Origin of the sequence: Geobacillus sp. Y412MC52 (assembly GCF_000174795.2) — a bacterium.
Lineage (GTDB): Bacteria > Bacillota > Bacilli > Bacillales > Anoxybacillaceae > Geobacillus > Geobacillus thermoleovorans.
In genome coordinates, this window is record NC_014915.1 from 3,075,365 (window position 1) to 3,187,323 (window position 111,959).

Sequence of the window (111,959 nt, forward strand, 5' to 3'; positions counted from 1 at the left end):
GTTGAAAAGAAATTTTCCAAAGGAGGCAAACAAGATGGGAGCATTGCAGCGCATTGCGCTATTGTTGACCATTATCGGCGCCATTAACTGGGGACTAATCGGCTTTTTCCAATTTGACTTAGTCGCCGCCATTTTCGGCGGCCAAGACTCCGTTTGGTCGCGCATCATCTACAGCTTGGTCGGCATCGCCGGCTTGATCAACTTGGCGCTGCTGTTCAAACCGGCCGAAGAGCTTGGGCGCACTGAACCGAAAACATCGCGCACATGACGGAAAACCATTGGGACACTCACCGCCTGACGGTGGGTGTCTTATTTTTTTGCGCCTCTCCCGGCCTCAAAGCGTCATGGACTCTCACCGTTTGGGGCGCAGGGTTATGGTTTCGGTCCATTTTCTTTCTTGGACTGCTCAATCCATTCGCGCAGTTTTTCCTTCAACGGGCGAAACCCCGACTTGAGCGGCATTTTCATGCGCATATGGCGTTTTTCCTTTTCCCCGGCAGGTTCGAGCGCCTTTAGGGACAGGCTCGCCCTCCTCGCCTTTCGATCGACGTCCAACACCTTGACCGTCACTTCATCCCCGACATGGACGTAATCGCGCACATCTTTCACAAATTGATGGGAAATTTCAGAAATATGGATCAACCCTTGCATGCCGTCCTCAAGCTGGACGAACGCGCCATACGGCTGAATGCCCGTCACCTTCCCTTTCACGATCGCTCCTCGTTTGATCGTTGACAAGCGAAACACTCCTATTGATGAATTTCGTCTATGTTTCTGTATTATAACATAGACCGACAGCAAACCCCAAAAAAAGATGTCCCGCCGACGGCGGAACATCCCCAGTTACAGGCGCGCCAAAAACCGTTTCATTCGCTTAATGGCTTCTTGCAGCTGTTCGAGCGATGATGCGTATGAACAGCGGATATAGCCTTCCCCGCTTTGGCCGAAGACGTTGCCGGGGACGACCGCCACTTTTTCTTCGATGAGCAGCCGCTCAGCAAACTGCTCCGACGTCAAACCGGTCGGCTTGATGGACGGGAAAGCGTAAAACGCGCCGCCTGGCAAATGGCACGGCAGACCGATTTCATTGAGCGAGGCGACGAAATAGTTGCGCCGCCGCCGGTAGCTGTTGCGCATCTCGGCGACATCGCGCTCTCCGCTGCGAAGCGCCTCAAGCGCCCCATATTGCGCCATCGTCGGCGCGCACATCATGGCATACTGATGGATTTTCAACATCGCCTGCAAAATCTCGTCAGGCGCTGCCGCAAACCCGAGCCGCCATCCGGTCATCGCAAACCCTTTGGAAAAGCCGGAAATCAAAATCGTCCGCTCGCGCATGCCGCTAACAGCGGCCATGCTCGTGTACTCTCCTTCATACGTCAGCTCGGCGTAAATTTCATCGGCAATGACGAGCAAGTCGTGCGACTCAGCCAGACGGGCGATCGCTTCAAGCTCCGTGCGGCTCTGCACCGTTCCGGTCGGGTTGTTCGGCGAGCAGATGATGACCGCCTTCGTCCGCTCGGTGATCGCCCGTTCAAGGTGCGCCGGATTGAGCTGAAACTTGTCTTCGCCAGACGTGCAAACGGCCACCGGCCTCCCGCCCGCGAGCACGACAAGCGGCTCGTAGGCGACGAAACTCGGTTCGACGATGATCACTTCATCGCCCGGGTTGATGATCGCCCTAAGCGCCAAGTCGATGGCCTGGCTCGCCCCGACCGTCACTAAAATTTCTGTCTCCGGACAGTAGTCGACATGAAACTTGCGGCGCAAATAAGCGGCGATTTCTTGGCGGAGCTCCAAGAGCCCGGCGTTGGCCGTATACGACGTATAGCCTTGCTCGAGCGACAAAATGCTCGCTTCGCGAATGCTCCAGGACGTGACAAAATCCGGCTCGCCGACGCCGAGCGAAATGACGCCATCCATGGTGGAAGCAAGGTCGAAAAAACGGCGGATGCCGGATGGTTTCAAGCCCGCAACCGTTTCCGACACGTACGTTTTTCTCGTTTGCGGCTTCATGGCGACACCACGATGCGGCGATCTTGATCTCCTTGGTCAAAGACGATGCCATCGTGTTTGTATTTTTTCAAAATGAAATGGGTCGTCGTTGAAATGACAGAATCGAGCGTCGACAGTTTTTCCGATACAAATTGGGCGATTTCCGCCATCGAACGCCCTTCGATCACGACCGATAAGTCGTAGGCGCCGGACATTAAGTACACCGATTTCACTTCCGGGAATCGGTAAATGCGTTCCGCCACCTCGTCAAAGCCGACACCGCGCTTTGGGGTCACCTTGACGTCGATCATCGCCGTCACTCCTTCGCGGCCGTCCGCCTTCCGCCAGTCAATGAGCGCCGTATATTGGACGATCACTTTCGCCTCTTCTAACTTTTTGACGAGCGCTTCCGTTTCTTCGACCGGCAAATCGATCATCTTCGCCAGCACATCGATCGGCGTTCGTGCATCTTTTTCTAATATTTCGATAATTTCCAGCTCTTTTTCGCTCAATTTCACGCAGCATCCCTCCATTTCATCGGTCGGTTTCGCCAAACCGGCCGCCTGTCGTCATCACGGGAGCGGACAGGACGCCGCTTGCTTCAGCTCAAGCAGCCGGCGGGCGAGTTTTAGGCAGTGGGGAAAAGGAATCGGCTCGTCAAAGGCGAATTCATATATGGACTGAATGCGGGCGGCCAACGTGCGGGCGTCTTCCGTCTCATACACCGCCTGGAGCACGCTGGCCGCCTCGACGTCGTAGGCGTCTTTTCCAAGGCCAAACGGGTCCCAGGCGCCGATCCATTCAAGAAGAAGCCGATTCAACTGTTGTCCGTCCATGCCGCCGCCATCCACCTTCTTTCTTGATGCTATGATATAACCCATTATAAGCCATCGATTCGAAAAAAAGAAGGGAGAAGATGCAACAATGTTTCCATTCGATGAAGGGAAAGGACCGCATCGTTCGCGTGCTGAGAAAGGAGAAGGCGCGATCATGTTTCCGTTCGACCGCGTCATCGACCGCCGGGGCACGCTGTCGGTGAAATGGGATGACGTTCATCGCGTGTTCGGCCGCGAAGACGTATGGCCAATGTGGGTCGCCGATATGGATTTTCCCGCGCCGAAAGAAGTGCAAGAAGCGCTGCGGCAACGGGTGGAGCACGGCGTGTTCGGCTACACCGTCATTCCCGATTCACTCAAAGAAGCGGTGTGCCAATGGCTTGAACGCCGTCATGACTGGACGATCGATCCGTCTTGGCTCGTGTTTGCCCACGGCGTTGTGCCGGCGGTCGCCGCCGCCATCGAAGCGTTTTCCGAACCAGGGGATCGCATCATCGTTTTTTCCCCGGTCTACCGGCCGCTGTTTGATCTCGTCCGCCGTCATGACCGCACGCTTCTGTTCAGTCCGCTGCGCCTTGAGGAAGACAACTATGCGATCGACTGGGACGACTTGGAGCGAAAGCTGCCCGATGCCAAACTTCTCATCCTTTGCCATCCACACAACCCGGGAGGCAAATCATGGACAAAAGAAGAACTCGAACGGCTGGGAGAACTTTGCCTCAAGCACGGCGTCTTCGTCCTTTCCGACGAAATCCACGCCGATTTGACGCTCCCGCCAGCCAAACACACGCCGTTTGCCTCGCTCCACCCAGAGCTGGCTGCGCAAAGCGCCACGTTCCGCGCGCCGACGAAAACGTTCAACCTCGCCGGTTTGCAGGCGGCGGAAGTCATCCTTCCCAACGAATCGCGGCGCCGGGCGTTCCGCCGCGTCCAGCAGCGGCACGGCTTTTTTACGCTGAATGCGTTCGCCATCGTCGGAGCGGAAGCGGCCTACCGCCATGGCGGACCGTGGCTTGACGCCTTGCTTGATTACTTGCGGCAAAACATCGACATGACCGCTGCCTATTTAGCGGAACACTTGCCGCCGCTCCGTGTGATCCGGCCGCAAGCGACGTATCTCGTTTGGATCGACTGCCGCGGCCTTGGCCTTTCCGAGGCGGAGCTGAAGCGTCGGCTCCTTGAAAAAGGAAAACTCGCCGTCGAATTCGGCAACAAATTCGGCCAGGAAGGCGTCGGCTTCATCCGTTTGAATATCGCCTGCCCGCGCCCGACGCTGGAGGAAGGGCTGCGGCGGCTGGCGGCGGCGCTGCGCTAGCTTTGCGCCAAAGAAGAGCGGCCAAGCGGATGGCGAAAGGGAAAAGAAGCAACGCCGAATCCGTTGCGGGGTTCCTCCATCCATGTAAACCAAAAGAGCAAATGAAGCCAAACGATCGTTCCTTTCCGTTCTCTGTTCTGCCAACCATGTGCAGCAGAAGCCGTGCAACCGTCACTTTCTCGCATTTCCCATGCGAAGCGCTGCCCTGGCCACGTGAAACAGGGGCCCGCGCGCGAGCCCCTGTTTCACGACGACTTGATTTCCCCGCAGGCGATCCGTCCGCCGGCGTCTCCCGCCGGCTGGGTCATGCCGTCGTCTTTCTTGGCGTGAATGACGATCGATGTTCCGTCTTTTGTAAGCAGCGAGCCTTTCTCTCCTTCTTTCAGCGTCACATTGGGCGCCGTCAGCTCGACGTTGACCGTGCCGTCATCCTTCACAATAATGTTCGGCAAATCGCCGGCATGCGCCCCCTCCGGGTGTAAAAGGCCGTGCTTTTTCCCATCCGGATTGTAATGACCGCCGGCCGATTGGAAATCGGGGGGTTTGCAGCTTCCGTTTTCATGGATGTGAATGGCGTGCTCCCCCGGCGGGAGACCTTCTAGGTCAAGCTTCAGCCGCACCCCTTCCGCCTGTTCAGTCAACTCGATCGTACCGATCGAATCGCCGTCCGCATTGATCATCTCCACCGTCCGGCTCGTTCCATTCTCTTGGCCGCAGCCGGACAACACGAGCGCCGCAGCGAACACCACACCGTACGTTTTTCGCAACACGAACCACCCTCCGGCATCACTTGTTATCCGCCAGTATTGCCGGAGGGGGACTCGTTTATACTCCGGGCGGCTCCTTCCGTTCCTCTCGTTTTCCAAGCAACTGTTCTTCGAGTTGCTTCGCTTCCCTCTCTTGCCGCCGGGAGATAACGATGATGAGCCGCATCGTGAACACCGCCATCAAGAAAAAGACAGCAAACGAAATGGTTGCGGGAATGTATTCACGTTTGTCTTCCGGAAAGTACAAAAATAAATTCAGCACCGATGGCCACATAAGGAAACAACCTTTCTGCCTAAAAAATCGTCCACTTTCTATTATAACATAAAAAAGCCGCCGCCAACGCAGCAGGCTATAAAGCGAATTTTTTTCGCAGCTGGGTCAAATCAATCCGTTCTCCAATCGTCGGCGGCTTTGTCTTCGCCAAATATTTTTTGTCGTTTTCCACCAGCCGGAAAATCGTATACGCGGTGAACGCATCATCGAGCGCGCAATGGGCTTTTCCAACCGCCTCATTGCCGTACTCTTGCACCGCCTTGCGCAGCGCGGTTTGATTTTTGTTGCCGAAAAACCGCTTATACTCCATGGCTAAATCGCGGTGCTCGCCCGTAAACGGGAATTCCACTCGCGCCGATTGGCAGTTTTCCCGGAGCACTTTCATATCCATGCTCCCCCACGTCATCACCGTCGTCGGGCGGTCGCGGTCATATTGCCGAAGCAAGGAAACCAACTCATAAAAACTCATTCCGCGGTCGATTTGTTCTTGGGTGATGTTGAGAAATGACTTGCACCGTTCCGTGAGCTGCGGAAAGCGGAGCGGCTTCACATAGGAAGAAAATTGGCCGATGATCTGATCGTCCACAACCGCGACAAGGCCGACTTCAATAATTTCCGGGCAAAACCCGTTCGGGTTTGTTTTCGTCTCCGGCATCGTAAATTCAAAATCAAGAAACAAATATTGCGGGCTGTCCATCGTCGCTTCCCCCCTTTCCGGCACGCTGCTGCCGTCCGTCTTACTATTATTATATCACGCAGAAGCGATTGTTTATTTCTTTTTTCAGAAAATGGCGAAAAAGAGGCGGATGCCGTAGGAATCAACGAAAGCCTTGGCGAAAAAGAAGAAGGGCGGATAGACGCTTCCCATTCAAGCCAATCGTTTTTTCTTCCCCATCCTCTATAAGATCGGCGAAAAACAATCATTTCCCCTAAACCGATGGTTCTTGAGTGAAGAGAAGAGCAGCATTTATAAGGTTGATCCATTGAAGAAATGCTATTGTTGAGCCGCATTTCCTGTTAAATCACCAGCCTTCTATGATATGATCAAGAAAAAAGAGGGTGGATGGAATGAAAAATGTCGTGATTCATCAGATTGTCACATGGATTTTCACCGAAGACCAACTGCGGGCGTATTGGAAAAAACAGAAGAAGAACCTTCCGTTCAGCGGGCTGACGGACCGCCAGTACATGAAACTGGCTGAAGAAATGCTTGAACATTCCTCACACAGCCAGCTCGAGCAGCACTTGCTCGGCGGCCGCTGGCGCACAAAAGAGGAAGCCAAAGGCAGGGTGATCGCCGAAGACGAATCGCGCGATGACATCCATGTCGAAATCATTGACACCGACGCTTCAGCTGAACCGAGGCGGCGGATGTTGATGGATCGGGTGCGCGAAATCCTTTGTCCGCATTGTTCCTTTACGTTTTATGTTCGTGAAGCCTCGAGCAAACGCCGCGACTGGACATGCCCAGCGTGCGGGAGCGGCTTTTGCGACTTGACGCCATAGCAGAAAAGGGAGTGAGAACGAATGGATCATGCTGCTGCACATGTGTCAAACGTTCAGTATTATTTCGCCATTGCTGTTTTCTTGATTACATACGCTATGATCATCTCGGAAAAAATTCACCGGGCGGTCATCGCCCTGCTCGGAGCGGCGCTGATGGTCATCTTCGGCATCGTCGATGCGGAGAAAGCGTTCTCCCACCATATTGAATGGGGAACGATCACACTGCTGATCGGCATGATGATTTTAGTCGGCATCACAAGCAAATCCGGTTTTTTTCAATACATGGCCATTAAAGCAGCGAAACTCGCCAAAGGCCGCCCGGTCCGCATTTTAATCATGCTTTCACTGTTGACCGGACTGCTGTCGGCGTTTTTGGACAACGTGACCACCGTCCTGCTTGTCGTGCCGGTGACGTTCTCCATTACGCGCATGCTTCAAGTGAACCCGGTGCCGTACTTAATCTCCGAAGTGCTGTTGTCTAACATCGGCGGCACAGCGACATTGATCGGCGACCCGCCGAACATTATGATCGGCTCGGCGAACAAGCATCTCGACTTCAACGCCTTTTTGTTCAACTTGACGCCGATCGTCGCCGTAATCGCCATCGTCACGGTCGCGTTGCTCGCGTTTGTGTACCGCAAGCAGCTGAAAGCCGATCCAACGTTGATTCAAAAGCTGATGGAGCTTCGCGATGCCGACTACATTCAAGATGCGAAGCTGATGCGCAAATCGGTCGCCGTGCTCGGGCTGACGATTCTTGGCTTCATCCTTCATTCCGCCATTCACGTCGATGCGGCCGTCATCGCCATGACCGGGGCGGTCGCACTCATGCTCATCGCCGTGCCGGAGCACGAAATCGAGGATGTCTTCCATTCGATCGAATGGGGCACGATTTTCTTTTTCGCTGGACTGTTCGTCTTGGTCGGCGGGCTTGTTGACATCGGCCTGATCAAATCATTGGCCGAAAAAACGCTTGAGATCACCGGAGGCGATATTTCCACAGCCGCCTATTTCATCCTTTGGCTGTCCGGCGTCGCTTCGGCGACGATCGACAACATCCCGTTTGTCGCCACGATGATCCCGCTCATTCAAGATATGGCAGTCGGCATGGGACTGTCTCCAGACGCCCCGCAGATTGACGTGCTTTGGTGGGCCTTGTCTCTTGGCGCCTGCCTCGGCGGAAACGGAACGCTCATCGGCGCCTCGGCGAATGTGATTGTCGCCGGCATGGCCTCCCGCGAAGGGCACGGCTTTACGTACGTTGATTTTTTGAAAATCGGCGCGCCGCTCACGCTTATTGCCTTGCTCCTGTCGCATGCCTATTTATGGCTGCGTTATTTGTAGCGTCCCACCTGCGCAATGCATAAAGAAGGAGCGAAATCGCCGCTTGGCTTCGCTCCTTTTTGGCTGTTTGCACATATCGTAATATCGGATTCCATTTTCGGAAAGGAGGCGCAAGCAGCCATGTTCACCCCGTTCCCGCGGATGCCGGCCGGCCCGTACCCTCCGATCGACCCGGCGCTCTTTTCCCAGTCCGCCACTACGGCGCAGACGCTGATGAACGATGCTGCCACCGTTTTGAAAAAACTGGCCGAGTCCCGTTCGTTCGCGGCCTCGGTCATGTCGGCCGCCCAAGAAGGAAAAACGGAAGAAGTGAAACGCCTGATCCGCTCGCTTGGCATCCGCTCGCAAACCGAGGTGTATTTTAACCCCGACGGCATCCGCCTGACGTTGTCGCCGCCGCCCGGTTCGTTCCCGTGCTGCCAGCTTGCCATCGGCTTGCGCTGGAACGTGTTTCCTCCATTTCACGGATAGCCTTCGCCATCGCAACGCGCGATCAGCAAGCGGCGTTCTCTCTTCACATTCCCTGCTTTGGCGGCTGCCAACATCTGTTCACGACGGTCGCATCCGGCGCGACAGCGCCGCTTCCAGACGATGCACAGCGCTGGAGGCGGTGTTGTCGTTAGCGCCTTGCTGGGCCAGAAGCTCCTTTCACACCAAAACGGTTCTCGCCGCCGGCCTTCGTGAACCAAAAAAAGACAGCGATCGTCCCATCGCCGTCTGGCCCCTAAACAAACTTGCCGGGCACCAACGCCCGGCGTCCCTTTCCATTCACTTTGCGCACCCGCTCACCTAGGTCGATAAATGAGATCCCCGACAATGATCGTGATCAACGAAATCAACCATCGTCATCTTGACCGCCTTGTAGTCTAAAAAGCGCAACACTTGTTCTTCAAACATGTAGACGAAAAAGAACATGACCATCAGCATGGCAACAAACAAGACAAACATTTTTTTCGATTCATGGAAACCGGTTCTCCTTCATCAGAATGCATCCAACATACAGGCTTTCTCTATATTCTCCTTATAGAACGGAACAAACAGACGATTGTCGTTCTGTCGGCCGAATCCGCCACATCCATTTTTATTCGCCTTCGGTTAGGCAGGATGACTTGAACCTTTTGCATAATCGCTACTTTTTCGTTTGAATATGGTTTTTAATGTCATTTAGCAATTTCATGATTTCCTCATTTTGTTGTGTCACTCTTTTTAAATCTTTGGTTGCAAAAAGAACATATATAAGTTGAAACTTTGTTTTACATCCAGTAGAGCGCCCGCTGCATTCTATCAAAATGACTTGTTATGAAGGAAAACAGAATCGAACAATCGGAAAATCTTTATTGCAACTTATATAGTAAACCACGAAAACGAACAAACCGATCAAAAACAATACAATCAAAACGATCTCTAACAAATTGAGTTCACCCTTTATTTATTCTGAAAAGAGTAAATCCTCCAGAAGGCTGGTGATTTAACAGAAAATGCGGTTCAATCATGCCACTTCTCAAGTTGAGAAACCTTATAAATGTTCCTCTTCTCGCCACTCAAGAATCATCGGTTCAGGGGAAATGGGTGTTTTTCACCGGCCTTCCAGGTAATTATTAATTATTTTATGGTCTGTGTGGGTTTTTCATAGAACTTTTGACGCTACCTCAGTTCCTTACCAAGCACACGTTATGGTAAACCAACTATATATTTACAATTATAATTTTACTGGAAATTAAAAAAAAGGAACTTTATCACCATATCAAAAATAGGCATTTATTCATAAAAATCAATCAATTCGTTTCCTTCTATTCCTTTCATGCCGAAAAAACCACTGAAAAATGAGTAACACATTCGAGCCCCCAGCATTTTATCAGAACGACAAGACCACTCTAAGGGAACACGATTGGGAGGCGGCCATCTTTTTTCGCTCGATCCCCCGGCTTTTTCGAGGCGCGGAGCGGTCCAAGACGTTTTTCTTTCCCATCCATCCGCGCCCCTTCTTTTACGCATTGCCGTTTTCATCCGTCGGCTGCCGAGCCCCGATTTCCGCCGGGGTGCGCAAATCGTAGCCGTCGTCGTGTTTGCTTGTGTGGATGATGTCTTCGTTCGCCCCGATTTTGCTCGCCCGCTTCAACTCTTCATCCGGCACGAACCGCTCCATTGACAAGACCTCCTTTCACGCTCCTCGCCGCGTTGTCCGCATGAAGCGCTCGAGGAGTCGTTTTTCTTATCATCCCCCCCCAAGCCGCTTTATCATCCGCCGAAAAAAGAGGATTGACAGCCTAGCGGTTGTTCGGTACGATTTTGTTAACGAATAAAAAATGGGAGGTTTACATATGGAAGGACGGAGTTCCCTTCGACCGATTGACATGACGCTCGCCGCCATGTTCGTCGCCTTGATGGCGATCGGGGCGAACATTACGTCGTGGGCGCCGTTTCTTGTCGTCGGCGGTGTTCCCATTACGCTGCAAACGTTTTTCTGCGTCCTTGCCGGCGCGGTGTTAGGGCGGCGGCTCGGTGCGGTGGCCATGATTGTGTATATGCTCGTCGGCCTCGCCGGCGTGCCGGTGTTTGCCAAATTCAACGGCGGACTGTCGATGATTTTCCAACCGACATTTGGCTTCATTCTTTCCTTTATCGTTGCCGCTTATGCGACCGGATGGATCATCAACCGCGGCCCGCAGCCGGCGTCCAAGGCCCGTTTCATCACCGCCGCCTTGGTCGGCATGGTCATCAACTATGTCATCGGCACGAACTGGATGTACATGGCGTACAAACTATGGGCAGACGCGCCCGAAGGACTTTCGTACGGCATGGTGTGGGGCTGGATGCTTGCCCCGCTGCCGAAAGACATTTTGTTGTCGATCGCAGCCGGCTTGATCGCCCCAAGGATTTGCCGGGCGATCGGACGCTCTTCCGCCGCGGGCCGTTCGGCGGCCTAAATCTGAAAAGAGCCTGACTCAAAAGGGAAATTTCCCTTAACAACCATAAGAAAAGGGTGTCCCAACAAATCGGGACACCCTTTTTTCAAGTTAGAAAAACAACCGGAGAATTTGGTACACAAATCCGGCAATGAGCGCGGAGATTGGCAACGTGATGATCCACGTCATGACAATGCGGCGGGCGACGCCCCATTTGACGCCTTTCACCCGTTGGGCGGCGCCGACCCCCATGATGGCCGAGGAAATGACGTGCGTCGTACTGACTGGCAAATGCAACAACGTGGCGGAAAAAATGACGAGCGCCGAGGATAAGTCCGCTGCCGCCCCATTGACAGGGCGGATTTTCATAATTTTTCCACCGACCGTTTTGATGATCTTCCATCCGCCGACAGCCGTCCCCAATCCCATGGCTAAGGCGGCAGAAATGCGCACCCATTCCGGCACGACATCTGAGTGGTGCATTTCGGCAGCGATCAGCGCCATCGTAATGATGCCCATCGTTTTTTGGGCGTCATTCGTTCCATGCGTATACGCCTGCAATGCAGCCGTTACAACTTGAAATAGACGAAACCCTTTGGTTGTTCTTGTTAAATTGGCGTCTTTAAATAAGAAACGAAACAAACTCATAATGACAAACCCAACACCCATCGCCAAAAATGGAGAAATAATCAATGATTCCAAAATTTTAAGAAAACCTTGGTAGTGGATTACATCCCAGCCAGCGGCGGAAATGGCTGCCCCAGCGACCGAACCGATGAGTGCATGCGACGAGCTGCTCGGAATGCCATAATACCACGTAATTAAGTTCCAGGCAATGGCAGCAACCAGCGCTGCCAAAATGACGAGAGAACCGTTCTCAAGGGTGAATGGATCGACAATGTCTTTCGTAATCGTTTTCGCGACGCCGGTAAAGGTGAGCGCGCCGATAAAGTTCATCGTCGCAGCCAAAATAATGGCTTGACGCGGCGTGAGCGCCCTTGTCGACACCGACGTGGCAATGGCGTTGGCCGTATCGTGGAAGCCGTTGATAAAGTCAAACGCCAATGCGAAAATGACGATGCAGATCGTTAAAATCAGGATCGTATCCATAAACACAGCGTCCCCTTTTTATGCGTTGCGCATGATAATCGTCTCTAACGTATTGGCGACATCTTCACAACTGTCGGCAATCTCTTCCAACATTTCGTAAAGCTCTTTGTATTGAATGATTTTAATCGGGTCTTTTTGCGTCACAAACAAGTTTTTGATCGAGGCGCGCAAAATTTCGTCGCACTTCGTTTCATAGTCCTTGATTTTAATGGCATGTTGGCGCATATCAAGCAATTTTTTGTTCGCAAGCAGTTCGAGGGCGTGAACAATTTCGATCGTGCTTTGATAAATATAGTCAAAAAACTTCACCATATGTTCATCGATGTCCGTGAACGAAAACATTTCAAACCGCGCCGAACATTGCTCAAACCCGTCAAGCACATCATCCATTTTCATTGCCAACTGGTGGATGTCTTCCCGCTCGATCGGCGTAATGAACGTTTTGTTCAATTGGACGACCAGTTCATGGATGAATGAATCGCCCTTTCGTTCGTACTCTTTCATGACGCGGGCAAATTCTTTCAAGTCGCTTACGCTTTGAATTTTATACTCGACAAAATATTGCGCCGCTTCTTTCACATTTTCCGAAATCGTAAACAACATGTCGAAGAAAACGTCCTTTTTTGGGGAAAAGATCATTGAGGCCACCCTCCATCTCAAGAATCGAAAATCACCGCTACTTATTGTAGCAATTTACACAGCATTTACAATAAGACGCCCAAAAACTTTACACGAAATTTACATTACCTTTACATTTTGTTCGTTTTTCCTGCCCTTGTATTATGTAGCGTGCCAAACAAAAGCCGAAGCTATGCACATTGGCTTCGGCTCTCTCGTTCGACACCGCGCGGCCGCCCCTTCTATCCGGATCGCGGCAACCGCTTGCGTCTTGCTTATTCAAACCGTTCGACAAACGCGGTGAGCGTGCGCACCATCACGCCTGTCGCCCCAGCCGGACCGAGGTCGCCGTCTTTCTTTGTGGCGGCCGTTCCGGCGATATCCAAATGCACCCACGGCGTATCTTCCACAAATTCGCCGATGAATGCCCCGCCCATAATGGCGTGCCCTTCCCGCCCCGGAGAATTGTTCAAGTCGGCGATTTTGCTGCTTCGCACCCGCTCGCGGTCGTGTTCCGTAATCGGCAGCCGCCAAATGAACTCTCCGGTTTCCATCGACGCTTCAAGCAATTGCTCAAACAGCGCTTCATTGTTCGTCATCGCGCCCGTTTTGTCCGTGCCCAACGCGACGATCACCCCGCCCGTCAACGTGGCGACATCGATGATATAGCTGGCGCCGTGCTGTTTCGCATAGGTTACCGCATCGGCCAAAATGAGCCGTCCTTCCGCATCCGTGTTTTTCACTTCAATCGTTTTTCCCGACAAGGAGGTAATGACATCATCCGGCTTGAACGCCCCGCTGCTGATCATATTGTCGGTCGCCGGAATGACGGCGAGCACGTTTTGTTCCGGCCGCAGTTCGCCGATCGCTTCCATCGCCCCGAGCACCGCCGCGCCGGCCATATCGGTTTTCATGTCGACCATGCTGTCGCGCGGCTTCAAACAATAGCCGCCCGTATCGAACGTCACCCCTTTGCCGACCAGGGCGATCACGTCTTCCCACTCGTCTTTTCCTTGGTATTTTAAGACGATCAGTTTGGGCGGCTGTTTCGAGCCTTGATTGACGGCCAAAAGCGCTCCCATGCCGAGCCGCTCCATGTCTTCTTTCTCCAAAACTTCATAATCAAAATCGTACCGGTTCGCGAGCTTCACGGCATAATCAGCCAAATCCGACGCCGTCAGCAAATTCCCCGGCGTATTGACAAGCGTGCGCGCCGAATTCGTCGCCTTCCCGTATACCGAGCCGACAAACAAGCTCGCTTCAATTTCCGCCGCTTCGGCCGCCGTGTAGACGATGAGCGATTCGAGCTGGTAGTCCGGTTCTGACTTTTTCTGCTTATACCCAGGGAATTCATACGTCGCCAAATGATAGGCTTCCGCCAAGGCGTGCGCCGCTTCGTTTTCATCGACGGCCTCGGTCGTAAACGTGTCCAGCGCGACCGCCGCTTTCGTCCGCTTCGCCTGCTTCAACGCGCGAAACAGCTTGCCGAACACCTCGCGCAGCCGCTCAAACGTCAACTCTTCTTTTTTGCCGAGACCGACGAAATACAGCCGCTTCGCCCCCATCGGCAAAAATGGATGAACGGTGGCGATGCGCCCCCGCTTCGCGGAAATATCGCCTTCTTTCTGCAGTTCCGACAGCCGTCCGCCAAGACGGGCATCGTATTCGCCGGCAAGGCCGCTCCATGAATTCGCCCCTTCAAACAAACCGATGACAAGCGCTTCATCCCGTTCCTCTGCCGACGGCAAAGGTTTTACCGTAAACATCGTCTCATCCCTTTCCATGTTGATTCATTCCCACCTCCATTATAGCGAAGCAAAGCGATTCTTTCGACTATCTAACTTTCTCTCCTTGCGTTCACGCAAAAAAATCAGCCGAAACGGACAGGAAATCACGCGAGGCAAGGCGAATCCGTAATCATCACGATGATTTAGAAAGGACCGACGCTGATGAGAATCGTTTCCCTTTGTCCAAGCAACACCGAACTGCTCGCCTATCTCGGCCGCCTTGACGATGTCGCCGCCGTCGACGATTCGTCCGACTGGCCGCCGGAAGTGAAGCAGCTGCCGAAAGTCGGGCCGGATCTGCACATTGATATGGATCAAGTCGAGGCGCTCAAACCGGATCTCGTCGTCGCATCCCTAAGCGTGCCCGGCATGGAGCGCAACGTCAAGGAGCTCAAACGGCGCGGGCTCCCGCATCTCGTGCTGGCGCCGAATTCGCTCGATGACATTGCCAACGACCTTCTTCGGCTTGGCGAGGCGCTTGGCGAAACGAAAAAAGCGGCCGAACTCGTCCGCCGCTATCATGACGTGCTTGATTGGCATCGCGAGCGGGCCGCATCGGCTGAACCGGCCCGCCTCTATTGGGAATGGTGGCCGCGCCCCGTGTTCACCCCGGGCGGCGCCAACTGGCTGAGCGAACTAAGTGAGCTCGCCGGCGGGCGCAACATTTTCTCCGACATCCCGCAAGCGAGCGTTCAAACGGAATGGGACGACGTTCTCGCCCGCAATCCGTCGCACATCTTGCTCGTTTGGGTCGGCGTGCAGACAAAAAAAATGAGCCCGAAAGCCGTCACGGCGCGCCCGAATGCCCAACAGGCCGAGGCGGTCCGCACCGGGAACATCCACATTTTAGAAGAATCGCTCTATTGCCGCCCGTCTCCGCGCCTCTTGGTTGGATTAAAAAAATTGGCGCCGCTTTTGCATCCGGCGCTGTTTCCTCCCGCTGACGACAGCGATCCGCTCCTTGGCGGCTGACGGGCGGGAGCCCTCCTTTAACTTTTCGATTCCAAATATTGCTGCCGGAACACTTGCATCGTTTCATCTTCGTTCAGCCGCTTCAACTCCTCTTCCGACAGCGTGCCGTCCCCTTTTTGGATAATGTAAACTTGCACTTTCCTTTTTCCCCAATATTTATAGACATCTTCCACGGTTTCGTAATATAAATCAAGACGATGGCCTTTGATCGCCCCGCCTTTGTCGGCGACGACGCCGAATCCGTATCCAGGGATGAACAAAATCGTGCCGATCGGAAAGATCGATAAATCGGCAGCAATCGTCGAATAAAGGTCGCGCTTGACGCGGACGCCGGAGTAGGTGATGCCATACTCAGGGTGATCGGGCGTTTTCCCGGTCGATTCAATGCCGGCTGTATAGCCGGTGGCGACCACTTCAACGGATGGATATTTTGACCAGTCAAAATGATCCTCAAGCCGCAAAACGGAGCGGCCCCCGTTTTTCGCGAGCTCTTTCATTCCCCAAATGGGCTGATGATCCATCGATAAAGCGCTCGGAAAGGGATGGAGAACCGTCTTCGCGTCAACCCCGGAAACGGACTCGAATGTCGCCAAGAGCGCCGCCAAAAACAGCAGCGTCATCGCGGTTCGGCGCACGAACTGCCTAAACCCATTCAATGCTCTCAACTCCTCTCACACCTCTATTTATCTCCATTCAAAATCGAAATATTCATTGCGAAGACGGCAAAAAACGAATAAGCCGCCAGCTTCACCACGTCGATGAACGGCTTTGGCGCAAGCATCCTCGGCAACGGTTGCGCCTATGGCCCGACACATCCGCTCCGCACAAACGCCATCATCAGCCTGTCCGCCAAAAAGAGTCCTCACCGCAACATATACTGGACAAGCGATATCGTTTCCGGAGCAAGGATGCGCAAGCCATTGCTCAATTTTCCCTGCAAGAGGGCATGTTCTGAAAAAATCAAGCGCCGCTTCCGACGAAAAGCCAAAAAAAAAACGCCTCTGCAGGGCAGAGACGCTTTAAAACATTTGATACCCTTTCGCCCGCAGCGTGCGGATCGCCCATCCGGCGCAAAGAGCGCCGGCAAAGCCGCTTGACAAAATCAACAGATCCGCCGCCGCCAGCGAAGCGATTTTCCGGCCGAGCGCGGCGAACGCCTCGGACGGCGCGGTGAAATAGCGCGTCAACGGCACATCATCAATAATGAAAACCGCAATCAACGGAAAGCAGACCGCCAAAATCCACGTCATGCGCAAAATCATGTTCAACAAAAAACCAATGCCAAAAAACAAAACGAAAAACAATACCATCGAAATCAATACGACTGGCAAACTCATTTGCATCCGCCCTTCACCTCCCGTACACCCGTTTTCAGTGTACTGGATCGGGCGGATGACCGTCAATGTTCGTTCTCTTCTTCATGATCGCCTGATTGTTTCCAAACGATGTTTCATGTCCTCAGACGAACGTCAATGGTCGTCATCCTCTTCGTGATCGCTTCCCGTTCCTTGGCAACTGTAGCACGTTTCCGATCCGCCCAAAAGCAGCTGAACGTATCCATGCCCCTCGCAGTACGGGCAGTCGTTTATGGTCCATGTTTTTGTCATCGATGTTCCCCTCCGTTTCTTTTTTTGTTAATATATCAAAATTTTCTGTAAAAACAAACGGCGATTCTCCCCCATTTTCGTTTGTGTAAGCGGATACATCTTTCGATCGCTTTTATTTTCTTGACGATTCTTTCAATTTCGATGATTCGAAGTAAAGGCGGTATTTCGTGTAGCCGAACGGATCGCCGGGATTGAGTCCGTCATGCAGCGAAAGGGAATCAAGCGGCTCGAGCGCCAACAAATAGCGAAGCAAGCCTGATGTGTTCGGATCATTCTGAAGCGCCGTTTTGCTTAAAAACGCGGCGGCATACAGCTCATCCGTCTGCACGACGATGTCGCGCGAGAGCGGGCGCAACAGAAAAATCGCCATATTGTCGCTGATCTCCCCAGCGATGACGCCGGTGCGCAAGCCAAGAAGCGCGACCGGTTCGGCGTCGATCCCCGTTTCTTCCTTCACTTCCCGAACCGCCGCCTCATCGAGCATTTCCCCCGGCTGGACGAACCCCGCCGGCAGCGACCATTTGCCTTTTAGCCCGCTGTATTTTTTCTTGACAACGAGCCATTCCCCATTCTCGTTTATGACCAGTCCGGCCGCCGCAATCCAAACGTTTCCTCGTTTGTTGTCCATCGTCCTCATCCTTTTCTCCCTATCGTTATGCACTGTTTGTATTTCGACAATCGAGCGGCGGATCCCTGTTTCGTTGCCATACAAAAAGCTCCCGCCATCACGGGAGCTTTTTGAATCGATTAGAAAAATTTAAATTTGCCTTTTTTCATCACAAGCGACGAACCGCCGATCAAATACAGGGCGCGGTTGTCAATCACTTTTTTCATGAAGCTCGCTTTGGCGCCCCACAGCTTTTTGCCGAACACGACGCCGATGGCATCATCATGGCCGAGCGAGCAAACCGTCCCTTTAATATCCGGCTTAAACGGCTCCAGCTCCCCTTGTCCACGGATGAGCACCGCCAAGTTTTTCGCGCACAGCTGGCCTTCTTGCATGGCGATTTGCGCCGTCGGCGGATACGGGCGGTTCGTTTCTTCATCAATCACGAGCGAACAGTCGCCGACGACGAAAATGTCTTCATGCCCCGGGACACGCAAGTACGGGTCCACTTTAATGCGCGCCCGCGCCGCTTCAAATCCAGATTCCTCGATGACGCGGCTGCCGCGCACGCCGGCCGCCCAAATGACTGTGCCGGCTTTAATTTCCTCGACATCATCACCTTTGGCGACAATGATGCCATCCGGCGTGCATTCCTTAATCGCCGTGCCGATTCGAAACTCGACTCCTTTGCGCTCAAGCTGGCTGACCGCGTACTCGACGAGCTCCGGATCGAAGCCCGGCAGCGCCGTGGGCGCCGCCTCCACGCAAATGATGCGCACTTTGTGCGGGTCGATGTCATACTCGCGGCACAGCTCCGGCATCCGGTTGGCGAGCTCGCCTAAAAATTCAATGCCGGTAAATCCCGCCCCGCCGACGACGATCGTCAATCGCTCCTCTTTCTTTTCCTCTTCCGCGTTGTACGTCGCAAACTGGTATTCGATATGTTCGCGGATTTGCCGCGCGGCGTCGACATTGGCGATCGAAAATGCGTATTCCTTCAACCCTTTGATGCCGAACGTTTCTGATTCAAACCCAAGGGCAATGACGAGATAATCGTACGTCAGCTCGCCGTTTTCAAGCAGCACTTTCTTTTCGTTTGGAATGATTTTCGTCACCGTATCTTGGATGAATTTCACTTTGTTCCGGTCGATGACATCGCTGATCGGATAGCGGACGCGGTCATGATGCAGCGTCCCGGCCGACGCCTCATGAAGCCATGTCGTCTCATAATGGTAATCGTGCTTGTTTACGAGCGTAATGTTCGCTTCGTTCACGCCGATGAGCTTTTGCAGGCGAACGGTCGTCATCAACCCGCCATAGCCAGCGCCTAAAATGACAACGTTTGGTTTTCTCACCTGAATCACTTCCACCCTTTTTCATTTTTTCTCATTCATTTGTTATAGCTTTTGCTGCGGTCCCCGTTTTTATTGAGCGAAGTTTGTGAAATAATTCACGTTAACCGCCAAAAAAATGTCGAGGGACTGTCACAAAAAATTAACAATCTCTCCACAAAACATATTAGTCCTTTTTCTTTCCCTTTTCAAGTTTTTTTTTCTGTTCGTCCAACAAAAAGGTTCGTTATAACCACGCCCATTTATGGTAAGATAAACTTGTAATGCCATGACTTTCGCGCAGGGAGGGATGTCGGTGAAAGAAGATCGCAACGTCTACGATGTCACCATTATCGGCGGCGGGCCGACCGGGATGTTTGCCGCGTTTTACGGCGGCTTGCGGCAAATGAAAGTCAAAATTATCGAAAGCCTTCCGCAGCTTGGAGGGCAGCTGGCCGCGTTATATCCGGAAAAATACATATATGATGTCGCCGGATTTCCGAAAGTGCGCGCCCAAGAGCTTGTCAACCAGCTGAAAGAGCAGATGGACCTATTTTCGCCGACCGTCTGCCTAAACGAGTCGGTCGACACGCTCGAAAAGCAGGAGGACGGAACGTTTAAACTCGTCACCAATCAACAAATCCATTATTCGAAAACGGTCATCATCACCGCCGGAAACGGCGCCTTTCAGCCGCGTCGGCTCGAAATCGAAAACGCTTCCCGCTATGAAGGAAAAAACTTGCATTACTTTATCAACGACTTGGGGCAGTTTTCCGGAAAGCGCGTGCTCGTCTGCGGCGGCGGCGACTCGGCTGTTGACTGGTCGCTCATGCTCGAACCGATCGCCGCGAGCGTCACGATTGTGCATCGCCGCGACAAATTCCGCGCCCATGAACATAGCGTCGAGCAGCTCAAGAAGTCCAGCGTGCAAGTGAAAACGCCGTTTGTGCCCGTTGAACTCGTCGGCGATGAACACGCCATCCGCCAAGTCATCCTCGAGCATGTGAAAGAAGGAACGAAAGAAACGATCGATGTCGACGCCGTCATTGTCAACTACGGCTTTATTTCTTCGCTTGGCCCCATCAAAAACTGGGGGCTTGACATCGAAAAAAATGCGATCAAAGTCAACTCGCGGATGGAAACGAACATCCCCGGCGTGTATGCGGCGGGCGACATTTGCACGTACGACGGAAAAATCAAGCTGATCGCCTGCGGCTTTGGCGAAGCGCCGATCGCCATCAGCAGCGCCAAAACGTACATCGACCCGACGGCGCGGATGCAGCCGGCGCACTCGACATCGCTGTTTTAATGGCGCTCCGTCGGGAAAACAAGCGGAAGCGAAGGGGCGCTCGGCATTTCGCCTTAACGCCGCATCCCGACTGATTGGAGCCATTCGTATAGCCCGCCCCGTCCACACCCGTTTTTCAAGCAAAAGGCGCCCCCTCTTTGTTGGGGGCGCCATGCTCGTGCCTCATCCCTCTCGCTCCAGCGAAACCGACTCGCCATCATTATTCCCAGCCTTGTTTTTCGTCCATTCCTCCCGCTCTCTCTCGAGCAGCTTCACCTGCCGGCGCAGGCTGAACAAACGCACCCATCCGAGCATGCCGACGACAAGGCCGCCAAGGACGGCCGAACCTAAAATGACGATAATGAGCGGCAAGCGGGTTTCGCCGACTAAATAATGGATCGTCACCTGCTCGACATTCGCCACCGCCAGCAGCGCAACAATGAGCGCCAAGACAAGCGCCAAGATGACATTGATTTGTCCTTTCATCGTTTCTCCTCCTTTGGCGCTCCCGAAAAGGCCGATGTTGGAGCGCGGCCGTTTTCCCCAATTTCGTGAGGGAAAGACCACCCTTCCAACATTTCGCCAATCGGTACACGCCCGCGTTTTCAACCGGCCGTGTGGCGAAAACCGGCCTTCTCAAGAGCCCGACGATCACGGCAAGGCAGGCCGTTTGCCTCTGCCGGGCGGATGGAGGTCAACCTGTCCGTCCGCTTAGCATTGCTCCGGCGTGCCGGCATTGGTCGCTGTGCGGAACGAGGAGCCGCAGCCGCATGTCGCAATGGCGTTCGGATTGTTGATCGTAAACCCGCCGCCAAGCAGCGACTGTTTATAGTCGATGACCGTTCCGCGCAAAATCGGCGCGCTGTCGCGGTCCACCAAAATTTTGATGCCGTGCTGCTCAAATTCGATGTCATCATCACGCCGCTCATGGTCAAAGCCCATGCCGTACGACAACCCGCTGCAGCCGCCGCCATGGACGCCGACGCGCAAGTACGCGCCCTCTTCTTCCTGCTCTTTCATCATATCTTTGATTTGAAACGCTGCCGCTTCTGTCAGCATAATAACTGCCTCTGCCATCCATGATCCCTCCTTTAACGGTTGGCACTGGCCAAACAGCTTGGCCGTTTTTCGACCGATTCGCCCGCTTTCACCCGACGGCTCAGATGGGGCGAATCGTCTTGAATGGCTCCCTCTTCCCTTATAGTATACCGTCTTCGCCTTTCGGTGCTCAACCGTTCCGTCCGCCTCGGTAGTAATAAACGCCGGTGCACACGGTCTCCGCCGGACCGGTCATGCGCACGCGCCCGTCGTGCCCCCATACGATCGTTAAATCGCCGCCGGCCAAATGGACGACCGTTTCCTCCCCGCGCACCGTTTTGCCGTTTAACACCGAAGCGACGACCGCCGCGCACGCTCCGGTCCCGCACGCCTGCGTCACGCCGGAGCCGCGCTCCCAGACGCGGAAATGAAGCTCGCGCTCGTTCACCACTTCGACAAACTCGACGTTCACCCCTTCCGGAAAACGCGGATCTTTTTCGACGAGCGGGCCAAGCGTCGTCACCGGCGCTTTTTGGATGTCATCAACGTAAAAGATCACATGCGGGTTGCCCATGGACACCGCCGTCATTTCATATTCGCCCCCAGCGATGGTAAACGGCTCGGCGACGACTCGTTCCGCTTTTGGTCCAACCATCGGAATGGCGCTGCGCTCAAGGCGCGGCTCGCCCATATCGACCGTCACGCTTGTCACTTCGCCATCTGCTACTGCAACACGGGCTTCGACAAGCCCGGAGAGCGTTTCAATCAAAAAGGTGCGGTCGCGGACGATGCCGTGCTCGTACGCGTATTTCGCCACGCAGCGCAAGCCGTTGCCGCAGTTTTTCCCTTCCGAGCCGTCGCTGTTAAAAATGCGCATTTTGAGTGGCGCTTTCTCCGATGGACAAATGAGAATCAAGCCATCGGAGCCGATGCCTGTGTGGACATCGGCGACGCTGCGGGCGATCGCCGGCAGCTCCTCCTCGGGCAATGTTTCCCGGAACAGATCCACGTATATGTAGCTATTACCCAATCCGTGCATTTTCGTAAACGAAAAAGAACGCACATGACTCCCTCCTGAACATTTTTTGCGCTTCACATGTATAATGGCGGCATCTCTTGGGCACAATGGGAATATCCCCCGTTTTTTCATAATATATTGAAGAGGATGCCGCATCGCGGACATCCTCCTTTTTTCGTTAAAACATTGGGTTTTCCTCGAGATGCCGATAAATATTTTCCACGAGCTGCTCGGGCGTTTCGCCGCTGACAAACTCGCCGTTGACGAGCGCAAACAACGTTTCCGCGCAGCGTGTGCAATAGCTTAAGCAACTGTATTCCATGATGTCCAAGTTCGGATCCTTTTCCAACATTTCCATTGCTTTGTACGACCCGCTGGCTAAGTTGCTGATGCAAAATTCGATGATGGGCAACATCATATGCGGTTCACCTTCCTCTTCCCATCGTAGCGGTTTTCCGGCGCGGCGTCAATGGACATGCTCGTTCGATCAAGGAAGCGGAAAAATGATTGTTCTTTTGTCACAATTTCGTTATACTTTTCTATGGCATTGTCGGCTTTAGAAACTCGACAAAAGGGGATTTTTCACGATGAGACAACTTGTATTGCTTGGCGGAGGATACGGCAATATGCGCATTTTGCAGCGCCTCCTCCCGGACGAATTGCCAAACGACATTCATATTATCCTCATCGACCGCGTTCCGTACCATTGTTTAAAAACGGAATATTACGCCTTGGCCGCGGGAACGGTCAGCGACCATCACATCCGCGTCCCGTTTCCGGAACATCCGCAGCTTGTGTACCAATTCGGCGAAGTCGTCTCGATTGATCTCGACCAGCAGCTCGTCCATTTAAAGGATGGGAGCAGCGTCCGCTACGATGATGTCGTGATCGGATTGGGCTGCGAAGACAAATACCACGGGGTGCCGGGCGCCGAGGCGCATACGTACAGCATCCAGTCGATCGATAAGGCGCGCGCCGCCTATGAAGCGCTGAACAATTTGCCGCCGAAAGCGACGGTCGGCATCGTCGGCGCGGGATTGAGCGGCGTCGAACTGGCCAGCGAACTGGCGGAGAGCCGTCCGGACTTGCACATCAAGCTGTTTGACCGCGGTGAGCGCATTTTGCCGATGTTTCCGAAACGGTTGAGCGATTATGTGGAAGGATGGTTCGTTGAACACAAGGTGGAAATCGTCCGCAACTCCAACGTCACGAAAGTCGAACCTGGCGTCTTGTACAACCACGACGAGCCGGTCAAGTGCGACGTCATCGTCTGGACGGCCGGCATTCAGCCCAACCGCGTCGTCCGCGAACTGAATGTCGAAAAGGACAAGCAAGGCCGCGTCGTGCTGACGAAGCGCCATCACATCCCCGGCTATGAAAACGCCTACGTCGTCGGCGACTGTGCGAGCCTGCCGCATTCCCCGAGCGCCCAGCTCGCTGAAGCGCAAGCCGAGCAAATCGTCCAAGTGCTGCAAAAGCGGTGGAACGGCGAAGAACCACCGAGCGAATTCCCGCCGATCAAATTAAAAGGCATTCTCGGCTCGCTCGGCAAAAAGCACGGCTTCGGCTTGCTCGCCGACCGCCCGCTCACCGGCCGGGTGCCGCGTTTGTTGAAATCAGGCATTTTGTGGATGTACAAGCATCACCATGGGTACTGAATCAAGACAGCGCAACACAGCCTCAGCCTTTTCGATCGATCGACGTTTGCGGAAAGGCAGACATTGAGCGCATAAAAGGCGGAGCTTATTCCGCCTTTTTCCCTTCATGCGCCGATGGCCGGTACCCGAATTTTTCCATTTCTGCACAAATCGCCTTGAGCCGCGGGTTGCCTTCGGCGACGACGTTTCCTTCGATCACCACCACCGGATACACCCAATCTTCTTCGACGATCGTCTGCGCGAGCTCCCGCTTCTCCTCGTCATCGGCCGGCGGCGCAAAAATGTCGACGTACGTCATCACAAACGGCTGATCCGGATACTTGCGGCGCAGCGCGGCCTCGAGCCACTCGTACGTTTCTTTCGACGACGGCAGCTGCACGCATGCCGGGCAAATGACGTCGGCCCCGTACACACAAATTTCAACCGGTTTGAATGTCATCGTTGTCACCCTTTGCAAAAGCAAAATTTATCATTAGATTTTTTTTGTCACCATGATTATAATAAAAACTAAGGAAAGGAGTCGATGGAAATGACGGATCAAGAAATCAAAGAACAAGTGCAAGAAGTTTTAGATAAACTGCGTCCGTTCCTGCTTCGCGACGGCGGCGACTGCGAACTCGTCGATGTCGAAGATGGCGTCGTGAAACTTCGCCTCCTCGGCGCGTGCGGCAGCTGCCCGAGCTCGACGATTACGCTCAAAGCCGGAATTGAGCGCGCCTTGTTTGAAGAAGTGCCGGGCGTCGTCGAAGTGGAACAAGTGTTTTAATATGAAAAATCCGAACAGCGGCCGCTGTTCGGATTTTTTTATCGCCAGCGGGGCGGCGAGCCGACGGGGAGGCTGGTGATGGGCAGCCACAACCCGCCTGATCGGGCGCTTCTCCGTTTTCGTTTCCTTCCAATTGTGCAAGGAAAACCGTCATATCTTTCGCCCGCTCCCAAGCGCGGCGGCGAAACGGCCAGGCCGCTGAACGGACTTCTGTTCGCGCCGGCGCCCAAGAAGGTTCAAGCTTCAAGCGCCAGCTTGTAGACGCAGCTGCCGCGCGGCTCGACGGAAAGACGCGCGATTTCGCACGTCGGAAAATGCGGGCGCAGCCGGCGCGCGAGCCGCTCTCCTTGGCCCGGTTCGGCAAAGACGAGCACCGTCGGCCCCGCTCCGCTCAGCGCCGCACCGATCGCTCCGTATTCAAGAGCGAGCGCCTCGGCCCGCTCGAGTTCCGGAACGAGCTGTCTCCGATACGGCTGATGGAACAGATCGGCGGCCATCATCCGGCCGGCAAGCTTCCAGTTTTTCGTGAGCAACGCGGCGACGAGAACGTTGCTGACGGCGCTCGCCTCGACCGCCCTCTCTCTCGTCCATTGTTCCGGCAGCTGCCCGCGCGCTTTTTTCGTTTCCAGTTCATACTCGGGAATAATGGCGACAAGCTCTACATCCAATTCGGGAATATGGACGACATCCACGCCCGCCTCGCGGCAGCAGCCGATGACAAGCCCCCCGTACAACGAGGCGCCGACATTGTCCGGATGTCCTTCGTATCGGGTCGCCAACTCCATCTTTTGCTCGCGCGGCAACTGAAGCCCAAGCAGCGCGTCGGCGAGCTCAATGCCGGCGACGACCGCCGCCGCGCTGCTCCCGAGCCCGCGCGTAAACGGAATGTCGCTGTACACATCGACCGCACAGCTTGGCAGCCGGCGGCCGTAAACGTCCGCCGTCTCCGCCGCCACTTGGTACACCAAATTGTCCGTCCCGCGCGGAATACCGCTCACTTCCGCTGTCTTTGGCGCAAACGACCACGCATCCGCCAAGCGGACGTCAAGCGTCAAATAGCGATTGACCGCGAGCCCAATCGAGTCAAATCCTGGACCTAGGTTCGCCGTGCTTCCCGGAACGACGATCTTCAACATCTCGTCTTCTTTCATGTCCGGACAACCCCTTGCAAATGCTCCAAGACAACTTGTTCATCGTTCGGCAGCACGATCGGTTCGATCGCCGCGGTCTCCAAGGCGATGGCCGGGTCTTTCAATCCATTGCCAGTGAGAACCGCCACGACGAGGCTGCCGCGTTCGATTTCGTTCCGTTCGCGCTGCTTGATCACCCCGGCGATCGCCGCGCATGACGCCGGTTCGGCAAAAATGCCTTCCGTCCGGGCGAGCCGCTTGTAGGCGGCCAAAATTTCTGCGTCGCTCACCTCATCAATTTTCCCGCGCGACTCGCTCGCCGCCTCGACCGCTTTGTCCCAGCTCGCCGGATTGCCGATGCGGATCGCGGTCGCCACCGTCTCCGGCTGTTCAATCACCCGGTTGCGGACGATCGCCGCCGCTCCTTCCGCTTCAAAGCCGCGCATTTGCGGCAAGCCCGTTCCTTTCGCTTCATGGTACTCCTTAAACCCTTTCCAATAGGCGGTGATGTTGCCGGCGTTGCCGACTGGAATGGCGAGCACGTCCGGGGCGCGCCCAAGCTGGTCGCACACTTCAAACGCCGCCGTTTTTTGCCCTTCGATCCGGTACGGATTGACCGAGTTGACGAGCGTAATCGGCGCCGTTTCGCTCAACCGGCGCACCATCTTCAGCGCCTCGTCAAAGTTGCCGTCAATCGCAAAAATTTCCGCGCCGTACATGGCGGCTTGCGCCAACTTGCCGAGAGCGATCTTGCCGTTCGGAACGACGACGAGGCAGCGCATGCCGGCGCGCGCCGCATAGGCGGCCGCTGAAGCCGATGTATTGCCGGTTGAGGCGCAGATGATCGTATGGCTTCCTTCCTCTTTCGCCTTGGCCACCGCCATCACCATGCCGCGGTCTTTAAACGAACCGGTCGGGTTCGCCCCTTCGACCTTGACATAGAGCGCAATGCCGAGCTCCTCCGACAAGCGCGGCAGCGGGATGAGCGGCGTATTCCCTTCGCAAAGCGACAGCCTCGGCGTCGCTGCAGAGAGCGGCAAAAACTCGCCGTAGGCGTCAAGCAGCCCTTTCCATGCCATTACCGTTTCTCTCCTTCCACTCGATACGAGCTTTGCACCCGTTCGACGATTTCCAAATCGCCGAGCTGCTGCAAAATGTCTTCGTAGTCTTGCTGCGAGGCGTCATGCGTGACGATGACGATTTCCGCTAGGCCATCCTCTTTCAGCGGCAATTGCAAAATTTTCTCAAAGCTCACCCCGCGCTGCGAAAACAGCGTCGTAATTTTGGCAAACGCGCCGACCTGGTCTTTGACGTGAATGCGCAAAAAGTATTTCGAGAAAATTTCCGCCGGCGTCTTCAACTGCTTTTCATATTGCGGCGCGACGGCATAGCGGCCGTTGACGCCAAGGCGCATATTTTTCATCACCGCGACCAAGTCGGAGACAACCGCCGTCGCCGTCGGCAAGCTCCCGGCCCCCGGCCCGTAAAACATCGTCTCTCCGACCGCTTCGCCGTATACGTACACCGCATTGTATTCGTTGTGCACGGACGCCAACGGATGCGAATCCGGCAAAAACGTCGGCTGGACGCTCACCTCGACCTTCTGCCCGTCGCGCTGGGCGATGCCGATCAATTTCATCGTGTAGCCGAGCCGCTTCCCGTAGTTCAAGTCTTCCTCCGTCACTTGGGTGATGCCTTTCACTTGCACATCGTCCAAGTCGATGTCCATTGAAAAGCCAAGGCGGGCCAAAATCGCCATTTTCCGCGCCGCATCCAGCCCTTCGACGTCTGACGTCGGATCGGCTTCCGCAAACCCGAGCGCCTGCGCTTCGGCGAGCACGTCCTCATAGGAAGCGCCGTTTTGCGACATTTTCGTCAAAATGTAGTTCGTCGTCCCATTCACAATGCCCATGAGCTTCGTAATCCGGTCCGACGCCAAGCCGTCGACCAAGCTGCGCAAAATCGGAATGCCGCCGGCGACGCTCGCTTCATAAAACAAATCGCAGCGGTATTCCGCCGCCACCCGAAGCAGCTCCGACCCGTAGACGGCCATTAAGTCTTTATTGGCGGTCACGACATGCTTCCCTTGGCGCAGCGCCCGCAATAGCAGCTCTTTTGTCTCCTCAATGCCGCCCATCACTTCGATGATGACATCAATGTCCGGATCGTCAATCACCTCAGCCGCACTCGTCGTAAGGAGCGACGGGTCAACGGCGACATCACGCGGTTTCTGTACATCCCGGACAAGGATTTTTTTCACCTTCACCGGGCAGCCAACCTGATGCATCAATTTTTCTTGGTGGTTTTCAATAATTTTGACCACGCCGCTCCCGACCGTTCCTAATCCTAACAATCCGACCAAAATTGGTTTTTCCATGATTCCCGCCCCTTCTGTTTACGTACAGTAGACATTTGTATTTTTATAGTAGACATTATAAAAGACGATCGGCCATTTGGCAATGAAAATTTTTACGAGATCCGGTTCACCGGCGTCAGCGGCGGCCGTCCTTCGAGCACGGCGATGATGTTGTCGCGCGCCAATGTCATCATGGCGCGCCGCGTTTCGTACGTGGCGCTGCCGATATGCGGCAAGGCGACGACGTTCGGAAGCGAAACGAGCGGATGATCGGCCGCGACCGGTTCGTGTTCAAACACATCCAATCCCGCCGCGGCGATCTCCCCGCCGACCAGCGCCTCATACAGCGCCTGTTCATCGACGACCGCTCCGCGCGCCGCGTTAATGAAAATCGCGGACTTCTTCATTTGCCGGAACGCCTCGCGGTTGAACAAATGGCGCGTCTCGGAGGTGAGCGGCGTCAAGCAGACGACAAAATCGCTCTCCGCCAGCAAGTCGGCAAACGGGCGGTAGACGGCGCCAAGCTTCTCTTCCGCCTCCGGACGGCGGGAGCGGTTGTAATACAGAATGTTCATGTCAAACCCCTTCGCCCGTTTCGCCACCGCCTGGCCGATGTTCCCCATGCCGACGATGCCGATCGTTTTATGATGGACATCGGCGCCCGCAAGCAAAAACGGGCTCCAGCTTTTCCATTTTCCTTCCTTCAAAAATTCAGCCGCTTCCACGAGGCGGCGGGCGGTGGCCAATAAAAGCGCAAACGTCAAATCGGCCGTCGTATCGGTCAATACATCGGGTGTATTGCAGACGAGAATGCCGCGCTTTGTTGCCGCCGGCACGTCAATGTTGTCATAGCCGACGCCCATATTGGCGACGACTTGGAGCGCCGAACCGGCGGACAAGACGTCTTCATCGATCGGATCAGACACCATCGGCAAAATGGCCGTCGCCCGTTTCGCCTTTTCCACGAGCACATCGCGCGGCACGGCCATATCTTCATGGGGCCACATCTCTACTTCAGCGATGGCCAAAAGCGGCGCGACCACGTCCTCGGGCAATTTTCGCGTAATGAATACATACGGCTTCGTCATGATGCAGCCCTCCCCACTTCATTTTTTCTAAATCTTATCACAACTTTGGCCGAAAAAAAACGGGAAGTTGTCCTTAGGGTTTAACGGCAGGGAAGCGGTCGTTTTTTCGTTTGGGCCAAAAAAAAGCGGGAAGCTGTCTTCCCTGCGTTACGCCGGCGGCAGCCACTCGACCGCCGGCAGGCGGATGCGGTTCGAGATGCCGGCGATCTTGGCAAACGAAGCCAAAAACCGCTCGTACTCGTGCGATCGATCGAGCAAGCGCCGCAACTCCCCCTCCCGCCTTGTCCGTTCGCTCTCATCCACAGCGATATAATATGCCTCGACACATTCAAAATAGGAAAGCGGAAACAACAACCTGGCGTAAACGAGCCGCCACGCAAACGGCGACAGCGGCGCCGCATGTTCATACTCTTGAAAAAACTGCCGCACCGCCCGCTGACAGCCAAGTCCGCTCTTTTCGTACAAATGGCGCACCCATTCCGCCAAATCGCGGGCGCAATGGTCATACACCCAGTCGGTCGGCAGCTTCGCTTCTCCCCCCCCAACCCACTTCGCCTCGGGGAGACGCTCATGGCAAAATGCCGCGTAATCGATGCGCCCTGGTTCTTCGTCAATCTCCGTGTCCGCCACGTATTGCACCGCGTTTTCGGCCAAGCCTAAATAATACGGGAACGATTCGATAAACAGACGATCAAACAGCGACGACGGCCCGGAAGCGAGCTTGCTCGACCAAAACGCCTCCATTTGATCGATCCGCTTCGCCCACAGCTCCCGCCATTGGCCGATGCGCCGGCAGGCGACGATCGGCCATGGACATGTTCTCCCGCATTCATGCATCACCGCCAATTCCCTTCCGAGCGAACGAAAGCGGGACGCCGGAAGTGGAGCGCGAACGAGCGCCAACGGCTGTCCGTTATAGGAAGCGATATACGTTCCGGACGTCGTTTTGACCAGTTCTCCGACGCCGTCCACTCCTTTTGCCCGCAAATAGCGGCTCATTTGCTGGCGCTCTTCCATTTCCGCTTCGCTTTGCCCATCGGCGGGAACGAGCAAAAAACGCTCCTGCCGATGCCAAAAGGCCGCATGCCGTCCGCTTCGCTCCAACCTCTCGACGCGCATGCCATACTGTTCACGCACCCATTCTTCCATCGCCGCGCCTCCTTTTTCCTTTTTGCCGAAACCAGTCATTCCGCTCGTTCCACACCTTCATCTCATCGCCGCCCCATCGATGAGCCGATTCCGCCTCCGCTCCAGCATGAAACGGCCCCATTCACGCGCCTATGCTGATCAGCCAGCGCATGGCCGCGGAAAAAGAGGTCTACTTTTTATATATGACAGCGGGCGCCAAAAAAGCCGATGAGCATTTTTCTTTATATGACGGACTGATTTATGACATGATACATATATATAGAAAACGACTTTCTAAAAGAAACAGGTGAAGTTCATGAGCGAATTCATTATGAACAATCTGGAACAAACGGCTCGGCGCTGGCTTGAGGAACGGGGGGTGACCGTGGAAAAAATTGCGGAGCTCGTTTATTACTTGCAATCAAAATATCATCCCGATTTAACGATGGAGGAGTGCATCGAAAACGTCAACCGCGTCATTTCGAAACGCGAAGTGCAAAATGCGATTCTAACCGGCATCCAATTGGATAAACTCGCCGAAGACGGTCGGCTCGATGAACCGCTGCAGTCGATCATCCGCCGCGATGAAGGGCTGTATGGCGTCGACGAAATTTTGGCGCTGTCAATCGTCAATGTGTACGGATCGATCGGGTTTACGAACTACGGATATATCGATAAGCAAAAACCGGGCATTTTGCAATATTTAAATGATAAATCGACCGGCAAATGCAACACGTTTTTGGACGACATTGTCGGCGCCATCGCCGCGGCGGCGTCAAGCCGCCTGGCGCATCGGGCCGCCAATGCCGAGTAACGCCGGCGCTGCCCATGCGCGCCCTCCATCCGCGCCGAGCAACATGAAACGCCGCCTTGCCTTTTTTGGCAAAGCGGCGTTGTTTACAAGCGGTCAAGCCATTCCAAAAGCGAATCGGCCGTATACGTCGGCATCCGTTCGTAGCGGGCGAGCATTTCTTTTGTCGTAACGCCCGTATGGACTAAAAGCGTATCGATGCCAGCGTTCATGCCGGCTAAAATGTCGGTTTCATAATAGTCGCCGATCATCAGCACGTCCTCCTTCGGGACGCCGAGCACTTTGAGCGCCTGCTCCATAATGATTTTTTCCGGCTTGCCGATAAATGTCGGCTTCACCTGCGTCGATACGGCGACGACCGACGTCAACGCCCCGTTGCCCGGAAGCAGCCCCCGCTCCGTCGGCAAGGCGATGTCGCCGTTGGTTGAGATGAACATCGCTCCATTTCGGACAGCGAGACAAGCGACAGCGAACTTTTCGTATGTAATTTGCCGGTCAATCCCGATGACGACGACATCCGCATCTTCGCCGGCCAAACGGAATCCTTTGTCCGCCAAGGCGGTTTGGAGCCCTTCTTCACCGATCACATACACGGAAGCATCCGGTTTCTTTTCAAAAATGTAATTCGCCGTCGCCTGGCTTGTCGTAAACACATGCTTCTCCTCGGCCGGCACGCCGAACGAACGCAATTTTTCCGCCACTTGCGCCGGTGTGCGCGACGAATTGTTCGTGACAAACAAATACGGAATGCCGAGGCGGTGCAGCTCGTTGACAAACGTACGCGCCTCAGCGATGCATTCGGTGCCGCGGTACATCGTCCCGTCCAAATCGATGAGGTAGCCGTTGTATCGTTTCAATGCATCCGCTCTCCTTTCCCGCCATCAATTGCGAAACGCCGACACCGGGCCGAGCTCGTTTTCAAGGTAAGCGCGCACCGCCTTCGGATACGCCTCAAGCGCCGGCAAATGTTCGTTCAGATCGGCGAGCAATTTCGCGTGATCGACGCGCGCATATTCGTGCACAAGCATTTTCCGATGGGCGATGAACGCTTTCAATCGGTCGGCATCCGCCGGCGAGATCACTCGTTCGTCAGCCAAAATGTCGATGATGTCGTTGTAGCTGCCTGGGTCGCGCATAATAAACCCATCGATCATGGCGTTGCCGACGTCCAACACCGCCTCGATGACGATATGAGCGATCCGTTCGAGCGCCAATTGCCGAAGCGGCTCGTCCCATCGCTCCTCGGCCTTGTAACGGTCCAGCATTTGTTCCATGTAGCTGAGCGTTTCTTCCAGTTTTTTGCGATCGACAAAATACATCCGTCATCCCTCCTCGTTCCTTTGTGCGATTTGCTGTCTCCCGTTTTCGCCGCCTGTCTGCTATGATGGACATAGACGAAAAAACAGGAGGGGCTCAAATGATGGGCGAACGGTTTTATTTATACGACGACACCGTCGAAGCGGCCGTCCGCTTCGTCAGCTTTGTCGGCGAGCGGCAGCGGTTTGATTTGGCGCTCATCGAAACGGATCGTTTTTACGGGAAGTGGCTCGTGCTCGATTTGCAAAGCAACCGCTTTGCCATTCTCGGGCGCGACGATTTGGAGGAGCCAGGCTATATCGAGCACGCTTACCAGCTTCATGAACAAGATGCCAACGATTTGCGCGCCTTTTTGGAGGAGTATCTCTCATAACCTTCCTCGGTTTCGGGCATCTTATGAAACAGCCCACGAACGAAGGAAGGTGAGACGAATGGCGGAACGGGAAACATACGCCGATTTTTCCGTCGTCGAGAAACAGCGCAATTTCTTGACCGCTGAAGAGTTCCCAGAAGGGCCGTACGGCTCGCCGCGCCGCGACGACGCGCCGGTCGAAAACAAAAGCACGCCTTGGAAGGAAGGCCAGCGGCATTACAGCGCCTTCAACTACGAGTTTAAATCGTTCCACCAAAACATTCCAAGGCGTGACCCAGCCGCCCACCCGCCGCACGACGATCCGCATCAGAGCGAACAGTTTCCGTACAACGAAGGCGAATGACGAGGCAGCCGCTCGCGGCAAGCGGGCGGCTGCCGTGCTTACCGTTTCACCTTGCGCAGCACAAAATACGCGCAGCCGAAGTTGCAATATTCATACAAATATTCGGACAACGTGCTGATTTTCGTATCGTACGTCGCTTTTTGGTTATGGTCGTCAAAAAACCCGCGCAACCGGAGCTGGTTGTATCCCCAATCCCCGACAATGTAGTCGTACTTCGCCAAAATGTCCGCATATCGGGCGCGAAAGGCTTCTTCATTAAAGGCGTTTTTCACATTTTCCACCAGTTCGTAACAATGATTGTTAATGCAAATCACTGTTCTCACCTCGCCTTTCCACTTCCATCATAAACGATGCATCGCCCCCAATCAATTACTGTCATCAAACCATCATCCGTGTGCCACCCTAAAAGCGAAGGGGGTGCTGACGATGAGACGACCATGGTTGGCCGTTGCGTTCGGAGCGGCCGTCGCCCTAGCCGGCTGCGCGCAGACGGCTCAGGACGAAAACACCGATATTTACAAGCGGAGCGGCAACACGATCAATGTCACCGACCGCAACGAGCTGTACAATGAAAACGGGGTGCCCAACGGCGATGACACGCCGATGAACAACTTCGGCTACGTCCGCCATCAAAAAAGCCCGATCCTCGGCGATGCAAACGGCTATAACGACATGCCGTCCTTCAACCGCGAGAAAGCGGCTGATTTAATCAGCAAATTGTGCACCCAGCTGCCGGGCGTCAAAGACGTCGCCACGCTCGTCACGGATGAGGAAGTGCTCGTCGTGTATGACGCGGACACGAACAACCGGCAGCAAACGGCCGATCAAGTGAAAAAAACAGCGCTTTCCGTCGTTCCACGCTACTACCATGTGTATGTCGCCGACAATCCGCAGCTGATGAAGGACATTGAGCGCTTCGGGCGCCTTGATTCGAACACGCGCAACATCGACCAAATTCTCGATGCGACGATTCAGCGGATGTTGAAATATCCGCAAGGGAGAAAACTGAGCGACGGGGAAAATGAAAACGGCGAAATGATCAACGAAACAAACGATGAATTAGACCGCGATTTCCGCGACGGCACGCCGCGGGCAACGAAAGCGGGGCGCTAGGGAAAAGAAACGGTCTGCCTTCTTTATGAAAGGCATGACCGTTTCTTCGCGTTCATCCGGCCGGGATGATGCTTTCAGCCGCTGAAACAACGCTTGCTTGCTTTCGCGCCGTTCGTTGGATGTTACGCTTTCAACTGCCGCGCTTTCGCCGCCTCGCTCACCTGCTCATCGGCATGGTACGACGAGCGGACGAGCGGCCCCGCTTCACAATGGCTGAACCCTTTGCTCAACGCGATTTCTTTCAGCTCTTGAAACTCATCCGGATGGTAATATTTTACGACCTTCAAATGTTTTTTCGTCGGCTGCAAATACTGGCCGATCGTCAAAATGTCGACATGGTTGGCGCGCAAATCGTCCATCGCTTCAATGATTTCCTCTTTCGTTTCCCCAAGGCCGACCATGATGCTCGATTTCGTTGGAATGTCCGGCTGCAATTCTTTCGCGCGCCGCAAAAACTCAAGCGAACGTTCGTACGTCGCGCGGGCGCGCACCCTTGGAGTCAAGCGGCGCACCGTTTCGATGTTATGGTTTAAAATGTCAGGGCGGGCATCCATCAAAATTTTCAAGTTTTCATACACCCCGCCCATATCCGACGGCAGTACCTCGATCGTCGTAAACGGGTTTTTACGGCGGATGGCGCGCACCGTTTCGGCGAATACCGCCGCCCCGCCGTCTTTTAGGTCATCGCGGGCGACGGCGGTGACGACGACGTGTTTCAAGTTCATGATGCGCACCGATTCCGCGACGCGTTCCGGCTCCTGCCAATCGAGCTCGGTCGGCAGCCCGGTTTTGACGGCGCAAAAGCGGCAGGCGCGCGTGCAGACGCTGCCTAAAATCATAAACGTCGCCGTCCGCCGTACGGCCCAGCATTCGTGAATGTTTGGGCACTTCGCTTCCTCGCAAACGGTATGTAAACGGTTTTCCCGCATCAGCTTCTTTAAACCGATATAATTCTCGTTCGTGTTCAACTTGATTTTCAACCAGTCCGGCTTGCGGACGTGTTCTTCTTTCGTCGCCATCGTTCTCACTCCACTTGTCGATGATTGTTCATTTCTCATTATAATGAAAAGCGCAGGAAAACACAAAAAAATCGTCCATCAGACGATTTTCCTCCTTTTAACATTTATGAAATTCCCGTTTCTCCCCAAACTAAACATATGAAACGGGCGGAAAGGGGGAATACGCGTGCATCGATGGCTTGCCGCCATATCGGCGGCAGCGATGCTGTGGATCGCCGCCGGCGCGGCTTCGGCGGCGGAACAGGAAGAAGCGGTGTATGAAAAGCGAATGGAGCTGTACAAAAAGGCCGAGGCCGTTTCCTTGATCCCGTGGTATTACTTTGCGGCCATTGACCAGTATGAGCGAAACGTCCGGCAAGTGCGCCGCGACTTGCCCAAGCCAGCCGGCGTTCTCGGCATTTATATGAAGCCGGAAATATGGGCCGGGCCGCTGAACAAAAACCCGCATGATACAGACCCGTTCACCATCTCCCAGTTTGGCGGCCTTGGCGTGGACGGAGACGGCGACGGCTATGCGCGGGCGGATGACGATGACGATGTGATCATGGCCATGGCCCGCTATTTGCAGACGTACGGCATCGATCACCGCCATATCAAAATCGCGCTTTGGAACTATTACCAACGCGCCAAAACCGTCGACTTGATTTTAGGAAAGGCGAGAATTTATAAAAAGTATCAGACGTTGAAATTGGACAACCACGTGTTTCCGCTTCCGCTAGGGGCCAATTACAGCTACCGCGATACATGGGGGGATGCGCGCGGCTGGGGCGGGCGGCGCATTCATGAAGGAACCGACATTTTCGCCGGCTACGGCGTTCCGGTGCGCTCGACGTGCTACGGCATCGTCGAGCTGAAAGGGTGGAACAAATACGGCGGCTGGCGCATCGGCATCCGCGACATCAACAACACGTACCATTACTTTGCCCATTTGAACGGCTTCGCCGCCGATCTTCGCGAGGGGCAAATCGTCGAGCCGGGGACGATCATCGGTTCGGTCGGCAGCTCTGGCTACGGTCCGCCCGGCACGGCGGGGAAATTTCCGCCCCATCTTCACTACGGCATGTACAAAGACAACGGCTATACCGAATGGGCGTTTGACCCGTACCCGCACTTAAAAGCATGGGAGCGGGCCGAGCGGCAACAACGGCGCCGCTAGCCGCGCGGGGGCTGGCGCGACGGGGTTCTCTCCGCCAACGCCAGCCGCCCAAATAAGCGGCATGTTTTTTCAAGAGCAGAGACGTCCCGGACGCCGATGTTTCCCGTCCGTCCATCCCAGCCGGCGTTCGCCGGCCGAAACGGTAATGACGGAAAAAGGCTGATCTCCAAGTTGGAATCAGCCTTTTTTCCACGGCGGCACAACCGTCCGAAACCGCTTTCCGCTGACGTTCTTCCGCCTATCGCTTCTCAATGCCCACCCAAATACGCCTGCTTCACCTGCTCGCTCGCCTGCAGCTCGCTCGCCGTTCCCGACAAGACGACGCGCCCCGATTCAAGGACATAGGCGCGATGGGCGATGGAGAGCGCCATATGGGCGTTTTGTTCGACAAGCAAAATCGTCGTCCCCGACTCGTTGATTTCCTGAATGATGCGGAAAATCGTTTTGACCAAAAGCGGCGCGAGCCCCATCGACGGTTCGTCAAGCAAGAGCAGCTTCGGGCGCGCCATGAGCGCGCGGCCGATGGCGAGCATTTGCTGCTCGCCGCCCGAAAGCGTGCCGGCCAGCTGCTTGCGCCGCTCCTCAAGACGCGGGAACAGCTGAAAGACTTTGGCAAAGTCTTGTTGAATGCCTTCTTTGTCTTTGCGCAAAAACGCGCCGAGCTCCAAGTTTTCCTCGACCGTCATATTGGCGAAAACGCGCCGCCCTTCCGGCACGTGGGAAATGCCTTGCTTGACGATCGTCTGCGCCGCCTTGCCGGCGATCGAGGCTCCCTCATACACGATGTCGCCGTTTTTCGGCCTAAGCAGCCCGGAAATGGTTTTCAGAAGCGTCGTTTTCCCCGCGCCGTTCGCCCCGATCAGCGTGACGATCTCGCCTTTGTTCACCTCAAGCGATACGCCTTTTAAGGCATGAATGTTGCCGTAAAACACATCGATTCCATCCACTTTCAACATGGTCACGACACCTCCTCGCCAAGGTAAGCCTCGATCACTTTCGGGTTGCTGCGCACTTGTTCCGGCGTGCCTTCGGCGATCAGCTGGCCGTGATCCAACACGTAAATGCGCTCGCATATGCCCATCACAAGCGACATGTCATGCTCAATCAACAAAATCGTCAACGCAAACCGTTCGCGAATGAACGCAATCAACTTCATCAATTCTTTCGTTTCTTGCGGGTTCATGCCGGCGGCTGGCTCGTCAAGCAAAAGCACTTTTGGCTGCGCCGCCAGCGCCCGAGCGATCTCAAGCCGGCGCTGCTGGCCGTACGGCAAGTTTTTCGCCTTCTCGTGCATGACGCCGTCAAGCTGAAAAATTTTCAAAAACTCGATCGCCTTTTCTTCCATTTCTTTTTCACCGCGGAAATGGGACGGGAGGCGGAGAATGGAGCTCGCGATCGAATGGCGGGCGTGCGCATGGTAGGCGACTTTCACGTTGTCGAGCACCGACAGCTCGCCGAACAGGCGAATGTTTTGAAACGTCCGGCTGATCCCTTTGCGCGTAATTTTATACGGCGGCAGGCCGTTCAACGTCTCGCCGTCAAGCATAATCCGCCCGTCAGTCGGCACATACACGCCCGTCAATAAGTTAAACAGCGTCGTTTTCCCCGCGCCGTTCGGGCCGATGAGCCCGACAAGCTCCCCTTGATACAGCTCCATCGTCACACCGGAGAGCGCCTTCAGCCCGCCAAACTGGATGCCGACGTTTTCTGCCTTAAGCAACGGTGTTTTTGCCGCCATGATTCATTCCTCCCTGCGCTGCCTTCCGCCATTTGAAGAGCGAAGACAGTTCTTTCGTCCCCATCAGCCCGGTTGGACGGTACAGCATCACCAAAATCAAGACGATGCTGTAAATGATCATCCGCGTTTCCGGATAGTTTTGCAAGAACGTCGAAACGATCGTCAGCAGCACCGCCGCCACCACCGCGCCGGATAGGCTGCCGAGCCCGCCGAGCACGACGAAAATCAAAATGTCGAACGATTTTAAAAAGCCGAAGTTCGACGGCTGAATGATGTAAAAGTGATGCGCGTACAGCGCCCCGGCGATGCCGGCGAAAAACGAACCGATCGCAAACGCCGCCACTTTGTAATACGTCGTATTGATCCCCATGGCATCCGCGGCGATTTCATCTTCGCGGATCGAAATGCACGCCCGTCCGTGCGTCGAGTTCGTGAAGTTGGCGATCACCAAAATCGTGACAAACAGGCAGGCGAACACCCACGGCCATGTCGTCATATGCGTCACCGTCATGCCGCTCGCCCCGCCGACGTAATCGATGTTCAAGAGCGCGATGCGGACAATTTCGCCAAACCCAAGCGTGGCGATCGCCAAGTAATCGCCTTTTAAACGCAGGCTCGGCACGCCGATGACGAGGCCGGCGAGCATCGCCGCGATCCCAGCGGTCAAGACGCCGACCGCAAACGGCAGCTGCAGCTTCATCGTCATGACGGCTGAAGCGTAAGCGCCGACGGCGAAAAAGCCGGCATGTCCAATCGAAAACTGTCCGGTGATGCCGATGATCAAGTGAAGGCTCGCAGCCAGCATGACGTTGATCGCCATGAAAAAGAGCGTGTTGACGTAAAACACATTGAGCGTCCCGCTTGCAATCAGCCACTCGACAACAGCGAAAAAGGCGAAGGCCAGTATGACGGAAACCCAAAATCCACGAGTCCGCTTCCAAGTTGCCATTGTCCCCTACCATCCTTTACACTTTTTCTCGTACGTTCTTGCCAAACAATCCGGCCGGCCGGAAAATGAGGATGAGAATTAAAATGACAAACGCCGCTCCGTCGCGCCAAAGCGAGTAGCCGAGCCCGCTGACGAGCGATTCGATGACGCCAAGCAAAAGCCCCCCGACCATCGCTCCCGGAATGATGCCGATTCCGCCCAACACGGCGGCGACAAACGCTTTCAATCCGGGAAGAATGCCCATCAATGGCTCGATTTTTGTATAATAAATGCCGAAAATAACGCCTGCCGCCCCAGCGAGCGCCGAACCGATGGCGAACGTGGCCGAAATCGTATTGTCGACATTAATCCCCATCAACCGAGCCGCTTCCGCATCATGGGAAACAGCACGCATCGCCTTCCCGATTTTTGTTCGGTGAACGATGAACTGAAGAAGGACCATCAAAACGAGGGACGTGCCGAGGATGAACAGCGACTGGCTGCTGATGACAACCCCAAACAGCTCCAAGTTCCGATCCGGAAGCAATGTGCTCGGATACGCTTCCGGCTGGGCCCCGCGCAAATAAATCGTGATGTACTCAATCAAGAGCGATACGCCGATCGCCGTAATGAGCACCGCGATGCGCGCCGCATTGCGCAACGGCTTGTAGGCAATCCGCTCGATGATCATCCCAAGCACGGCGCAAGAGGCCATCGCCAGCAACAGCGCCGGGACAAAGCCGACGTGAAGCATCGTGACGGCATAAAAACCGACGAATGAACCGACCATAAAGACGTCGCCATGGGCGAAGTTAATGAGCCGAACAATGCCGTACACCATCGTATAGCCAAGAGCGATGAGCGCATAAATGCTGCCTAGCGAAATGCCGTTGACCAGCTGTTGAATGAGTTCCATGATCGCACGCTCCTTAACGAAAACTCGTCGTTGACCAAAAGAAATGCCGGACAGGAGGGCGCCCCCTTAGGAGCCTCCCCCGTCCATGCATCCATCCAGCCTTTCATTACGGATTCACTTTCGTTTTGAATTGCTGCTGCCCGTCTTTGTATTCCAAAATGGCCGCCGATTTGACTGGGTCATGGTTTTCATTGAGCGTCAGCGTGCCGGAGACGAGCTGCAAATCTTTCGTTTTCGCCAGCGCGTCTTTAATTTTCACCGGATCGGCGCTGCCGGCCCGCTTAATGGCGTCGGCCAGGAAGTAGGCTGTATCATAGCCAAGCGCGTTGAACGCATCCGGCGCTTTGTTGTATTTCGCTTTAAAGGCTTTCACAAACTCTTGAATTTTCGGATCCGGGTCGCCCGACGAATAATGGTTCGTGATGTACGTGTTGTTCAACGCGTCTTTGCCCGCGATCTCGACCAGCTTCGGCGAATCCCAGCCGTCGCCGCCCATGATCGGCACGTTCAAGCCAAGCTCGCGCGCCTGCTTGACGATGAGGCCGACTTCTTCATAATAGCCCGGCAAGAAAATGAACTCCGGATTTTTGGATTTGATGCGCGTCAGCGTCGCACGGAAATCGGTGTCTTTCGCGACATACGCCTCTTCAGCGACAATTTTGCCGCCGCCTTGCGTGAACGCGTCTTTAAACGAAGCGGCCAGCCCTTTCGAATAGTCGCTCGAGCTGTCGATCAACACCGCCGCGTTTTTCACTTTCAAGTCGTTTAGCGCGAATTTCGCCGCCACCGTCCCTTGGAACGGGTCGATAAAGCACGTCCGGAAGACGAACTCGTTCACTTTGCCGTCTTTGTTCGTGATCGTCGGGTTCGTGCCTGTCGGCGTAATGAGCGGCACTTTATTGTCGTTGGCGACTTGCACTTGAGCAAGCGTGTTCGTGCTCGTCGCCGAGCCGATGATGGCGACGACTTTATCCTGGCTGATCAACTTGATCGCGCCGTTCGTCGCTTCGGCCGCTTCCGATTTGTTGTCGACTTTCACCAACTCCAGCTTTTTGCCGTTGATTCCTTCTTTGTTGATTTCCTCAAGCGCCAAGTCCAGCCCTTCCGCAATCGACTGGCCGTATGACGCGACCCCGCCGGACAGCTCGAGGTTGGCGCCGATTTTAATCACATCGCCGCCCCCGCCTCCGCCGCCGTTTCCGCCTGAAGAGCCGCCCCCTTGCTGGTTGCCGCCGCAGCCGGCCAAAAGACCTGCCGTCAGCATCAATGAGAAAAAGACACCTGCTGCTCTTTTTTTCTTCATTTCTTGTTCCCCCCATTATTCAAAATGTTCTGTCACCAGAGCGCACGCCTTTCTCTGCATACTATATCGATAGAGTCCGTCTGCCTTGTGCGCTCGTCCGCCGCGCCGGATGGCGCCGCAAACTGATGCATGCCTTCCGATGCCGGCCGTTCATTCCCCCTCTCAAACTGCTATGTAAATAATAAAACTATTTTCAATTTAATATAATATTACAAAATTCGAACCAACTCGTCTAGTTGTTTTCTATTTGAAAAACAAAAAAGCTGTTTCCTCTTGACAAACACCAGAGAAACAGCCAAAGCCCCTTCGCCGGGAAGAACACTTTTTTTGCATAACATTTCCATGTTTCTGTCAAAACCATTCCCAACGGCTGACGCGGGCATCCGTCAACCTAACGGAACTATATAGATGCAATTTGAAGCTTTACCATTTGCAGCTTTTACCGAGTATTTGATCGACTGTCGGGCGACCGAACAACGCCGCTTCCAGACCCATATATGGGTCTGTGAAGCAGGCGGTTGTTCGATCCTCCGTCACGACTTGGCTTGCCTTCGACAGTCGAACGAGAACGATCGATTTAGGAAGATGACAGTCGCCGGCCTTTTAGAGGCGCGCATTGACAGCCTTTCCCACTACCGTTTCGGAAGCTGGATGGACGGGCCGACTTGACCGCCGTTTTTGTTGTAAAATTGCGGCACTTCTCCCGGAATAAAGCGCATCACAACTGGAATATCTGTTGTCACATTGGAAATTTTCGATGCAAAAGGAATGACGACTTGGATGTCGACCGATACATGAATATCAATTTCAATAAAAAAACTGTTAATATCATAGGCTCGAATTTCTTTCGTCACTTCCGAGTCGACATTGCCAACGATCTGAAACTGCACCGGAATGCGCGGGCCGAGGTTGGCCAAGAGGGCATTATCCGTGATTTTTCCAAGTGGAATGTAATAAATGATGCCGCGGCTGTTTCCAGTTCCGGACTCGACTTCGGGAAGGACCATCCGTTCAAGCCGTCCTTCTGTCGCCGCCTTTAAGCTTTCCATCACATGATCATCCGTCTCCGATAAGATGCGATTGATCACCGCGGTGTCAAAATCGACCGACACAATTTTGCCGCTTTCGTCCTTTTGAACCGTGACCAGCTGCCGAAATTCAGGGTTGTCTTTTTGAAACTGCTGCTCAATGGCGTTATTGATCACCAAGTTGGCAATCCGCTTCGTTTCCGTTTCCGCAATCTCCATGAGCACCGGCTTAATGCCTTTATTGACAATCCAAAGGCTGGCTGCGGTCGAAAGCATAAAAAAAACGAACGTCAATAAAAACACGTAGCGGAACGGGAGCGGCCCCTTCCGCACGAATCGGGGGCGCAACAAAATGAAATCCCTCCTTTACAAGCTATATGTATGCTTGCAAGGAGGGATTTTTTCACCGCATTTTCAACAGCGCCTCTCTTCCTTTCATTCCCTCTTCAATGCCGAGCTCCAAAGCGGCGACTGTCACCGATTCCAGCGGCGCCTCAAGCAGCTGTTCAATCGTGCGCACCCCGACCGCCCGCCCGGCGATAATGCCGCGATCACGCAATTTCTCATTCAACAGCGCCACATCGAGCGCCCCGCACATAATGTACCCTTTTTCACCCGCCACCGCCAACAAATTCGTTTTCGGCAGCTGGACGGACACAGCAATAAACGGATGTCCGTCAATGATGATCGGCTTCACTTCGACCATCGCCGCAGTCACTCTCCTTTCCATACTCCAATGTATGAAGCATGGAAAAAGAAGTGCCTGCCTATTGGGCCAATTTCCAAGCGAGAAGATCGCGCAAAAACTCCGGCATGTAATACGTTTTTTCCGCCGCCCGCTGAATTTGCGGATAAAAGTGGCCGATCGCAAACATATCGGTCGTCGCCACCTCATACGTGCGCTCGGGATTGAGCGGCTCGCCGTTGATCATAATGCGGCGGATATGCCATTGACCGTCCTCCTCGAGCCCGGCCTCGATGTCCACGCCGTCGTACACCATTTCCCCCATCACTTCGCCGCGGAAGCCAAACCCTTTAAACTGCAAATGCTTCATCCGTTCCGTGTTGGCCTCAAGGATAATCTCTTTGAGCTCCGCGCCGCGCAGCTTCACCTTGCACGGGTTGAGCGGATGCGGGCAAATGCGATGCAAATCTTTTTTCGTCACCGGTCCTCTCGCAAGCGGCGCAAGCAGCACGCCGGCGTTGACCATGCCGATGTCCGCTTGGCACCACTCACGCAAAGCGGAAGCAAGCAAATTCGCGAGCGGCGACGGGGCGAACCAGTCAAGCGGCAAGTCATCATGGAGCACGGCGACTTGTTCCGCTTCAAGCCGCGCCAAACTTTCCTGCTCAAGACAAACAAGATGGCGCTCGACCGCCTCGGAGCGGGGCAATGGTTCGACATCCACGACCGTCGCGGATGCCCTGGACAGCCGGTTTTGGTCAATCTCCAGCTTGACCACCCCAACATATTTTCCGTATTTCCCCGCCGCGCAAAGCAGTGTTTGATTCAATGTTTTTCCTTCTGGAAACACATGGTGGGTGTGAGCGCCTAAAATAATGTCCACGCCTGGGATCGTCGCAGCAATTTTTTCATCCTCATTCACCCCAAGATGGGACAGCACAACGACGCAATCGGCCTTTTGCCTCACTTCCTCCACCGCCGCTGCCAACATGTCAAACGGCGGAACGATCTTCCAGCCGAGCAGCTCGTAAAAGTGAGAAAACGGAGCGGTGGCGCCAACCACCCCAATGCGAAACGTCTCCGTCGCCGGGATGACGACATACGGCAACGCCCAATGCGGCCGCACGCCATCGCGGCGAAACAAATTGGCGACCACGACCGGAAACCGAGCCTGTTCGTACAACGTATCCAGTTCATCATGATCAAGGGTGATCCCTTCGTTGTTGCCGATCGTCACCGCATCATAGCCAAGATCGTTCAACAAGTCCACATTCGCTTTTCCGCGCGTCGCCTCGGTAATCGGGTGCATGCGGTCGAGAAAATCGCCGACATCAAACAAAAGCATCGCCTCGTTGCGCGCGCGATGCTCCCTTCTCCGTTCTGACAAAAAGCGGGCGATTTGCGGCCAATGTTCAAAATGGCTGTGCACGTCATTCGTATGATAAATATAGACGGTTTGCTTCAATGCGCAAGCCTCCTTGGTTACGAAAAACTTTCGATCACAAGCCGAAGGCCAAGCAAAACGAGCACAATCCGAAGCACGACGACAAGCGTCCGGCTTGGCATCCGCTTATTGATCCACGCCCCGGTTTTCGCGCCGATCCATACGCCGGGAATGAGGGCCAGGGCAAACGACCATTGCACATTTCCCATCGCGACATGGGTGAGAGAGCCGACGAGCGAGGACAAAAAAATCATCAACATCGACGTGGCGACCGCCACATGGGGCGGAAAGCGAAACAGCACGATCATCGCCGGCACCATGAGCGAGCCGCCGCCAATGCCAAACAACCCGCCGAAAAAGCCGACGACAAACGCGATGGCGATCGCGGCGAGCGGATAATAGCTGTACACGAACGTCTCCCCGTTCCGCTCCGTGTACGTGCGCATGACTTTCCGCGCCCACCACGATGCCGGTTTCAAGCGGGTTTCCGCTTTCGTCTCGGTTCGGGATGACTCCCGTTCATTCTCCGTCGCCGCCGCCGTCTCGTCAGCCGAACGCTTCGTTTTCTTTCGGCTCAGCGACAAAAAGAGCGACATGGCGATTAAAAACAGCCCAAAATACAATGAAAAATGAGCGGCGCTCAGCGTATTGTTCACCCAAGCGCCGATGACCGCCCCGGGAACGCTGCCAAGACAAAAGAGCAAGCCGCTTTGATAGTCGACCATTTTGTCTTTCATATACGACAATGTGGACGATAAGCCATTGAAAATAATGACGACAAGCGACGTGCCGACCGCTGTTTGCGGCGTCACCGCCGACAGCCAGCCGAGCGCGCCGAAAAACAGAAGCGACGGCACGATGATCACCCCCCCGCCAAGGCCGGCCAAGCTGCCGACCGTCCCCGCGATAAAGCCGATCAAAAAAAGCAACATATACGCCATTTTGTCTCTCCCCCCGCTTCAAAACAAACCAAGCTGCCGCGGCGCAAGGCCCGTGTACTCAATGCCAAGCAAATCGATCAATTGTTTGGCGTTGTCGGCGGCATCGCCGCCGGAGTTGTTGTTAAACAGCACGTAAATTTGTTTCGTTTTTTTCTTTAATGCCTCTATATGGCGCGCCCACTCGCGCAGCTCGCGCTCATTGTACCGGTATAAATAGCGGACCGCCCTCCAGTTCTCGCCGGCCGTCGCCTTGTTCCAGCCGTGGACATTCCGTCCGTGCAGGCGGATGAGCGTCTTTTCCCGGTCGGTCGGATGCAAAACGGTCGGCACCGACCCTTCCCCCGCCTGCGGCTCGTCGCAAATCGCGTGAATCCACCCTTCCTCTTCCATAAAGCGAAGCATTTTTTCATAAAAGCGCGGCGAAAACCATGATTGGTGCCGAAATTCGAGCGCCGCCGGCACCTCCCCCATCCGCGCTTTCACCCAGCGCAAGTACGCCACATGCTCGCGCCGACAGTCAAACCACGGCGGAAACTGAAACAGCACCATCGCCAATTTCCCCGCTTCCTGAAACGGCGCGATCGATTCCAGAAAAGCGGCAAACATCGCTTCCTTGCTTTCATACGGAATCGGGCCGCGCTCATGCCCGGTCATTCCTTGGTATGCCTTCACGATAAACTGAAACGACGGCGGCGTCTCGCGAATCCACTTTTCCACATTCGAACGCGGCTGAATGGCGTAAAAGTACGAATCGACCTCGACCGTCGGAAAATGGGCCGCGTATTCCAGCAATTTGTCTTTCGCCGCAAGACCTGGCGGGTACAAGCTGTCATGATCCCCCCAGCCGGTCAGTCCGATGTAAATCATGTCGATCACCAATTCGTTCGATTTCCAGCTATCTTCACTATATCATATGTGCCACCGCCAGGAAATAAAAATGACCGCCGCACCATCAAGGGCAACGGCGGTTCAGAACGTCCAGATTTACAACCGAGGAACCGTTGCGATACAATGGTAACCATCGGAACATTCTGATAATGGGGGGCTTCCGATGATTCATCTGTACCCGTTTCTTCTCTTATCAATGTTTTTAATCGTGCTGCCCGGCCCCGACACGGCGGTGGTGACCAAAAACACGATTTCCGCCGGGAAGATCGGCGGCTTGAAAACCGCACTAGGGGTTTGCTGCGCCTTGTTTCTCCACACCGCCGCAGCGTCGCTCGGGCTTTCCGCCGTCATCATGCAATCTGCCCTGCTGTTTTCGATCCTGAAGTATGTGGGGGCTGTGTACTTAACGTATTTAGGGGTCAAGGCATTATATGGAGTCATAAAAAAAGGCGAAGCCCTAGGTGTGGAAACGGATGTCAATAGCGGAGAAAAACAGCCCGCCTGCTTCCGGCAAGGGTTTCTCACCGATTTTTTGAACCCGAAGGTGGCGGCTTTTTTCTTAACGTTTTTGCCGCAGTTCGTGGCGCCCGGCGCGCACTCCTTCGCTCCGTTTCTCCTAATGGGGGCGGCTTATACGGCGATGACCGCGATATGGTTTTTGTTTTACATTTCCTTCATCCATTATATCAGCGACTTCATGAAGCGGCCGAAAACGAAGAAATGGATCGAAGGCATCACGGGCGCGGTGATGATCGGGTTCGGCATCAAATTGGCGCTTGAAAAAGTGCAGCGCTAAACAGGAAGACTGAGCGCGGCTGAACAGATCCGCCTGGCATGTGAAATCAATGACAGGGGAGCGCCCAAAAAAGAGCGCTCCCTCGAAACAAAACATTCCATCCCGCTTCATCACGGCCGGATGGAGATTCGGATCACCGGAGACTTGAACATCACCGCGTCAGCCTTTTCATTCCAGTTATAAACATCTTGGAAAGAAAACAAATCCTTTTCTCTCCATGTCCGATTAGCATGAACATAAAATCCCTCAACATCCATATACGTTTGCGCGTGATCCGAAGGGACAATTTCAGAATACACATATCCAAAGTGGCGGTTGTTTTCCTTGTGCAGAGAATTTTTGATCATATACCCTACAACAGAAGATTGGTAAGGTTTCCTACTATGTTGTATGCTGACGTGAGACGCATCCCGATACGTCTTGTAGGAGCTATAAAGCTGATGATAATCGACAACCGCATTTTCAGTCGTCAAAATCCCGTAAAAATCCGTCTCCTTTTCTTTCGGATCGATAAGCCATTCATACGACAAGACGACGGCATATCGATGCTCTTCTCGACTTAACAAGGAAACGGATATGGTCAATTCCATGATGTTCTTTTTTTGATCGGTGTAAATCGTGGACGCGGTGCATAATTTCTGTTTCTCGATATGGCACCGGATCATTTGATGATCCGCCTGTTTCTTGAAAATCTCCTTCACCGTTTGTTCATCGAGCTCATGCCATTGATTCGCCGCACTTCTCGCGCGAAAAAAATCCATCTCCTCCCGATCCAAGTGACGAATCTCTTCTTTCGTCATCCCCAGCCGAAAGAAAGCCGCAGCCTCCTTGTTTTTGAGCTGTCGGTTGACTTTATTGGCGTTTTCCGGCTCTCTAATGAGATTTTCTATCTCTTCTTGATCAAAACCTTGTCTTTTTGCATCCAAATGATGAGCCTGTAAATTCATCTCCTGATGATCGCAGCCAGCTAGCATTGTACACAACAAAACATAACGGAGGATCCGTTTCAATGATAAGCCACCCTTCACTGTAAATATCGATTCGCAGTAAATGAGACGTAAACGTATTGTCATCTTGTAAAGGAAACTGCCGCGTTTGGTATTTGGATATAACTTGTCGTTCCTGAAACAGAAATTGACGCTCCTAGCGGCATCGATACACTAAACGATGAGCTCCATCCTGTCTTCATATGCGTATAATTGGCATATGCAGAAGAACTCGTTCCAGAGCTCCACACAAATTCAGCATACGTATATCCTGAGTCATCTTGCGCATGTATCCACTTCCCATTGTATTGCCAGAATTCTTGATGAGTAGAAGAATTTCTATCTAATTTATGAACATACCCTGTAGAAAATTTATATGTTGCACCATTAAAGTACGAAGTCCTTTCTGCTACATAACCATAATTATCATAGTACTCAGTTGTCCAACTTCCAAATATTGATCCATAATCTACAGTCAAAGCTTCTTTATGACCAGTTCCAAATAAGTCAACATGCCTTTCGTTGGAATCATTGACCCAATCAAAATCAGAAACAATTGCATATTTCGATGAATGGGTGACAGCAACAGTCAGTTTCACCATCGATGATGAGTTTGAACCATTGCAGGTATTATCTGGATCACATAAAGAGGTAATTAATGCTACGGCTTTAGGATCCTTTTTTATTTCCTCATAATATGCCTCTCGCTGTTTTTTGTTCCCCTCAAACTCGTATTTCGTGATAGGAATTAGCTCTCCATTATTTTCATCGACTTTGAAGTACGAAACATTCACATCTACTAATTCAGGCTCCTCCATATTCTTAAAATGATCCCAATCATTTAGTGTGAAATGCTCAATTCGTTCTTTAGTAAACCCAAAGTGAGCCAAAAATAAGATATCTTTCTTTTTTAGTTTCAAGTTCCTTACATCCTTATTTTTAAAATCTATATCTGCTACATCAAATTTATTTGTTTTTAGATCTTTAATATCTTCCTTCGAAAAACCAAGTAATTCTAACATTCCATTTACATTCTTAGTGTTTTTATCATTTGTTATGCTACTAGCTGATACTGAAGATCCCATAGCTAAAAAGAGCATTACGAACATAAACAAACTAAATGATAAAACTTTTTTCATTAAAACCCATCCTACTCTATAAAAAGATATCGCCTACAACACTTCTTTACTTAACATAAGTCTCCGTTCGAAGTCCTCAAAATGACCAAACCCAAGAAGTCGATCAAGGCCACCTTGAACAGGTCATAAGGAGATTTAAGCAGATGCTGAGAAAATATTATTGGGTCTGCTTCATGGATTTAGCACAAGAGTGTTTTTTGCAAGCAAAAAATGCAGAGAAATGCAAGAAAAAATACATAGGCTTGCCAGCTCAAGACTTAAGGTTGCAGACCGGGGGAAGAGGACGGCTGGATCGCGGAGAGAGCGTTCCGCAGTCGATAGCTCTCGTAAAGGCCAGGATGTGGGCATGGTGAACCAAGCGATCCACCAGCGCAGCTGTCAAGCGGTTGTCCCCAAACACCCGATCCCACTGTCCAAATTCTAGATTCGATGTCACCATGACGCTTTTTCGCTCGTAACAGTCGGCGATAATATGAAACAACAGCTCCGATCCTTGCTTTTGAAACGGCACATAGCCGAGTTCATCCAATATCAACAGTTCGCACGCATCGATGCTTCGTTTCAGCCGCCCGAGCGTGCCGTTTTTCAACGCCTCTTCCAGCTGGGCGACAAGATCCGCGACGCGGAAAAACCGAACCTCATGGCCTTGTTGGCACGCCTGGATGCCGAGCGCTGTGGCGAGATGGGTTTTTCCTGTCCCGGGCGAGCCTAAAAGCAGAACGTTTTGCTTTCGCTCCAAAAAGCGAAGGTCACACAATTCCTTCTTCGATGTCGTGGTCGGCCAGTGGATGTGATCCGACCATTCGTAATCCTTCAGCCATTTCAACTCCCGAAACTTGGCTTTCTTGATCAGTCGGGCCTGTTTCGCTTCTTGGCGGCACGACAGTTCCAGCGCCAATACATCCCGCAAAAACTGTTCTTTCGTTTCGAATCTCACCTCCTCGAATCGATCTGCGATATAGGCCAAATGCAGCGCTTTACAAATCTCTTTCACCTCTGCTCTCATTTCTGGACACTCCCTTCCCGAGCGGGATGAAGACGTTGATCATACACCGTTAAATCCGTTTCATAGTCGATTAGAACGGAAGGGGTGTATGATTCTTCCCACTTGTCCGGGTAATAGGAGTGCTTCGCTTCCATCAACACGCCGATTTCATGAGGAGTCAAGTCCCATCGCTGACTCTCCTCGAGCCACTGGGCGATTTCGTAAAGCGTGTGCCGATCCAACAGCGCTCGCAGTCCTTTCAAACGGGCCGCCACCTGGGGCGGGGGGCCAGCCAGATACATTCGGATCGCCTCCGGCAAGTACGTCCGGTAGCGGGAATGTCCGACAACCCGGGGTTTGGTCTCCCACTCAGCGAAAATCTCTTTCCAAGGGATTTCGCGTTTCACGTTCGTATACGGCCTTGGCGCTTCAAGATGGACGTCTCCATCGGAAGAGAACACAACGAAACGATTCCATTCTTTCTTCACCAACACCCGGTTGGGGACGGACAGGCCATGGACGACGAACGCCTTCCCATCCACCATCACTTCTCCGTACTGATTCACGTAAGCGTGATCGAGGGAGAAGATCGGAAGATCTTGTTCCGGCAACGCCAACAGCTCTGGTTGTTCTTCCTGCCATAGTTCCTCGATCCACCGCCCCTTTTCATAATGAGGACGGTTTCGGTCCTCGACCATCTTGCGATGCAGCCACTCCACCAGCTCCGGATCCGACTCCATCAATGGAGCGGGGATGAAACAAAGGTTGCGAGTGTAATAGACTTTTCGCTCCGCATTTCCTTTCTCATGTCCACTGTATGGATTGCACACTTGTACATCAAACCGATAGTAGAGTTGGAATTTCTCAAAAGCCACGGTGAATCGGCGTTCTCCCCCTTTTCGAATCGACACAATGGCCGCGGACAAATTGTCAATGCGCAATGCCTTTGGCACTCCCCCAGCCTGACAAAACAGCTGCGTCAACCCGTGGAGGAAGCATTCACTGTTTTCCGCCGGCAGCGGATAAGCAAACGCAGCGTTGCTATAGGGAAAGCTCATGATCAAAACCGATCGCTCTTCTTCCTTCCCATCCTTCGTCACAACCGTCATCTTCCCGAAATCCACCTGCGCCTCGCCTGGCGGGTGCTCCAGTCGTTCATAGCGCTGTTCTTTCTCGAGCTTGAGCTGCGGTCTTCGTTTTTGCACGTACGCGCAAACGGTGCGATACGAGCCTTGAAATCCATGGTCACGACAAAGCGCTTCAAACATCGTCTTGTTCGTTCGCCGTTGTTTTCTCGGCAGCTTGTCATCCTCCTCCAACCAGTCATCAATGATTGGCCCGTACCCTTCTTCCTCCATCATCCCCTTTTTGCGTTTGATGGTTGGTTGGACAGAAATGTCTTCATCTGCGTATTTTTTGACCGTTCTCCAGTTATATCCCGTTTCACGGGAAATTTCCGCAATCGATAACCCTTTCTTTTCACGCAGTTTTCTGATACGATTAATTTCGGGCATTGCCAGCATCCTTTCGCTCCTCCACTGTTTGGTTTATGTGTTCACAACTTCCACAGTAGAGGAAATGTTAGGGGCTGGCAAGCCTTTTTTCTTTGCCTTAGACTCTGCACGTTTTGTTGCAGAACTCTGTATTTTCATTTTGCACTAAACACATATCTTACTTGCACCCATAGGAAAAATAAGTAAATCACACATCACTGGCGGATTAAGAAAACACCTCGCTTGCCATGTACATGTTGTGTTAACACGCCAATAATTGGTTTTGGATTTATCCAAAAAATTGATAAATAGCATAATATAAAAACAATATAGTATTAATGACAAGCGTAACAAACAAGATTTTGTAGATAGTTGTTTTTCTCTCTCTAACCCCCAAAAACTTAATTTGGAAAAATAAAAGTAGAATATTAAAAAAGGTAGGCACTAAAGTATAAAAATACCTTTCATCGCTAATGGATACTACGCTTGGATTAAACCAATAAATGAACGCATCAGAATTTTGAATCATCAAGCTGAATAAAATAATAAACCATGAAATAACTAACAAGAGAACCTTTATGAATATTCCACTTTTTCCAGAAAATATAAGTTTCATAAAAATAAGGCTCTTCACCACAACATGTACTTGACAAGCAATACGGTTTCCTGCACAAAGATGTGCCAAAATCACGGACTTGTTGATTTTCCCTCACAAGCGTAAATGGGGTATGTTCAGAAAAAATCAAGTACAACTTTTGGTGAAGAGCCAAAAATAAAATGCCACCTACCTTATAATGATTTGGATTAGTCATACCTTTTTCTTGTTGCTGTTGAACACCTCTTTTTTCAGGCGTGTTGATTAACCAATAATACCCATACACATCATAGAAAAAAGAGCACCTTTCCTGTAGAATGTAAGTATATACATACAACATGAAGAGTGAGTTTCTCAGTCATCCTGCACACCCCAAGCGTTGCAGCACTTCCTCCGGGCGTTCATGGATGTCATCCATAAACCGAGCAATGGCTTGGGCGATATCGTTTCGATCTTGGTGAAACACATTGGCAATGACGGTGTCTTTCAGCCATTTCCACAAGTGCTCGATCGGGTTCAGCTGTGGCGAATAGGAGGATATGACCATTGATGTAGTCAAAAAACAGTTCCGCATCGTGTAAGGAGGTCTCTGTTTGTCTCTTTTAACCATAGAAATTATTGTAGTGAAAAATGCTCATCTACAGTTTAATTGTAAAAAAAAAGAAAATTATTTGTCAATAAAAAGTTGCACTTAACTTAAACATCTCTTTCGTAGTCCCTATCGGGAAAAATGAATAAAATCATGTTTTTTATACATGGCTGTTAACTTCACGCCTAAAAAGGCTACTAAGCCGAGAGATCGTACACGGCTGAACAGAGCCGCCTGGCATGGAAAAGGAACGACAGGGGAGCGCCCAAAAAAGAGCGCTCCCCTAAAAACTGAAGGAGGAATGGCCTGCGGAGCGGCCTTGGCGCTTCCGGAGATCACCGGAAAGAATAAGCGCCGACCGCTCCCTTGCTTTGTCCTGCGTCGATCATGCGGACGTTTTGTGGGCGAAGCGCCCGCAAACGAGCGCTCCACCCTTGATTCATCCAGCTTACCCAATGCTTCCTTCCATCTCGAACTTGATCAAGCGGTTCATCTCGACCGCGTATTCCATCGGCAGCTCCCGCGTGAACGGCTCGATGAAGCCCATGACGATCATTTCCGTCGCTTCCTGCTCGGAAATGCCGCGGCTCATCAAGTAGAACAGCTGCTCTTCCGACACTTTCGACACTTTCGCTTCGTGTTCAAGCGACACGTTGTCGTTTAAAATTTCGTTGTACGGAATCGTATCCGATGTCGACTGGTTGTCGAGAATGAGCGTATCGCATTCGATGTTCGAGCGCGAGCCGGACGCTTTGCGGCCGAAATGGACCATGCCGCGATACGTCACCTTGCCGCCTTGTTTGGAGATCGACTTCGAGACGATCGTCGATGACGTATTCGGGGCCAGATGGATCATTTTCGCCCCGGCGTCTTGATGCTGACCTTTGCCGGCGATGGCGATGGAGAGCGTCAAGCCGCGCGCCCCTTCGCCTTTTAAGATGACGGCTGGGTATTTCATCGTCAGCTTCGAGCCGATGTTGCCATCGATCCATTCCATCGTCGCGTTTTCTTCGCAGACGGCGCGCTTCGTCACCAAGTTGAAGACGTTGTTCGCCCAGTTTTGGATCGTCGTGTAGCGGCAGTAGGCGCCTTTTTTGACGATGATTTCCACAACCGCGCTATGGAGCGAGTTCGTCGTGTAAATCGGCGCGGTGCAGCCTTCGACGTAATGGACGTGCGCCCCTTCGTCCACGATGATGAGCGTCCGTTCAAACTGCCCCATGTTTTCCGAGTTAATGCGGAAGTACGCCTGAAGCGGCGTATCGACTTTGACGCCTTTCGGGACGTAGATGAACGAACCGCCCGACCAGACGGCCGAGTTCAAGGCTGCAAACTTGTTATCGGTCGGCGGCACGACTTTGGCGAAATATTCGCGGAACAAGTCTTCGTTTTCCTTCAGCGCCGAGTCGGTGTCTTTAAAGATGACGCCGAGTTTTTCGAGGTCTTCTTTCATGTTGTGGTAGACGACTTCCGATTCGTATTGCGCCGAGACGCCGGCCAAATATTTTTGTTCCGCCTCTGGAATCCCTAATTTATCGAACGTCGCTTTGATCTCCGCCGGCACTTCATCCCACGAGCGGCCCGATTTTTCCGTCGGTTTGACATAGTACGTAATTTCATCGAAATCGAGGCTTGACAAGTCGCCGCCCCATTGCGGCATCGGTTTGCTGTAGAAGATGTCGAGCGCTTTTAAGCGGAACTCGAGCATCCATTGCGGCTCGTTTTTCATCCGCGAAATTTCTTCGACGACTTCGCGCGTCAGGCCGCGCTGGGCGCGGAAGACGGAGACGTCTTTATCGACGAAGCCGTACTTGTATTCACCAATTTCTGGGGCTTTTTTCGCCATCTCGGTTCACCTTCCTTCATGTTCATGATTGTGCAGCCCTTTTTCGAGCGCTTTCCACGCCAACGTCGCGCATTTGATGCGAGCGGGAAATTTGGAAACGCCTTGGAGCGCCTCGATGTCGCCAAGGTCAACGGAATCGTCGTACTCTTTCCCTTGGATCATGTCGGAAAAAATGTGGGCGAGCCGAAGCGCTTCCTCCACCGTTTTTCCTTTGATCGCCTGCGTCATCATCGACGCCGACGACATTGAAATCGAACAGCCTTCCCCTTCAAATTTGACGTCGGCGACTTTTCCGTCTTCGACTTTCATCGTCAAGTGGATGCGGTCGCCGCACGTCGGGTTGTTCATGTTGACATCGACGTTCGTTCCTTCAAGCACCCCGCGGTTGCGCGGGTTTTTATAATGATCCATAATGACTTGGCGGTAAAGCTGATCCAACGGATGGTTAGAAGACATGGCTGAAGTACTCCTTCGCTTTCTGTAATGCGGCGATGAATGCGTCGATTTCCTCTTTGGTATTGTAAAGGTAAAAGCTCGCCCGGGCGGTCGCCGTCACGCCGAGCCATTTCATGAGCGGCTGGGCGCAATGGTGGCCGGCGCGGATGGCGATTCCTTCGGCGTCAAGGACCGTCGCCACATCGTGCGGATGCACCCCGTCGATGTTGAACGTGACAAGCCCCGCCCGCTCTTTCGGGCCATAGACGGTGACGCCTTCGATGTCCGCCATTCGGCTAAGCGCATATTGCGCCAGCTCATGCTCATGGGCGGCGATGGCGTCCAAGCCCACTTGTTCAAGGAAATCGATCGCTGCGCCAAGGCCAATCGCCCCGGCAATGATCGGCGTGCCGCCTTCAAACTTCCACGGCAGCTCTTTCCACGTCGAGTCGTACAGCTCGACAAAATCGATCATTTCGCCGCCGAACTCGATCGGCTCCATCTGCTCAAGCCATTTCTTTTTGCCATATAATACGCCGATTCCCGTCGGCCCGCACATTTTATGGCCGGAAAGGGCGAGAAAATCGCAATCAAGTTCCTGAACATCGACCTTCATATGCGGAGCGCTTTGCGCCGCATCGACGACGACGACCGCCCCGCGCTCATGGGCGATGCGGGCGATCTCCCGCACCGGGTTGATCGTCCCGAGCACGTTGGACACATGGGCGATGGCGACGATCTTCGCCGCTTTGGTGATGGTCGCCTCAACGTCGCGCAAATCGATCGTGCCGTCTTCCTGCAGCGGAATGTATTTCAGCGTTGCGCCCGTTTGTTTCGCCAGCTGCTGCCATGGGATTAAGTTGCTGTGATGCTCCATGTACGTGATGACGATCTCGTCGCCTTCTTTGACATTGGCGCGCCCGTAGCTTGCAGCGACCAAGTTGAGCGCAGCGGTTGTGCCGCGCGTAAAGATGATTTCCTGCGCCGATTGGGCGTTTAAAAACCGCCGCACTTTTTCGCGCGCGCCTTCGTACGCGTCGGTCGCCTTCGTCCCGAGCGTATGGACGCCGCGGTGGACGTTCGAGTTGTACTCGCGGTAGTAGCGGTCAAGCGCCTCAATCACCGGCAGCGGCTTTTGCGACGTCGCCGCGCTGTCAAAATAGACGAGCGGATGGCCGTTGACGTCCTGATGCAAAATCGGAAACAACGCGCGAATTTCGTTCACATTCATGATTGAACTTTCCTTTCAATCACTTCAATTAATTGGTTTTTCACGCCTTCAAGCGGAATCGCCTCGACAACCGGCGCCAAAAAGCCGTGGATGATGAGCCGTTCCGCATCGCGTCTCGGAATGCCGCGGCTCATTAAGTAATACAATTGGATCGGATCGACGCGTCCCACCGATGCCGCGTGGCCCGCCATGACGTCGTCTTCATCAATGAGCAAAATCGGGTTCGCATCGCCGCGCGCTTTTTCGCTCAGCATCAAGACGCGCGACTCCTGGTCGGCGTTTGACTTCGACGCGCCGTGCTCAATTTTGCCGATGCCGTTGAAAATCGAGGTCGCGCTGTCGCGGACGACGCCATGTTTTAAAATGTAACCTTCCGTATGCCTGCCGTAATGGACGACGCTGGTCGTAAAGTTTTGCACTTGCTCGCCGCGGCTGACCGCGACCGTTTTCGTATCGCCGAACGAGCCGTCGCCGACAAGGCGGGTGATGTTCTCGGAGACCGTGTTGCCGTCATTCATCAGCCCGAGCGCCCATTCGATCCGTCCGTCGCGCCCGGCGATGCCGCGCCGATTGACATACGTCGTTGTGCCTTTTGCCAAATGGTCGACGGCGGCGAAAAAGACGCTTGCGTTCGCTTGGGCAAACACCTCGGCGACCACATTGACGACCGCTTTTCCTTCTCGGCTTGCCGATATATAGTTTTCGACAAACACGACGCGGCTGTTGTCTTCTGCGACGACAATGACATGGTTGAATAGGGCGATATCGTCTTCGTCTTGAATATAGACCGCTTGAAGCGGCGTTTCAATCTCCACGTTTTTCGGGACATAGACAAACACGCCGCCGTTGAGCAGCGCCGCATGGAGCGCGGCAAGGCGGTGCTCATCCGGCTTGACCGCCGTCATCAAATAGTTTTTCAGCAAGTCGCCATGCTCGCGCGCTGCTGTGAAGATGTCGGTGAAAATGACGCCTTTTTCTTTTAATTCATCGGACAGCGACACGTACGCCGGCGTATGGTTGCGCTGCACGTACAAGTTTTTCGTTCCTTCGCCCGCCTCGATGAGCGCCTTGACCGCTTCCGGCAAATCGTCAAGACCATCATACGGCGCGCTGTCGACCGTGTGGCGGGCGAACTCGGTGAAATTCCATTTGTCGATTTTCGTCTTCTCCGGTTTCGGAAGCGGCAGCCGCTCCGCCAGCCGAAGCGCCTCAAGGCGCCGCGCCGTCAGCCAGTCCGGCTCGCCGCGCCCGCTTGAGAACGTGCGGATGTATGTTTCATCGAATGGGATTTTCGTTTCTGTCGCCATAATCCTCCTCCTAACGCTTACGCTTCTTGTCCGACCGTTTCGTCTTCGATGCCAAGCTCTTTTTTGATCCAGTCGTACCCTTCCGCCTCAAGCCGCTGCGCCAGTTCCGGACCGCCGGATTTGACGATGCGCCCTTGCATCATGACGTGCACGTAATCCGGCGTGATGTAGTTCAATAACCGTTGGTAGTGAGTGATGATCAAACAGCCGAATTCGCTGCTGCGCATTTCGTTGACGCCTTTGGCGACAATTTTCAGCGCGTCAATGTCCAATCCGGAGTCGATCTCGTCCAAAATGGCGATTTTCGGTTCAAGCATCATCAGCTGCAAAATTTCATTTCGCTTTTTCTCCCCGCCCGAGAATCCTTCATTCAAATAGCGGTGCGCCATATCCGGATTCATTTCCAAAAACGCCATTTTTTCATCGAGCTTGCGGATGAATTTCATGAGCGAAATTTCGTTGCCCTCGCCAAGCCGGGCGTTGATCGCCGCCCGCAGGAAGTCGGCGTTCGTCACCCCGCTGATTTCGCTCGGGTATTGCATCGCCAAAAACAGGCCGGCGCGCGCCCGCTCGTCGACTTCCATCTCAAGGACATCCTGGCCGTCGAGCGTCACCGATCCTTCTGTCACTTCATATTTTGGATGGCCCATAATGGCCGATGCCAGCGTCGACTTCCCTGTTCCGTTCGGACCCATGATGGCGTGGATTTCCCCGCCTTTGACTTCCAAGTCCACTCCTTTTAAAATTTCTTTTCCCTCCACGGCGACGTGGAGATTGCGAATCGTCAATACCGCCATGCAGCATACCTCCAATTCCCAATTGAGAGTCAATTCGCTCGCTTGTCTTCTAGCGATCGTTCATTCTCAGTTTATTCTCATTATAATTTTATAACAAATGAAAACTGCCTGCAACTTTTCCGCTCTGTTTTCACTATGACCGTGTGAAAAAACAGCGCCTTTTACTATTTTACACGAAAACCTCAAGCTTGTACGAGTTTTTGCAAAAAAAAGACCCCGTTTTTTCCGGAGTCTAGTGAGCCGTCCGCAGCTCGCGGAGGCATTCCTGCACGAGCGTCACCGCCTGGCTCATCGCCGCCCCGCCGCCAAACGCGACCGCCACCGCGCATGCTTCCAAAATTTCCTGTTCCGACGCTCCTTCGTCAAGGCAGCCTTTCGCATGGTAAATCGTGCAATACTCGTCTTGCGCCGCCAGGCTGATGCCGAGGGCGATCAATTGTTTTTCTTTTTTCGACAGCGCTCCCTCGGCAAAACAAGCTTCCGTAAAGGCGTTAAACCGTTCCGCTACGTTCGGAAGTTTTTGGGTGAATGCCCCAAGCCCTTCCTTATAGTGGCGAAGCGCGGATTCGACCGATGCGTGCGGTTGGTTGTTCATCATCGTTTTCCTCCTTTTGTTCGTTTCTGCTGTTAGTATGCTTGAAGGAAAACGAAATTAAACAACGAATGGTATTGAAAGCATGTGGAAACACCACCGTTTCGCCAACATCGACGGAATGTGATGATGAAAACAAACGGTTCTGTTCCACTTCCATCATCATAGGAAAGGGGGGAATGCCATTGATTCGTTGGGTTGTCTTTGCCTTAACCGCCGCTTTCGCTTCGTTTTTGGCGTGGATCATCATCGGCAACACCCTCGGTGAACAAGGAGACGGCGCCTTCAGCTTAACGGCGGTGATCGTCCTGCAAAACTGCGTCATCATCGTTATGCTCGCCGCCGTACTGGCGCGTTTGAACGGCCGATGAAGCAGGTCGGCCGCGGCGCCCTCGGATTCAGAATCGTTTTAACCTTTGCCGCTTTCGTTTCGTTTAAGAGGAGCGGCTTTTTGGAGACAAAAAAAGAAACGGAAGCGAAATGCTCCCGTTATTGATTGTTTTCCGCCGCTGGAATGACGGCGCCGTGGTATTTTTCTTTAATGAAATCTTGGATTTCTTTCGATTGCAGCACTTCGACAAGCGTTTTGATTTCTTTCCGGTTTTCATCGCCTTTGCGCACCGCAATAATGTTCACATACGGATTGTTTTTCGGCGACTCAACGGCGATCGGGTCTTTCGCCGGATCCAAACCGGCGTCAAGCGCATAGTTGGCGTTGATCAGCACCGCATCGCCTTCGCCGTTTTTGTAAATTTGCGGCAGAAGCCCGGCGTCGACATCGGCCTTAAATTTTAAATGCTTTGGATTTTCGATGATGTCATTGACTGTCGCTTTCGTTTTATCGACGCCCGGTTTCAATTTAATGAGCCCTTTTTCTTGCAGCATCGATAAAATGCGGCCATGGTCGGCGACCGAGTTGCTCATGATGATCGTCGCGCCGTCCGGCAGTTCTTCAATGCTTTTGTATTTTTTCGAGTATAAGCCGATCGGCTCGATATGAATGCCGCCGGCGTTGACGAAATCATAGCCATACTCTTTCTTTTGCGATTCCAAATACGGAATATGTTGGAAATAGTTGGCATCGATTTGCTTCTCCGCCAGCGCTTTGTTCGGCAAGATGTAATCTTGGAACGTAATGATCTCCAAGTCGATGCCTTTTTTCTTCAAAATCGGTTTCGCTTTTTCCAAAATTTCCGCATGCGGCACGTTCGACGCACCGACTTTCAACTTCACCAATTTGCCGTCTTTGCCGCCTTCCGCGTTGTCGTGATTGTTGCTTCCGCATGCTGCCAAGGCGAAGACGAGAGCGGCGGCAAGGAGCGCACCAAGCCATTTTTTCATCGACTTCTTCCTCCTTTATCGTTTATCGATTTTTGAAGTGACAAAGTCACCGATCAACTGAATGACAAAGACAATGACGAGCACCAACACGGTCGCGACAAACGTCACATCGTTATGGTTGCGCTGGAATCCTTCCAAATACGCCAAGTTCCCAAGCCCGCCGGCGCCGATAGCTCCAGCCATCGCTGTATAGCTGACGAGCGACACCGCCGTCACCGTAATGCCGGAGACGAGCGCTGGAAGCGATTCAGGCAAGAGCACTTTCCAAATGATCGTCCACGTTGAGGCGCCCATCGCTTGGGCTGCTTCGATGACGCCTTTGTCGATTTCGCGAAGGGCGATCTCCACCATGCGGGCGTAAAACGGCGCGGCCCCAATGACCAAAGCCGGCAGCGCCGCATTGGCGCCAAGCATCGTCCCGACGAGCCAGGTGGTAAACGGAATGAGCAAAATGATCAAAATAATAAACGGAATAGAGCGGAAAATGTTCACAAACGCCGCAATCACTGTATTGACAAACCGGTTTTCCCATAGGTTGCCCTTCGCTGTCAAAAATAGAAGCAAGCCAAGAACGATTCCGAGGACGAAAGTGGCCGCCACCGCCACTCCCGTCATATACAGCGTCTCGACCGTCGCCGCCCACATCGTCTCCCATTGCACGTTCGGCAGGAGGTTAGCGAGCATCGTGAATCACCTCCACCGCCACTTGCTGGCGTTGAATATAGTCAAGCGCCCGGTCGATTTCATCCTTCGCCCCGTCGAGGTGCACGAACAGCACCCCATAGGCGCCTTGATGGGTTTGCGAAATTTTCCCTTGCAAAATGTTGACATCGACGGCAAACTGGCGCACCACTTCGGTGATGAGCGGCTTTCCGGCGGCCGCGCCGACGAACGTCAGCTGCGCGATCAGCCCGCTCGGGTATTGGCCAAACAAATGGGAAATCGCCTCTTCCGTCTCCTCGGGCTCGATCAGCTGCTTGACGAACCGTTTCGTAATCGGTTGCTGCGGGTTGCGGAACACATGCAACACTTCGCCTTGCTCGACGATTCGGCCGCTTTCCATCACCGCAACGCGGTCGCAAATTTTGCGGATGACGTGCATTTCATGGGTGATCAGCACAATCGTCAGCCCAAGACGCTTGTTGATGTCAACGAGCAAGTCCAAAATCGCATCAGTCGTCTGCGGGTCCAACGCCGATGTCGCCTCGTCGCACAGCAAGACTTTCGGGTTGTTGGCGAGCGCCCGGGCGATGCCGACCCGCTGCTTTTGCCCGCCGCTCAGCTGCGACGGGTAGGCATCCTCGCGCCCGGAAAGGCCGACAAGCTCGATCAATTCATCCACCCGCTTGTTCCGCTCCTCTTTCGGGACGCCGGCAATTTCAAGCGGAAAGGCAATGTTTTCCCTGACCGTGCGAGACCAAAGCAAGTTGAAATGCTGGAAAATCATCCCGATTTCTTGGCGCGCCTTGCGCAGCTCCCGCCCTTTCACGCGCGTCATATCGCGCCCGGCGACGACGACCCGGCCGCTCGTCGGCTTCTCGAGCCCATTGAGCAAGCGGATGAGCGTGCTTTTCCCCGCGCCGCTGTAGCCGATAATGCCGAAAATTTCCCCTTCGCGAATCTCAAGCGACACATTGTCGACAGCCGTGACCGAGCCGTTGGCCGCCTGATAGATTTTCGTCACTTGTTCGAGTGTAATCATCGTTTCACCTTCCTCCCCAAGCGGCAGAGCGCAAAAAGAAAACCTTTCTGCCCGCAGAGAACAGAAAGGTATCGTGCACCATTCCGTCTCTTATCTCTCAAAGCAGGCCGCTTTGTGTGAATTGGCACCATTTCAGCAGATGCGCTGACGGTTGCCGGGCTTCATTGGGCACATCCCTCCACCTCTCTTGATAAGAGCGCAACAATCGCCTATTCAATTGATTACGAGTGTGATTGTATCATTGTCTGTCGAATCGTGTCAACATCTTTTTTATCCGACGTGCCGATACGGCTTGGCCAAATGGAGGAGCGATTCAAGAAGCAAAAGCTGGCGGAAGTTTCCTGACACGTGCACTTCACGCAACCGGACGAGCTGCTGCAGCTTCAGTTCGCCGTTCAGCAGGGACGCGAGCGCCTCTTTGGAGCCGCGCACCGTCAATGTTTTCCGTTCATCGTTTTCCATCCCTCTAGCGGCTGATTCCTTGCCGATCAACAGCAAGGCGGTTTCGTCATCGCTTTCAAACCGAACATATAGCTGCTCATCCGGCAAAATCGGCACCAAATGGCGCAACACTTGCATCCGTTCCACGAACTGCCCGACTAATTCACGCATTTCCATGGATATCCCCTCCCCCATTTTTATTTTTTTCACTTCCACCTGAAGAGGAGAAATCCTTCACAAAAATCTCGACAACCCGTTGACGAACGAGCGCCGTTTTTGTCATTTCCCAAGAAATGTGTCAAACAGCGTCAAAAAAAGGCGAATCATCGGGGCGGCAAGCAGGCTTGAATCACTTCGTACAAATACGGAACGGAATGAAAGGCATACCACTTGCCTGCGATCGTTCCGTCCCTAAAAAGAAGCAGGCAAGGAACACTTTCAATTTTCCACGCAACGGCCTGCTCAGGGATATAGTTGATGTCCGTTTCGTAAAACGGCAGCGCCGGAAACAACTGCTCCACCACCGTGAGCATCCGCCGCGCCAGCTGGCACGTGCCGCACAGCGGTGTATACAAATAAAGGGCCAGAAGCGGCTCGACTTCCACCACTCGCATGACATCGTTTCGGTCGATCGCTTTCACTCGCCTCTTCCCCTCATGAGCGATTCGATGCGGACGTCGAAACGAGCGCGCAACAACACTTGCGCCAAGTGCCAAGGCGGAGCAGTCGCCACTTCGCGATACGCCCGGTCAATGTAAAGATGCTCCGCCTCTGGAAACATGCGGCGAAACTGCCGGCGCAATTTTTCTCCCGCCTCATCGGCATCGGCCAAGACGTATACATCGCATCCTTCCAGCTCATCAGCCAGCTCCTCAAGGCGCGCATCACTGATCGTGCCGTTTGTGCAGACGATGACGACTGGTTCGTTCAGCACCGCCGCCACTTTTTGCTTGTCTGATCGCCCTTCGACGATGATCACTTTTTCCACGCGTCGCATGTCCGACCCACCTAACTTCAAATGAGGATACTATTATTGTATGTCCTGCGCCGGCCAAATGTTGAAAATGAAAAGCAACGGCCATCCACCGTTGCCTTTCAACACCAGCCCGCTTCCCCGTCGCAATCGACATATTTTTGGTCCGGCTCAACGGTAGCGGTCACCTGTTTGTAAATTCTTCCGTTTTGTTCGGTATACCCATTTTTCAACGGGACGGCCGCCGGAAGCGGAAGGCGCCCGATGAGCTCTCCTTCCTCGTACAGCTCCAGCGAGCGGCCGTTCAGTTTGCCGATGATCCGGTCCGTGACATCTATGCGCGTCGTTTGCAGCGCCATCGCGAGCACCCCTTTTTTCAATCAAATTCCGGTATGTATAGAGTGCCCGAATCGAAGCGAAGATTGCAGGAACGTTTATCCTTCGTTGATCATCGCCTCGTATTGTTCCGCCGTCAACAAATTGTCGATTTCGCTCAAATCGTTCGGTTTGACGACAATCATCCACGCTTTGTCATACGGCGATTCGTTCACGTACTCCGGATGGTCATTTAACGCCTCATTCACTTCGACCACCGTGCCGCTGATCGGCGCATACAATTCCGAGACCGTTTTCACCGATTCAACGCTGCCGAACGGCTCGTTCGCCGCAACCTCTGCGCCGACTTCCGGCAGCTCGACAAAGACAATGTCGCCAAGCTCTGATTGGGCGTAATCCGTAATGCCGACGCGCACGTTCTCTCCTTCCACGCGCACCCATTCATGCTCCTTTGTGTAACGAAGTTCTTTCGGCGTGTTCATCGAATCCCTCCATTGCGACAAAATGTATATTCCTTTTCATCATAACCGATTTTCCGCAAAAACTCACTGAATTCACCCGATTTTGCAAAAATTTTTTATGTCCCCGCCGCGAAAAACGCCTCGTATTCTTGTTCGCGAAAGCCCACGACGACCCGCTCGCCGTCCGTCAAAATCGGCCGTTTGACCAACATCCCGTCCGAGGCGAGCCAATCGAGCATCTCGTCTTCCGATGCGCGGTCGAGCTTGTCCTTCAAGCCAAGCTCGCGGTATTTCATCCCGCTCGTGTTGAAAAATTTTTTGAGCGGCAGCCCGCTTTGACGGTGCAAACGGGCGAGCTCCTCTTTCGTCAGCGGCTCGTCGACTAAGTTCACCGTCCGCACGTCAACGCCGTGTTCATCGAGCCAACGCTTCGCCTTCCGGCACGTTCCGCATTTTGGATACCAATAGAGCGTGAGCGCCATCTTCACTCCTCCCTTTCATTTCCGCTGTTTGGCAAACAAATAAGAAGCACCAGGCAGTCTGCCTGGCACTTCCCATTATCTATCACACAATATACCGTTCGGCTTCAATGAGCGCGGCGGCCGCTTCGCGTTTTTTCGCGATCACATTGATCGGCGTATGGCGCGTCAGCCGGCGGAGCGCGGCGAGCATCATCCGCAGCGTGTCGCCTTGTTCGACGGCGACGAGCGTTTCTTTCGCATGGGCTTCAATTTCATTGAACGCCTCTTGACAGAAAATTTGCGTGTACAGCAATTTTTGTTTGTTTTTCTCCTCACCGCTCGCCTGAATCGCTTTTTCCGTGCGCAAAAGCGCTGATTCCATCGCGTAAATGTTCGAGACGATGTCGGCGATGTTGACGAGCACTTCTTGCTCTTCTTCAATGCGCTGGCCGTATTTTTGCGCCGCTAAACCGGCGACCATCAAGGCGATTTTTTTCGCGTTGCGCACGAGATATTTTTCTTGTTCGAGCACGCCCGAACCCGGTTCCTCGGCCGCCATCATCATCAGTTCTTCCTGAAGCTGCTGCGCTTTTTGGAAGAGCGGCAGCTCGCCTTTTACCGCCTTTTTCAAATACATGCCCGGCACGAGAAGGCGGTTGATTTCGTTCGTCCCCTCGAAAATGCGGTTGATGCGCGAATCGCGGTAGGCGCGCTCAATTTCGTATTCCTGCATAAAGCCGTACCCGCCGTGGATTTGCACGCCTTCATCCACGATGTAATCGAGCACTTCCGTCGCAAAAAACTTGTTCAATGAGCATTCGATCGCATATTCGGCGATCGATTTCGCCACTTCCTTGCCATCTTTCGCCTTTTCCGCATCAAGCAGGCCCATCCGTTCATCGAACAAGCCGACCGTGCGGTAAACCGAGCTTTCGGCGGCATACAGGCGCGACGCCATCGTCGCGAATTTTTCCTGCGTCAACGTAAACTGCGAAATCGGCCGTTTGAATTGCTGGCGCTGATTGGCGTATTTGAGCGTGATCTCCAACGCCCGCTTCGCGCCGCCGACCGCCCCTAACCCAAGCTTGTAGCGGCCGATGTTCAAAATGTTGAAGGCGATGACATGTCCTTTTCCGATTTCACCGAGCACGTTTTCTTTCGGCACCGGCACATCTTGCAAAATGAGCGTTCTTGTCGACGAGCTTTTAATCCCCATTTTCTTTTCTTCCGGACCAGTTGAAACGCCCGGGAAGTCGCGTTCCACGATGAACGCGGTGAAATGTTCGCCGTCGACTTTTGCATAGACGACAAACACATCAGCAAAACCGGAGTTGGTGATCCATTGTTTTTCGCCGTTTAAAATGTAATGCGTGCCTTCCGCGTTTAATCTCGCCGTCGTTTTCGCGCCGAGGGCGTCCGAACCCGAGCCAGGCTCCGTCAAGGCGTAGGCGGCGATTTTTTCGCCGGTCGCTAAATACGGCAAATATTTTTGTTTTTGTTCTTCCGTGCCAAACAACACAATCGGCAGCGAGCCAATCCCGACGTGCGCCCCGTGCGAAATGGCAAAACCGCCGGCCGGCGCCATTTTTTCCGCAATGATGGCCGAGCTGACTTTATCTAGGCCCAAACCGCCGTATTCTTCCGGAATGTCAGCGCTTAACAAGCCGAGCTCGCCCGCTTTGCGAAGCAATTTCACGGAACGGTCAAACTCGTGGTTTTCCAAATGCTCGAGCTGCGGGAGCACTTCATTGTTGACATACTCTTCCGTCGTTTTGGCAATCATATGATGCTCGTCGGTGAAATCTTCCGGCGTAAACACGCGCTCCGCCGGAATGTCTTCAATCAAAAAGCTGCCGCCTTTGATCGCTTCTTCCATCGTTTTGGCCATCGTTGATTTCCTCCCCCGAAAGATGATTGATGATCCGGGCGGCGACGCCGCCCGGGAAATAGACGTTCCATGCAGCCGGGCAAATGCGGATGCATGCCTCGCGCGAGCTGATGAAGCCCGCTCGCTGTCAGCTGCCGCTACAGCAGCTCAAACACGCCAGCCGCTCCCATGCCGCCGCCGATGCACATCGTGACGATGCCGAACTGCACGTTGCGGCGCCGCATTTCGTAAAGCAAAGACAAGGTCAGCTTCGCGCCCGTGCAGCCGAGCGGGTGGCCTAGAGCAATCGCCCCGCCGTTGACGTTGACAATGTCTTCATCCAATCCAAGTTCGCGGATGACTTGGATCGATTGCGAGGCGAACGCTTCGTTCAGCTCGATCAAACCGATGTCGGACAGCTCAAGGCCGGCCAGCTTCAACGCTTTCGGCACCGCAGCGACCGGGCCGATCCCCATCACTTCCGGCGGCACGCCGGCAACCGCGAACGAACGAAACTTGCCGAGCGGCTTCAAGCCGAGCGACTCCGCTTTTTCGCGGTCCATCACCATGACCGCCGCCGCCCCGTCGCTCATTTGCGACGCGTTGCCGGCGGTGACGGTGCCGTTTACCGCAAACGCCGGCCGGAGTTTCGCGAGCGTTTCCATATTCGTGTCCGGGCGCACGCCTTCATCTTGTGTAAAGACGACTTTCTCCTCAACGAGTTTGTTGCCTTCTACTTTGCGCACCGTCACCTCGACCGGCACGATTTCTTCATTGAATTTTCCTTCGGCAATCGCCTTGGCGGCGCGCTGGTGGCTGCGCACCGCGAACGCGTCTTGGTCCTCGCGGCTGACGCCGTATTTTTTCGCCACTTGCTCGGCAGTGTGCCCCATCGACATGTAGTATTCCGGCGCTTCTTCCGCCAAGCGGGCGTTCGGGCGGACGACATGCCCCATCATCGGCACCATGCTCATCGATTCGACCCCGCCGGCGATGACCGTATCGGAATGGCCGAGCATCACCCGTTCCGCCGCATAGGCGATCGCCTGCAAACCGGACGAGCAATACCGGTTGATCGTGATCGCCGGCACGGTATACGGCAGCCCGGCGAGCGCGCCGATGTTGCGGGCGATGTTCAATCCTTGCTCCGCCTCCGGCATGGCGCACCCGATAATCAAGTCGTCAATGTTTCCTTCATAGTTCCCCGCGCGCTTGATCGTTTCTTTGACGACGAGCGCCCCTAAATCATCCGGCCGCACGTGGGCGAGCGTTCCTTTTTTCGCTTTGCCGACCGGTGTGCGCGCACCTGCGACAATGACCGCTTCTCTCACGCCAATCCCCCCTTGATCTCCTCCGCTTTAGTTGCGGAGCGGTTTTCCTTTCACAAGCATATGCTGCATGCGCGCTTGCGTCTTCGGCTCGCCGATGAGGCTCAAAAACGCCTCGCGCTCGAGATCGAGCAAATATTGCTCGTCGACTTCCGTTCCGTACGGCACTTTGCCGCCGGCTAGAACATACGCCAATTTTTTCGCGATTTTCAAATCGTGCTCGCTGATGTAGCCGGAATGGAACATCGACTGCGCCCCAAGCAGCATGGCGGCATAGCCGCTTTCGCCGGCCACCGGCACTTTCTTCCTTACAGGAGGCCGGTACCCTTCCTCATACATCGAGAGCACCGCCTGTTTCGCTTCATACAGCAGATGGTCGCCGTTCATCGTGATGCCGTCGCGGTGATTCAAGAAGCCAAGCTCGCGCGCTTCCGCCGCTGACGTCGACACTTTCGCCATGGCGATCGTTTCAAATACGCTGGCCGCGATTTTGACGTAGTCGACGTCCACGCCGCGCGGCAGGCTGTTCAACCGTTTGATGTACAGCTCCTTGTTGCCGCCGCCGCCCGGAATCAAGCCGACGCCGACTTCGACGAGCCCGATGTACGTCTCGGCCGCCGCTTGGATGCGCGAAGCCGCCAAGCTCACTTCCGCCCCGCCGCCTAACGTCATGGCAAACGGCGCGACGACGACCGGCTTCGGATTGTACTTCATTTTGAGAAGCGCTTGCTGGAACTGGCGAACGGCAAGTTCCAATTCAAAAAAGTTTTCGTCTTGCGCCTCCATGAGCATCATCGCCAAGTTCGCGCCGACGCAGAAGTTTTTCCCTTGGTTGCCGATGACGAGACCTTTGTAGTTGCGGTTGACTTCCTCAAGCGCCTCGTTGATCATTTGGACAATATCGGCGCCAATCGCGTTGTTCGGCGAATGGAACTCCAGAAGCGCCACGTCGTCGCCGAGGTCAATGAGGCTGGCGCCGGCATTTTTCTTGATGACGCCGCGCGCCTCTTTCAGCCGGCGGATGTGGATGACTTTTTCGTTTTCTTCTACTGTTTTATACCCGCCCGGCGCATAATAGAACAGCCGGCCGTTTTCCGTTTTATAGAACGATGTGGCTCCGTCGGCGAGCATGTCCGTGATCCACGACGGGATGTCGCGCCCTTCCGCCTGCATTTTGCGCACCGACTTCTCGAGGCCGATCGCATCCCACAGTTCAAACGGACCTTGCTCCCAGCCGAACCCCCACTTCATCGCCTGATCGATCGCCACGATGTCGTCGGCAATCTCCCCGACAAGGCGGGCGGTGTACAGCAATGTCGGCGCGATGATGTTCCAAAGGAGCGTTCCCGCGCGGTCGCCATCGGCATACACGAGCGTTTGCAGCTTGGCGGCGGCTCCTTTCGCCTGCTTCGCCATCTCCACCGCCGGGGTGACAAGCTTTTTGCGCGGCTCGTATTGCATCGTGACGTAGTTCAGCTCGAGAATGTCTTTTCCTTGCTTGAGGAAAAAGCCTTGTCCGGATTTGCTGCCGAGCCAGCCATTTTCAAGCATCGTTTTCATAAACTCCGGCACGCGGAACGCCTCTTTTTCTTCCCCTTCGACGTTTTCATACACGTTGTTGGCGACATGCACGAACGTATCGAGCCCGACGACGTCAAGCGTGCGGAACGTCGCGCTTTTCGGCCGGCCGATGAGCGGCCCCGTCACCGAATCGACCTCGCCGACGCTGTAGCCGCCTTGCATCATCTCGCGGACGGTGACAAGCAACCCGTACGTGCCGATCCGGTTGGCGATGAAGTTCGGCGTATCTTTCGCCATGACGACGCCTTTGCCGAGCACGTCTTCGCCGAACGATTTCATATAGGCGACGACGTCTGGATCCGTATGCTCCGTCGGGATGATCTCAAGCAGCTTCAAATAGCGCGGCGGATTGAAGAAATGCGTGCCTAAAAAGTGTTTTTTGAAATCATCCGAACGCCCCTCCGCCATTGCGGCGATCGAGATGCCGGATGTGTTCGAGCTGACGATCGTCCCCGGCGTCCGCACCTCGTCGACGCGAGCGAAGACTTCTTTTTTCACTTCCAGCTTTTCAACGACCGCTTCAATGATCCAATCGACTTCCGCGAGCCGGTGGAAGTCATCCTCGAAGTTGCCCGTTTCAATCAAAGCGATGTTGTCTTTGGACATGAGCGGCGCCGGTTTTTGCTTGAGCAGCCTTTCCAGCGCCTGATTGGCGAGGCGGTTGCGCACTTGTTTATGCTCGAGCGTCCAACCTTTTGCTTCTTCCTCTTTCGTCAATTCCCGCGGCACGATATCCAACAGCAGCGTCGGAATGCCGACGTTCGCCAAATGGGCGGCAATGCCCGAACCCATGACGCCGGACCCGAGCACCGCGGCGCGCCGAATGCGTTTTACCATTTCGGTTCCCCCTCACACCATTGAATGAATGGTCATTCATTTTTTGATGAAAAAAATATCGTTGAAACCGCTCTCTATAAATAAATATATAGTATGTTGGTAATTTTCGCAATATATTTGCGCGCATTTTTCCCGACATCGCACTCCGAAATGTTGCTCATACTAACGATCAGGAGGTGAGCCACCGATGGCCCGGTTGAAAAAAAATCCATCTGAACGCGGCGTCAGCGCCGCAAGCGTCAAAGGAAACGCCGGCCCGACGGTCGAAGCCGACGGCGGCGGCAAGCGGACAAGCCAAAACCAGCAGTACAAAAAGCACAACATGCAAGGGGACTGACGCCCATGGCGTCAGCTCCCGCCTGTCATAGCTGCAAATATAGGGAAAAAACAAAGAGAGGACGCACGATCTGGAACGGCGTTTACCTCAAATGACCGCCCGACGCCCCGTGACATGCAACGGCGTTTGTCTGAAATCCAAAAAGGCTTGATGGCCGTTGCCGCTGGATGCCTGTCCCCTTCTGCGCCCGAACGCTCGGCGGCCGCCGGCGTTTTCCTCTGTTTTGCGCCCCTACTTGCGGAGGATGCCTTTTAAAACAAACGCCACGTTGGCCGGCCGTTCGGCGAGCCGGCGCATAAAATAGCCATACCAGTCCGTGCCGTACGGAACGTACACGCGCATCGTATATCCTTCGCGCGCCAGCTGCACTTGGCGCTCCGGGCGGATGCCGTACAGCATTTGGAATTCAAACTGGCTGTTGGGAATGTTGTATTCTTTGACGAGCTGCTTCGTATATTCGATGATGGCGTCGTCATGCGTCGCCACCGCCGTATAGTTGCCGTTTAGCAAATGCATTTTAATGATCTTCTTAAAGTTCTCATCGACATCTTTTTTATCCGGAAACGCCACCTCCGGCGATTCTTTGTACGCTCCTTTGACGAGCCGCAAGTTCGGGCGGTACGGCTTTAAATCTTCAATGTCTTGTTCCGTCCGGTACAAATACGCCTGCAGCACCGTGCCGACGTTGTCGTATTCTTTTTTCAACGTTTTAAAAATGTCCAGCGTCTTTTGGCAGCGCGAATAGTCTTCCATATCGATCGTCACAAACACGCCGCGCTGTTTTGCCGCATCCAAAATGCGGCGCATGTTGCGCATGACAAGCTCATCGGAAATATCAAGCCCCATCGATGTCATTTTCAGCGACAGCTGCGAGTTCAACTTCTCCCGGCTGATCGCCTCAATCGCCTCCAAGCAATGGCGCGCCATCTCATTCGCTTCCTGCTCATTGTCGACAAACTCACCCAAATAGTCGACCGTGACCGCCAATCCTTTTTCGTTCAGCTGGCGGATGACGCGCACCGCTTCCTCGATCGTTTCGCCGGCGACAAACCGTGAAGCGCCGAAGCGGAGGCCGTATCGTTTCGCCCATTTCGTCAATGTTTTATTTTTCGATAAGAACAGGAAAAAATCGCGCATCAACTGCTCCACTGTTGCAAGCCTCCTTGTATGGAAACGCATTCACCATTCTTATTGTACCATGTTTCAATTCAATTGAATATGTTTTTTCCCCACGGTTTATTTTTTATATGCGCATAATTTTCCACTCTCTGCACAATCTACAAGCGAACAACCGACGAAAGGAGCGAACAATGATGCAACAGCAACCACAAATGAACCCGCAGGCGGCGATGCCCGGGCCGCCGCAAATGGTGTCCACAAAAGACGCCATGTATTTTTCCGACATGATGTCGTGGAACTTGCTCGCGGCGAAAAAAGCGCACTTTTTCGCCTCGCAATGCCGAGACCCTGAAGTGGTGCAGGCGATTGAGCGCGCTGGACAGATGCATCAGCGCCATTACGACATGATTTTGCGCCATTTGCAAAACCCGCCGCAGCCGCCGGTGATGTGAAAGGAGCATTCCCGTTAGGAGCTTTTCCGGGGACTTGATCAAAAAAAGCCCTCTTGGTATGATGCAGGGGTGTCAAACACATCACTCACCATACCAAGGAGGACTTCAAATGAATTGTACACAAAATCAGAAAATCAATCAAGTCACCGAACAAACGCTTGTCGTGGGCATCGATATCGCGAAACGAACCCACTACGCCTGCTTCGTGGATGACCGGGGGCGTGTGCTTCGCAAATCGTTCCCGATCTTCCAGTCGAAAGAGGGCTTTCGCCAGCTGTATGAAGCGATTCAGGAGGCGATGCAAGCGTTCGGAAAGCCGCAGGTGATCGTCGCGGTGGAGCCGACCGGGCACTACTGGTTGAACCTGGCCTACTTCCTCGAGGAGCACGGGATCCCGTTGGTCATGGTCAACCCGGCGCATGTGTGCCGGTCGAAAGAACTCGATGACAACCTGCCGACGAAACATGACGCCAAAGACGCCCTAGTCATCGCCAGACTGGCGAAAGACGGACGATTCCTCGTCCCCCGGCTGCTGCACGAGATCGAAGCCGATTTGCGCGTCGGGAGCACGCTCAAAGAGAAGCTCCGCAAGGAACAGACGGCGGTGAAAAACGCGATCGTCCGCTGGACCGACCGATACTTTCCAGAGTTTTGGACGGTGTTTCGCGACCTGGGGAAAACGGCGCTTTCGGTGCTGGAGTGGACGCCGCTTCCGGCCGATATGGCCAGCCGATCCGCCGAGGAGCTCATCGAGGTGTACCGGCAAAGCGAAGGGCTGAAATGCCCGCAGAAGGCCAAAATTCAGGCGTTGATCGACGCCGCGAAGGACTCGATTGGGGTGACGGAAGGGACGACGATGGCCCGGTTTGAAATCGCCGCGCTCGTCCGCCGATACCGCCAATTGGAGGCTGAGATCGCCGCGTTGGACGCCGAGTTGAAGGCGTTGGTTCAAACGACGATGGAGTATCAATGGCTGAAAACGGTCGACGGGTTGGGAGACGCCACGATCATCGATCTGCTGGCGGAGATCGGCAGCTTCGCCCACTATCGGGACCCGCGTCAATTGGTGAAGTTGGCGGGCCTGACGCTCAAAGAGAACTCCTCCGGCCAGCGCAAAGGGCAAAAGCACATCTCCAAACGGGGACGGAAACGGCTGCGATCGGTGCTGTTTCGGGCGATGATTCCGCTGATCCGGCACAACGAGGCGTTTCGCGAGCTGCATGACTATTACACGACCCGCCCCGTCAATCCGCTGACCGGAAAGCAGTCCATCGTCGCATTATGCCGGAAGCTGTTGAATGTGCTGTTTGCGATTTGTACGAAGAAACAAGCCTTTGACGCGGAGCGAATGAAACAGGACGTCTTGTCCCAGGTGCAACGGGCGGCCTAAGGCCTCCCCCTGCGAACGGAAGAATCGTTGGACAACAGGATGACACCGGAGAAGCTGGCGTGATTTTATCCATTCGACCTTGAGTCCCCAAAGGAGCTTGGCCGGCCTCCGCCTGATGACGAGACCGAACGAGGGAATGTTGGCGCGAAGACGCCCGGAGACATGGGAGGGTTCGTCCTCATCAGCGACGCGGAGATCCAAAGGGTGCATCGAATACGCTTCTCCCCACGGAAGGAAAATATCCCCAGCCGTGGCCGCGAAGCGCACCCTAGGTCTGTAAGATATCCACAAAACTGAAAAAGGATGTAAGGGATTTTGTCGAAAAATATTTTTTGGACACCCCTGAGGGGCCGAAAAGCCTTGATAAATCAACATTTCTAGAGGGAGGAACGCCGCATGAACACGAAACAAGTGCAAAATCCGGAGATGCAAGTGCCGAAAACGCCGCAAATGAACGAGCGCGATTTTCTAAACGACATGTTGACGACGGAAAAATACATGACCTTGTCGTACAGCGTCTTTTTGCATGAAGCGAGCAACCAACCGTTATATCAAGATATGATGAATATTTTCACCGAAACGCAAAACTGTCAGCGCGACTTGTACAATTTGATGTTCAAAAAAGGATGGTACAAGCTTGAAGTCGCCGATCCGCAAAAGCTTCAGCAAACGTACCAGCAGTTCCAAGGGTATACGAATCAGCTCCCTTATCAACGAAATGCCATGCAATAACAAAACGAGGGGATGTCCGAACGGCAGAAGGACATCCTCTTTCTCCATCCGTTAAGAAGACAGGGCGCAGAAAGGGGAGAAAGGGGAGAAAGGGATGGCAGCGCCATCCGAATCAGTGTGGAGCATGCTGCAAACAGCGGACGTCCGCATCCGCGACACCGGGATCATTGAATAAGCATCCCTTCTTGTTCCACAGGGATGCTTATTCTTTCATGAATAGACGATTAATACCACCAGCCTGGATACGGCGGGTACGGCGGGTACGGGTAAAACGGACGCGGAGCCAACGCGCCGCCGAGCAGTCCGCCCAAGAAGCCGCCGACAAATGGGGCGCCAAACAACAATCCTGGAAATAGCATCGTTCCTTCTCCTTTCCCCAAAGCTAGAATACTAACTACACTTTATTCATATGCAACAACAAGAAAAGAGGGTGGGCCGTCCGCCCACCCCTTGCCGGTTTCTCACCACCAAATGGGGCCATACCACCACGGATAGAAAAACGGCGGAACCAATGCGCTCCCGAGCAAACCGCCTAAAAAGCCGCCGAAAAACGGAGCGCCAAAAAATGGAGCGCCGAAGAAAAATGGGCGCGGCCGCCAAAACCACCAGCCCCACGGCCGCCAAATGCGCTCATCCGCCACTTGGAGATGGCTCATCTTGCTTCCCCCCTTCCGCTTGCTTTAGTCCCACTGTATGCAGGAAAAACGCCCGCTGCTTAGGCCAGTACCTAGAAGGCTGGTGAAAAACGGCGATTTCTCCCAAATCATCGATCCGTGAATGCAAAGGAAGGCTTCTTTCTAAAAGATATTCTCATTAAAGGGAACTATCTCCTATTATTTCTAGTATATTCCAAAAACAAAAACAGGCGGCTGTCCGCCGCCCCCGCTTATAGAAGCTCCGTGCGCGCCTGTTCGTACAAACAGGCGATCGAATCGAACAAAATACGCACCGCCTCAGCCATTTCGTCTTCGCTCATCGAAAGAACCGGAATGAACGTCAACACCGGGCCGAGCGGACGGATGACAAGCCCCCTCCGGCGCGCTTCGAGGATGATCCGGTGCTCCACCATGGCCGCGCGCGGAAACACTTCTTTCGTTCTTCGGTCTTTCACGATTTCAATGCCGCACATCAAGCCTTTTTGCCGGATGTCGCCAACAATTGGAATTTCATACAACCGCTCAAGCCATTCGGCCAGCCGGCGCGCCTTCCGCTTGACGCTGTCAATCAAGCCGCGTTTTTCGATGAGCTCGATGTTTTTCAGCGCAACGGAACAAGTGAGCTGGTTTCCCGTGTACGTATGGCCGTGGTAAAACGTTTTGTCTTCGTCCACATCGCCGAGAAATGCCGCATAAATCTCTTCCGTGACCAGTGTGGCCGCGAGCGGCAAATATCCTCCCGTGATCCCTTTCCCAAGGCAGACAAGATCAGGCTGCACCTCTTCCTGCTCACAAGCGAACATGGTGCCGGTGCGGCCAAAGCCGACGGCGACCTCGTCGCAAATGAAGAGCACCCCATACCGGCGGCAAAGCCTTTCCACTCCTTTTAAAAACCCGCGCGGATGGACGATGATCCCCGCCGCTCCTTGCACAAGCGGCTCGATGACAACCGCGGCGATTTGATCGTGCTGCTCCTCAAGCACCCGTTCAAGCTCGCGCAAACAATAGCCGACGATCTCCTGCTCGCTTCCGTATTCGTCCATACGGTACACGTACGGCGACGGCACTTCGATCCGCTCAAACAAAAGCGGCGCAAAAATGCGGTGGAACGTTTCCATGCCGCCAACGCTCACCGCCCCGACCGTATCGCCGTGGTACGCTTCCTTCAACGAGACAAACTTGTTCTTCTTCGCATATTGGACCGGGTCGATGTTTTTCCAATACTGATAGGCGATCTTGAGCGCGATTTCCACCGCCGCCGCCCCGGTATCGGAATAAAACACTTTTGACATGTGCGGCCAATATTCAAGCAGCCGTTTGGCCAACAAAATCGACGGCACATTCGCCGAACCAAGCAATGTCGAATGGGCAATTTTCTCCAATTGCTCGCGAAGCGCCGCATTCAGCTCCGGATCGTTATGGCCGTGGACATTGACCCATAGCGACGCATAGCCGTCCAAGTACCGGTTGCCGTCGAAATCGTACAAATAGCTTCCTTGCCCGCGTTCAATGATCAAGGGGCGTTCTTTGGCATACTGCTTCATTTGCGTAAATGGATGCCAGACGTACTGCTTGTCCCACTGTTCCAATTGCTCGTAGCTATACGCCAACGCTAAGCACCTCCAGCAATTGTTTCGCCTTTCCTTGTTCGATCCAACGCTGAGCTAAGGTTTCCAGTTCCCGCCTTGAGACTGCAGGAAGGAGCGGCACGACCGCCAGCACCGGCAGCCGAAGCAAGGCGGCGATCGTTTCGACATTGTTTTGGTGGATGATCTCTTGCTCCTGAAACTGATTGAACATCAGGCCAAGCAGACGAATGCCTTGTGCGTTCGCATAGGCTGCCGTCGTCACCGCGTGATGAATCGCACCAAGGCTTGAGAGCGACACGAGAATCGCCGGCACCTCATAGTCGCGGACAAAATCGCTCGTCATATACCATCGTCCGTCGCGCTCGCACCACGGAACGGCCAACCCTCCCGCTCCTTCGACGAGCACCACATCATAGCGCTGCGTAAGCCATTCCAACCGTTCGGCCACCCTCTCTGGTTCGATGGACGTGCCGGTCAACTTCGCCGCTAAATGCGGCGACATCGCCGGTTCCATATAGTACATGCCTTCTGATGTCGGAATCTTCGCCACTCGTTCGTACCAATATTGTTCGGCAAACGACACCCCGTCTTCGGCCAGTCCAGTCTGAACCGGTTTAAACACGCCGACCTTCATCCCAAGCCGCTCCAGCGCCAACGCCACGATGGAAGTGACGACCGTTTTGCCGATTTCTGTTCCTGTTCCCGTCATGAAAATGGCGTTTCCCATTCTTATCCCCCCATCCCTCGAGTCATCATGATCGGTCGGACGCGCGGCCATACGCGCGCCGCCACGACGGAACAAACGGCGCAAAGCACGAGATCCCCCGGCACCGGAAGAAGAAAGCCGAACCATAGCGTTTGGCCGATGGAAAGCGGAGTCTCCGCGATCCATTTCATTGCTATGTACAGCCACGTGCAGCCAAACGCATACACGACGAACAATGCCGCCAAATTCGCCTTCCATATGTCCTGCGCTCTTGTCCATTGAAAGCGGTGCACAAGCGAGCCGCACGTATACGCTCCAGCAATGAAGCCAAGCAAGTACCCAAACGTCGGCTTCCAAATATAACCGAGCCCGCCTCCTTCCGCAAACACCGGTGCGCCCGCCAGCCCGATCAACACGTAAAGCATCTGGCTGAGCGCTCCTGTTCTTGGACCAAGCAGACATCCCGACAAATAGACTGCGGCGATTTGCAGCGTAAACGGCACATACGGCACCGGGATTTTGATGAATCCGCCGACCGCCGTCAACGCGGCAAAAAAGGCTGCCCAAACAAAGGAACGGATGTGCACGTTTCCCCTCCTCTCCAAATATTTGTTTCTATTGTGCCTGATATGTTTTTTATTTGTCAACTTTATTTTTATATAGGTTTACATTTAGACAAAAAATACGGAGCCCCCTAACACAGCAGGACTCCTTTTTTGGCGCGGCTCATTTCTCAAACAGACGGCGGAAGCAGTGGCCAACGCTCACCCTTCATCCTCCCACAAGTTAAGCAGGTTCATCCGTTCGCCGTCCGTTTTCGGCATCGCCAGCGATCCACTCTGCCTCTCCTCCTTTTCCAACAACGACGACAATAAGCGCACCGCCTCCGCAATATGCCTTCCTTTGTTCAACATGATGCATTGTGCCTGTTTTCCAAGAAAAACATCCGAGATTTCCGCGCGCGACGGAATTCCCTTTTTCGCCATTTGTTCAAGCACTTGCGTCGCCCAAATGACCGGGATGTGAGCCGCCCGGCATAGCGCCAAAACGTCGTTCTGTGCGGCCGCAAGATGTTCAAATCCGATCTCCAGGGCCAAATCGCCGCGCGCAATCATCACACCAAACGCCGGAAACTTCAATCCCTCAAGCAAGATGCGAACGAAGTTATGAAGCGCCGCCCGCGTTTCGATTTTCGCGATCACCGGGAGAGAACCAGCTCCTTGTTCGGCAAGCAAATGATAAAGCTTTCGCAGGTCATGAGGGGCCTGAACAAACGACAGCCCGACGATATCCGCCCATCTCGCGATGAACGGAATCCATTCAAGGTCGCGGTCGGTGAGCGGCGGAACCGTCAAATGGAGAAACGAATCGGGAAGATGGATGCCCGTTCCTTGCTTAATCGCTTTTCGCTTTCCGCCATCGGCAACGACTTTGGCCTCTACATGCCGCTCGTGCACTTTCACGACCCGCGCTGCAATTTGGCCGTCGTTCAAATAAAGGCGGTCTCCCGCCCGCACATTGCGCCACGCTTTCGCCAACGTCGTCGTCATTTTCACACCGCAGCCATTCTGCGCCTCCGCAAACGCAGCGTCATCGAAATAAATATACAGCGGTGTACCGACCGTGACAAACGCTTTCATTGGTATGAACAAAACAGAACATAGAGTGAAAGAAGCCGACCCGCGCCGCAGTTTCATCCCTTTTTGCACATAGGCCGTCCGCGAAAGAAGAACTTTAAAACAAGACGGCGCGATTTGTTCAGTGACCCGAAGTTTTCGTTTTTTTCCGCGCACATCGGTAAACAGCAGTTCATCCCCTTCTTCGACGGTCGCTCCGTCCTCAGCCGTCAACTGCCACAAGAATGAAACATCGCGGGGGAGCGGAGACGGCGGCGGGGAAGAAGAGAAGGAAATGAGGCCGAAGAGCGGCTCCATTGGCTCTCCATATAGATTTTTCTTCACAGAGAGCTTCATCGGCCCCGCGTTGACTGCCAAGCGGTCGACCCGGATTTTTGGCCCCGGCAGATCCATGTAAATGCGGCATCGCCTCCCCTGCAGCTGTTGCTCCAACTGCTTCTCGGCTTGACGAATGATGGCCACGAGCGCCTCCCACGTTTCCGGAGAACCGTAGGCGCAGTTGATGCGGGCGATGTCCATGCCATAAAGAAGCAGCCGCTCGATCAGCCCCGGCTCATCCACCCATGCCTCGTCCATCGTCACCATAATGCGTGTCGGCCGAACAGAACTTGGGCTTCCGAACACTGCCTCCGCCCGTTTATGAAGCAACTGTTTCGCTTCCTTTCTTGTCATCTTTCGAAGCTCCCATCCGCCATCAACCCGCGTGCGCAAATAGGCCAAAACTCGTTCGATCGCGTCGATGAGATGAGCCTCTTGCCCCTCGAGCCGCCATCCGGCGTCTTCCATCGCTTCACGCAAATCCGACGGCATATGCTCCCTCATATATAAGTAAGCAAGCAACTGATCCCGGCTCTCTTCATGGGATGGAAGAGGAAAATACTTCTGCTTTTGTCCCACCCACTCCGCCATCCCTCGGTAAAAGTCGGCCAAGCGGGCGCCCAAATCTCGTTTGTCGTGCATCAGCGGCACCAACCCTTGTGAAAAATGCGGTTTTACTTTTATATATTCGCCGCCGCCCCAAATGAGGACAGAAAAAAACCGGCGCCATTCGCCGGTTGAATGCGACAGAAACAAGAAGCCGCTTTTCGCTGTATTATTTTTGCACAACCATTTTCATCCCGCACTGGCAAAGCAACGAATGTTTCAGCCGCCGCAACGGCTGACCGCACTGTTCACAAACGGCCGGTTTATTCACGCGTTTCCTCCCCTTTGCTGCGTGTTTGGTATCTATTATACACCCATGATTATTTAAAGTAAATACAAAATGATAATAATTATAAATAATGAGCAGATCATTTGGACTCTTTTTCCATTTGTGATAAGGTAATAATAGTGCCAATATTCAAAAGAAGGAGGCGGTCACGATGTACGACATCGCCATCATCGGCGCCGGGCCTGCGGGGGCAAGCGCTGCGATTTTCGCCGCCAAAGCCGGGAAGAAAACGGTCTTGTTTGACAGCGACAAAGGCATGACAAAGCGCGCTTGGGTGGAAAACCATTACGGGGTTCCGGAAATCAGCGGCCCGGAATTGGTGGAAACCGGGAAAAAGCAAGCCGCAAAATTCGGGGCGGAATTGGTGGAAACGCAAGTGACAAATGTGCAAAAAACAGACGGGGGATTCCGCCTTGAAACGGAAACCGGATCCTATGAAGCGAAACACGTCATCTTCGCCACCGGCGTCGCCACGGATCTCGCGGAAAAAATCGGCCTGCGCACCAAACCGGGCACGGAGCCGCGCATTAAAACGGTCATTGACGTCGACGCCAATGGCAAAACGAACATCGACGGCATTTGGGCGGCAGGGACGGTGGCCGGCGTCAGCGTTCATACGATCATCACAGCGGGCGACGGGGCGAAAGTCGCCATCAACGTCATCAGCGAACTGAACGGCGAACGGTACGTTGATCACGATGTATTGAAAAAATAACAACGAAGGTGTCCCAAACAGCGGGACACCTTTTCTAATAGCGCCATGGAAACGGCCGGGACGCAAGATGACGGGCTGAAACGCCTGTTGCGTCGTCCCCGCATCGACATAGCGGCCCCGATCCATCCAAGGGCGCTTATTGTCCAATGCTCCGGTACTTCCCTTCAAAAAACAAGAGCGGGTCGCCCGGTTCGTCTTTCATCAAAATATCGGTCACTTCCCCAAAGTAAAGCGTATGATCGCCGGCCACGTACGTGCTGTGGACGTTGCATAAAATATTCGCCAACGCCTCCGGCAAAATCGGATGGCCGTTCACCCAATCAAACGAAACGGGGCGCTCTTCTTTCAACTGGCCGGCAAACAAGCGCGACAACTCCTCTTGATCGCGCCGCAAAATGTTGACGGCAAATTTCCCCGTTTGCTTGACAATGTCATGCATTCGCGCTTTATGGCCAATGGAGACGACGACAAGTTTCGGGTCGAGCGAAACGGACATAAACGCGTTCGCCGTCATTCCTTTCGCTTCCCCTTGAAATTCGGTCGTCACGACCGTCACGCCGGTCGCAAATTTTCCCATGGCTCTGCGAAATGTACGATCATCCATACGGTTCTCCCATCCTTCCCTTTTCGTCATCAGCCGCCCTGCGCCTTCCGCTGGCGGTTGGGCGGCTTTCCTTCTTGATGTTTCCCCACGACGGGCGCTTCGTCCGACATCTTGCCTCTATGGCTAGGCCCCATTCATGCCGAAATGAGGGTCAAATCTACCCCCATCATAGCAGAAATAGGGGAAAGAAACAACGACGATATACGGCTGTCATCGGCGGCACGCCGCTCCAAGGTACGCCTCTGCCACCCGCTCATCGGCAAGCAGCTCGGCGGCCTTTCCGTGCACCACGATGCTTCCCCGTTCCAACACATACGCCTCATCCGCTGTCTGCAGGGCGGCTCGCACGTTTTGCTCGACAAGAATCATGGCCGTCTGAAATTGATCGCAGAGCTGTGTCAGCATCCCCATCACTTCCTTGACCACAAGCGGCGCCAGCCCTAACGATGGTTCGTCAAGCAAGAGCAGCTTCGGTCTCGCCATCAGCCCGCGGGCGATCGCCAGCATTTGCTGTTCGCCGCCGCTTAATAGTCCTCCCGGACGGTCGAGCATCGTTTGCAGTTTCGGGAACAGTTCAAGCACCCGCTCATAGTCGCGCTTCACTTCCTGTCCGTCGCGGCGGTGGCGGCGGTACGCCCCCAGCAGCAAGTTATCCCTCACGGACAGGCTGTCAAAAATTTGCCGCCTCTCCGGCACAAGGCAAATACCTTTTTCAACAATTTGCTCCACCTTTCCGTATGGAAGCGGTTTATGTTCAAAAAGAATCTCCCCTTCGGTTGGAGCGTAGACGCCGGCAATCGTGCCGAGCAGCGTGCTTTTGCCCGCCCCGTTGGCGCCGACAATCGCCACGATTTCTCCTTGGCCGACGTGCAAATCGATTCCTTTCAATACGTGCAAATGGCCGTGGTAGACATGAACGTTGCGAAGCACGAGCATCAGACCGCCTCCTCTCCCAAATACGCCTTGAGGACATCAGGATGCCGCGCAATCTCTTCCGGCGCCCCTTCGGCGATTTTTTTGCCATAATCGAGGACAACGATCCGGTCCGCGATCGCCATCACCGTTTCCATATCATGTTCCACGAACAAAAAGGTAAAGCCTTGTTCCCTCATCGCCAGCAACACATCAACGAGCTGCTTTGATTCTTGCGGGTTCAGCCCGGCCATCGGTTCGTCAAGCAAAATGAGCGAAGGACGAGACACAGCCGCCCGAGCGATTTCCACGAGCCGCTGCATCCCATATGGCAGCGTGCCTGCCCGCTCCCAGGCGAGATGGGCCAAACCGACCTGCTCGAGGCAGGAAAACGCCTGTTTCTGCGCTTGCTTTTCTTCTTTCACCGTACGCGGCAGCCGAAAGCCGGCGCTGAGGATTCCGCTCTTCAACCGTGAATGAAATCCAACCATCACATTTTCCAATACTGTCATCTCGGCAAACAGCTGCAAGTTTTGAAACGTCCTTGTCATTCCCAGCATCGCCAACTCGTGCGGTTGTTTGCCGCTGACCATGGCTCCTTGAAAACGAACGAGACCACTCGTCGGCGGAATAATGCCGCTGATCATATTGAACAAGGTCGTTTTGCCCGCCCCGTTCGGCCCGATCACCGCGACGATTTCTTCTTTTTTCACGTGAAAGGACACGTTCTGCACCGCCTGAACGCCGCCAAACGACTTGGACAATTGCTCCACTTCGAGCAACACTGCGCTCATCCCCGCTCCCCTCCGATCGAACGCGCCTTATGCCTCTCAACTGTGGCTATCTGCTTCTCTTGACGTCCGCCCATTTCAAAAAAGCGCCGCATCCTCTTTTGCATCACACCCGTCAACCCGTTCGGCATATAAATCAACATGACCACCAACAACAAGCCAAAAAAGACAATTTCAAACTCTCCACCGGCATTCGGAAGCAACAGCGGGACAACGGCTTTGAGCCATTCTCCTAAACAAACATAGACGGCCGCGCCGACGAGCCCGCCCCACACATGGGCCGATCCACCGATCACCACCATAATCAAAAAGGAAATCGACGGGACGATGCCGAATAAGTCCGGATTGATAAACGTAACATAATGGGCGTATAAGCTCCCGGCAATCGAAGCGTAGACAGCGCTGAGCATAAAGATTTGCAGCTTGTATTTTGAAATGTTCACTCCAAGGGAGCTTGCCGCCACCTCGCTTCCATGAATCGCCCGCAGCGCCCTTCCGACCCGGGAGCGGACGATGTTGCGGGCAAACCATAACCCGGCCAGAACAAACAACGAAACGAGGTAGTAAAACTGGAGATCGCTTTGCAACGGAACCCCAGCTATACGGATCGGCGGAATGCCAAAAAAGCCATTTAACCCTCCCGTGATCTCTTTCCATTCCTTGAAAAATGTAAACATAATGACGCCAAAGCCTAACGTCGCCAACGCCAAATAATGCTCACGCAGCCGAAAAACTGGAATGCCGACCACAAGCGCCACCAATGCAGCCAAAACCGCGCCGGCAGCCAGCGCCAGCCAGGACGGCCATCCCGCATTCGCGGTCAAATAGGCGGACGCATAAGCGCCGATGCCGTAAAACGCCGCCTGACCGAGCGAAATTTGGCCCGCATATCCCATCAACAGCGTCATCCCTGTGCTCACGAGCGCGTACAGCCCGATGAGAATCAGAGTGCTTAGCACGTAGTTATTGCCGAAGACGAGCCAGGGGAGACCGAGCCAGACAGCTGCGCCGGCAAGCAAGGGCCATCGTTTCCTCCCATCCGCCATTTGTTGAACGCGCTCCATCCATCCGCCCCCCTTACACCCGTTTTCCTGTCATCTTGGCAAACAGCCCGTTCGGCATGAACAACAGCACAAGCAATAGCAGCCCAAAGCTGATCGCTTCTTTGTACCCCGAGGACAAGTATCCTTCCGCAAACGACTCAAGCAGCCCGACGAGAAACGCGCCGGCGATCGCCGCCGGGGCGTTCGTCAATCCCCCGACAACGGCGGCGATGAACGCCTTCAGCCCGATCATCATTCCCATATCATAAGACGCGCCCGAAATCGGGGCGATGACGATTCCCGCCAGCGCTCCAATACCGGCGCTGACGGCAATCGCGCCAAGCGACATTTTGCGGATGTCAATCCCCATCAACCGAGCGGCAAACGGGTTGATGACGCAGGCCGCCACCGCCTTGCCGATGTACGTTCGGTGAAAAAACAGATGCAAGGCGGCAAAACTTGCGAGCGAAATGACGATCGCCCAGACGCTTTGCCATTGGATGACCGCTCCAAACACCTCAAGCGCTCCATGGCCCGTAAAGGGGCGCAGCGCGTACGGATCCGTCCCCCAAACAAGCAAGGCGATACCGCGGAATACAAACGACGCCCCGATCGTAATGATAATGAGCACCGCGACAGGCGAACGGCGCGCCGGCTGAATCGCCAGCCGCTCAAACAACGCGCCGACGGCCATCACCGCAAGCATGCTCAAACCGATGGCCGCGGCAAACGGCACTCCGTTATTGACCAACGTAATGCAAAACAGCGCCCCCAACATAGCGAAATCGCCTTGAGCCAAATTTAAAATGCCGGTCACGCTGTACGTAATGACAAATCCGAGCGCCACGAGCGCGTAAATGCTGCCGACCGTCAGCCCGGAAAACAACAGCTGCACAAACTGGCTCCACGCTTCCATGCCCCGTCCCTCCTTCAACGGTTAGGTGGAACAAAAGGGAATTAGCGACCTCATTCCCTGTTTACTGCTCGGCGAGCACAAACTTTCCGTCTTGAATTTGCACCATCACCAAACTGTCGGCGTCAAGCCCTGTATGGTCGTCTTTCGACATATGGAAGACGCCCGAAATGCCGATAAATTTTCTTGTATTCTCCAGAACCGACCGTATTTTCTCTTGATCCGCGCCGCCCTCCTTGATCGCATTGACCAATAAATGGAACGCATCCCACGCATGTCCGCCAAACGTTGTCGGGGCATAGCCGTACGCTTTCTCAAACTGTTCTTTGTATTTTAGCAGCGTTTCTTTTTGCGGGTCGCTGTCCGGAAGCTGATCGGCCACTAAAATGCGCCCGGCAGGGAACCATACGCCGTTGGCCGCCTCCCCGGCCAAGTCGATAAAGCTTTTCGTGCCGATGCCGTGGCTTTCCACAATCGGCGCCTCAATGCCCAACTGGCGGATGTTTTTCGTGACGACCGCCGATTCCTGCGCCGTTCCCCATACGATAATGGCTTGCGGATTCGCTTTTTTCACCTTTGTCAACATCGCTTTCGCGTCATCGACCGTCGCCTCAAATTCCTCTTCGATGACGGCTTTCACCCCATATTCCGGGGCATAATGCACAAACTCTTCATGCCCGCTTGTTCCGTATGCATTGGCGACGTTCAGCCAAGCGACGTTCGTCCATCCTTTTTCCTTTAAAAAACCAAGCAGCTTCTGAATGACGATATTGTCCCCTTGAGCGGTTTTAAATGTCCAATGACGCGAGGATCCATCGCTTGGGTTGACGATTTGTTTGCTTGCGGCGAGGGAAATGTACGGAATGCCTGCTTTTTCAATGAGTGGAATCATGGCTAAGGAGTTGCCGCTGATCGTGCCGCCGATGATGGCCGTCGCTTTGTCTTGTTCGATGAGTTTTTTCGTGGATAATACGGCCTCGTTTTGGTTGGACTTGTCATCATAGGCAATCAGCTTAATTTTCTTTCCATCAATGCCGCCTTGCTTGTTCCATTGCTCAACGAGCATTTTGACCGTCTCCATCTCCGGTTTGCCAAGCGGGGCCGCCCCGCCGGAAGCCGAAAAAATGGCGCCAATTTTGATTTCATCCTCTCCTCCCGATGTCGCCGTCTTCCCACAGGCGGCAAGGAAAATGAGCAACAATGCCGCCATCAATAGAGACATTCCTTTTTTCATCTTTTTTGCCCCCTTTTATATTGACAACGCTTTCAAATCATCGTTCTCCCGCCAGGCCTCCACCCGGCGGAAGAAGATCAGCGCCGCCGCTTAAACGCTTCGGCGGTGTTGATTTTGTGTTGACGGACGTATTGTTCGATTTCATGCGGCGGCGCCTGTTCATGCAACAGACGGATGATCTCTCTATGTTCTTCGATCGATGCTTTCGCCCGCTGCGGGACAAACGTAAATCCGTACACGCGGATGCGCTTCATCCGCTGCCAAATTTGCTTGATTTGCTCTTCGAGGTAGGCGTTGCCGCAATGGGCGTAAATCAAGGAATGAAATTCATAGTTCAGCTCGCTGAACCGTTCCAGCTCCAGCTCTTCAAGCGCCTGCTCCATCCATTCGTTCAACCGCTCAAGCTCGTTGATCGCCTCCTTCGTCAAATTGGCGGAGCCAAGCGCGGTCGCATAGCCTTCCAGCACAGCCAACACCGACAGCGTCTCGATATATTCTTTCTCGTTGATGTTGCTCACAACGGCGCCTGTATACGGCTTAAATTCGACAAGCCCTTCCGCCTCGAGCTGGCGGATCGCCTCGCGCACCGGGATGCTGCTGAGTCCAAGCTCGCGGGCGATTTGATCGATGACGACGCGGTATCCCGGGCCATAGACGCCGTTTTCAATGCGGGAAAGAATATACTCGTAAGCCAATTGGGTTTTGTTTTTCGCTTTCGTTTCCATACGTTTATCATATACTAGATCATATACATTGACTAGTCGTTATGCCTGTTCGGCAGACAAGGCGGTCGGTTTCTCCCCCTTGCCGAACGCGGGGATCGGCGGATCGCCGACGGCGACGTGGACGACTTGCACTTCCGTATAGAAATCAAAGCTGTAATGCCCGCCTTCGCGGCCGATGCCGCTGTATTTCGTCCCGCCAAACGGGATGCGCAAATCGCGGACGTTCGGCGAGTTGACCCACGCCATCCCGCTTTCGATCGCTTGGGCGACGCGGTGGCCGCGCTTCATATCGTTCGTCCAGACGTATGCCGCCAGCCCGTATTTCACATCGTTCGCCAGCCGTATCGCCTCTTCTTCATCCGCAAAGGACATGACCGCCATGACCGGTCCGAAAATCTCTTCCTGCGCCACCCTCATGCCGTTATGGCAACCAAGCAGCAACGTTGGCGGCACAAAATTGCCTTTTTCCAATCCTGTTGGAACGCTGGGGGCATAGACGTCCGCCCCTTCTTGCTTGGCGATGTCAATATAGCGGTTCACCCTCTCCCAATGATCGCGGTGAATGAGCGGACCGAGTTCAGTCGCCGGGTTCATCGGGTCGCCGATGACGATGCGGTCGACGCGCTCTTTGAGCCGGGCGACAAATTCGTCGTAAATCGACTGTTCAAGCAAAAGCCGCGAGTTGGCCGTGCACCGTTCGCCATTGAGCGAAAACACGCCCCAAACCGCCGCATCGAGCGCCCGTTCGAGATCCGCATCGGCGAACACAATGAGCGGCGACTTGCCGCCGAGCTCCATCGATGTTTTTTTCAACGTCGCAGCGCTGTTGCGGATGATTTCCATGCCGGTCGTCGTCTCGCCGGTAAACGAGATGAGGCGCACATCCGGGTGGGCAACCAATGCGGCGCCCGCCGTTTCGCCAAACCCGTGCACGACGTTGAACACCCCGCGAGGCAGCCCGGCTTCATCGATGATTTCCGCCAGTTTATTCGCCGTCAACGGCGACCATTCGGCCGGCTTCAAGACGACGGTGTTGCCGGTCGCCAGCGCGGGAGCCACCTTCCACGTTTCCAGCATAAATGGCGTATTCCACGGCGTGATGAGCCCGGCGACGCCGACTGGTTTATAAACGGTATAGTTTAAAAACTGTCCATTCACATGGTACGCCTCGCCGACAAGGCGCGTCTTCACCATTTCCGCGTAAAAGCGGAAGTTTTCCGCCGCGCGGGCGGCTTGCTTTTTCGCCTGGCTGATCGGAATGCCGGTGTCAAGCGCTTCTAAATAGGCGATGTCGTCCGCATACTGCTCAATCAAGTCAGCAATGCGGAAAAGGTAACGAAGACGCCGTTCGACCGGCATTGTCCGCCACGGCCCGTGATCAAACGCCTCCTTTGCCGCCCGGACCGCTGCGTCGATGTCTTCTTTCCGCCCTTCGGCCACTTCGTTGATCCGTTCGTTCGTAAACGGATTGATGTTGTCAAAATACGCACCGGCTGCCCCTTCCATCAACTGCCCATTGATATAATGAAGCACTTTTGGTTGCACTGCCATTCGTTTCCCCCTCCCGCTATGTCCGATAACGCGCATGAATGTTGTTGTGTTTATACGTCCCCGCCTCGTTGAATTCATACAGCTCAAGCGACAGCGCCAAATAGCGTTTGGCGAACAGCGGGGCGAAATGGTCTTTCATCACGGCAAACAGCTCGTCGCCGACTTCTTTTTTCACCTGTTCCGGACGCCCGGCGCCGATTTTCAGCGTCCCGTGCACAAACGCATCGTCTTCGGCCCCATCAGCCACATAGTACTCGTCAAGCCGAATGGCGCGCGAGCGGATGCCGCCGACGGGAAACCAATCGCTCCGCTTGATCAACACGCGGTGAATTTTTCCAAGCAAGCCGCGAATATCGGCCTCTTCGCCGAGATTGGCCGTGTATTCCAAAATAAAGTGCGGCATCATTCCTCCTCCTTTGGCTAGACGATGTAATTGATCAGCCGGCCGATGCGTTCGATTTCGGCCACGACTTCATCGCCGGGCTGGACGTTCACCGCCCCTTTCGGCGTGCCGGTCAAAATCACGTCGCCAGGCGCGAGCGTCATGAATTCGGTGATGTACTCAAGCAAATACGGGATCGAAAAAATCATATCGCCCGTATATCCTTCCTGCGCAACCGCCCCATTGACATACGTCCGCAAACGAAGCGCCATCGGATCGCCGACTTCCTCATGGCTGACGATCCACGGGCCTAGCGGCGTCGTCCGGTCGCGGTTTTTGACGCGGAAATTCGGCCGGTAGTAATTTTCCAAGTAGTCGCGAACAGCGTAATCGTTGGCAATCGTGTAACCGAAAATGTAGTCGTACGCCCGTTCCGCTTTCACCCGGCTGGCCGGGCGGCCGATGACGACCGCGAGCTCGCATTCATAATGCATCATGTTGACCCCCTCCGGGCGAACAGTTCGGCCGCGATGGCCGATGAGCGTATTTTTCCCTTTGAAAAATAAAAGCGGCTCTTTCGGCGCAACAAAAGACAATTCGCCGGCATGCTCGGCATAATTCAATCCAAGCGCCACGATCACTCCCGGCTCCACCGGGGGAAGCCACATCACTTCAAGCTCCCCGACGATCGTTCCGTCCGGCAGGCGGAGGCGGCCATCGTCGAGCGGCTCGGCTTCGGTCACGATTCCGTTCCAGGCCACACGCGCCCGCCTCATCATTCATCGCCTCCTTGTTCCAGGGCGATTTCATTTTCCAACACACCGATCCTTTCGATTTCGATGCGCACCACATCTCCTGCTGTAACAAGCGGCGCATCGGCCGGCCAGCTGAAAAACAGCACATCGCCTGGGTAAAGGGTCATAAATTCGGTCACCTCAGCAAGCCATTGTTCGACTGGAAGGCGAAAGCGGCTCGGGTCTGCACGCTGGACGAGGCGCCCGTTGACGTATACGCGTGCGGTCAAGGATGACAGCGGCGACGCTTCCTCTTTCGGCACGATCCACGGGCCGACTGGGGCGAACCCGTCGCGCGCCTGCTCCTTCACCGCCGGGCGGTGCCGCTGCTCGTGTGGAATCGACAGATCATTCACGATCGTATAGCCGAATACAAAATCGAGCGCCTGCTCGCGCCGCACGCGCGCCGCCGTCCGCCCGATCACCAGCCCGAGCGCCGGAGCAGCCTGAAGATGCTTCACCCCACGAGGCAGAAGCACCGGACGCCGATGGGCGTTGATGGTGTTTGCCGGCTTCATATACAGCACCGGGCCTTCCGGCGGCTTTTCATACGGCGGGGCGTTCATCTCTTTTGACAGCGCCGCCCACTCCTTTCCATCATTCAGCGCCACCCCGTACATCGCCCCGCCAATAGGCGCGTCCCATTCCAATTCATCAATGCGGTGCGTCAGCCCGCCAAACGACACCGTCCCGCCGCGCGGATCCGCCTTTGCCTCAATCGTCCGCCTCATGCCGGCCAGGCGCAAGCGCACATTCGCCATCATGTATCCTCCTCATCTGTATCGATGCCATTTGAAGCTTTACCATTTGCAGCTTTACCGAGCATTTGATCGCGCTTTGGCGTGACGGAGGCAAGCCACAGGCTTGCCTTCGACAGTCAAAAATGGATGAGCCACTTTTCCGTCAAGGATATGTTAAACGATTTCGTTGCATCTAATATGCCTGTTGCCAGGCGTGTTGATGAACCAATCAAAACCAGTTGAGAAAGCATTGTTCCCGGCTTTTCTGCCGCCGTCGGCAAGCGGTTCGCTTGCCGACGGAGCGTGCAGCTGCATGGTGCTTTGTTTTCGGGAAGCAACGGATCATCAACACTCGTGACCGGTTGCACGCGCTTGTTTTATGTCGCTTTTTGCATTTCTTCGTCCTGCGTCTCTTCAGCCAGCAACCCGTATTTGACGAGCGTGCGGCGGATTTGCCGCTGATGCTCTTCGCTTGGCAAATCGAGCGGCAACCGGAGCTTCGGGGTGATTTTCCCCATCATCCCGAGCGCCGCTTTCACCGGACCTGGATTCGTTTCAATGAACAGCACATCATTGAGCTCCATCAGTTCAAAATGAAGATCTTGCGCACGCTTGATGTCGCCTTCAAACCAAGCGTCGTGCAGCTCGGCCACTTTATGCGGCACGACGTTCGCCGTCGCGCTGATCGATCCGGCGCCGCCGATCGCCAGCATCGGATAGCACAAAAGCTCGATGCCGGAAAAGAGAAGAAAATCGCGCCCGCAGTGCCAAAGCACTCGGTTCACATGTTCAAAATCTTTGTTTGACTCCTTCACGCCGATAATGTTCGGACAATCTTCGGCCAGCCGCGCCAACGTTTTGACTTCCAAGTTGACCGCCGTCCGCCCCGGAATGTTGTAGACGATGATCGGAATGTCGACCGCCTCGGCCACTGCCTTAAAATGTTTATACAGCGCCTGCTGGGACGGACGGTTGTAATACGGGACGATGACCATTGCGGCATCAGCCCCAATCTCTTGCGCAAATTTGGTCAGCTCGATCGTTTCCGCATGGTTGGTCGAGCCCGTCCCCGGCACGAACGGCACCCGACCCGCCACCGCTTTTTTCGCCGTTTCCATCACCTGTTTTCGCTCTTCAAGCGTCAGCGAGCTCGGCTCTCCCGACGTTCCCGTGACGGAAATGCCGTGCGTGCCGCTTTCAATATGCCAATCGATGAGCGCGGCGAGCGCCGCAAAATCAACGTTTCCTTCCTCATCAAACGGCGTGACGACCGGCGCGATCGAGCCGCGCAGCCGTTCTTTCGCCTCGCGGTATGCCATCCCCTTGCCCCCTATTGACTTTATTTTTCTGAATCTTATTTATATTGTACACATTATCATATATGAAATCAACGATAAAATCATATATAATCTCGATCCCGAAAACCGCGAGCAGAAGGGCGGCGGTCTTCTTCTAAATCAGGAAGGTCGGTTTCCGCTTCGCCAATGTCGGTTCGTTCGGCTCGATCGGCTGGCCGCTGTGAACGTCAAGAACGACGGACGCCTCTTCAAACCAGCTGTCCGGCGCCGCATGCCCCCAGAACGTTTGCCGGCGCGGATCGTCCAAATCCCAGCGGATCGGCGGAAAATCGGGGTCACTTGTCAAATAATCGCCGTTATACAGCTCAATTCGGTGGCCATCCGGGTCGCGCAAATAGACAAAGAAGGCGTTCGACAATCCGTGGCGGCCCGGCCCGCGTTCAATGTTCGGCGCATATCCGGCCGCCGCCAGCACATCGCACGCATGGATCAGGCTGAGCGGGTCCGGCAGCCAAAACCCGATATGGTGAAGGCGCGGCCCTTTTCCGTTCATCAGCGCCAAATCGTGGACATTTTGCTTCCGGTGCAGCCATGCCGCCCAAAGTTTCCCATCCTCTGTTTCCGTATACTCTGAGCAGGCAAAGCCCAAACCATGGACATAAAAGTCGTACGCGTTCTTTACATCTCTAACCGCGCAGTTGAAATGATCGATGCGCTGCACGCGGGCGCCGCGGTGCAAGTCATACCGCTGCAAAAGCCGCTCTGTTTTCTCCATCTGGGCAAAAAACTCAAGCGGCAGCCCGGACGGATCTTGAACGCGAAATGCCCGACCGATGGCGTTTTGGCTTCCCGCTTCCAGCCATTTCGGCTGCAGCGTTTGCGCCGCAAACCATTCATAAAGCGCTTCCAATTCCTGCTCGGAACCGACTTTGTAGCCAAGCGCCTCGACCGCGGGGCGGGGCCCCTTTTTCAATAGAAGACTATGATGATGATATTCTTCAAGTCCACGCAAATACAGATGGCTCTCATCCGCTTCCGTCACGACAAACCCAAGCACCCGTTCGTAAAAATCGCGAGCGGCGGCCAAATCGGTCACATGCAGCACCGCGCGGGCGCAGCGAATAATGGAAAATGTCATCACTCTCTTCCCCCTTTCGCAATATTCCTCCATCTAGAGTCAGGTAGCCGACAGAAAGAATCTTTCTTTTCTGCTGGCGAACATGGAACAAAGCCCTTCCTTGTTGCTGGCCAACTCCCTTCGCTTCAAACATCTCACAGCATGCCCGGATCAGCCAGCTTGCGTGCCGCTATGCCCGCCTTTTTTCGATCGGCGGCAACCTTGGGAAACGCCGCAGCGGGCGATCCTCCGCCGCTCCTCAACCGTTCCAACGCCCGCCCGTGTTTGCGAGCGTCCAAATGAACGGTCAATGCTTGTTGTCAGAAGGAATGAACACGCTTTTGGCGCCGCGCAGAAATTCGCGCACGAACTGTTTATACGGCTCTTTTTCGTAGCCGTCAAAATACGCCATCCCCATCCGAACGGGATCGCCGAAAAAGTAATATTCGTAATGCGTCTGTCGGGCTCCGAACGCGCTCATCGTGAGATCCCAGGCGAGCCGGAACAGCTGGACGCGTTCATAGCCGTCCACCGTCGCCCCTTGCATCGCTCGGCTTACAATCTCGCCAATTTCTTCATTGTGGAAATCGGCTTCAGTCGGAATCGCCATCAACCCCGATGCTCCTAAAATGCGGATGATCTCCGAAAGCCGTGGATAAATGCGCGGATACCAGTTGCGCGCGGCATCGAGCGCGGCAAAATCCGGCGTCATCGTTCCCCAGCGGTCTCTCTTCGCATTGTGCTCAGCCCGGTACAGGTGGCTCTTCATCGTCTCGAGGACGAGCATGATTTCCGCCCCTTTATCTTTCACATGCTGGAACTCGCCGATGCCGATTGCTTCGATCAGACAAAGCGTGACGCCGAGCAAAAACTCCGTTTTGACGATGTTTTTCGCCACCACTTGATGGGACATATGAATGACCGCGTTCGTCTCACGGAACGCCCGGTTGCAAATCGACGAATTGCCGCAAACAAACACGCGCTCCCACGGCACAAACACGTTTTCAAACGAAACGATGGCATCCCCCTCTTCAAAGCGGGACGCCAGCGGATGGTCCCACGAACTCCGCCCGTAGTCAAACGCCTCGCGGCAAATGAACTTCACGCCCGGCGTATTGTTCGGAATGGCAAAGGCGAGCGCGTACGGGTCTTCACCAGCTGTCGATTTTTTCACGGTTGATGGAAACACTAAAATTTCGTCCGTAATCCCGCCTTGCGTCGCCAACAGACGGATGCCGCTGACGATGATCCCGTCTTTTCGCCGTTCCACCAAATGGAGCGGCACATCGGCATCGTTTTGTTCATGAAGCGCCTTGGCGCGATTCATTTGCGGATGGATGAGCGTGTGCGTCAAGCTGATGTCGTTTTCACGCGCGTACTCATAGTAGTTTTTCGCGTTTTCGGCAAACATCGGGTCATCTTCCGCAAATAGATCATTGGCGACGCCCATGGCCATGACTTCCGCGTTTAAATAATCGGGAGAACGGCCCATCATCCCCGCGGACATACGCGCCCATTCTTGCGTCGCCTCGCGGCGGGCGATGAGCTCGTCAATGGTTGTCGGCTGAATGAACGTCATGCCGACGAGCTGCCCGGTTGTCGGCGACCGGTACAACATTTTCTCCGGCTTTTCATATTGCCGGTCGTAAAGCGCCGCCATCGAACGGACGACGTTGCGGAACGCCGGATGAACAGTGACATCCTCCACTTTTTCCCCGTGGATGTACACGCTGCTTTTCGCCCGCTTGAGCCGCTCCATATACTCCTGACCTGTTTTGGCCGGCATTTTCATTCCCCCCGTTTTCACGTATAATAGATAAGGAAGCGCTATCATTCAGAATGTTCAAAATTAATATAACATATGATTTCATATATGAAAAATACAAAAATGATCAACCATCCTATACGAAAAAGATATGGAAGCAAGAGAGGAGGCACGGCCATGATCGATGTGAAGCAGCTGAAATACTTCGTCACGATTGCCGAAGAGGGGCAAATCACGAAAGCGGCGCAAAAGCTTCATATCGCCCAGCCGCCGCTCAGCCAGCAGCTGAAGCAGCTCGAAGAAGAGCTCGGCGTTCCTTTATTTGACCGGAAGGCGAAAAAAATGGAGCTCACCGCACCAGGCAAAGCGTTTTACGAAAAGGCGAAACGGCTGCTCGCCCAGCTTGATGACGCCGTAGCGGAAGTAAAAGAAATCGAAGAGGGAACGGCGGGAACGCTGTCGATCGGCTGCGTCAAATCGTGCTTTTACTATTTGGCCCAAGCAATCCGTCACTTCCATGAACAAGCTCCGAACGTGACCTTTCATCTCCGTGAAGGAGATACATTTTCCATTTGTCAGCTGCTTTACGAGCGGCACATTGACATCGGCATCGTCCGCCTGCCGATCGACTCGGCTGATTACGACGTCATCCGTCTGCCCGGCGAACGTTATGTCGGCGTGTTGCCGGCGCAATGGAAAACCGGCCAACCCTCATTATGCATGCGCGATTTTGCGGATTGGCCGCTTCTCCTTCTCCACCGGGTGCACGGCGCCGGACAGTACGAGCGGGTCATCGAGGAATGCCGCCGCCATGGCTTTGAACCGAACGTTCTATGCGAATGCCCGGACGCGACCATATTGCTCTCCCTTGTCGCCCAAGGCCTTGGGGCCACCATTGTGCCGCAATCCACCGTAGCCTTGTTTCGCCTCCCTGGCATCAAGGTGCTGGAGATCATCGACTCTTCGATGACAGCGGAAGCCGCCGCCATCCTCGACCGACAACGGTATTTGCCGAAAAGCGCCCGAACATTCCTCGACGTGCTCCAAACCGTTGCCGCCCGCGCCGCCGGCGGACAACATGAAGAAAGATAGCGATTCCTCCAATCGTGGACGCTCAAGTGAAGGGAAAAAACAACATTGGCGTCATCTCTTCGTTGCGCCGCACTTTTTGTTCAACGACCGGCTTTCCAAAAAAAATCAGGCGCCGTTGGGCGCCTCATCACAACCCTGCCGACCGCTGCAGCCGCTTGGCGATTTCGAAAAAATCTTCGGCCGAAATCCCGGGGGCGAATTCTTCCGGCACTTCGTCCAAATCGGGGATCGCCCCCCCTTGGGGCGCTCCTTCGACCACCTCGAGCGGCTGTCCATCGCTTGGATGGGTTCCTTGCCAAATGCGGACGATTTCTTTGTAATAGCGATCGCTGAACGTATAAAGCCGGCGGTGGACGCCTTGATCCTCATACTTTCTCGCCTCGTCGAACACACGGTTATCCAACTTCGGGATCGGCAGCAGTTTCGTCACATCGACCCCCGTAGCCACTTCGATCGCTTTGGCGTACGCCAAAATATGAACGCCCCCGCGCACAAGCAAGTAGCCGATCATCTCACGGGCGGTAGGATGGTCCGTCATTTCATAGACGCGCATTTTATGCGTGCGCGCTCCGCATTCAAGGAAAAAGTTGTGAAGCAAATCCAAAATCAAGTTGCCGCTGTTGAACACGTACTCCCCCGTCCACGCCTTCCCCATCGAATCGCCGGGAAACGCCGTCTGCGCCGTCGCGATAAAATGATACGTATTGCGCTTGTCTTTCGCATCCTTCATCGGCGCTGTATCCGGATCACCCGGATGGGTGGAGCCGGTCAAGCAAAGGTTGATCGCATTGGACACGAGCTCCACATGGCCAAACTCTTCGGCGGTGATGCTCGCCACCAACTCGTAAAACGGGCGCAGCTTCTTTTTTTGCCGAAAATTGAATGACTGAAACAAATAATTGTTTAACGTCGACATTTCTCCGAAACGGCCGCCAAGCAGCTCCTGGACAGCGGCAGCCGCATTGGGGTCCGCGTACTTCGGCTTCGGCAATTCGATCGCCAGCCGGTCGATCCGCTGAAATACCACGACTCTTTTCCTCCTCTCCATTAATTGCTGAGGCGAACAGACACCACTTGCGCCAAGCGGATGTAATAAACCGCCTGATGCGCCGAGATGACGATATGGTCCGGCTTCACATCCCTCACAGTTCCTTGGATCGAACCGCGGACTGTTTCCACCACCACTTCTTTGCCGTTCAAAGCTTGGAAAGCGTGGTACACATACGGGTCAACCAGGGCAATGAGCTGCGGTGACGAAGCATGGGACGCGTAGGGCTGGTTCATTCTCATTTCCTCCCTTTTGATGCGCTGAAGAAGATTCCCTTTTTATCCATATGCCGCCCCATGCAGAACATGACAAAAAAACCCAACGTCGAGAAAAGAAAGCGGCCTGATGCTCAAGGACATTCAAGCCGCTTCCAAAGATGTTTACGCCGCTAGAAAGCGGCGAATGCTCGGAATCTTTTGCACAACAAAACGATCCAACAGCCAAATCGCGGCGAGCGACAAAGCAAATAGAGGCATCACGACCGCCGCGGCGATCATGCCGCCCCACACCGTTTTCGCCGCTTGAGGGTCTTTCACCCGCGCCGGAGCGCCGAAACCGTCTTTCGGCTTGCGCTTGCGCCACATGACAAAGCCGCTGACGCACAAAAACACAAGCCCGAGGCAAAAAACGAGATTGACGAGCTGATTGGCCAGCCCAAACAACCGCCCTTCATGGAACGCGATGCCAATCGTAATCGCTTTGGCCAATGCGCCGTAGTCGGAAAAGCGGACATCGCTCAGAACCCGTCCCGAATATTGGTCAATATGCAAGGTGGCGTTATCCCACGGCTTCGTCTTCGATGTCGCAACGGTAAACACCCCTTTTTCCCCTTGCGGCAGCGAAATGGTGAACGGCTTTTTCACCTTTTTCGCCTCCGCGATCGCATACACCTCATCGAGCGAAAGCGGGGCCGCCTTGCGCTTGCGAACAGAAGGCACAGGCAGTTGTTCGGCCGCCCATGGCACGTCTTGCGCCACTTCTTTGGTGACCACTTTCGATTCCGGCTTCGGTCCGAAGCTGAACGCAAACGGCGGATACCCGGTGTTTGTCGCCGTCGCCACCCGGTTGATGACCTCCCCCATGACCCCTGTCCACGGCATCCCTGTCACAATGAGCAGCAAAATACCGATGCTCAACCATATGCCTGTCACTGCATGCCAATCGCGCCAAGCCAACCGTTTTTTCGCCCGCCAGCGCGGCCAAAACGTCCCGAGAACAGAGAATGATTGCCGCGGCCACCAAAGATAGAGGCCCGTGGCCAACAAAATAAAGCCCCAACAAGCCGCCAGCTCTACAAAACGGTTGGCCGCCGTTCCGCCAATCAATAGCTCGCTGTGGATTTTTTTCGCGATTTCCGTCCAATTCTCATCCGCGCGCAATGTCCCTTGAATCTCCCCGGTATACGGATTGACAAAGGCAAACACCATTTCTCCTTTGTCCATCATCCCGATTTTCACAGTCCGATTCGCTTCTTTCTCAAGCGTCACAGAGACAACGGAATCATGCGGATATTTCTCCTTGACCCGTTCCGTCAGCTCAACGAGAGACAGCCTTTTTTCCCCAACCTTGTCCACCTCGTACAAATGGCCGTACAGAGCCGATTCGATCTGCGGCTTAAACAAATAGACGGCCCCGCTCAACGCCAAAATGATCAGAAACGGCGCAAAGATGATCCCGGCGTAGAAATGCCACCTCCAGACTGCCGCATACATCGGCCGCTGTTTTTCCGCCGCCTTCACCGTTTGTTCCACAGTTTTCCCCCCTGCCATGTTTTCATGTTTTTCAGTAGGCAGTATAGAACAAAACTGTGTCCAAACGGTGAGCAATCGGCGAAAATGGTGTGAAATGAAACGGCCGGACAGACCGGTCCGCCTCGTCATCCAATCAACCCAAGACGCAGCGCTTTCGCCACCGCTTCCGTCCGATTTTTCGCGTTGAGTTTCCTTAAGGCGCTGGAAATGTAGTCGCGCACCGTAAATTCGCTCAAATAAAGCTGACAGGCCGCTTCCAATGTCGAGGCTCCGTCGGCGAGCAGCTTCAAAATCTCGATTTCTCTTGGCGACAAGGATTCCGCCATCCCTTCCCATTCTTTTTTTGGCGCCTTGATCCATTTCAACAGCAACTCCCCCGCGCTTTGGCCAAATTTCATCAGCGCGGGAAACAGGCGGCGGTCAACCGCAAAGAAGCGGCCCGGTCCGCGGTCGAGAACGACGCCTCCAATCATCCTCCCTTCCGTCGGCACATACACCGGAACGATCACCAGCGAGGCCAAACCGAACGGGTCCACATACAGGCGCGGAAACTGTTCGCTCGCCCTCGGCACATAAATCGGACGAAAATGGCGAAATTCATGCACTTCCGCTTTCAATTTCCCCACACTTTCTTTCAACATCGGAATGCTGTCCAATTCCACGCGCAAGCGCTGAATTTGCCCGTTGTCCACGCCATGCCCGTGCAGACCGATGGCTGTGCTCTCCTGATTGACAAATTGAAACAGCGCGCAACGGCTGAAAGGAAGAAAATAGGAAAAACCAAAACAAATATGCGCCGCCGATTCCTCAAACGTCTGCGCCCGCAAAATCCATTCGTTGAACAAAATGACGGCGTCTTTCCACAAGGATTCTTTTTTCCACGAGGAATCGCCGCCGATTTTGAATGATTGCTCATTCACTTCATACAACAACCATTCATTCCATTTGAAAAACAAATACCGCACGGCTGGGTGCAGCGCAGCGGCTGCTGATGCATGCGCCTTCAACACTTGATGAACCGTATTTTCCATTAAATTCAGGGAAAATATGATCATCTCCGGATGAAACGACGTGATGCGCTCAAGGTGCCCATTCGCTGGATGTTCGCCCCCGTACGGGAGCAATCTTGCCTGAACGAATGCGCACAGCGTGGAAAACACCTCTTGAACCCGCGCATTCCGCTTGCCAAGCGCTTCGCCGATCCGCTTCCATTCCCGGTTCAATTCCGCCGCATACCTATGCAAGATGTCGGCCGCTTCATGAAGCAAACGAAGCAAATGATCATTTAATTCCTTCGACATCCCCATCCTCCCCCCGCATCCCCTCTAGTTATCGACTACTTTGATCATCTACTTTCTTAATTCGATCGGCCAATTCCTTCTTTTGCCCGTCACGGTTGTCCAAGAGCACTTAAAAAATCCGACAAACATAGGGATTTAATGGAACATATAATTGTCATAAAATTTAAACAGATTTACTAAAGCGCTTACAGCGCTTATCATTCAAAAAAAGGGGGAGGAGAAACGCCATGGAAATGGCAACAAAACCGGTCATCATTGGGGGGCGTACAGCGAAAAAGCCGCTGATCGCCGCACTGTTGGGAGGGTTCCTGCTTCTCGGAGCCTTGCTGTCGATCTTCGGGCTGACAGGCGTCGCCTATGCCGTACCAATCAGCGGGGTCGGCGAATTTACCGTTCAATTTGACAAACTGAATGGCAGCGGGTTTAAAATGTACGGCGGCGTGGCGGAAGCAGGCAATGCGCCGCAGACGCCGGTCTTCGTCAATGAAATGGATAAAGCGACGATTCAAGGTCTTCGGATTTCGAAAGACTTCCCGGCCTTGGGCATTCGCGTCGTCATTGTCGCGAGCGAGCCTGTCTCCATTGACGGCCTCGTGCAAAAAGCGACGCAAATCAACGGCAACATCTCCTTCGGCAGCTTGACGATGAAAGAAAGCTATGTCGGCGATACCAGCAACCCAGTCGAGAAAGCGGCCAAAGAATTCACACAAGGAGCCGACAGCATTACGATCGAAAACGGTGATATCAAAACCGTCTACTTATTCCAACAAAAAGTGTCGCTGCCGGGCATGAAAGTGTACTTTGAAAAACTCAACTAATTTCAGTAAGGATGAGAAACATTGGGCATCATTCGTTCTAGCTGGCAGGCGTTCGGTCGCTGGCGGAAACGCCGCCCGTTTTGGGGGGCGACGTTTCTCTTGTTATCAAGCCTTGTGATTTTATGGGTTCCGATGCAGCTATACGAAATTTCTCTCGTTCCCGGAAGCATGGTGTTCGCCGGCTTTTTCCTTGGCGGCATGGTCATGTTGATGGGGATTCTTTCCTACGCCATGCCGCGGCTATCCACCTTGCTCGGCATCATCGGTATGTTCAGTGCCATTCTGTCGATCATGGGCGCCTTGGGCGGCTTCTTAGTCGGCACGATTCTCGGCATCATCGGCGGGGCGCTTTGCATCGCCTGGCGCCCGCAATGGGCCGATCCTGCCGCCCCGCTGGCCCATCATGAAGCCGCTGCGGACAAAGAAGCAACCACCGCCACCTCATGAAAAACCATAAAGCAAAACCGAACGCGGATCGACCGTCCCGTTCGGTTTTGTTTTGTCATCGCCGCCAATAAAGGCACATATAGATGAATGAGATCATCCACTTTCCAGAACAGAAGGAGGACCGCCATGAAACACCTTTCTCCCGAGCGACTGCACGTCACCCAGACCGCTGGAATCACCCAGCTGTCACCAGTGAACGGCCGTCTGTACACCTTAACCCACTCGGACACGACTGGCGCCTTATTCCTCACCGTCTCCCGCGCATTTGTCACTGATCAGCTCACTTCTCAACGCGATGAAGTGCTCGGTGAATGGAAACAAGCCGGGCAACAGCTAGTATTGTTTCTCTATGTATTCATTGGCAACCGGCAAATGGGCCGGCAAGAAAATGCGCGCCGGGCGAACGTATTCAAGAAAGAATTGCCGTTGGCGCTCGAAGCCATTCGCTATGGCGACCGCGCTTTTTTTCACACGTACCCGTTTTGTGATTGGTGCCCGATTTTCATTCATTTCACTTCGGAATACCCGGAGCTCAACCGGACGGAATACTACGGCACCCCGTATTTGTACCGCTGACAACCACTTCGGTGATGGGGCTATGCATCGCCGCGTTTTTGGGCAGCCGACAAATCTCTTTCTGTTTCTCAAAACTGTATAAAAATATCGGGCCAACGGTATGCGCGCATTGTAAGAATTACCCTTAAGCATTGCGCTCAAAGTGAGTGCCACTCTACATTCCCCGCCTCAATCATGATGATGTTCACCCCGTCGGTTACTATTTTAACTTTTTCAAGCGATTGAGTGGCGGAAATAAGCACTACTTCCAATATTTCATCAGCATCAAAGTCTTTAACGCAATCTGTTTCAAAATATGTTACATCTTCAAAAACAACGAATCCTTTAATCATTTCAGGATCTTTCGTTTCGTCATAATCGAATTGTTGCCATTTGCACAATTCCGTTTTAAGAGATACTCTTTTGGTGGTCGAATCATATTCCACCTTCGTAATTAAACTCCCGTGCAAATGATATCTTTTAAGAAAATCAGATATTCTCATCATTTCTTCCCCTTGTTCATCACAATATGCGAAGCTTTGCCGCCGGTTTACCATTGACGTCCAAATCCATCATCTTGTGGATGCCTTGACTACCAAGGGATGTTCGGGAACGTTGACCGATGTCCATCACTGGAGCGTTCATCCCAACCATCGTTACGATGCCCAGCGCTGGACGATCGAATGCGTTTTCCGGCAGTCCAAAGACCAACTGAAGCTCGATGGGTACCGCGTTCGCCACGTTCGGGCGGTGAAACGGGATGGGGGCGTGGTGCTCTTGGCCTGCGTATCCAGCATCGCGGAATCCCAACAAACCCTTTCCGCTGGACTGGAGTTGCTTCGGTCTCGGAAAGGACAGGGCATCGTCGAGTTCATCGATGACGCCGCGAAGCAAGAGATTCCCATTGATGTGATCAAAAAACAGCTCCATGTTGTCTAAGGGGGACCTTGTTTGTCTCTTAGAGAATGGAAATTATTGTAATAAAAAAATATTCATCTACGGTTACATACATTACATACACAATGATTGAATATTGGGTTTTGGTGATTTCAAACAAATCAGCGAATCATTTGAGCAACAAGCTTGTCACTTCCTTGTTTTGGATGTTGAGTATGTAGTTATTTCATGATGGCCGAAAAACAGAGGTGACAAGCTTTTCCCAGCCGTTAAAACTCAGGGAAAAATCGTGAGGGATAAACTTTTGGCAATAGCAAACGAATGAGAGTGGGGCGTGTTTTTATAGTCACTGTAGATGAGCAAATTCACTAACATAAATTTACAGCCAAACAAAAAAAGGCGACATGGACTCGATTCCTTGGTTAGAATAGACAAGTGCAACTCTTGGCGGCGCTAGAGCTGAGGCCGCCTCCGAAGATTCTAGGCATCCATCCTCGCGCCTAGATACACGCTGGAAGGATGCCCAAATGCCTCTTGTCCCTTTGGCATCAAGGGATGAGAGGCATTTTGTTTACTTAGTCACTGTCGAACTCGGTATACAATGCAAGGTAAAAACACGGTGCAAAATCCGCGCAAAATTCTTGCAAATTCGATGGGCTTCTTTCGGATTCTTGAAAAAGCAAAAACGACCGCAAACGCGGTCGCATCAAAGGTTTCACAATTTCGCATCCGAACCGTTCGGATGTTGGAAATGGAGACGGTGGGAGTCGAACCCACGTCCAGAGGCATCGCCACTTAAGCATCTACGAGCGTAGTCGGTATATTTCGCTTCGCCGTCCGTTCCGCCTACCGACAGGCCTCCCGGCGGCTAGCCTGGTTCATCTCTTCCCTCATCCTCAGGCGGCGGATTTGGGCGTAGCCCGCTTCATATGAGCCCCTCGAACGCCACGCGGGCGATGGCGGGAGGAGCTAGCTGCAGCAATTAGGCAGCTAAAGCGTAGTTTTGTTTGCCAGTTATCTTTAGGTGACGTTTTTACGAGGACGTCCCCCTCGGCTCGCCGCTTAAGCTCGACCTACCCCTGTCGAATCCGGATCGTCCCCGCGGTGGCGAAGAAAGACCGGAACAGCTTAAGCCATGGATAACTGGCCGTTGCATGATTTATTATACCATGGCGGTGCGCATTTGCAATGGGAATGTTTTCAATCTCGCCAAAAAACAGGCTCGTCTTCGCATGTCGTGCGGAGCCGTTTCAGAAGACGGCTTCTTGGCACTTGCCAAGAAAAATCAGCCCATCCCATTTTCCGTACATGGCGGTGCAAGAAATTGCCCCGCTTGCTGCGATGAACCAAACAGCCCGCCCTCGGCAAATGCCCCCCTCGGCCGCTTGCTTCCCTACAGTTTTTGCCGCTCGCGAAACGCCCGTTCGATTTCGCGCTGCGCTTCTCTCCGCTTCATGTCTTCCCGTTTGTCGTATTTTTTCTTCCCTTTGGCCACCCCGAGCTCCACTTTGGCAAAGCCGTTCTTGATATACAATTTGAGCGGCACGAGCGTATACCCTTGCTCTTTCGTGTAGCCGATCAGCTTGTTGATTTCGCGGCGGTGCAAAAGGAGCTTTCTTGTCCGCAGCGGATCATGGTTGTAGCGGTTGCCTTGTTCGTACGGGCTGATATGCATGTTATGGAGAAACACTTCCCCTTTTTCCACTTTGGCGAACGAATCTTTCAAATTCACCCGGCCGTTGCGGATCGATTTGATTTCCGTCCCTTGCAGCACAAGGCCGGCTTCATACGTCTCTTCGATGAAATAGTCGTGGTGCGCTTTTTTGTTTTGGGCGATCACTTTTCCTTCGCCTTTCGGCATCCGTTTTCCCCCTCCTCATCGTAGCGTTTCTTATTTTACCAAAAACGAAAAAGAAGGAAAAGCCGCCCGTTCGGCTTTTCCTCACCGTTTTTTCTTTTTCTTCTTTTTCGGCTTCGCGCTGCGGTTTGAGCCGCTTTGCGCTTTCGGCTCCGCCTTCGCTTTTCCTTTCTTTTGCTTTTTCCCTTCAATGACGACCGGAGCGGCTTTCGCTTTCGGCGGACGGCGTCCCTTCATGCCGACGACTTCAAAATCGACGATCCGTTCGTCTTTGTTCACGTTGATGACGCGGACGGTGATTTCATCGCCGATGCGGTACATTTTCCCGGTCCGTTCGCCGATCAACGCGTAGTGGCGTTCGTCGTAGCGGTAATAGTCGTCCGTTAAGTAGCTGACGTGCACCAAGCCTTCGATCGTGTTCGGCAGCTCAACGAACAAGCCGAAGTTCGTCACCGAGCTGATAATGCCATCAAACTCCATCCCGATTTTGTCTTCCATAAACTCGGTTTTCTTCAGATCGTCCGTCTCCCGCTCCGCCTCAACGGCGCGCCGCTCCATATCGGAAGCGTGTTCCGCAATTTCAGGCAGCTTTTCCGCCCATTTTTGCTGGGTGTCAAGATCCATCTGGCCGTTAATGAGATACGTCCGGATCAACCGATGGACGATCAAATCCGGGTAGCGGCGGATCGGTGACGTAAAATGGGTGTAAAACTCGGTCGACAGGCCGTAATGGCCGAGGCTCTCGGCGTCATAGCGCGCCTGTTTCATCGACCGAAGCATGACGGTCGAGATCACCATTTCTTCCGGCTCGCCGCGCACCGCTTCGAGAATTTGCTGGAGGGCGCGCGGATGGATTTGGTTGCCCGTTCCTTTCACGACATAGCCGAAGTTCGTGATGAACTCTAAAAAGCGCTGCAGTTTTTCCGGCTTCGGATCCTCGTGAACACGGTAAATAAATGGCACGTTCAACCAATGGAAATGCTCAGCCACCGTTTCGTTCGCCGCCAGCATAAACTCTTCAATCAACCGCTCAGCGACCGACCGCTCGCGCAAGACGACATCGTACGGCTTGCCGTTTTCATCGACAAGCACCTTCGCCTCCTTAAAATCGAAATCAATCGCCCCGCGCTTCATCCGCTTCGCCCGCAAAATGTCAGCAAGCTCAGCCATCAGCTCAAACATCGGCACAAGCGGCCCATATTTTTCCCGCAAGGCTTCGTCTTTGTCAACGAGAATTTTATTGACATCGGAATACGTCATCCGTTCCGCCGTGCGGATGACGCTTGGGAAAATTTCATGGCGGACGACTTCTCCTTGCGGGGTGATTTCCATTTCGCACGAGAGCGTCAGCCGATCGACTTTCGGGTTGAGCGAGCAAATGCCGTTCGACAGCCGATGCGGGATCATCGGGATGACGCGGTCAACCAAATAAACGCTCGTGCCGCGTTCATACGCCTCGCGGTCAATAGGCGAGCCTTCCTCAACATAGTAGCTGACATCGGCGATATGAACGCCGAGCTTATAGTTGCCGTTTTCAAGCTTCGTCACGGTCACCGCGTCATCCAAATCCTTCGCATCTTCCCCGTCGATCGTGACGATCATCTCGCCGCGCAAATCGCGGCGCCCTTCCAAGTCTTTCTCCGTAATGACGTCCGGCACCCGGTTGGCGTGCTCGATCACGTCTTCTGGAAATTGAAGCGGAAGGCCGTATTTATAGATGATCGCCAAAATGTCGACGCCCGGGTCGTTTTTATGGCCGAGAATTTGCACGACTTCCCCTTCAGCGCTCATTCGTCCTTCCGGGTACGAGGTGAGCCGGACGACGACTTTATGCCCTTCGACCGCGCCGTTCGCCGCGTTTTTCGGGATGAAAATGTCATTGACGATCCGTTTGTCATCCGGGATGACAAAGCCGAAATATTTGCTTTCCGTGTACGTGCCGACGACCTCTTTCACCCCGCGCTCCAAAATGCGGACGATCGTTCCTTCGCGGCGCGCCCCAGATGAATCGGCTTGGACGCGCACAAGCACCGTGTCGCCATGCATCGCGTTTTTCAATTCGGACGGCGGGATGAAAATATCATCCAGTCCCGGCTCCTCCGGTGTGACAAACGCGAATCCTTTCGGGTGGCCGGTCACTTTGCCGCGCACGAGATTCATCCGCTCAGGCACGCCGTAGCGGTTGCTGCGCGTACGGACGACAAGACCTTCCTCTTCCATGGCGACAAGCGTTTTGACAAACGTTTTAAACTCCTCAGCATCCGCAATCCCAAACGCTTCCTCCAGTTCCTCAACGGTCAGCGGTTTGTACGCCTCATCGCGCATAAATGTTAAAATGCGTTCGGCCAACATATGATCCATTGGCCATCCCCTCCTTTCTCCATTACCAATCTAACGATTCAAGAAATGCATAAATATCTTCATGCAGCTGATCTTTTTCTTGATCAAGCGTAATCACATGGCCTGATTGCTCATACCATTTGATTTGTTTGACCGGCGATTCAATTTCGTTATAAATGATGTTCGCGCTGTCTGGATTGATCATCTCATCATGGCGCGCTTGGACGACGAACGTCGGTGCATAAACCAAATCAAGGTGGGCGCGCACATCGGCAATGAGTTCTTGCAAGGCTTTCAACGTCTTCATCGGCGTTTGTTTGAACCGTTCCATTTCCTGTTCGATTTGTTCCTCTGATTTCCCTTCCCGCTTTTTATACTCGCGCGCATACTCGAGCACACCTTCGTACATCGTTTCTTCGCTTTTGATGTACATCGGCGCGCACATCGTCACAATGCCTTCTATAGGTACAGTGTAGCCTAATTTGAGAGAAAATACGCCTCCAAGAGACAATCCAGCCACGGCAATTTTTTCGTAGCCTTTGTTTTTCAAAAACTGATAGCCGTTCATGACGTCTTGCCACCAATCATCCGGTCCGGTGTGGACGAGCTCTTCCGGCGGCACGCCATGCCCTTTGTAAATCGGAGCGTGGCACGTATACCCTTTCGATTCCAAGAATCGCCCAAGCATCCGAACGTCGGCGGAATTGCCGGTAAACCCATGCAAAAGCAACACCGCCCGCTCCCCGGCTTCAAAGAAAAACGGCTTCGGCGGAACAATTTTCATCATAGGTTCTCCTTCCTCTCTAGTGTGAAATAGAAAGGGCAGCCCTTCATTCTATGGACCGCCCCATGTTTGACTTATGATGGCTGTACGTACGTAACCAAGATCGTCAATACGAAAAACAAGACGGCCAACACGACCGTGACGCGCTGAAACACCGCATCGAGCCCACGGGCTTTCTGCTTCCCGAACAATTGCTCGGCGCCGCCGGTGATCGCCCCCGACAGCCCGGCGCTGCGGCCCGACTGCAGCAAGACAACTGCGATCAGCGCGATCGACACAATGACAAGCAGCGTCACAAGCAAGGCATGCATGCCTGACACCTCCAACGACCGACGTTGCAATAATTTCACTATACCATAGATCGCCGTTGGCGGCAACTGGCGGGCCTGTCTCAACACAACGAAAGGAACAGATTCTCTTTTTTGTGAAACATTAGATTGGAAAGCCCCTCATCTAAAAGTTTTAAAAAAATACAAGCCAGAAGATGCTCAAATGGAGGAAATCGATGAAATCATTGACGAATGCCTGGCAAAAATCGCAACGTATCTGACCTGATCTGATCGGCCTGGAGGCAGCGAAAGAATGGAACGATGTTGAAGGAAAGACTACATTTCCTGTCTTTTCTAGAGGGCTAAATCGAAGGGATGGGGCCAAAAAATTCCCTGCCCCTCCCCTTTGGCATAGATGGGGGAGCGTTTCATCCTCCATCCGCTTGACGCTCCATGAATCGGGTGCGGTATGATCATTGTCGTCCGCCGCCGAAATACGTTACAATAGAAAGCAAATCGGCAACGACTGGAGGGACTTCAATGGCAAGACCGGACGAACGAGTCGTCATCGCGATTGACGGCTATCAATTCAAACGGGCGCGGGAGGCGAAGAAAGGGAAAATTTTCGTCACCTCGCCGATCGGGGCGAACTTTACGTTTGACGTCAACGTCATGCGCAAGCTCATCGAGGCCATCGACCGCGACCCGGCGCTGGCGGAACAGTTCGGGCTTCCTTCTCAGGGGGCAAACGAATAACAAAGGAACGGCGGTTGGCCGTTCCTTTGTTGGTTTAGCGGAGAGAGGCCGAAGCTCCATTTTTTCACAGATGGCGGTGCTCCCTCACGAATCAAATCTTCTAGCGTCCTTGCCATGCCGCCCGCTCGCGGCCAAACGGATCATCTTCGACATGGCTGGCGGCTGAAAAGACAAAGGCCGCCTTGCGCTCGCTCGTATACGCCGGCCACGCTTCCGGCAAGTGATCGCCGTTCGGGTTGCCGGTGCGGGCAAACGCCAGCCAGGCGTAATGCATTTGATCAGCGATCGCCTCGCGCTCCGGCCGGTTGCCGACGAAATTCGCGACGCCCGGCTGATGGAGATTGTGAAACACAAACGGCAGCTCGAGCGCGTGGCATGCTTTCAGCTGCCCGCCGAACACCGGCGTTTCATAGTCAAACCGGTACATGTACACATCCGCTCCGTGGGCCGCTTGGGCGTCCGCTGTCCGCAGCATCCCCTCGACAAACACGCGGTACGTCATGATGCGAAGCCACTTTTGCCAGGCGGGCGCCGACGGCTCCGCCGTTTCTGCATAATAGCGAATCGCCGCCTCCGGCACGGGCCCGACTTCACGGTTGATCCGGTCAAGCAGTTCGTGTTCGCCAAGCTTCATCCATGACGGATCCGTCAAGGTAAACAGGTTGTACTCGTCTTTCGTCACGCCGATGAGAATCGGAATGCCGCTGGCCGCCCCGTCGTGGAGCGCCTCGATCGGATGGCGCCGCAATACGCGGCCATCCACCACCGGACCGTACATGATTCCCGGACCGATCGACAGCGCCGCCCGCAGCAGCTCCTCGGCGGGAATCGACAAGAGCCGGCCGCGGTCGCCCGGACGGATGCCGGCACGCTCGAGAATGCGCTCGGTCATCGCCATGGCGGTCTTGGGCGAACGGAGGAGAAGCGATCCCGAACCGCTTTGCAAAATGGCGCGCCGAAACAGCCCCCTCGCCTCCGGAAGCGACAACAGCACGCCGACGCTCGCCGCTCCGGCCGATTCGCCGAAAATCGTCACATTGTCCGGATCGCCGCCAAACGCCTCAATGTTCTCCTTCACCCAGCGCAATGCCGCCACTTGGTCCAAAATGCCGAGATTCCCGGCTTGAGCGTACTCTTCGCCAAACAAATCCCCCAGATGCAAAAAGCCAAACACGTTCATTCGGTAGTTGATCGTCACGACAACGACATCGCCGTGTTTCGCCAACGCCGTCCCATCATACCACGGCGAAGAACCCGAACCGAACAAAAAGGCGCCGCCATGAATCCAAAACAACACCGGGCGCTTCTTCCCATCCGCCGCGGGCGACCAAATGTTCAGGTACAGCCCGTCTTCGCTCGGCGCCTCGATCATCCGCCCGAGCAATCCGCTGAAAATCGGATCCGACGGCTGCATGACAACCGGTCCAAACGATGTCGCCTCACGCACCCCATCCCACGCATCGGGCGGCTCCGGCGGCAAAAACCGACGCTCCCCGACCGGCGCTTTCGCGTACGGAATTCCTTTCCAAACGAAAACGTCTTCCTTCGTTCCACCGCGCAGCCGTCCATACCGTGTTTCGACAACGGTTGGTTCCATTCCCTTTCCTCCTGAATATTCAAATGATTCAAAAAATATTATAAACCAACAGCCAGTCTGCGTCCATCGTTTTGCGACCGCACGCGAGGTTCTCATACCGCGTCCAAAAGAGAGGTGCCCCGCCCATGCACAAAAGTAAAGATAGACGCGGCCGAAACAGTCAGCGCCATGAAAAAGATGATTCTAGGCGCGATCACCTTAAGCGGCGTTGTTCGGTCGCCCGACAGTCGATCAAATACTCGGTAAAAGCTGCAAATGGTAAAGCTTCAAATTGCATCTATATAGTTGAGCAAATTCACTAATAAACTGTAGGTTGGTCTCTTTGTTAACGGAAAATATTGTAATGAAAATTGCTCATCTACAGCAAAGTTTATTTTTCAACCGCTTTAACTATACTACAATTATCTCCAACTTTCATTTTTTTGATTACTTTACCGTTTTTCACTAATCGCAGAGTTCCATTTCGAGGATTCGAAACGATGAATTCGTCAAAGCGCTTGTTGTAGTCAAAATACGCTGGATTTTCTATTGCAAAAAAAGACTCACTCAAATCATTTTTATCAATTATTGTAAAAAAATCCCCTTTCATATCTAAATCCGTATAATTATTAATGTATAATTTATTACCAATATTAATTATTTTTTGAGGAAAAGGTTTAGACAATTGTTTCTCAGAAATAATTTTGCCATTATTCAAGTCTACAACCATAAGCTTATTGGTATATCTTTCAGGATTTTTCACCCATCCTGGCCTTGGCCCGTAAGAAAAGCCTGTAAAAACACAGTACATTTTGTTATCTTCAATTACAAAATCACTTGGTGGCAATTCAATATCATCTTTAATAACAGGATGAAAGGAAAGGGACGCATCATGAATTTGTATCCTATATACGTTGCTATGCTCACTGGATTTACCACCAGAATTTATAGTGATGAAAATTTCATTTTTGTAATGTTTCATTGTACTGACCATTCCACTGGTAAATGTCAATTTTTCTACTTTCCCACTAGACACATTCACAACAAAAAAAGGCATGCCTTCTCTAAATATTTCAGATGAAGCCATGTAAACTTTTTGCTTTAGTACCGCATAAGACGACGGAACATGCGGCAACTTTAACTTCTTTTCCACATGACCACTCGAAAGATTGATGATAAGCATCGATGGTTTCGTTCCCATATATGTACCATCATCTATTGCATAAACTCGATTTCCTTCTATAGAAAAGCTTTGAAATTTATTTTTATTTTCAATTTCTTTGACTATATTCATCTTTTTATCAAGAAAAATTAATTTGCGATCTCCATCAGCAAGTGCAACAAAGGCTGGGTTCACCTTCAGTTTTGTATCGTTTCGGGAGACAGTTTCTTTCCATTTCTCACACCCAACCATTAAAAACAAACAGATGCAATAAATGAAAATCATGATTTTCTTCATTATACAGCCCCTCGTAAATAAGTGTT

The 111,959-nt window shown here is 53.7% G+C and carries 124 protein-coding genes, 1 other RNA gene, 2 pseudogenes and 1 riboswitch; of the genes and pseudogenes, 28 read left to right on the forward strand and 99 right to left on the reverse strand.

The features are described 5' to 3' along the window. Positions 1–34: 34 nt before the first annotated feature. Positions 35–268: a DUF378 domain-containing protein gene (locus GYMC52_RS15200; protein WP_011232397.1), complete on the forward strand. Its 234-nt coding sequence runs from the start codon at positions 35–37 to the stop codon at positions 266–268. Between the two features lie 104 nt (positions 269–372). Here the strand turns inward: GYMC52_RS15200 and yugI are convergent, their stop codons facing one another. The 4 genes from yugI to GYMC52_RS15220 all read right to left on the reverse strand — a co-directional run bounded on the left by yugI (position 373) and on the right by GYMC52_RS15220 (position 2,831). Further along, complete coding sequence (yugI, locus tag GYMC52_RS15205; RefSeq protein WP_013524506.1) at positions 373–738, reverse strand: S1 domain-containing post-transcriptional regulator GSP13; 366 nt, start codon at positions 736–738, stop codon at positions 373–375. A gap of 105 nt (positions 739–843) precedes the next feature. Then, positions 844–2,016 (reverse strand): aminotransferase, encoded by a 1,173-nt coding sequence (locus GYMC52_RS15210; RefSeq protein ID WP_013524507.1) that lies wholly within the window; start codon positions 2,014–2,016, stop codon positions 844–846. Further along, entirely contained in the window at positions 2,013–2,513 is a 501-nt protein-coding gene (locus tag GYMC52_RS15215) for an Lrp/AsnC family transcriptional regulator (protein WP_013144362.1), read from the reverse strand. Before GYMC52_RS15215 ends, GYMC52_RS15210 begins: the two co-directional genes overlap by 4 nt. Positions 2,514–2,567: 54 nt before the next feature. Beyond that, a complete protein-coding gene (locus GYMC52_RS15220; protein ID WP_013524508.1) occupies positions 2,568–2,831 on the reverse strand; it encodes a YugE family protein in 264 nt (87 codons plus the stop codon). A gap of 154 nt (positions 2,832–2,985) precedes the next feature. Here GYMC52_RS15220 and GYMC52_RS15225 point away from each other — a divergent pair, with 154 nt between their 5' ends. Then, the gene (locus GYMC52_RS15225) at positions 2,986–4,146 is read left to right on the forward strand and encodes a MalY/PatB family protein (RefSeq protein WP_013524509.1); all 1,161 of its coding nucleotides are present in this window, start codon (positions 2,986–2,988) and stop codon (positions 4,144–4,146) included. A 245-nt stretch (positions 4,147–4,391) separates the two neighbouring features. Here GYMC52_RS15225 and GYMC52_RS15230 read toward each other — a convergent pair whose 3' ends face one another. The 3 genes from GYMC52_RS15230 to kapD form a co-directional block, all read right to left on the reverse strand. Continuing rightward, positions 4,392–4,916, reverse strand: coding sequence for a superoxide dismutase family protein (locus GYMC52_RS15230; protein ID WP_013524510.1), 525 nt, complete (start codon positions 4,914–4,916; stop codon positions 4,392–4,394). Positions 4,917–4,971: 55 nt separating this feature from the next. Then, on the reverse strand, positions 4,972–5,187 hold the full coding sequence (locus GYMC52_RS15235) for a hypothetical protein (RefSeq protein ID WP_013524511.1): 216 nt from the start codon (positions 5,185–5,187) through the stop codon (positions 4,972–4,974). A 76-nt stretch (positions 5,188–5,263) separates the two neighbouring features. Then, positions 5,264–5,884: a 3'-5' exonuclease KapD gene (gene kapD, locus GYMC52_RS15240; RefSeq protein ID WP_013524512.1), complete on the reverse strand. Its 621-nt coding sequence runs from the start codon at positions 5,882–5,884 to the stop codon at positions 5,264–5,266. A 371-nt stretch (positions 5,885–6,255) separates the two neighbouring features. Here kapD and GYMC52_RS15245 point away from each other — a divergent pair, with 371 nt between their 5' ends. The 3 genes from GYMC52_RS15245 to GYMC52_RS15255 all read left to right on the forward strand — a co-directional run bounded on the left by GYMC52_RS15245 (position 6,256) and on the right by GYMC52_RS15255 (position 8,508). Further along, positions 6,256–6,693 (forward strand): hypothetical protein, encoded by a 438-nt coding sequence (locus GYMC52_RS15245; RefSeq protein WP_013524513.1) that lies wholly within the window; start codon positions 6,256–6,258, stop codon positions 6,691–6,693. Positions 6,694–6,714: 21 nt separating this feature from the next. Then, positions 6,715–8,037, forward strand: a complete 1,323-nt coding sequence (locus GYMC52_RS15250) for an ArsB/NhaD family transporter (protein ID WP_013524514.1) — start codon at positions 6,715–6,717, stop codon at positions 8,035–8,037. A gap of 120 nt (positions 8,038–8,157) precedes the next feature. Beyond that, positions 8,158–8,508, forward strand: coding sequence for a hypothetical protein (locus GYMC52_RS15255; protein ID WP_013524515.1), 351 nt, complete (start codon positions 8,158–8,160; stop codon positions 8,506–8,508). Between the two features lie 318 nt (positions 8,509–8,826). On the opposite strand, the gene GYMC52_RS19675 is transcribed toward GYMC52_RS15255, so the two are convergent. Both GYMC52_RS19675 and GYMC52_RS19830 read right to left on the reverse strand, forming a co-directional pair. Continuing rightward, the gene (locus tag GYMC52_RS19675; protein WP_162467751.1) at positions 8,827–8,985 is read right to left on the reverse strand and encodes a hypothetical protein; all 159 of its coding nucleotides are present in this window, start codon (positions 8,983–8,985) and stop codon (positions 8,827–8,829) included. Between the two features lie 1,039 nt (positions 8,986–10,024). Then, entirely contained in the window at positions 10,025–10,183 is a 159-nt protein-coding gene (locus tag GYMC52_RS19830; RefSeq protein WP_013524517.1) for a hypothetical protein, read from the reverse strand. Positions 10,184–10,358: 175 nt separating this feature from the next. Here GYMC52_RS19830 and GYMC52_RS15260 point away from each other — a divergent pair, with 175 nt between their 5' ends. Continuing rightward, positions 10,359–10,964, forward strand: coding sequence for a biotin transporter BioY (locus GYMC52_RS15260; RefSeq protein ID WP_013524518.1), 606 nt, complete (start codon positions 10,359–10,361; stop codon positions 10,962–10,964). A 90-nt stretch (positions 10,965–11,054) separates the two neighbouring features. On the opposite strand, the gene GYMC52_RS15265 is transcribed toward GYMC52_RS15260, so the two are convergent. The 3 genes from GYMC52_RS15265 to GYMC52_RS15275 all read right to left on the reverse strand — a co-directional run bounded on the left by GYMC52_RS15265 (position 11,055) and on the right by GYMC52_RS15275 (position 14,437). Next, the gene (locus GYMC52_RS15265) at positions 11,055–12,053 is read right to left on the reverse strand and encodes an inorganic phosphate transporter (protein WP_013524519.1); all 999 of its coding nucleotides are present in this window, start codon (positions 12,051–12,053) and stop codon (positions 11,055–11,057) included. Positions 12,054–12,071: 18 nt separating this feature from the next. After that, positions 12,072–12,692 carry a DUF47 domain-containing protein gene (locus GYMC52_RS15270; protein ID WP_011232416.1) on the reverse strand — a complete coding sequence of 207 codons (621 nt, stop codon included), beginning with the start codon at positions 12,690–12,692 and terminating at the stop codon, positions 12,072–12,074. 254 nt (positions 12,693–12,946) lie between these two features. Then, entirely contained in the window at positions 12,947–14,437 is a 1,491-nt protein-coding gene (locus GYMC52_RS15275) for a leucyl aminopeptidase (RefSeq protein WP_041469482.1), read from the reverse strand. A gap of 183 nt (positions 14,438–14,620) precedes the next feature. Here GYMC52_RS15275 and GYMC52_RS15280 point away from each other — a divergent pair, with 183 nt between their 5' ends. Further along, positions 14,621–15,430 carry a cobalamin-binding protein gene (locus GYMC52_RS15280; RefSeq protein ID WP_013524521.1) on the forward strand — a complete coding sequence of 270 codons (810 nt, stop codon included), beginning with the start codon at positions 14,621–14,623 and terminating at the stop codon, positions 15,428–15,430. Between the two features lie 17 nt (positions 15,431–15,447). Here GYMC52_RS15280 and GYMC52_RS15285 read toward each other — a convergent pair whose 3' ends face one another. From GYMC52_RS15285 to GYMC52_RS15300, 5 genes are all read right to left on the reverse strand, one after another. Beyond that, positions 15,448–16,086, reverse strand: coding sequence for a 3D domain-containing protein (locus GYMC52_RS15285; protein WP_013524522.1), 639 nt, complete (start codon positions 16,084–16,086; stop codon positions 15,448–15,450). 363 nt (positions 16,087–16,449) lie between these two features. Next, positions 16,450–16,773, reverse strand: coding sequence for a YuiB family protein (locus GYMC52_RS15290; protein ID WP_013144344.1), 324 nt, complete (start codon positions 16,771–16,773; stop codon positions 16,450–16,452). Positions 16,774–16,899: 126 nt separating this feature from the next. Next, positions 16,900–17,037: a YuiA family protein gene (locus GYMC52_RS19630; protein ID WP_013524523.1), complete on the reverse strand. Its 138-nt coding sequence runs from the start codon at positions 17,035–17,037 to the stop codon at positions 16,900–16,902. A 112-nt stretch (positions 17,038–17,149) separates the two neighbouring features. After that, positions 17,150–17,665, reverse strand: coding sequence for an NUDIX domain-containing protein (locus GYMC52_RS15295; protein WP_041469484.1), 516 nt, complete (start codon positions 17,663–17,665; stop codon positions 17,150–17,152). A 119-nt stretch (positions 17,666–17,784) separates the two neighbouring features. Then, a complete protein-coding gene (locus tag GYMC52_RS15300) occupies positions 17,785–19,008 on the reverse strand; it encodes an NAD(P)/FAD-dependent oxidoreductase (protein ID WP_013524525.1) in 1,224 nt (407 codons plus the stop codon). Between the two features lie 277 nt (positions 19,009–19,285). On the opposite strand from GYMC52_RS15300, the gene GYMC52_RS15305 reads away from it, so the two are divergent. After that, entirely contained in the window at positions 19,286–20,284 is a 999-nt protein-coding gene (locus GYMC52_RS15305) for an NAD(P)/FAD-dependent oxidoreductase (RefSeq protein ID WP_173346443.1), read from the forward strand. Positions 20,285–20,446: 162 nt separating this feature from the next. On the opposite strand, the gene GYMC52_RS15310 is transcribed toward GYMC52_RS15305, so the two are convergent. The 4 genes from GYMC52_RS15310 to GYMC52_RS15325 all read right to left on the reverse strand — a co-directional run bounded on the left by GYMC52_RS15310 (position 20,447) and on the right by GYMC52_RS15325 (position 22,737). Then, the gene (locus tag GYMC52_RS15310; protein ID WP_013524527.1) at positions 20,447–20,749 is read right to left on the reverse strand and encodes a LapA family protein; all 303 of its coding nucleotides are present in this window, start codon (positions 20,747–20,749) and stop codon (positions 20,447–20,449) included. A 225-nt stretch (positions 20,750–20,974) separates the two neighbouring features. Next, positions 20,975–21,340, reverse strand: coding sequence for a HesB/IscA family protein (locus tag GYMC52_RS15315; RefSeq protein WP_013524528.1), 366 nt, complete (start codon positions 21,338–21,340; stop codon positions 20,975–20,977). Positions 21,341–21,491: 151 nt separating this feature from the next. After that, a complete protein-coding gene (gene dapF, locus GYMC52_RS15320) occupies positions 21,492–22,364 on the reverse strand; it encodes a diaminopimelate epimerase (protein ID WP_013524529.1) in 873 nt (290 codons plus the stop codon). Between the two features lie 133 nt (positions 22,365–22,497). Beyond that, positions 22,498–22,737 carry a YuzB family protein gene (locus GYMC52_RS15325; RefSeq protein WP_013144336.1) on the reverse strand — a complete coding sequence of 80 codons (240 nt, stop codon included), beginning with the start codon at positions 22,735–22,737 and terminating at the stop codon, positions 22,498–22,500. Positions 22,738–22,906: 169 nt separating this feature from the next. On the opposite strand from GYMC52_RS15325, the gene GYMC52_RS15330 reads away from it, so the two are divergent. Continuing rightward, a complete protein-coding gene (locus GYMC52_RS15330; RefSeq protein ID WP_011232429.1) occupies positions 22,907–23,977 on the forward strand; it encodes an NAD(P)/FAD-dependent oxidoreductase in 1,071 nt (356 codons plus the stop codon). 85 nt (positions 23,978–24,062) lie between these two features. Here the strand turns inward: GYMC52_RS15330 and GYMC52_RS15335 are convergent, their stop codons facing one another. Then, the gene (locus GYMC52_RS15335; RefSeq protein ID WP_013144335.1) at positions 24,063–24,416 is read right to left on the reverse strand and encodes a YuzD family protein; all 354 of its coding nucleotides are present in this window, start codon (positions 24,414–24,416) and stop codon (positions 24,063–24,065) included. A gap of 84 nt (positions 24,417–24,500) precedes the next feature. On the opposite strand from GYMC52_RS15335, the gene GYMC52_RS15340 reads away from it, so the two are divergent. Next, positions 24,501–24,743 (forward strand): NifU family protein, encoded by a 243-nt coding sequence (locus GYMC52_RS15340; protein WP_011232431.1) that lies wholly within the window; start codon positions 24,501–24,503, stop codon positions 24,741–24,743. A gap of 236 nt (positions 24,744–24,979) precedes the next feature. On the opposite strand, the gene thrB is transcribed toward GYMC52_RS15340, so the two are convergent. From thrB to yutH, 5 genes are all read right to left on the reverse strand, one after another. Next, positions 24,980–25,894 (reverse strand): homoserine kinase, encoded by a 915-nt coding sequence (gene thrB / locus GYMC52_RS15350; RefSeq protein WP_013524530.1) that lies wholly within the window; start codon positions 25,892–25,894, stop codon positions 24,980–24,982. Next, positions 25,891–26,952 (reverse strand): threonine synthase, encoded by a 1,062-nt coding sequence (gene thrC / locus GYMC52_RS15355; protein WP_013144332.1) that lies wholly within the window; start codon positions 26,950–26,952, stop codon positions 25,891–25,893. The genes thrB and thrC overlap by 4 nt, the downstream gene beginning before the upstream one ends. Further along, on the reverse strand, positions 26,952–28,250 hold the full coding sequence (locus GYMC52_RS15360; protein ID WP_013524531.1) for a homoserine dehydrogenase: 1,299 nt from the start codon (positions 28,248–28,250) through the stop codon (positions 26,952–26,954). The genes thrC and GYMC52_RS15360 overlap by 1 nt, the downstream gene beginning before the upstream one ends. Before the next feature lie 92 nt (positions 28,251–28,342). Continuing rightward, the gene (locus tag GYMC52_RS15365; protein WP_013524532.1) at positions 28,343–29,317 is read right to left on the reverse strand and encodes a 2-hydroxyacid dehydrogenase; all 975 of its coding nucleotides are present in this window, start codon (positions 29,315–29,317) and stop codon (positions 28,343–28,345) included. A gap of 147 nt (positions 29,318–29,464) precedes the next feature. Then, complete coding sequence (gene yutH, locus GYMC52_RS15370) at positions 29,465–30,466, reverse strand: spore coat putative kinase YutH (protein WP_013144329.1); 1,002 nt, start codon at positions 30,464–30,466, stop codon at positions 29,465–29,467. Between the two features lie 295 nt (positions 30,467–30,761). On the opposite strand from yutH, the gene GYMC52_RS15375 reads away from it, so the two are divergent. Beyond that, a complete protein-coding gene (locus tag GYMC52_RS15375; protein ID WP_011232437.1) occupies positions 30,762–31,259 on the forward strand; it encodes a phosphatidylglycerophosphatase A family protein in 498 nt (165 codons plus the stop codon). A gap of 83 nt (positions 31,260–31,342) precedes the next feature. On the opposite strand, the gene GYMC52_RS15380 is transcribed toward GYMC52_RS15375, so the two are convergent. Both GYMC52_RS15380 and hepT read right to left on the reverse strand, forming a co-directional pair. Continuing rightward, positions 31,343–32,113 carry a TIGR01457 family HAD-type hydrolase gene (locus GYMC52_RS15380; protein ID WP_013524533.1) on the reverse strand — a complete coding sequence of 257 codons (771 nt, stop codon included), beginning with the start codon at positions 32,111–32,113 and terminating at the stop codon, positions 31,343–31,345. Between the two features lie 24 nt (positions 32,114–32,137). Further along, entirely contained in the window at positions 32,138–32,575 is a 438-nt protein-coding gene (gene hepT, locus GYMC52_RS15385; RefSeq protein ID WP_013144328.1) for a type VII toxin-antitoxin system HepT family RNase toxin, read from the reverse strand. Positions 32,576–32,673: 98 nt separating this feature from the next. Between hepT and GYMC52_RS15390 the strand changes: the two genes are divergently transcribed. After that, on the forward strand, positions 32,674–32,946 hold the full coding sequence (locus tag GYMC52_RS15390) for a DUF3055 domain-containing protein (RefSeq protein ID WP_011232440.1): 273 nt from the start codon (positions 32,674–32,676) through the stop codon (positions 32,944–32,946). Between the two features lie 58 nt (positions 32,947–33,004). After that, entirely contained in the window at positions 33,005–33,289 is a 285-nt protein-coding gene (locus GYMC52_RS15395; RefSeq protein ID WP_013144327.1) for a hypothetical protein, read from the forward strand. A gap of 38 nt (positions 33,290–33,327) precedes the next feature. Here the strand turns inward: GYMC52_RS15395 and GYMC52_RS15400 are convergent, their stop codons facing one another. Continuing rightward, complete coding sequence (locus GYMC52_RS15400) at positions 33,328–33,603, reverse strand: YutD family protein (protein WP_013144326.1); 276 nt, start codon at positions 33,601–33,603, stop codon at positions 33,328–33,330. 112 nt (positions 33,604–33,715) lie between these two features. Between GYMC52_RS15400 and GYMC52_RS15405 the strand changes: the two genes are divergently transcribed. Continuing rightward, positions 33,716–34,402, forward strand: a complete 687-nt coding sequence (locus GYMC52_RS15405; protein ID WP_013524534.1) for a YhcN/YlaJ family sporulation lipoprotein — start codon at positions 33,716–33,718, stop codon at positions 34,400–34,402. A 122-nt stretch (positions 34,403–34,524) separates the two neighbouring features. Here GYMC52_RS15405 and lipA read toward each other — a convergent pair whose 3' ends face one another. Next, positions 34,525–35,421 carry a lipoyl synthase gene (gene lipA / locus GYMC52_RS15410; protein WP_013144325.1) on the reverse strand — a complete coding sequence of 299 codons (897 nt, stop codon included), beginning with the start codon at positions 35,419–35,421 and terminating at the stop codon, positions 34,525–34,527. 166 nt (positions 35,422–35,587) lie between these two features. Here lipA and GYMC52_RS15415 point away from each other — a divergent pair, with 166 nt between their 5' ends. Further along, on the forward strand, positions 35,588–36,577 hold the full coding sequence (locus GYMC52_RS15415; RefSeq protein ID WP_013524535.1) for a M23 family metallopeptidase: 990 nt from the start codon (positions 35,588–35,590) through the stop codon (positions 36,575–36,577). On the opposite strand, the gene GYMC52_RS15420 is transcribed toward GYMC52_RS15415, so the two are convergent. The 11 genes from GYMC52_RS15420 to GYMC52_RS15470 all read right to left on the reverse strand — a co-directional run bounded on the left by GYMC52_RS15420 (position 36,574) and on the right by GYMC52_RS15470 (position 46,427). After that, positions 36,574–36,747 (reverse strand): hypothetical protein, encoded by a 174-nt coding sequence (locus tag GYMC52_RS15420; protein ID WP_227456685.1) that lies wholly within the window; start codon positions 36,745–36,747, stop codon positions 36,574–36,576. The two genes, GYMC52_RS15415 and GYMC52_RS15420, sit on opposite strands and share 4 nt — an antisense overlap. Before the next feature lie 78 nt (positions 36,748–36,825). Next, a complete protein-coding gene (locus GYMC52_RS15425; protein WP_011232446.1) occupies positions 36,826–37,533 on the reverse strand; it encodes an ABC transporter ATP-binding protein in 708 nt (235 codons plus the stop codon). 2 nt (positions 37,534–37,535) lie between these two features. Then, positions 37,536–38,315 (reverse strand): ABC transporter ATP-binding protein, encoded by a 780-nt coding sequence (locus tag GYMC52_RS15430; protein WP_013524536.1) that lies wholly within the window; start codon positions 38,313–38,315, stop codon positions 37,536–37,538. Further along, entirely contained in the window at positions 38,290–39,264 is a 975-nt protein-coding gene (locus GYMC52_RS15435) for a branched-chain amino acid ABC transporter permease (protein ID WP_011232448.1), read from the reverse strand. Before GYMC52_RS15435 ends, GYMC52_RS15430 begins: the two co-directional genes overlap by 26 nt. Before the next feature lie 16 nt (positions 39,265–39,280). Next, positions 39,281–40,159: a branched-chain amino acid ABC transporter permease gene (locus tag GYMC52_RS15440; RefSeq protein ID WP_013524537.1), complete on the reverse strand. Its 879-nt coding sequence runs from the start codon at positions 40,157–40,159 to the stop codon at positions 39,281–39,283. A 106-nt stretch (positions 40,160–40,265) separates the two neighbouring features. Continuing rightward, the gene (locus GYMC52_RS15445; RefSeq protein ID WP_013524538.1) at positions 40,266–41,462 is read right to left on the reverse strand and encodes an ABC transporter substrate-binding protein; all 1,197 of its coding nucleotides are present in this window, start codon (positions 41,460–41,462) and stop codon (positions 40,266–40,268) included. A 632-nt stretch (positions 41,463–42,094) separates the two neighbouring features. Next, positions 42,095–42,841 carry a sporulation protein YunB gene (yunB, locus tag GYMC52_RS15450; RefSeq protein WP_013144318.1) on the reverse strand — a complete coding sequence of 249 codons (747 nt, stop codon included), beginning with the start codon at positions 42,839–42,841 and terminating at the stop codon, positions 42,095–42,097. Between the two features lie 52 nt (positions 42,842–42,893). Beyond that, on the reverse strand, positions 42,894–43,196 hold the full coding sequence (locus GYMC52_RS15455) for a YunC family protein (protein WP_011232452.1): 303 nt from the start codon (positions 43,194–43,196) through the stop codon (positions 42,894–42,896). A 61-nt stretch (positions 43,197–43,257) separates the two neighbouring features. Next, positions 43,258–44,640 carry a bifunctional metallophosphatase/5'-nucleotidase gene (locus GYMC52_RS15460; protein ID WP_013524539.1) on the reverse strand — a complete coding sequence of 461 codons (1,383 nt, stop codon included), beginning with the start codon at positions 44,638–44,640 and terminating at the stop codon, positions 43,258–43,260. A 17-nt stretch (positions 44,641–44,657) separates the two neighbouring features. Then, a complete protein-coding gene (locus GYMC52_RS15465) occupies positions 44,658–45,560 on the reverse strand; it encodes a sulfite exporter TauE/SafE family protein (RefSeq protein WP_013524540.1) in 903 nt (300 codons plus the stop codon). 18 nt (positions 45,561–45,578) lie between these two features. Next, positions 45,579–46,427, reverse strand: a complete 849-nt coding sequence (locus tag GYMC52_RS15470) for a DUF72 domain-containing protein (protein ID WP_041469606.1) — start codon at positions 46,425–46,427, stop codon at positions 45,579–45,581. A gap of 184 nt (positions 46,428–46,611) precedes the next feature. On the opposite strand from GYMC52_RS15470, the gene GYMC52_RS15475 reads away from it, so the two are divergent. After that, on the forward strand, positions 46,612–47,244 hold the full coding sequence (locus GYMC52_RS15475; RefSeq protein WP_013144314.1) for a LysE family translocator: 633 nt from the start codon (positions 46,612–46,614) through the stop codon (positions 47,242–47,244). 110 nt (positions 47,245–47,354) lie between these two features. Here the strand turns inward: GYMC52_RS15475 and GYMC52_RS15480 are convergent, their stop codons facing one another. The 12 genes and pseudogenes from GYMC52_RS15480 to GYMC52_RS15535 form a co-directional block, all read right to left on the reverse strand. Beyond that, complete coding sequence (locus GYMC52_RS15480; RefSeq protein ID WP_227456684.1) at positions 47,355–48,254, reverse strand: hypothetical protein; 900 nt, start codon at positions 48,252–48,254, stop codon at positions 47,355–47,357. Between the two features lie 59 nt (positions 48,255–48,313). Further along, complete coding sequence (locus GYMC52_RS15485; protein WP_013144312.1) at positions 48,314–49,369, reverse strand: hypothetical protein; 1,056 nt, start codon at positions 49,367–49,369, stop codon at positions 48,314–48,316. A gap of 257 nt (positions 49,370–49,626) precedes the next feature. Next, positions 49,627–50,375: pseudogene (gene istB, locus GYMC52_RS15490) on the reverse strand (IS21-like element helper ATPase IstB). Then, entirely contained in the window at positions 50,372–51,877 is a 1,506-nt protein-coding gene (istA, locus tag GYMC52_RS15495; protein ID WP_013524544.1) for an IS21 family transposase, read from the reverse strand. Before istA ends, istB begins: the two are co-directional and overlap by 4 nt. Positions 51,878–52,359: 482 nt before the next feature. Continuing rightward, positions 52,360–52,782, reverse strand: a complete 423-nt coding sequence (locus tag GYMC52_RS20065) for a hypothetical protein (RefSeq protein WP_227456683.1) — start codon at positions 52,780–52,782, stop codon at positions 52,360–52,362. Positions 52,783–52,800: 18 nt separating this feature from the next. Further along, entirely contained in the window at positions 52,801–53,001 is a 201-nt protein-coding gene (locus GYMC52_RS15505; RefSeq protein WP_223810853.1) for a transposase, read from the reverse strand. 478 nt (positions 53,002–53,479) lie between these two features. Then, entirely contained in the window at positions 53,480–54,877 is a 1,398-nt protein-coding gene (sufB, locus tag GYMC52_RS15510; RefSeq protein ID WP_011232461.1) for a Fe-S cluster assembly protein SufB, read from the reverse strand. A gap of 6 nt (positions 54,878–54,883) precedes the next feature. After that, complete coding sequence (sufU, locus tag GYMC52_RS15515; protein WP_013144310.1) at positions 54,884–55,333, reverse strand: Fe-S cluster assembly sulfur transfer protein SufU; 450 nt, start codon at positions 55,331–55,333, stop codon at positions 54,884–54,886. After that, positions 55,323–56,543: a cysteine desulfurase gene (locus GYMC52_RS15520; RefSeq protein ID WP_013524545.1), complete on the reverse strand. Its 1,221-nt coding sequence runs from the start codon at positions 56,541–56,543 to the stop codon at positions 55,323–55,325. Before GYMC52_RS15520 ends, sufU begins: the two co-directional genes overlap by 11 nt. Then, positions 56,540–57,850: a Fe-S cluster assembly protein SufD gene (sufD, locus tag GYMC52_RS15525; RefSeq protein ID WP_013524546.1), complete on the reverse strand. Its 1,311-nt coding sequence runs from the start codon at positions 57,848–57,850 to the stop codon at positions 56,540–56,542. The genes GYMC52_RS15520 and sufD overlap by 4 nt, the downstream gene beginning before the upstream one ends. Positions 57,851–57,867: 17 nt before the next feature. Further along, entirely contained in the window at positions 57,868–58,647 is a 780-nt protein-coding gene (sufC, locus tag GYMC52_RS15530) for a Fe-S cluster assembly ATPase SufC (protein ID WP_011232465.1), read from the reverse strand. A 232-nt stretch (positions 58,648–58,879) separates the two neighbouring features. After that, the gene (locus GYMC52_RS15535; protein WP_013524547.1) at positions 58,880–59,245 is read right to left on the reverse strand and encodes a carboxymuconolactone decarboxylase family protein; all 366 of its coding nucleotides are present in this window, start codon (positions 59,243–59,245) and stop codon (positions 58,880–58,882) included. 173 nt (positions 59,246–59,418) lie between these two features. Between GYMC52_RS15535 and GYMC52_RS15540 the strand changes: the two genes are divergently transcribed. Further along, positions 59,419–59,610, forward strand: a complete 192-nt coding sequence (locus tag GYMC52_RS15540) for a hypothetical protein (RefSeq protein WP_013524548.1) — start codon at positions 59,419–59,421, stop codon at positions 59,608–59,610. A gap of 118 nt (positions 59,611–59,728) precedes the next feature. Here GYMC52_RS15540 and GYMC52_RS15545 read toward each other — a convergent pair whose 3' ends face one another. From GYMC52_RS15545 to GYMC52_RS15600, 12 genes are all read right to left on the reverse strand, one after another. Next, positions 59,729–60,580: a MetQ/NlpA family ABC transporter substrate-binding protein gene (locus tag GYMC52_RS15545; RefSeq protein WP_013524549.1), complete on the reverse strand. Its 852-nt coding sequence runs from the start codon at positions 60,578–60,580 to the stop codon at positions 59,729–59,731. 15 nt (positions 60,581–60,595) lie between these two features. Continuing rightward, positions 60,596–61,264, reverse strand: coding sequence for a methionine ABC transporter permease (locus GYMC52_RS15550; RefSeq protein ID WP_013524550.1), 669 nt, complete (start codon positions 61,262–61,264; stop codon positions 60,596–60,598). Further along, positions 61,254–62,282 carry a methionine ABC transporter ATP-binding protein gene (locus GYMC52_RS15555; protein ID WP_013524551.1) on the reverse strand — a complete coding sequence of 343 codons (1,029 nt, stop codon included), beginning with the start codon at positions 62,280–62,282 and terminating at the stop codon, positions 61,254–61,256. Before GYMC52_RS15555 ends, GYMC52_RS15550 begins: the two co-directional genes overlap by 11 nt. An 87-nt stretch (positions 62,283–62,369) precedes the next feature. Continuing rightward, positions 62,370–62,479: riboswitch (SAM riboswitch) on the reverse strand. Between the two features lie 73 nt (positions 62,480–62,552). Beyond that, positions 62,553–62,900 (reverse strand): SCP2 sterol-binding domain-containing protein, encoded by a 348-nt coding sequence (locus GYMC52_RS15560; RefSeq protein ID WP_013524552.1) that lies wholly within the window; start codon positions 62,898–62,900, stop codon positions 62,553–62,555. 146 nt (positions 62,901–63,046) lie between these two features. Then, positions 63,047–63,364: a thioredoxin family protein gene (locus GYMC52_RS15565; RefSeq protein WP_013524553.1), complete on the reverse strand. Its 318-nt coding sequence runs from the start codon at positions 63,362–63,364 to the stop codon at positions 63,047–63,049. Continuing rightward, positions 63,361–63,720, reverse strand: a complete 360-nt coding sequence (locus GYMC52_RS15570) for a toprim domain-containing protein (protein WP_013524554.1) — start codon at positions 63,718–63,720, stop codon at positions 63,361–63,363. Before GYMC52_RS15570 ends, GYMC52_RS15565 begins: the two co-directional genes overlap by 4 nt. Before the next feature lie 98 nt (positions 63,721–63,818). After that, positions 63,819–64,055, reverse strand: coding sequence for a YusG family protein (locus GYMC52_RS15575; RefSeq protein ID WP_013144299.1), 237 nt, complete (start codon positions 64,053–64,055; stop codon positions 63,819–63,821). A 75-nt stretch (positions 64,056–64,130) separates the two neighbouring features. Continuing rightward, a complete protein-coding gene (gene gcvH / locus GYMC52_RS15580) occupies positions 64,131–64,514 on the reverse strand; it encodes a glycine cleavage system protein GcvH (RefSeq protein ID WP_013144298.1) in 384 nt (127 codons plus the stop codon). A gap of 95 nt (positions 64,515–64,609) precedes the next feature. Next, positions 64,610–64,975 carry an arsenate reductase family protein gene (locus GYMC52_RS15585; RefSeq protein ID WP_013144297.1) on the reverse strand — a complete coding sequence of 122 codons (366 nt, stop codon included), beginning with the start codon at positions 64,973–64,975 and terminating at the stop codon, positions 64,610–64,612. A gap of 82 nt (positions 64,976–65,057) precedes the next feature. Then, positions 65,058–66,842 (reverse strand): acyl-CoA dehydrogenase family protein, encoded by a 1,785-nt coding sequence (locus GYMC52_RS15590; protein WP_013524555.1) that lies wholly within the window; start codon positions 66,840–66,842, stop codon positions 65,058–65,060. 137 nt (positions 66,843–66,979) lie between these two features. Beyond that, positions 66,980–68,152: an acetyl-CoA C-acetyltransferase gene (locus tag GYMC52_RS15595; RefSeq protein ID WP_011232477.1), complete on the reverse strand. Its 1,173-nt coding sequence runs from the start codon at positions 68,150–68,152 to the stop codon at positions 66,980–66,982. A gap of 27 nt (positions 68,153–68,179) precedes the next feature. After that, positions 68,180–70,567 carry a 3-hydroxyacyl-CoA dehydrogenase/enoyl-CoA hydratase family protein gene (locus tag GYMC52_RS15600; protein WP_013524556.1) on the reverse strand — a complete coding sequence of 796 codons (2,388 nt, stop codon included), beginning with the start codon at positions 70,565–70,567 and terminating at the stop codon, positions 68,180–68,182. A gap of 187 nt (positions 70,568–70,754) precedes the next feature. On the opposite strand from GYMC52_RS15600, the gene GYMC52_RS18960 reads away from it, so the two are divergent. Continuing rightward, positions 70,755–70,904, forward strand: coding sequence for a YuzL family protein (locus tag GYMC52_RS18960; protein ID WP_011232479.1), 150 nt, complete (start codon positions 70,755–70,757; stop codon positions 70,902–70,904). A gap of 231 nt (positions 70,905–71,135) precedes the next feature. Here GYMC52_RS18960 and GYMC52_RS15605 read toward each other — a convergent pair whose 3' ends face one another. Beyond that, positions 71,136–72,053: a proline dehydrogenase family protein gene (locus tag GYMC52_RS15605; RefSeq protein WP_013144294.1), complete on the reverse strand. Its 918-nt coding sequence runs from the start codon at positions 72,051–72,053 to the stop codon at positions 71,136–71,138. A gap of 164 nt (positions 72,054–72,217) precedes the next feature. Between GYMC52_RS15605 and GYMC52_RS15610 the strand changes: the two genes are divergently transcribed. From GYMC52_RS15610 to GYMC52_RS15620, 3 genes are all read left to right on the forward strand, one after another. Then, on the forward strand, positions 72,218–72,475 hold the full coding sequence (locus GYMC52_RS15610) for a hypothetical protein (RefSeq protein ID WP_013524557.1): 258 nt from the start codon (positions 72,218–72,220) through the stop codon (positions 72,473–72,475). Between the two features lie 109 nt (positions 72,476–72,584). Next, positions 72,585–73,865 carry an IS110 family transposase gene (locus GYMC52_RS15615; RefSeq protein ID WP_012820465.1) on the forward strand — a complete coding sequence of 427 codons (1,281 nt, stop codon included), beginning with the start codon at positions 72,585–72,587 and terminating at the stop codon, positions 73,863–73,865. A 396-nt stretch (positions 73,866–74,261) separates the two neighbouring features. Next, entirely contained in the window at positions 74,262–74,597 is a 336-nt protein-coding gene (locus GYMC52_RS15620) for a spore coat protein (protein WP_013524558.1), read from the forward strand. Between the two features lie 224 nt (positions 74,598–74,821). Here the strand turns inward: GYMC52_RS15620 and GYMC52_RS20230 are convergent, their stop codons facing one another. From GYMC52_RS20230 to GYMC52_RS15645, 6 genes are all read right to left on the reverse strand, one after another. Continuing rightward, positions 74,822–74,956 carry a hypothetical protein gene (locus GYMC52_RS20230; RefSeq protein WP_011232483.1) on the reverse strand — a complete coding sequence of 45 codons (135 nt, stop codon included), beginning with the start codon at positions 74,954–74,956 and terminating at the stop codon, positions 74,822–74,824. Between the two features lie 102 nt (positions 74,957–75,058). After that, positions 75,059–75,253: a hypothetical protein gene (locus tag GYMC52_RS15625; RefSeq protein WP_011232484.1), complete on the reverse strand. Its 195-nt coding sequence runs from the start codon at positions 75,251–75,253 to the stop codon at positions 75,059–75,061. A gap of 230 nt (positions 75,254–75,483) precedes the next feature. Further along, entirely contained in the window at positions 75,484–76,863 is a 1,380-nt protein-coding gene (bioA, locus tag GYMC52_RS15630; protein WP_013524559.1) for an adenosylmethionine--8-amino-7-oxononanoate transaminase, read from the reverse strand. Beyond that, on the reverse strand, positions 76,853–77,569 hold the full coding sequence (gene bioD / locus GYMC52_RS15635) for a dethiobiotin synthase (protein WP_013524560.1): 717 nt from the start codon (positions 77,567–77,569) through the stop codon (positions 76,853–76,855). Before bioD ends, bioA begins: the two co-directional genes overlap by 11 nt. Before the next feature lie 2 nt (positions 77,570–77,571). After that, complete coding sequence (locus GYMC52_RS15640; RefSeq protein ID WP_013144290.1) at positions 77,572–78,135, reverse strand: biotin transporter BioY; 564 nt, start codon at positions 78,133–78,135, stop codon at positions 77,572–77,574. 177 nt (positions 78,136–78,312) lie between these two features. After that, on the reverse strand, positions 78,313–80,145 hold the full coding sequence (locus GYMC52_RS15645; protein ID WP_343203263.1) for a pyruvate kinase: 1,833 nt from the start codon (positions 80,143–80,145) through the stop codon (positions 78,313–78,315). A 404-nt stretch (positions 80,146–80,549) separates the two neighbouring features. Here GYMC52_RS15645 and GYMC52_RS15650 point away from each other — a divergent pair, with 404 nt between their 5' ends. Continuing rightward, a complete protein-coding gene (locus GYMC52_RS15650; protein WP_013144288.1) occupies positions 80,550–81,113 on the forward strand; it encodes an FAD-dependent oxidoreductase in 564 nt (187 codons plus the stop codon). 136 nt (positions 81,114–81,249) lie between these two features. Here GYMC52_RS15650 and GYMC52_RS15655 read toward each other — a convergent pair whose 3' ends face one another. The 14 genes from GYMC52_RS15655 to hpaB all read right to left on the reverse strand — a co-directional run bounded on the left by GYMC52_RS15655 (position 81,250) and on the right by hpaB (position 95,003). Then, positions 81,250–81,717, reverse strand: coding sequence for a flavin reductase family protein (locus GYMC52_RS15655; RefSeq protein ID WP_013524562.1), 468 nt, complete (start codon positions 81,715–81,717; stop codon positions 81,250–81,252). Between the two features lie 210 nt (positions 81,718–81,927). Continuing rightward, on the reverse strand, positions 81,928–82,653 hold the full coding sequence (locus GYMC52_RS15660; protein WP_013524563.1) for an ABC transporter ATP-binding protein: 726 nt from the start codon (positions 82,651–82,653) through the stop codon (positions 81,928–81,930). Continuing rightward, positions 82,653–83,423 carry an ABC transporter ATP-binding protein gene (locus GYMC52_RS15665; protein WP_013144285.1) on the reverse strand — a complete coding sequence of 257 codons (771 nt, stop codon included), beginning with the start codon at positions 83,421–83,423 and terminating at the stop codon, positions 82,653–82,655. Before GYMC52_RS15665 ends, GYMC52_RS15660 begins: the two co-directional genes overlap by 1 nt. Then, positions 83,420–84,484, reverse strand: a complete 1,065-nt coding sequence (locus tag GYMC52_RS15670) for a branched-chain amino acid ABC transporter permease (RefSeq protein WP_013524564.1) — start codon at positions 84,482–84,484, stop codon at positions 83,420–83,422. The genes GYMC52_RS15665 and GYMC52_RS15670 overlap by 4 nt, the downstream gene beginning before the upstream one ends. A 13-nt stretch (positions 84,485–84,497) precedes the next feature. After that, a complete protein-coding gene (locus GYMC52_RS15675; RefSeq protein ID WP_013524565.1) occupies positions 84,498–85,379 on the reverse strand; it encodes a branched-chain amino acid ABC transporter permease in 882 nt (293 codons plus the stop codon). 61 nt (positions 85,380–85,440) lie between these two features. Further along, positions 85,441–86,610 carry an ABC transporter substrate-binding protein gene (locus GYMC52_RS15680; protein ID WP_013524566.1) on the reverse strand — a complete coding sequence of 390 codons (1,170 nt, stop codon included), beginning with the start codon at positions 86,608–86,610 and terminating at the stop codon, positions 85,441–85,443. Between the two features lie 77 nt (positions 86,611–86,687). Beyond that, positions 86,688–87,335: a GntR family transcriptional regulator gene (locus tag GYMC52_RS15685; RefSeq protein WP_013524567.1), complete on the reverse strand. Its 648-nt coding sequence runs from the start codon at positions 87,333–87,335 to the stop codon at positions 86,688–86,690. 39 nt (positions 87,336–87,374) lie between these two features. After that, on the reverse strand, positions 87,375–88,886 hold the full coding sequence (gene hpaE / locus GYMC52_RS15690) for a 5-carboxymethyl-2-hydroxymuconate semialdehyde dehydrogenase (protein ID WP_013524568.1): 1,512 nt from the start codon (positions 88,884–88,886) through the stop codon (positions 87,375–87,377). Between the two features lie 16 nt (positions 88,887–88,902). Beyond that, positions 88,903–89,289, reverse strand: coding sequence for a 5-carboxymethyl-2-hydroxymuconate Delta-isomerase (locus GYMC52_RS15695; protein ID WP_013144279.1), 387 nt, complete (start codon positions 89,287–89,289; stop codon positions 88,903–88,905). Positions 89,290–89,306: 17 nt separating this feature from the next. Further along, complete coding sequence (locus GYMC52_RS15700; RefSeq protein WP_013524569.1) at positions 89,307–90,047, reverse strand: fumarylacetoacetate hydrolase family protein; 741 nt, start codon at positions 90,045–90,047, stop codon at positions 89,307–89,309. Further along, positions 90,044–90,823 (reverse strand): fumarylacetoacetate hydrolase family protein, encoded by a 780-nt coding sequence (locus GYMC52_RS15705; RefSeq protein WP_013524570.1) that lies wholly within the window; start codon positions 90,821–90,823, stop codon positions 90,044–90,046. The genes GYMC52_RS15700 and GYMC52_RS15705 overlap by 4 nt, the downstream gene beginning before the upstream one ends. Before the next feature lie 356 nt (positions 90,824–91,179). Next, on the reverse strand, positions 91,180–92,121 hold the full coding sequence (gene hpaI / locus GYMC52_RS15710) for a 2,4-dihydroxyhept-2-ene-1,7-dioic acid aldolase (protein ID WP_013144277.1): 942 nt from the start codon (positions 92,119–92,121) through the stop codon (positions 91,180–91,182). Positions 92,122–92,254: 133 nt separating this feature from the next. Beyond that, positions 92,255–93,238: a 3,4-dihydroxyphenylacetate 2,3-dioxygenase gene (gene hpaD, locus GYMC52_RS15715; RefSeq protein ID WP_013524571.1), complete on the reverse strand. Its 984-nt coding sequence runs from the start codon at positions 93,236–93,238 to the stop codon at positions 92,255–92,257. A gap of 286 nt (positions 93,239–93,524) precedes the next feature. Continuing rightward, positions 93,525–95,003 carry a 4-hydroxyphenylacetate 3-monooxygenase, oxygenase component gene (gene hpaB, locus GYMC52_RS15720; protein WP_013524572.1) on the reverse strand — a complete coding sequence of 493 codons (1,479 nt, stop codon included), beginning with the start codon at positions 95,001–95,003 and terminating at the stop codon, positions 93,525–93,527. 156 nt (positions 95,004–95,159) lie between these two features. Between hpaB and GYMC52_RS15725 the strand changes: the two genes are divergently transcribed. Then, positions 95,160–96,074, forward strand: coding sequence for a LysR family transcriptional regulator (locus GYMC52_RS15725; RefSeq protein WP_013524573.1), 915 nt, complete (start codon positions 95,160–95,162; stop codon positions 96,072–96,074). Positions 96,075–96,201: 127 nt separating this feature from the next. Here GYMC52_RS15725 and GYMC52_RS15730 read toward each other — a convergent pair whose 3' ends face one another. The 4 genes from GYMC52_RS15730 to GYMC52_RS15745 all read right to left on the reverse strand — a co-directional run bounded on the left by GYMC52_RS15730 (position 96,202) and on the right by GYMC52_RS15745 (position 100,174). Next, the gene (locus GYMC52_RS15730) at positions 96,202–97,101 is read right to left on the reverse strand and encodes a manganese catalase family protein (protein ID WP_011232506.1); all 900 of its coding nucleotides are present in this window, start codon (positions 97,099–97,101) and stop codon (positions 96,202–96,204) included. A gap of 20 nt (positions 97,102–97,121) precedes the next feature. Beyond that, positions 97,122–97,358, reverse strand: coding sequence for a YuzF family protein (locus GYMC52_RS15735; protein ID WP_013144273.1), 237 nt, complete (start codon positions 97,356–97,358; stop codon positions 97,122–97,124). Positions 97,359–97,502: 144 nt separating this feature from the next. After that, positions 97,503–98,873, reverse strand: coding sequence for a PepSY-associated TM helix domain-containing protein (locus GYMC52_RS15740; RefSeq protein WP_013524574.1), 1,371 nt, complete (start codon positions 98,871–98,873; stop codon positions 97,503–97,505). Between the two features lie 125 nt (positions 98,874–98,998). Then, a complete protein-coding gene (locus tag GYMC52_RS15745) occupies positions 98,999–100,174 on the reverse strand; it encodes a helix-turn-helix domain-containing protein (RefSeq protein WP_013524575.1) in 1,176 nt (391 codons plus the stop codon). A gap of 227 nt (positions 100,175–100,401) precedes the next feature. Here GYMC52_RS15745 and GYMC52_RS15750 point away from each other — a divergent pair, with 227 nt between their 5' ends. The 3 genes from GYMC52_RS15750 (at position 100,402) to GYMC52_RS15760 (ending at position 102,015) form a co-directional block, all read left to right on the forward strand. After that, complete coding sequence (locus GYMC52_RS15750; RefSeq protein ID WP_011232510.1) at positions 100,402–100,992, forward strand: DUF6230 family protein; 591 nt, start codon at positions 100,402–100,404, stop codon at positions 100,990–100,992. Positions 100,993–101,013: 21 nt separating this feature from the next. After that, positions 101,014–101,439 (forward strand): DUF6114 domain-containing protein, encoded by a 426-nt coding sequence (locus GYMC52_RS15755; RefSeq protein WP_013524576.1) that lies wholly within the window; start codon positions 101,014–101,016, stop codon positions 101,437–101,439. A gap of 126 nt (positions 101,440–101,565) precedes the next feature. Then, on the forward strand, positions 101,566–102,015 hold the full coding sequence (locus GYMC52_RS15760) for a staygreen family protein (protein ID WP_013524577.1): 450 nt from the start codon (positions 101,566–101,568) through the stop codon (positions 102,013–102,015). Between the two features lie 137 nt (positions 102,016–102,152). Here the strand turns inward: GYMC52_RS15760 and GYMC52_RS20070 are convergent, their stop codons facing one another. Then, a complete protein-coding gene (locus GYMC52_RS20070) occupies positions 102,153–102,497 on the reverse strand; it encodes a hypothetical protein (RefSeq protein WP_230982714.1) in 345 nt (114 codons plus the stop codon). A 151-nt stretch (positions 102,498–102,648) separates the two neighbouring features. Here GYMC52_RS20070 and GYMC52_RS15770 point away from each other — a divergent pair. Beyond that, positions 102,649–102,933 (forward strand): annotated as a pseudogene (locus GYMC52_RS15770) (IS701 family transposase); the annotation flags it as partial. 707 nt (positions 102,934–103,640) lie between these two features. Here the strand turns inward: GYMC52_RS15770 and ssrA are convergent. The 5 genes from ssrA to secG form a co-directional block, all read right to left on the reverse strand. Then, positions 103,641–103,992, reverse strand: a transfer-messenger RNA (tmRNA) gene (ssrA, locus tag GYMC52_RS18240). Positions 103,993–104,284: 292 nt separating this feature from the next. Beyond that, positions 104,285–104,752 carry an SsrA-binding protein SmpB gene (smpB, locus tag GYMC52_RS15780; RefSeq protein ID WP_011232513.1) on the reverse strand — a complete coding sequence of 156 codons (468 nt, stop codon included), beginning with the start codon at positions 104,750–104,752 and terminating at the stop codon, positions 104,285–104,287. Between the two features lie 81 nt (positions 104,753–104,833). Then, positions 104,834–107,110, reverse strand: coding sequence for a ribonuclease R (gene rnr / locus GYMC52_RS15785; protein WP_013524580.1), 2,277 nt, complete (start codon positions 107,108–107,110; stop codon positions 104,834–104,836). A 22-nt stretch (positions 107,111–107,132) separates the two neighbouring features. Then, the gene (gene estA, locus GYMC52_RS15790; protein WP_033004594.1) at positions 107,133–107,873 is read right to left on the reverse strand and encodes a carboxylesterase; all 741 of its coding nucleotides are present in this window, start codon (positions 107,871–107,873) and stop codon (positions 107,133–107,135) included. Positions 107,874–107,947: 74 nt separating this feature from the next. Beyond that, the gene (secG, locus tag GYMC52_RS15795; protein ID WP_013144265.1) at positions 107,948–108,184 is read right to left on the reverse strand and encodes a preprotein translocase subunit SecG; all 237 of its coding nucleotides are present in this window, start codon (positions 108,182–108,184) and stop codon (positions 107,948–107,950) included. A 498-nt stretch (positions 108,185–108,682) separates the two neighbouring features. Between secG and GYMC52_RS15800 the strand changes: the two genes are divergently transcribed. Next, positions 108,683–108,898: a hypothetical protein gene (locus tag GYMC52_RS15800; protein ID WP_013144264.1), complete on the forward strand. Its 216-nt coding sequence runs from the start codon at positions 108,683–108,685 to the stop codon at positions 108,896–108,898. A gap of 100 nt (positions 108,899–108,998) precedes the next feature. On the opposite strand, the gene GYMC52_RS15805 is transcribed toward GYMC52_RS15800, so the two are convergent. Together GYMC52_RS15805 and GYMC52_RS15810 are read right to left on the reverse strand one after the other, a co-directional pair. Continuing rightward, complete coding sequence (locus GYMC52_RS15805; RefSeq protein ID WP_013524582.1) at positions 108,999–110,495, reverse strand: carboxylesterase/lipase family protein; 1,497 nt, start codon at positions 110,493–110,495, stop codon at positions 108,999–109,001. A gap of 370 nt (positions 110,496–110,865) precedes the next feature. Continuing rightward, the gene (locus tag GYMC52_RS15810; protein WP_013524583.1) at positions 110,866–111,933 is read right to left on the reverse strand and encodes a hypothetical protein; all 1,068 of its coding nucleotides are present in this window, start codon (positions 111,931–111,933) and stop codon (positions 110,866–110,868) included. Positions 111,934–111,959 lie beyond the last annotated feature (26 nt).

Bases quoted from the DNA above. Each gene is read 5' to 3' on its own strand.
- GYMC52_RS15200 (WP_011232397.1), top strand. From the start codon at position 35: ATGGGAGCATTGCAGCGCATTGCGCTATTGTTGACCATTATCGGCGCC.
- GYMC52_RS15210 (WP_013524507.1), bottom strand. From the start codon at position 2,016: ATGAAGCCGCAAACGAGAAAAACGTACGTGTCGGAAACGGTTGCGGGC.
- GYMC52_RS15220 (WP_013524508.1), bottom strand. From the start codon at position 2,831: ATGGACGGACAACAGTTGAATCGGCTTCTTCTTGAATGGATCGGCGCC.
- GYMC52_RS15225 (WP_013524509.1), top strand. From the start codon at position 2,986: ATGTTTCCGTTCGACCGCGTCATCGACCGCCGGGGCACGCTGTCGGTG.
- GYMC52_RS15235 (WP_013524511.1), bottom strand. From the start codon at position 5,187: ATGTGGCCATCGGTGCTGAATTTATTTTTGTACTTTCCGGAAGACAAA.
- kapD (WP_013524512.1), bottom strand. From the start codon at position 5,884: ATGGACAGCCCGCAATATTTGTTTCTTGATTTTGAATTTACGATGCCG.
- GYMC52_RS15245 (WP_013524513.1), top strand. From the start codon at position 6,256: ATGAAAAATGTCGTGATTCATCAGATTGTCACATGGATTTTCACCGAA.
- GYMC52_RS15250 (WP_013524514.1), top strand. From the start codon at position 6,715: ATGGATCATGCTGCTGCACATGTGTCAAACGTTCAGTATTATTTCGCC.
- GYMC52_RS15255 (WP_013524515.1), top strand. From the start codon at position 8,158: ATGTTCACCCCGTTCCCGCGGATGCCGGCCGGCCCGTACCCTCCGATC.
- GYMC52_RS19675 (WP_162467751.1), bottom strand. From the start codon at position 8,985: ATGTTTGTCTTGTTTGTTGCCATGCTGATGGTCATGTTCTTTTTCGTC.
- GYMC52_RS19830 (WP_013524517.1), bottom strand. From the start codon at position 10,183: ATGGAGCGGTTCGTGCCGGATGAAGAGTTGAAGCGGGCGAGCAAAATC.
- GYMC52_RS15260 (WP_013524518.1), top strand. From the start codon at position 10,359: ATGGAAGGACGGAGTTCCCTTCGACCGATTGACATGACGCTCGCCGCC.
- GYMC52_RS15265 (WP_013524519.1), bottom strand. From the start codon at position 12,053: ATGGATACGATCCTGATTTTAACGATCTGCATCGTCATTTTCGCATTG.
- GYMC52_RS15270 (WP_011232416.1), bottom strand. From the start codon at position 12,692: ATGATCTTTTCCCCAAAAAAGGACGTTTTCTTCGACATGTTGTTTACG.
- GYMC52_RS15275 (WP_041469482.1), bottom strand. From the start codon at position 14,437: ATGTTTACGGTAAAACCTTTGCCGTCGGCAGAGGAACGGGATGAAGCG.
- GYMC52_RS15280 (WP_013524521.1), top strand. From the start codon at position 14,621: ATGAGAATCGTTTCCCTTTGTCCAAGCAACACCGAACTGCTCGCCTAT.
- GYMC52_RS15290 (WP_013144344.1), bottom strand. From the start codon at position 16,773: ATGCAAATGAGTTTGCCAGTCGTATTGATTTCGATGGTATTGTTTTTC.
- GYMC52_RS19630 (WP_013524523.1), bottom strand. From the start codon at position 17,037: ATGACAAAAACATGGACCATAAACGACTGCCCGTACTGCGAGGGGCAT.
- GYMC52_RS15295 (WP_041469484.1), bottom strand. From the start codon at position 17,665: ATGGACAACAAACGAGGAAACGTTTGGATTGCGGCGGCCGGACTGGTC.
- GYMC52_RS15305 (WP_173346443.1), top strand. From the start codon at position 19,286: ATGTCGGTGAAAGAAGATCGCAACGTCTACGATGTCACCATTATCGGC.
- GYMC52_RS15310 (WP_013524527.1), bottom strand. From the start codon at position 20,749: ATGAAAGGACAAATCAATGTCATCTTGGCGCTTGTCTTGGCGCTCATT.
- GYMC52_RS15315 (WP_013524528.1), bottom strand. From the start codon at position 21,340: ATGGCAGAGGCAGTTATTATGCTGACAGAAGCGGCAGCGTTTCAAATC.
- GYMC52_RS15325 (WP_013144336.1), bottom strand. From the start codon at position 22,737: ATGATGTTGCCCATCATCGAATTTTGCATCAGCAACTTAGCCAGCGGG.
- GYMC52_RS15330 (WP_011232429.1), top strand. From the start codon at position 22,907: ATGAGACAACTTGTATTGCTTGGCGGAGGATACGGCAATATGCGCATT.
- GYMC52_RS15335 (WP_013144335.1), bottom strand. From the start codon at position 24,416: ATGACATTCAAACCGGTTGAAATTTGTGTGTACGGGGCCGACGTCATT.
- GYMC52_RS15340 (WP_011232431.1), top strand. From the start codon at position 24,501: ATGGAAATGACGGATCAAGAAATCAAAGAACAAGTGCAAGAAGTTTTA.
- thrB (WP_013524530.1), bottom strand. From the start codon at position 25,894: ATGAAAGAAGACGAGATGTTGAAGATCGTCGTTCCGGGAAGCACGGCG.
- thrC (WP_013144332.1), bottom strand. From the start codon at position 26,952: ATGGCATGGAAAGGGCTGCTTGACGCCTACGGCGAGTTTTTGCCGCTC.
- GYMC52_RS15360 (WP_013524531.1), bottom strand. From the start codon at position 28,250: ATGGAAAAACCAATTTTGGTCGGATTGTTAGGATTAGGAACGGTCGGG.
- GYMC52_RS15365 (WP_013524532.1), bottom strand. From the start codon at position 29,317: ATGACGAAGCCGTATGTATTCATTACGCGAAAATTGCCCGAGGACGTG.
- yutH (WP_013144329.1), bottom strand. From the start codon at position 30,466: ATGGAAGAATGGGTGCGTGAACAGTATGGCATGCGCGTCGAGAGGTTG.
- GYMC52_RS15375 (WP_011232437.1), top strand. From the start codon at position 30,762: ATGAGCGAATTCATTATGAACAATCTGGAACAAACGGCTCGGCGCTGG.
- hepT (WP_013144328.1), bottom strand. From the start codon at position 32,575: ATGTATTTTGTCGATCGCAAAAAACTGGAAGAAACGCTCAGCTACATG.
- GYMC52_RS15390 (WP_011232440.1), top strand. From the start codon at position 32,674: ATGATGGGCGAACGGTTTTATTTATACGACGACACCGTCGAAGCGGCC.
- GYMC52_RS15395 (WP_013144327.1), top strand. From the start codon at position 33,005: ATGGCGGAACGGGAAACATACGCCGATTTTTCCGTCGTCGAGAAACAG.
- GYMC52_RS15405 (WP_013524534.1), top strand. From the start codon at position 33,716: ATGAGACGACCATGGTTGGCCGTTGCGTTCGGAGCGGCCGTCGCCCTA.
- lipA (WP_013144325.1), bottom strand. From the start codon at position 35,421: ATGGCGACGAAAGAAGAACACGTCCGCAAGCCGGACTGGTTGAAAATC.
- GYMC52_RS15425 (WP_011232446.1), bottom strand. From the start codon at position 37,533: ATGTTGAAAGTGGATGGAATCGATGTGTTTTACGGCAACATTCATGCC.
- GYMC52_RS15430 (WP_013524536.1), bottom strand. From the start codon at position 38,315: ATGGCGGCAAAAACACCGTTGCTTAAGGCAGAAAACGTCGGCATCCAG.
- GYMC52_RS15435 (WP_011232448.1), bottom strand. From the start codon at position 39,264: ATGGCAACTTGGAAGCGGACTCGTGGATTTTGGGTTTCCGTCATACTG.
- GYMC52_RS15440 (WP_013524537.1), bottom strand. From the start codon at position 40,159: ATGGAACTCATTCAACAGCTGGTCAACGGCATTTCGCTAGGCAGCATT.
- GYMC52_RS15445 (WP_013524538.1), bottom strand. From the start codon at position 41,462: ATGAAGAAAAAAAGAGCAGCAGGTGTCTTTTTCTCATTGATGCTGACG.
- GYMC52_RS15455 (WP_011232452.1), bottom strand. From the start codon at position 43,196: ATGGTCGAAGTGAAGCCGATCATCATTGACGGACATCCGTTTATTGCT.
- GYMC52_RS15465 (WP_013524540.1), bottom strand. From the start codon at position 45,560: ATGGCGTATATGTTGCTTTTTTTGATCGGCTTTATCGCGGGGACGGTC.
- GYMC52_RS15470 (WP_041469606.1), bottom strand. From the start codon at position 46,427: ATGATTTACATCGGACTGACCGGCTGGGGGGATCATGACAGCTTGTAC.
- GYMC52_RS15475 (WP_013144314.1), top strand. From the start codon at position 46,612: ATGATTCATCTGTACCCGTTTCTTCTCTTATCAATGTTTTTAATCGTG.
- GYMC52_RS15485 (WP_013144312.1), bottom strand. From the start codon at position 49,369: ATGAAAAAAGTTTTATCATTTAGTTTGTTTATGTTCGTAATGCTCTTT.
- istA (WP_013524544.1), bottom strand. From the start codon at position 51,877: ATGCTGGCAATGCCCGAAATTAATCGTATCAGAAAACTGCGTGAAAAG.
- GYMC52_RS20065 (WP_227456683.1), bottom strand. From the start codon at position 52,782: ATGTTGTATGTATATACTTACATTCTACAGGAAAGGTGCTCTTTTTTC.
- sufB (WP_011232461.1), bottom strand. From the start codon at position 54,877: ATGGCGAAAAAAGCCCCAGAAATTGGTGAATACAAGTACGGCTTCGTC.
- sufU (WP_013144310.1), bottom strand. From the start codon at position 55,333: ATGTCTTCTAACCATCCGTTGGATCAGCTTTACCGCCAAGTCATTATG.
- GYMC52_RS15520 (WP_013524545.1), bottom strand. From the start codon at position 56,543: ATGAATGTGAACGAAATTCGCGCGTTGTTTCCGATTTTGCATCAGGAC.
- sufD (WP_013524546.1), bottom strand. From the start codon at position 57,850: ATGGCGACAGAAACGAAAATCCCATTCGATGAAACATACATCCGCACG.
- sufC (WP_011232465.1), bottom strand. From the start codon at position 58,647: ATGGCGGTATTGACGATTCGCAATCTCCACGTCGCCGTGGAGGGAAAA.
- GYMC52_RS15535 (WP_013524547.1), bottom strand. From the start codon at position 59,245: ATGATGAACAACCAACCGCACGCATCGGTCGAATCCGCGCTTCGCCAC.
- GYMC52_RS15540 (WP_013524548.1), top strand. From the start codon at position 59,419: ATGCCATTGATTCGTTGGGTTGTCTTTGCCTTAACCGCCGCTTTCGCT.
- GYMC52_RS15545 (WP_013524549.1), bottom strand. From the start codon at position 60,580: ATGAAAAAATGGCTTGGTGCGCTCCTTGCCGCCGCTCTCGTCTTCGCC.
- GYMC52_RS15550 (WP_013524550.1), bottom strand. From the start codon at position 61,264: ATGCTCGCTAACCTCCTGCCGAACGTGCAATGGGAGACGATGTGGGCG.
- GYMC52_RS15555 (WP_013524551.1), bottom strand. From the start codon at position 62,282: ATGATTACACTCGAACAAGTGACGAAAATCTATCAGGCGGCCAACGGC.
- GYMC52_RS15560 (WP_013524552.1), bottom strand. From the start codon at position 62,900: ATGGAAATGCGTGAATTAGTCGGGCAGTTCGTGGAACGGATGCAAGTG.
- GYMC52_RS15570 (WP_013524554.1), bottom strand. From the start codon at position 63,720: ATGCGACGCGTGGAAAAAGTGATCATCGTCGAAGGGCGATCAGACAAG.
- GYMC52_RS15575 (WP_013144299.1), bottom strand. From the start codon at position 64,055: ATGGCGCTGCAAACGACGCGCATAGATGTCACGGACCGGATCATCGGC.
- gcvH (WP_013144298.1), bottom strand. From the start codon at position 64,514: ATGAACACGCCGAAAGAACTTCGTTACACAAAGGAGCATGAATGGGTG.
- GYMC52_RS15585 (WP_013144297.1), bottom strand. From the start codon at position 64,975: ATGGCGCTCACGCTCTATTGGTATCCAAAATGCGGAACGTGCCGGAAG.
- GYMC52_RS15590 (WP_013524555.1), bottom strand. From the start codon at position 66,842: ATGGCCAAAACGATGGAAGAAGCGATCAAAGGCGGCAGCTTTTTGATT.
- GYMC52_RS15600 (WP_013524556.1), bottom strand. From the start codon at position 70,567: ATGGTAAAACGCATTCGGCGCGCCGCGGTGCTCGGGTCCGGCGTCATG.
- GYMC52_RS18960 (WP_011232479.1), top strand. From the start codon at position 70,755: ATGGCCCGGTTGAAAAAAAATCCATCTGAACGCGGCGTCAGCGCCGCA.
- GYMC52_RS15610 (WP_013524557.1), top strand. From the start codon at position 72,218: ATGCAACAGCAACCACAAATGAACCCGCAGGCGGCGATGCCCGGGCCG.
- GYMC52_RS15615 (WP_012820465.1), top strand. From the start codon at position 72,585: ATGAATTGTACACAAAATCAGAAAATCAATCAAGTCACCGAACAAACG.
- GYMC52_RS15620 (WP_013524558.1), top strand. From the start codon at position 74,262: ATGAACACGAAACAAGTGCAAAATCCGGAGATGCAAGTGCCGAAAACG.
- GYMC52_RS20230 (WP_011232483.1), bottom strand. From the start codon at position 74,956: ATGCTATTTCCAGGATTGTTGTTTGGCGCCCCATTTGTCGGCGGCTTC.
- GYMC52_RS15625 (WP_011232484.1), bottom strand. From the start codon at position 75,253: ATGAGCCATCTCCAAGTGGCGGATGAGCGCATTTGGCGGCCGTGGGGC.
- bioD (WP_013524560.1), bottom strand. From the start codon at position 77,569: ATGGGAAACGCCATTTTCATGACGGGAACAGGAACAGAAATCGGCAAA.
- GYMC52_RS15645 (WP_343203263.1), bottom strand. From the start codon at position 80,145: ATGCACGACAAACGAGATTTGGGCGCCCGCTTGGCCGACTTTTACCGA.
- GYMC52_RS15650 (WP_013144288.1), top strand. From the start codon at position 80,550: ATGTACGACATCGCCATCATCGGCGCCGGGCCTGCGGGGGCAAGCGCT.
- GYMC52_RS15655 (WP_013524562.1), bottom strand. From the start codon at position 81,717: ATGGATGATCGTACATTTCGCAGAGCCATGGGAAAATTTGCGACCGGC.
- GYMC52_RS15660 (WP_013524563.1), bottom strand. From the start codon at position 82,653: ATGCTCGTGCTTCGCAACGTTCATGTCTACCACGGCCATTTGCACGTA.
- GYMC52_RS15665 (WP_013144285.1), bottom strand. From the start codon at position 83,423: ATGAGCGCAGTGTTGCTCGAAGTGGAGCAATTGTCCAAGTCGTTTGGC.
- GYMC52_RS15670 (WP_013524564.1), bottom strand. From the start codon at position 84,484: ATGGAGCGCGTTCAACAAATGGCGGATGGGAGGAAACGATGGCCCTTG.
- GYMC52_RS15675 (WP_013524565.1), bottom strand. From the start codon at position 85,379: ATGGAAGCGTGGAGCCAGTTTGTGCAGCTGTTGTTTTCCGGGCTGACG.
- GYMC52_RS15680 (WP_013524566.1), bottom strand. From the start codon at position 86,610: ATGAAAAAAGGAATGTCTCTATTGATGGCGGCATTGTTGCTCATTTTC.
- GYMC52_RS15685 (WP_013524567.1), bottom strand. From the start codon at position 87,335: ATGGAAACGAAAGCGAAAAACAAAACCCAATTGGCTTACGAGTATATT.
- hpaE (WP_013524568.1), bottom strand. From the start codon at position 88,886: ATGGCAGTGCAACCAAAAGTGCTTCATTATATCAATGGGCAGTTGATG.
- GYMC52_RS15695 (WP_013144279.1), bottom strand. From the start codon at position 89,289: ATGCCGCACTTTATTTTGGAATACACGGCCAATCTCGGCGAAGAGGCC.
- GYMC52_RS15700 (WP_013524569.1), bottom strand. From the start codon at position 90,047: ATGATGAGGCGGGCGCGTGTGGCCTGGAACGGAATCGTGACCGAAGCC.
- GYMC52_RS15705 (WP_013524570.1), bottom strand. From the start codon at position 90,823: ATGGCGAATGTGCGCTTGCGCCTGGCCGGCATGAGGCGGACGATTGAG.
- hpaI (WP_013144277.1), bottom strand. From the start codon at position 92,121: ATGGCATACCGCGAGGCGAAAGAACGGCTGCGCGGCTCGATCGCGCCG.
- hpaD (WP_013524571.1), bottom strand. From the start codon at position 93,238: ATGACATTTTCCATTATTCGCTGCGCCCGCGCGGTGCTGCATGTGACC.
- hpaB (WP_013524572.1), bottom strand. From the start codon at position 95,003: ATGCCGGCCAAAACAGGTCAGGAGTATATGGAGCGGCTCAAGCGGGCG.
- GYMC52_RS15725 (WP_013524573.1), top strand. From the start codon at position 95,160: ATGATCGATGTGAAGCAGCTGAAATACTTCGTCACGATTGCCGAAGAG.
- GYMC52_RS15735 (WP_013144273.1), bottom strand. From the start codon at position 97,358: ATGAACCAGCCCTACGCGTCCCATGCTTCGTCACCGCAGCTCATTGCC.
- GYMC52_RS15745 (WP_013524575.1), bottom strand. From the start codon at position 100,174: ATGTCGAAGGAATTAAATGATCATTTGCTTCGTTTGCTTCATGAAGCG.
- GYMC52_RS15750 (WP_011232510.1), top strand. From the start codon at position 100,402: ATGGAAATGGCAACAAAACCGGTCATCATTGGGGGGCGTACAGCGAAA.
- GYMC52_RS15760 (WP_013524577.1), top strand. From the start codon at position 101,566: ATGAAACACCTTTCTCCCGAGCGACTGCACGTCACCCAGACCGCTGGA.
- GYMC52_RS20070 (WP_230982714.1), bottom strand. From the start codon at position 102,497: ATGAGAATATCTGATTTTCTTAAAAGATATCATTTGCACGGGAGTTTA.
- smpB (WP_011232513.1), bottom strand. From the start codon at position 104,752: ATGCCGAAAGGCGAAGGAAAAGTGATCGCCCAAAACAAAAAAGCGCAC.
- rnr (WP_013524580.1), bottom strand. From the start codon at position 107,110: ATGGATCATATGTTGGCCGAACGCATTTTAACATTTATGCGCGATGAG.
- estA (WP_033004594.1), bottom strand. From the start codon at position 107,873: ATGAAAATTGTTCCGCCGAAGCCGTTTTTCTTTGAAGCCGGGGAGCGG.
- secG (WP_013144265.1), bottom strand. From the start codon at position 108,184: ATGCATGCCTTGCTTGTGACGCTGCTTGTCATTGTGTCGATCGCGCTG.
- GYMC52_RS15800 (WP_013144264.1), top strand. From the start codon at position 108,683: ATGGCAAGACCGGACGAACGAGTCGTCATCGCGATTGACGGCTATCAA.
- GYMC52_RS15805 (WP_013524582.1), bottom strand. From the start codon at position 110,495: ATGGAACCAACCGTTGTCGAAACACGGTATGGACGGCTGCGCGGTGGA.
- GYMC52_RS15810 (WP_013524583.1), bottom strand. From the start codon at position 111,933: ATGAAGAAAATCATGATTTTCATTTATTGCATCTGTTTGTTTTTAATG.